The organism is Pseudomonas sp. B21-040, assembly GCF_024748695.1.
Classification (GTDB): Bacteria; Pseudomonadota; Gammaproteobacteria; order Pseudomonadales; family Pseudomonadaceae; genus Aquipseudomonas.
This window is the reverse complement of sequence record NZ_CP087176.1, coordinates 1,097,253-1,212,595: the sequence shown is the minus strand read 5'-3', so window position 1 is coordinate 1,212,595 and position 115,343 is coordinate 1,097,253. Positions and strand designations below refer to the sequence as shown.

Annotated in this window: 99 protein-coding genes and 2 pseudogenes (2 of these 101 cut by a window edge); 41 read left to right on the top strand and 60 right to left on the bottom strand. The window is 59.5% G+C overall.

The window, feature by feature from the left end; translation table 11 throughout:
* Positions 1-639: the 5' portion of a 30S ribosomal protein S2 gene (rpsB, locus tag LOY55_RS05385; RefSeq protein WP_003219330.1), read on the bottom strand. Its footprint begins 99 nt before the window's first position; the window shows 639 of its 738 coding nt (coding positions 1-639); the start codon lies at positions 637-639; its stop codon lies beyond the left edge, outside the window.
* A gap of 371 nt (positions 640-1,010) precedes the next feature.
* On the opposite strand from rpsB, the gene map reads away from it, so the two are divergent.
* From map to LOY55_RS05345, 8 genes are all read left to right on the top strand, one after another.
* On the top strand, positions 1,011-1,793 hold the full coding sequence (map, locus tag LOY55_RS05380) for a type I methionyl aminopeptidase (protein ID WP_046029187.1): 783 nt from the start codon (positions 1,011-1,013) through the stop codon (positions 1,791-1,793).
* A gap of 45 nt (positions 1,794-1,838) precedes the next feature.
* On the top strand, positions 1,839-4,541 hold the full coding sequence (locus LOY55_RS05375; protein WP_046029186.1) for a [protein-PII] uridylyltransferase: 2,703 nt from the start codon (positions 1,839-1,841) through the stop codon (positions 4,539-4,541).
* A gap of 153 nt (positions 4,542-4,694) precedes the next feature.
* Positions 4,695-5,894, top strand: a complete 1,200-nt coding sequence (gene dapC, locus LOY55_RS05370) for a succinyldiaminopimelate transaminase (protein WP_258667788.1) — start codon at positions 4,695-4,697, stop codon at positions 5,892-5,894.
* A 253-nt stretch (positions 5,895-6,147) separates the two neighbouring features.
* Positions 6,148-6,888, top strand: coding sequence for a hypothetical protein (locus LOY55_RS05365; RefSeq protein WP_223523858.1), 741 nt, complete (start codon positions 6,148-6,150; stop codon positions 6,886-6,888).
* 317 nt (positions 6,889-7,205) lie between these two features.
* Positions 7,206-7,568, top strand: a complete 363-nt coding sequence (locus LOY55_RS05360) for an ArsC family reductase (RefSeq protein WP_046029180.1) — start codon at positions 7,206-7,208, stop codon at positions 7,566-7,568.
* Between the two features lie 33 nt (positions 7,569-7,601).
* Complete coding sequence (gene dapD / locus LOY55_RS05355) at positions 7,602-8,636, top strand: 2,3,4,5-tetrahydropyridine-2,6-dicarboxylate N-succinyltransferase (protein WP_109786014.1); 1,035 nt, start codon at positions 7,602-7,604, stop codon at positions 8,634-8,636.
* A gap of 137 nt (positions 8,637-8,773) precedes the next feature.
* Positions 8,774-9,979: an aminotransferase class V-fold PLP-dependent enzyme gene (locus LOY55_RS05350; RefSeq protein ID WP_223523855.1), complete on the top strand. Its 1,206-nt coding sequence runs from the start codon at positions 8,774-8,776 to the stop codon at positions 9,977-9,979.
* Positions 9,976-10,386: a SufE family protein gene (locus tag LOY55_RS05345; RefSeq protein ID WP_109786016.1), complete on the top strand. Its 411-nt coding sequence runs from the start codon at positions 9,976-9,978 to the stop codon at positions 10,384-10,386. The genes LOY55_RS05350 and LOY55_RS05345 overlap by 4 nt, the downstream gene beginning before the upstream one ends.
* A gap of 91 nt (positions 10,387-10,477) precedes the next feature.
* On the opposite strand, the gene tcdA is transcribed toward LOY55_RS05345, so the two are convergent.
* On the bottom strand, positions 10,478-11,296 hold the full coding sequence (gene tcdA, locus LOY55_RS05340; RefSeq protein WP_408980974.1) for a tRNA cyclic N6-threonylcarbamoyladenosine(37) synthase TcdA: 819 nt from the start codon (positions 11,294-11,296) through the stop codon (positions 10,478-10,480).
* Positions 11,297-11,508: 212 nt separating this feature from the next.
* Here tcdA and LOY55_RS05335 point away from each other — a divergent pair, with 212 nt between their 5' ends.
* The 4 genes from LOY55_RS05335 to LOY55_RS05320 all read left to right on the top strand — a co-directional run bounded on the left by LOY55_RS05335 (position 11,509) and on the right by LOY55_RS05320 (position 16,711).
* Positions 11,509-14,100: a glycosyltransferase gene (locus tag LOY55_RS05335; RefSeq protein ID WP_223523850.1), complete on the top strand. Its 2,592-nt coding sequence runs from the start codon at positions 11,509-11,511 to the stop codon at positions 14,098-14,100.
* A gap of 197 nt (positions 14,101-14,297) precedes the next feature.
* On the top strand, positions 14,298-15,449 hold the full coding sequence (gene dapE, locus LOY55_RS05330; protein ID WP_077430794.1) for a succinyl-diaminopimelate desuccinylase: 1,152 nt from the start codon (positions 14,298-14,300) through the stop codon (positions 15,447-15,449).
* Complete coding sequence (locus LOY55_RS05325) at positions 15,449-16,258, top strand: putative RNA methyltransferase (RefSeq protein WP_046029165.1); 810 nt, start codon at positions 15,449-15,451, stop codon at positions 16,256-16,258. Before dapE ends, LOY55_RS05325 begins: the two co-directional genes overlap by 1 nt.
* A gap of 75 nt (positions 16,259-16,333) precedes the next feature.
* Positions 16,334-16,711: a hypothetical protein gene (locus LOY55_RS05320; protein ID WP_046029164.1), complete on the top strand. Its 378-nt coding sequence runs from the start codon at positions 16,334-16,336 to the stop codon at positions 16,709-16,711.
* 135 nt (positions 16,712-16,846) lie between these two features.
* Here the strand turns inward: LOY55_RS05320 and LOY55_RS05315 are convergent, their stop codons facing one another.
* Complete coding sequence (locus tag LOY55_RS05315; protein ID WP_010462862.1) at positions 16,847-17,056, bottom strand: cold-shock protein; 210 nt, start codon at positions 17,054-17,056, stop codon at positions 16,847-16,849.
* 237 nt (positions 17,057-17,293) lie between these two features.
* Here LOY55_RS05315 and plsB point away from each other — a divergent pair, with 237 nt between their 5' ends.
* The 3 genes from plsB to LOY55_RS05300 all read left to right on the top strand — a co-directional run bounded on the left by plsB (position 17,294) and on the right by LOY55_RS05300 (position 21,261).
* Positions 17,294-19,777 carry a glycerol-3-phosphate 1-O-acyltransferase PlsB gene (gene plsB, locus LOY55_RS05310; protein ID WP_223523847.1) on the top strand — a complete coding sequence of 828 codons (2,484 nt, stop codon included), beginning with the start codon at positions 17,294-17,296 and terminating at the stop codon, positions 19,775-19,777.
* A gap of 114 nt (positions 19,778-19,891) precedes the next feature.
* Entirely contained in the window at positions 19,892-20,494 is a 603-nt protein-coding gene (locus LOY55_RS05305) for a hypothetical protein (RefSeq protein WP_223523845.1), read from the top strand.
* A gap of 77 nt (positions 20,495-20,571) precedes the next feature.
* Positions 20,572-21,261, top strand: coding sequence for a DUF4197 domain-containing protein (locus tag LOY55_RS05300; protein ID WP_109786019.1), 690 nt, complete (start codon positions 20,572-20,574; stop codon positions 21,259-21,261).
* A gap of 62 nt (positions 21,262-21,323) precedes the next feature.
* Here LOY55_RS05300 and LOY55_RS05295 read toward each other — a convergent pair whose 3' ends face one another.
* From LOY55_RS05295 to LOY55_RS05285, 3 genes are all read right to left on the bottom strand, one after another.
* Positions 21,324-22,691 (bottom strand): Fic family protein, encoded by a 1,368-nt coding sequence (locus tag LOY55_RS05295; RefSeq protein ID WP_223523842.1) that lies wholly within the window; start codon positions 22,689-22,691, stop codon positions 21,324-21,326.
* A gap of 96 nt (positions 22,692-22,787) precedes the next feature.
* Positions 22,788-25,853 carry an efflux RND transporter permease subunit gene (locus LOY55_RS05290; RefSeq protein ID WP_223523839.1) on the bottom strand — a complete coding sequence of 1,022 codons (3,066 nt, stop codon included), beginning with the start codon at positions 25,851-25,853 and terminating at the stop codon, positions 22,788-22,790.
* Positions 25,854-25,859: 6 nt separating this feature from the next.
* On the bottom strand, positions 25,860-26,960 hold the full coding sequence (locus LOY55_RS05285) for an efflux RND transporter periplasmic adaptor subunit (RefSeq protein ID WP_046029154.1): 1,101 nt from the start codon (positions 26,958-26,960) through the stop codon (positions 25,860-25,862).
* Between the two features lie 93 nt (positions 26,961-27,053).
* Here LOY55_RS05285 and LOY55_RS05280 point away from each other — a divergent pair, with 93 nt between their 5' ends.
* Positions 27,054-27,698: a TetR/AcrR family transcriptional regulator gene (locus tag LOY55_RS05280; RefSeq protein ID WP_223523837.1), complete on the top strand. Its 645-nt coding sequence runs from the start codon at positions 27,054-27,056 to the stop codon at positions 27,696-27,698.
* A gap of 115 nt (positions 27,699-27,813) precedes the next feature.
* On the opposite strand, the gene LOY55_RS05275 is transcribed toward LOY55_RS05280, so the two are convergent.
* Positions 27,814-28,596 carry a class I SAM-dependent methyltransferase gene (locus LOY55_RS05275; RefSeq protein WP_046029149.1) on the bottom strand — a complete coding sequence of 261 codons (783 nt, stop codon included), beginning with the start codon at positions 28,594-28,596 and terminating at the stop codon, positions 27,814-27,816.
* A gap of 93 nt (positions 28,597-28,689) precedes the next feature.
* Here LOY55_RS05275 and LOY55_RS05270 point away from each other — a divergent pair, with 93 nt between their 5' ends.
* Complete coding sequence (locus tag LOY55_RS05270) at positions 28,690-29,310, top strand: hypothetical protein (protein WP_046029148.1); 621 nt, start codon at positions 28,690-28,692, stop codon at positions 29,308-29,310.
* A 34-nt stretch (positions 29,311-29,344) separates the two neighbouring features.
* Here the strand turns inward: LOY55_RS05270 and LOY55_RS05265 are convergent, their stop codons facing one another.
* From LOY55_RS05265 to ppc, 6 genes are all read right to left on the bottom strand, one after another.
* A complete protein-coding gene (locus LOY55_RS05265; RefSeq protein ID WP_046029147.1) occupies positions 29,345-30,166 on the bottom strand; it encodes an isocitrate lyase/phosphoenolpyruvate mutase family protein in 822 nt (273 codons plus the stop codon).
* 33 nt (positions 30,167-30,199) lie between these two features.
* On the bottom strand, positions 30,200-31,060 hold the full coding sequence (locus LOY55_RS05260) for a DUF72 domain-containing protein (protein ID WP_046029146.1): 861 nt from the start codon (positions 31,058-31,060) through the stop codon (positions 30,200-30,202).
* Positions 31,060-31,365: a hypothetical protein gene (locus tag LOY55_RS05255; RefSeq protein WP_046029145.1), complete on the bottom strand. Its 306-nt coding sequence runs from the start codon at positions 31,363-31,365 to the stop codon at positions 31,060-31,062. The genes LOY55_RS05260 and LOY55_RS05255 overlap by 1 nt, the downstream gene beginning before the upstream one ends.
* Positions 31,366-31,623: 258 nt before the next feature.
* A complete protein-coding gene (tsaB, locus tag LOY55_RS05250) occupies positions 31,624-32,298 on the bottom strand; it encodes a tRNA (adenosine(37)-N6)-threonylcarbamoyltransferase complex dimerization subunit type 1 TsaB (RefSeq protein WP_046029144.1) in 675 nt (224 codons plus the stop codon).
* Between the two features lie 86 nt (positions 32,299-32,384).
* A complete protein-coding gene (gene adk / locus LOY55_RS05245; protein ID WP_046029141.1) occupies positions 32,385-33,032 on the bottom strand; it encodes an adenylate kinase in 648 nt (215 codons plus the stop codon).
* 288 nt (positions 33,033-33,320) lie between these two features.
* Positions 33,321-35,951 carry a phosphoenolpyruvate carboxylase gene (gene ppc / locus LOY55_RS05240; RefSeq protein WP_223523834.1) on the bottom strand — a complete coding sequence of 877 codons (2,631 nt, stop codon included), beginning with the start codon at positions 35,949-35,951 and terminating at the stop codon, positions 33,321-33,323.
* A gap of 212 nt (positions 35,952-36,163) precedes the next feature.
* On the opposite strand from ppc, the gene LOY55_RS05235 reads away from it, so the two are divergent.
* The gene (locus LOY55_RS05235; protein WP_034150733.1) at positions 36,164-36,508 is read left to right on the top strand and encodes a hypothetical protein; all 345 of its coding nucleotides are present in this window, start codon (positions 36,164-36,166) and stop codon (positions 36,506-36,508) included.
* Positions 36,509-36,577: 69 nt separating this feature from the next.
* On the opposite strand, the gene LOY55_RS05230 is transcribed toward LOY55_RS05235, so the two are convergent.
* The 15 genes and pseudogenes from LOY55_RS05230 to LOY55_RS05160 all read right to left on the bottom strand — a co-directional run bounded on the left by LOY55_RS05230 (position 36,578) and on the right by LOY55_RS05160 (position 53,000).
* A complete protein-coding gene (locus LOY55_RS05230) occupies positions 36,578-36,907 on the bottom strand; it encodes a hypothetical protein (protein WP_046029133.1) in 330 nt (109 codons plus the stop codon).
* Positions 36,904-37,817 (bottom strand): annotated as a pseudogene (locus tag LOY55_RS05225) (alpha/beta hydrolase). The gene LOY55_RS05230 and the pseudogene LOY55_RS05225 overlap by 4 nt, the downstream one beginning before the upstream one ends.
* A 147-nt stretch (positions 37,818-37,964) precedes the next feature.
* Positions 37,965-39,242 (bottom strand): flavohemoglobin expression-modulating QEGLA motif protein, encoded by a 1,278-nt coding sequence (locus tag LOY55_RS05220; protein WP_223523828.1) that lies wholly within the window; start codon positions 39,240-39,242, stop codon positions 37,965-37,967.
* 36 nt (positions 39,243-39,278) lie between these two features.
* The gene (locus LOY55_RS05215) at positions 39,279-39,833 is read right to left on the bottom strand and encodes a hypothetical protein (RefSeq protein ID WP_046029125.1); all 555 of its coding nucleotides are present in this window, start codon (positions 39,831-39,833) and stop codon (positions 39,279-39,281) included.
* Positions 39,834-39,994: 161 nt separating this feature from the next.
* Positions 39,995-40,711 (bottom strand): TetR/AcrR family transcriptional regulator, encoded by a 717-nt coding sequence (locus tag LOY55_RS05210; RefSeq protein ID WP_046029123.1) that lies wholly within the window; start codon positions 40,709-40,711, stop codon positions 39,995-39,997.
* Positions 40,712-40,810: 99 nt separating this feature from the next.
* Positions 40,811-42,313: a lysine--tRNA ligase gene (gene lysS, locus LOY55_RS05205; protein WP_046029121.1), complete on the bottom strand. Its 1,503-nt coding sequence runs from the start codon at positions 42,311-42,313 to the stop codon at positions 40,811-40,813.
* Between the two features lie 114 nt (positions 42,314-42,427).
* Positions 42,428-43,523 (bottom strand): peptide chain release factor 2 gene (gene prfB / locus LOY55_RS05200; RefSeq protein ID WP_109786026.1). Its coding sequence is split into 2 segments (ribosomal slippage): positions 42,428-43,450 and positions 43,452-43,523, totalling 1,095 coding nucleotides; the frame shifts between segments, so codons are not numbered across the junction.
* 284 nt (positions 43,524-43,807) lie between these two features.
* Positions 43,808-44,809 (bottom strand): diguanylate cyclase domain-containing protein, encoded by a 1,002-nt coding sequence (locus LOY55_RS05195; RefSeq protein ID WP_223523825.1) that lies wholly within the window; start codon positions 44,807-44,809, stop codon positions 43,808-43,810.
* Between the two features lie 48 nt (positions 44,810-44,857).
* Entirely contained in the window at positions 44,858-45,868 is a 1,011-nt protein-coding gene (locus tag LOY55_RS05190) for a chemotaxis response regulator protein-glutamate methylesterase (protein ID WP_109786027.1), read from the bottom strand.
* Entirely contained in the window at positions 45,865-48,132 is a 2,268-nt protein-coding gene (locus LOY55_RS05185; protein WP_077430806.1) for a hybrid sensor histidine kinase/response regulator, read from the bottom strand. Before LOY55_RS05185 ends, LOY55_RS05190 begins: the two co-directional genes overlap by 4 nt.
* Positions 48,129-48,812, bottom strand: coding sequence for a chemotaxis protein CheW (locus LOY55_RS05180; protein WP_046029107.1), 684 nt, complete (start codon positions 48,810-48,812; stop codon positions 48,129-48,131). The genes LOY55_RS05185 and LOY55_RS05180 overlap by 4 nt, the downstream gene beginning before the upstream one ends.
* Complete coding sequence (locus tag LOY55_RS05175; RefSeq protein WP_223523822.1) at positions 48,809-50,068, bottom strand: CheR family methyltransferase; 1,260 nt, start codon at positions 50,066-50,068, stop codon at positions 48,809-48,811. The genes LOY55_RS05180 and LOY55_RS05175 overlap by 4 nt, the downstream gene beginning before the upstream one ends.
* Positions 50,065-50,601 (bottom strand): chemotaxis protein CheW, encoded by a 537-nt coding sequence (locus LOY55_RS05170; RefSeq protein WP_046029103.1) that lies wholly within the window; start codon positions 50,599-50,601, stop codon positions 50,065-50,067. The genes LOY55_RS05175 and LOY55_RS05170 overlap by 4 nt, the downstream gene beginning before the upstream one ends.
* Positions 50,601-52,223, bottom strand: coding sequence for a methyl-accepting chemotaxis protein (locus tag LOY55_RS05165; RefSeq protein WP_109786029.1), 1,623 nt, complete (start codon positions 52,221-52,223; stop codon positions 50,601-50,603). The genes LOY55_RS05170 and LOY55_RS05165 overlap by 1 nt, the downstream gene beginning before the upstream one ends.
* Positions 52,224-52,316: 93 nt before the next feature.
* On the bottom strand, positions 52,317-53,000 hold the full coding sequence (locus LOY55_RS05160) for a tellurite resistance TerB family protein (RefSeq protein ID WP_223523819.1): 684 nt from the start codon (positions 52,998-53,000) through the stop codon (positions 52,317-52,319).
* Between the two features lie 176 nt (positions 53,001-53,176).
* Here LOY55_RS05160 and LOY55_RS05155 point away from each other — a divergent pair, with 176 nt between their 5' ends.
* From LOY55_RS05155 to LOY55_RS05120, 8 genes are all read left to right on the top strand, one after another.
* Positions 53,177-54,091 carry a LysR family transcriptional regulator gene (locus LOY55_RS05155; protein ID WP_046029088.1) on the top strand — a complete coding sequence of 305 codons (915 nt, stop codon included), beginning with the start codon at positions 53,177-53,179 and terminating at the stop codon, positions 54,089-54,091.
* A gap of 101 nt (positions 54,092-54,192) precedes the next feature.
* Positions 54,193-55,680, top strand: a complete 1,488-nt coding sequence (locus tag LOY55_RS05150) for a gamma-aminobutyraldehyde dehydrogenase (RefSeq protein ID WP_109786031.1) — start codon at positions 54,193-54,195, stop codon at positions 55,678-55,680.
* A gap of 82 nt (positions 55,681-55,762) precedes the next feature.
* A complete protein-coding gene (gene ydcS / locus LOY55_RS05145; RefSeq protein WP_223523816.1) occupies positions 55,763-56,914 on the top strand; it encodes a putative ABC transporter substrate-binding protein YdcS in 1,152 nt (383 codons plus the stop codon).
* 190 nt (positions 56,915-57,104) lie between these two features.
* The gene (locus LOY55_RS05140; RefSeq protein ID WP_077430811.1) at positions 57,105-58,142 is read left to right on the top strand and encodes an ABC transporter ATP-binding protein; all 1,038 of its coding nucleotides are present in this window, start codon (positions 57,105-57,107) and stop codon (positions 58,140-58,142) included.
* Between the two features lies 1 nt (position 58,143).
* Positions 58,144-59,091 (top strand): ABC transporter permease, encoded by a 948-nt coding sequence (locus tag LOY55_RS05135; RefSeq protein WP_077430812.1) that lies wholly within the window; start codon positions 58,144-58,146, stop codon positions 59,089-59,091.
* Positions 59,081-59,890, top strand: coding sequence for an ABC transporter permease (locus tag LOY55_RS05130; protein WP_046029074.1), 810 nt, complete (start codon positions 59,081-59,083; stop codon positions 59,888-59,890). Before LOY55_RS05135 ends, LOY55_RS05130 begins: the two co-directional genes overlap by 11 nt.
* Positions 59,891-60,064: 174 nt before the next feature.
* Positions 60,065-61,489 carry a gamma-aminobutyraldehyde dehydrogenase gene (locus tag LOY55_RS05125; RefSeq protein WP_223523812.1) on the top strand — a complete coding sequence of 475 codons (1,425 nt, stop codon included), beginning with the start codon at positions 60,065-60,067 and terminating at the stop codon, positions 61,487-61,489.
* Positions 61,490-61,729: 240 nt separating this feature from the next.
* The gene (locus tag LOY55_RS05120; protein WP_046029071.1) at positions 61,730-63,214 is read left to right on the top strand and encodes an APC family permease; all 1,485 of its coding nucleotides are present in this window, start codon (positions 61,730-61,732) and stop codon (positions 63,212-63,214) included.
* Between the two features lie 44 nt (positions 63,215-63,258).
* On the opposite strand, the gene LOY55_RS05115 is transcribed toward LOY55_RS05120, so the two are convergent.
* Positions 63,259-63,885, bottom strand: coding sequence for an RloB family protein (locus LOY55_RS05115; RefSeq protein ID WP_223523809.1), 627 nt, complete (start codon positions 63,883-63,885; stop codon positions 63,259-63,261).
* 2 nt (positions 63,886-63,887) lie between these two features.
* Positions 63,888-65,141, bottom strand: coding sequence for an ATP/GTP-binding protein (locus LOY55_RS05110; protein ID WP_046029628.1), 1,254 nt, complete (start codon positions 65,139-65,141; stop codon positions 63,888-63,890).
* A gap of 436 nt (positions 65,142-65,577) precedes the next feature.
* On the opposite strand from LOY55_RS05110, the pseudogene LOY55_RS05105 reads away from it, so the two are divergent.
* A pseudogene (locus tag LOY55_RS05105) lies at positions 65,578-66,087 on the top strand (Bro-N domain-containing protein).
* A gap of 78 nt (positions 66,088-66,165) precedes the next feature.
* Here LOY55_RS05105 and LOY55_RS05100 read toward each other — a convergent pair.
* Entirely contained in the window at positions 66,166-66,351 is a 186-nt protein-coding gene (locus LOY55_RS05100; RefSeq protein ID WP_046029626.1) for a hypothetical protein, read from the bottom strand.
* Positions 66,352-66,743: 392 nt separating this feature from the next.
* On the opposite strand from LOY55_RS05100, the gene LOY55_RS05095 reads away from it, so the two are divergent.
* The gene (locus LOY55_RS05095) at positions 66,744-68,369 is read left to right on the top strand and encodes a glucan biosynthesis protein D (RefSeq protein ID WP_077430816.1); all 1,626 of its coding nucleotides are present in this window, start codon (positions 66,744-66,746) and stop codon (positions 68,367-68,369) included.
* 115 nt (positions 68,370-68,484) lie between these two features.
* Here the strand turns inward: LOY55_RS05095 and LOY55_RS05090 are convergent, their stop codons facing one another.
* The 3 genes from LOY55_RS05090 to LOY55_RS05080 form a co-directional block, all read right to left on the bottom strand.
* Positions 68,485-69,591, bottom strand: coding sequence for an NADH:flavin oxidoreductase/NADH oxidase (locus tag LOY55_RS05090; protein WP_046029058.1), 1,107 nt, complete (start codon positions 69,589-69,591; stop codon positions 68,485-68,487).
* Between the two features lie 224 nt (positions 69,592-69,815).
* Positions 69,816-71,525 (bottom strand): single-stranded-DNA-specific exonuclease RecJ, encoded by a 1,710-nt coding sequence (gene recJ, locus LOY55_RS05085; RefSeq protein ID WP_046029056.1) that lies wholly within the window; start codon positions 71,523-71,525, stop codon positions 69,816-69,818.
* 55 nt (positions 71,526-71,580) lie between these two features.
* Positions 71,581-72,123 carry a YaeQ family protein gene (locus tag LOY55_RS05080; protein ID WP_046029054.1) on the bottom strand — a complete coding sequence of 181 codons (543 nt, stop codon included), beginning with the start codon at positions 72,121-72,123 and terminating at the stop codon, positions 71,581-71,583.
* 147 nt (positions 72,124-72,270) lie between these two features.
* Here LOY55_RS05080 and LOY55_RS05075 point away from each other — a divergent pair, with 147 nt between their 5' ends.
* Positions 72,271-73,470 (top strand): CaiB/BaiF CoA-transferase family protein, encoded by a 1,200-nt coding sequence (locus LOY55_RS05075; RefSeq protein ID WP_046029052.1) that lies wholly within the window; start codon positions 72,271-72,273, stop codon positions 73,468-73,470.
* 109 nt (positions 73,471-73,579) lie between these two features.
* Positions 73,580-74,392: a TIGR02285 family protein gene (locus tag LOY55_RS05070; protein ID WP_408980992.1), complete on the top strand. Its 813-nt coding sequence runs from the start codon at positions 73,580-73,582 to the stop codon at positions 74,390-74,392.
* A gap of 170 nt (positions 74,393-74,562) precedes the next feature.
* On the opposite strand, the gene LOY55_RS05065 is transcribed toward LOY55_RS05070, so the two are convergent.
* From LOY55_RS05065 to xerD, 6 genes are all read right to left on the bottom strand, one after another.
* Positions 74,563-74,850 (bottom strand): DUF3509 domain-containing protein, encoded by a 288-nt coding sequence (locus LOY55_RS05065; RefSeq protein WP_046029048.1) that lies wholly within the window; start codon positions 74,848-74,850, stop codon positions 74,563-74,565.
* 162 nt (positions 74,851-75,012) lie between these two features.
* Complete coding sequence (locus tag LOY55_RS05060) at positions 75,013-76,365, bottom strand: transporter substrate-binding domain-containing protein (protein WP_223523804.1); 1,353 nt, start codon at positions 76,363-76,365, stop codon at positions 75,013-75,015.
* Positions 76,366-76,498: 133 nt separating this feature from the next.
* Complete coding sequence (thrC, locus tag LOY55_RS05055) at positions 76,499-77,908, bottom strand: threonine synthase (protein ID WP_077430817.1); 1,410 nt, start codon at positions 77,906-77,908, stop codon at positions 76,499-76,501.
* Positions 77,909-77,974: 66 nt separating this feature from the next.
* Entirely contained in the window at positions 77,975-79,279 is a 1,305-nt protein-coding gene (locus tag LOY55_RS05050; protein ID WP_046029043.1) for a homoserine dehydrogenase, read from the bottom strand.
* Between the two features lie 133 nt (positions 79,280-79,412).
* Positions 79,413-80,144 carry a bifunctional protein-disulfide isomerase/oxidoreductase DsbC gene (gene dsbC, locus LOY55_RS05045; protein ID WP_046029041.1) on the bottom strand — a complete coding sequence of 244 codons (732 nt, stop codon included), beginning with the start codon at positions 80,142-80,144 and terminating at the stop codon, positions 79,413-79,415.
* A gap of 305 nt (positions 80,145-80,449) precedes the next feature.
* The gene (xerD, locus tag LOY55_RS05040; protein WP_046029039.1) at positions 80,450-81,346 is read right to left on the bottom strand and encodes a site-specific tyrosine recombinase XerD; all 897 of its coding nucleotides are present in this window, start codon (positions 81,344-81,346) and stop codon (positions 80,450-80,452) included.
* Between the two features lie 106 nt (positions 81,347-81,452).
* On the opposite strand from xerD, the gene LOY55_RS05035 reads away from it, so the two are divergent.
* Complete coding sequence (locus LOY55_RS05035) at positions 81,453-83,261, top strand: sodium:proton antiporter (RefSeq protein ID WP_223523801.1); 1,809 nt, start codon at positions 81,453-81,455, stop codon at positions 83,259-83,261.
* Positions 83,262-83,323: 62 nt separating this feature from the next.
* Here the strand turns inward: LOY55_RS05035 and rplS are convergent, their stop codons facing one another.
* The 5 genes from rplS to ffh all read right to left on the bottom strand — a co-directional run bounded on the left by rplS (position 83,324) and on the right by ffh (position 86,895).
* Entirely contained in the window at positions 83,324-83,674 is a 351-nt protein-coding gene (gene rplS, locus LOY55_RS05030; RefSeq protein WP_030139558.1) for a 50S ribosomal protein L19, read from the bottom strand.
* A 45-nt stretch (positions 83,675-83,719) separates the two neighbouring features.
* The gene (gene trmD, locus LOY55_RS05025; RefSeq protein WP_010463006.1) at positions 83,720-84,472 is read right to left on the bottom strand and encodes a tRNA (guanosine(37)-N1)-methyltransferase TrmD; all 753 of its coding nucleotides are present in this window, start codon (positions 84,470-84,472) and stop codon (positions 83,720-83,722) included.
* A 2-nt stretch (positions 84,473-84,474) separates the two neighbouring features.
* Positions 84,475-85,011, bottom strand: coding sequence for a ribosome maturation factor RimM (gene rimM / locus LOY55_RS05020; protein ID WP_109786040.1), 537 nt, complete (start codon positions 85,009-85,011; stop codon positions 84,475-84,477).
* A gap of 5 nt (positions 85,012-85,016) precedes the next feature.
* Positions 85,017-85,268 (bottom strand): 30S ribosomal protein S16, encoded by a 252-nt coding sequence (gene rpsP / locus LOY55_RS05015; RefSeq protein ID WP_003198088.1) that lies wholly within the window; start codon positions 85,266-85,268, stop codon positions 85,017-85,019.
* Positions 85,269-85,518: 250 nt separating this feature from the next.
* The gene (ffh, locus tag LOY55_RS05010; RefSeq protein ID WP_034149000.1) at positions 85,519-86,895 is read right to left on the bottom strand and encodes a signal recognition particle protein; all 1,377 of its coding nucleotides are present in this window, start codon (positions 86,893-86,895) and stop codon (positions 85,519-85,521) included.
* A 195-nt stretch (positions 86,896-87,090) separates the two neighbouring features.
* Here ffh and LOY55_RS05005 point away from each other — a divergent pair, with 195 nt between their 5' ends.
* The 3 genes from LOY55_RS05005 to LOY55_RS04995 all read left to right on the top strand — a co-directional run bounded on the left by LOY55_RS05005 (position 87,091) and on the right by LOY55_RS04995 (position 90,777).
* Complete coding sequence (locus LOY55_RS05005; protein ID WP_046029026.1) at positions 87,091-87,903, top strand: inner membrane protein YpjD; 813 nt, start codon at positions 87,091-87,093, stop codon at positions 87,901-87,903.
* 12 nt (positions 87,904-87,915) lie between these two features.
* Positions 87,916-89,151, top strand: a complete 1,236-nt coding sequence (locus LOY55_RS05000; RefSeq protein WP_223523798.1) for a transporter associated domain-containing protein — start codon at positions 87,916-87,918, stop codon at positions 89,149-89,151.
* Between the two features lie 309 nt (positions 89,152-89,460).
* Complete coding sequence (locus tag LOY55_RS04995) at positions 89,461-90,777, top strand: MFS transporter (RefSeq protein ID WP_223523795.1); 1,317 nt, start codon at positions 89,461-89,463, stop codon at positions 90,775-90,777.
* A 47-nt stretch (positions 90,778-90,824) separates the two neighbouring features.
* On the opposite strand, the gene purT is transcribed toward LOY55_RS04995, so the two are convergent.
* The 5 genes from purT to LOY55_RS04970 all read right to left on the bottom strand — a co-directional run bounded on the left by purT (position 90,825) and on the right by LOY55_RS04970 (position 94,173).
* Positions 90,825-92,006: a formate-dependent phosphoribosylglycinamide formyltransferase gene (gene purT / locus LOY55_RS04990; protein WP_109786042.1), complete on the bottom strand. Its 1,182-nt coding sequence runs from the start codon at positions 92,004-92,006 to the stop codon at positions 90,825-90,827.
* A 94-nt stretch (positions 92,007-92,100) separates the two neighbouring features.
* A complete protein-coding gene (locus LOY55_RS04985) occupies positions 92,101-92,568 on the bottom strand; it encodes a VUT family protein (RefSeq protein ID WP_008151608.1) in 468 nt (155 codons plus the stop codon).
* A gap of 204 nt (positions 92,569-92,772) precedes the next feature.
* On the bottom strand, positions 92,773-92,988 hold the full coding sequence (locus LOY55_RS04980) for a DUF1289 domain-containing protein (RefSeq protein ID WP_077430820.1): 216 nt from the start codon (positions 92,986-92,988) through the stop codon (positions 92,773-92,775).
* Positions 92,985-93,509, bottom strand: a complete 525-nt coding sequence (locus LOY55_RS04975; RefSeq protein ID WP_034154816.1) for a gamma carbonic anhydrase family protein — start codon at positions 93,507-93,509, stop codon at positions 92,985-92,987. The genes LOY55_RS04980 and LOY55_RS04975 overlap by 4 nt, the downstream gene beginning before the upstream one ends.
* 64 nt (positions 93,510-93,573) lie before the next feature.
* Positions 93,574-94,173: a CoA pyrophosphatase gene (locus LOY55_RS04970; protein WP_007944856.1), complete on the bottom strand. Its 600-nt coding sequence runs from the start codon at positions 94,171-94,173 to the stop codon at positions 93,574-93,576.
* A 146-nt stretch (positions 94,174-94,319) separates the two neighbouring features.
* Here LOY55_RS04970 and LOY55_RS04965 point away from each other — a divergent pair, with 146 nt between their 5' ends.
* Positions 94,320-94,871: an NUDIX hydrolase gene (locus LOY55_RS04965; protein WP_109786043.1), complete on the top strand. Its 552-nt coding sequence runs from the start codon at positions 94,320-94,322 to the stop codon at positions 94,869-94,871.
* 50 nt (positions 94,872-94,921) lie between these two features.
* Positions 94,922-95,425 (top strand): murein L,D-transpeptidase family protein, encoded by a 504-nt coding sequence (locus LOY55_RS04960; protein WP_046029007.1) that lies wholly within the window; start codon positions 94,922-94,924, stop codon positions 95,423-95,425.
* Positions 95,426-95,525: 100 nt separating this feature from the next.
* Here the strand turns inward: LOY55_RS04960 and LOY55_RS04955 are convergent, their stop codons facing one another.
* Positions 95,526-95,837 (bottom strand): YqfO family protein, encoded by a 312-nt coding sequence (locus tag LOY55_RS04955; RefSeq protein ID WP_046029005.1) that lies wholly within the window; start codon positions 95,835-95,837, stop codon positions 95,526-95,528.
* Between the two features lie 20 nt (positions 95,838-95,857).
* A complete protein-coding gene (gene purL, locus LOY55_RS04950; RefSeq protein WP_109786044.1) occupies positions 95,858-99,754 on the bottom strand; it encodes a phosphoribosylformylglycinamidine synthase in 3,897 nt (1,298 codons plus the stop codon).
* A gap of 274 nt (positions 99,755-100,028) precedes the next feature.
* Between purL and mltF the strand changes: the two genes are divergently transcribed.
* The gene (mltF, locus tag LOY55_RS04945; protein ID WP_223523792.1) at positions 100,029-101,489 is read left to right on the top strand and encodes a membrane-bound lytic murein transglycosylase MltF; all 1,461 of its coding nucleotides are present in this window, start codon (positions 100,029-100,031) and stop codon (positions 101,487-101,489) included.
* Between the two features lie 125 nt (positions 101,490-101,614).
* Here mltF and pdxJ read toward each other — a convergent pair whose 3' ends face one another.
* The 8 genes from pdxJ to lptF form a co-directional block, all read right to left on the bottom strand.
* Positions 101,615-102,358: a pyridoxine 5'-phosphate synthase gene (gene pdxJ / locus LOY55_RS04940; protein ID WP_109786046.1), complete on the bottom strand. Its 744-nt coding sequence runs from the start codon at positions 102,356-102,358 to the stop codon at positions 101,615-101,617.
* Positions 102,359-102,406: 48 nt separating this feature from the next.
* Complete coding sequence (gene recO / locus LOY55_RS04935; protein ID WP_223523789.1) at positions 102,407-103,093, bottom strand: DNA repair protein RecO; 687 nt, start codon at positions 103,091-103,093, stop codon at positions 102,407-102,409.
* A 173-nt stretch (positions 103,094-103,266) separates the two neighbouring features.
* On the bottom strand, positions 103,267-104,169 hold the full coding sequence (gene era, locus LOY55_RS04930) for a GTPase Era (protein ID WP_046028999.1): 903 nt from the start codon (positions 104,167-104,169) through the stop codon (positions 103,267-103,269).
* Positions 104,162-104,851 (bottom strand): ribonuclease III, encoded by a 690-nt coding sequence (gene rnc / locus LOY55_RS04925; RefSeq protein ID WP_017340629.1) that lies wholly within the window; start codon positions 104,849-104,851, stop codon positions 104,162-104,164. Before rnc ends, era begins: the two co-directional genes overlap by 8 nt.
* A 185-nt stretch (positions 104,852-105,036) precedes the next feature.
* Positions 105,037-105,891, bottom strand: a complete 855-nt coding sequence (lepB, locus tag LOY55_RS04920; RefSeq protein ID WP_109786049.1) for a signal peptidase I — start codon at positions 105,889-105,891, stop codon at positions 105,037-105,039.
* Positions 105,892-105,896: 5 nt separating this feature from the next.
* Positions 105,897-107,696: a translation elongation factor 4 gene (lepA, locus tag LOY55_RS04915; RefSeq protein WP_046028997.1), complete on the bottom strand. Its 1,800-nt coding sequence runs from the start codon at positions 107,694-107,696 to the stop codon at positions 105,897-105,899.
* Positions 107,697-107,868: 172 nt separating this feature from the next.
* Positions 107,869-108,930: an LPS export ABC transporter permease LptG gene (gene lptG / locus LOY55_RS04910; protein WP_109786050.1), complete on the bottom strand. Its 1,062-nt coding sequence runs from the start codon at positions 108,928-108,930 to the stop codon at positions 107,869-107,871.
* A complete protein-coding gene (lptF, locus tag LOY55_RS04905; RefSeq protein WP_109786051.1) occupies positions 108,923-110,041 on the bottom strand; it encodes an LPS export ABC transporter permease LptF in 1,119 nt (372 codons plus the stop codon). Before lptF ends, lptG begins: the two co-directional genes overlap by 8 nt.
* A gap of 307 nt (positions 110,042-110,348) precedes the next feature.
* Here lptF and LOY55_RS04900 point away from each other — a divergent pair, with 307 nt between their 5' ends.
* From LOY55_RS04900 to LOY55_RS04885, 4 genes are all read left to right on the top strand, one after another.
* Positions 110,349-111,839 (top strand): leucyl aminopeptidase, encoded by a 1,491-nt coding sequence (locus LOY55_RS04900; protein WP_109786052.1) that lies wholly within the window; start codon positions 110,349-110,351, stop codon positions 111,837-111,839.
* 60 nt (positions 111,840-111,899) lie between these two features.
* On the top strand, positions 111,900-112,328 hold the full coding sequence (locus tag LOY55_RS04895; RefSeq protein ID WP_109786053.1) for a DNA polymerase III subunit chi: 429 nt from the start codon (positions 111,900-111,902) through the stop codon (positions 112,326-112,328).
* A gap of 8 nt (positions 112,329-112,336) precedes the next feature.
* Positions 112,337-112,726, top strand: coding sequence for a hypothetical protein (locus LOY55_RS04890; RefSeq protein WP_046028992.1), 390 nt, complete (start codon positions 112,337-112,339; stop codon positions 112,724-112,726).
* 124 nt (positions 112,727-112,850) lie between these two features.
* On the top strand, positions 112,851-115,343 hold the 5' portion of the coding sequence (locus LOY55_RS04885) for a valine--tRNA ligase (RefSeq protein ID WP_109786054.1). 354 nt of this gene lie beyond the right edge of the window; the window shows 2,493 of its 2,847 coding nt (coding positions 1-2,493); its start codon is at positions 112,851-112,853; its stop codon lies beyond the right edge, outside the window.

Genomic DNA, 115,343 nt, shown 5'->3' with positions numbered 1-115,343 from the left:
GTACAGCTGGATAGCGCGGATTGCGTCATCGTTGCCTGGGATGATGTAGTCAACGCCTTCCGGGCTGCTGTTGGTATCGACTACGCCGATAACCGGGATGCCCAGCTTGTTGGCTTCGGTGATCGCGATGCGCTCGTGATCAACGTCGATAACGAACAGTGCGTCTGGCAGACCGCCCATGTCCTTGATACCACCCAGGGAACGATCGAGCTTCTCAAGATCGCGAGTGCGCATCAGCGCTTCTTTCTTGGTCAGCTTGGCGAAAGTACCGTCTTCGGCTTGCACTTCAAGGTCACGCAGACGCTTGATGGAAGCACGGATGGTTTTGAAGTTGGTCAGCATGCCGCCCAACCAGCGGTGATCGACGTACGGCGAACCGCAACGTGCTGCTTCTTCAGCAACGATCTTGCCAGCGGAACGCTTGGTGCCGACGAACAGAATCTTGTTTTTGCCCTGGGCCAGACGCTCTACGAAAGTCAGAGCTTCGTTGAACATTGGCAGGGTTTTTTCAAGGTTGATGATGTGGATCTTGTTACGCGCGCCGAAAATGTATTTACCCATTTTCGGGTTCCAGTAACGGGTTTGGTGACCGAAGTGCACACCGGCCTTCAGCATATCGCGCATGTTGACTTGGGACATGATAGTTCCTTAATAAGTCGGGTTTGGCCTCCACGTATCCCAATGACCAACCAGCAGCATCAGCTGAAGGCACCCAGGTCATCGTGTCGACACGTGTGTGGATTTAAGCCTTTCGGGGTATCCCCGGAAAGCGGCGCATTTTATACCACAAGGCTCGCAAAAACGGAACCCGGATTCTCAAATCCGGACGCGCGTCTTAAATCGCCCCTTGGAATCATCAAGAATGCGCCTATCTATAGAGAGATGCTAAGCACTGAGGCTCAGATTTGCGCTGATCGTCTGATAGAATCAGGTTTTTCAGGGCTGCGCAGATCAATCGCACACCGCCCATTTCGTTTTGACAAGCGCCATTGAGCGCAGAGAGAGCCTGTATGACCGTCACCCTCAAAACCCCAGAGGACATCGCAAAAATGCGCATCGCCGGCAAACTGGCCGCCGATGTGCTGGAAATGATTGCCGAACATGTCAAACCGGGCATTACCACCGAAGAGCTGGATCGCATCTGCCACGACTACATCGTCAACGAACAGAAAGCCATTCCTGCGCCGCTCAACTACAAGGGTTACCCGAAGTCGATCTGCACTTCGATCAACCACGTTGTCTGCCACGGCATTCCGAACGAGAAGCCGCTGAAGGATGGCGACACGCTGAACATCGACGTCACCGTCATCAAGGACGGTTATCACGGTGATACCAGCCGCATGTTCCACGTCGGCACCGTGCCGGTCTGGGCCGAGCGCCTGTCGCAAGTGACCCAGGAATGCATGTACAAGGCGATTGAAATCGTCAAACCCGGCTGCCGCCTTGGCGACATCGGCGAAATCATCCAGAAGCACGCGGAAAAGAACGGTTTCTCGGTGGTTCGCGAGTTCTGCGGTCACGGTATCGGCAAAGTGTTCCACGAAGAGCCGCAGATCCTGCATTACGGCCGCGCCGGCACCGGCATGGAACTCAAGGCGGGCATGACCTTCACCATCGAACCGATGATCAACCAGGGCAAGGCCGACACCAAAGTGCTGGGCGATGGCTGGACCGCGATCACCAAGGACCGCAAGCTGTCGGCCCAGTGGGAGCACACCCTGCTGGTTACCGAAACCGGTTACGAGATCTTCACCCTGCGCGCCGACGACACCATCGCGCGCGTTTCGGCCTGATCCGTTCCGCAAAGCTCTCAGCCTTATAGACAGGAAAGCCAATCGATGCCGCAGGTGGATCCCGAACTCTTCGACCGCGGCCAGTTCCAGGCTGAACTGGCCCTGAAGGCAAGCCCGATTTCAGCCTTCAAGAAGGCGATCCGCCAGGCCCGCGAGGTGCTCGACGGGCGCTTTCGCAGCGGCCGCGACATTCGCCGGCTGATCGAGGACCGCGCCTGGTTCGTCGATAACATCCTGCAAAAGGCCTGGGAGCAGTTTAACTGGAGTGAAGACGCCGACATCGCGCTGGTCGCGGTCGGTGGCTATGGTCGCGGTGAACTGCACCCTTATTCCGACATCGATTTGCTGATCCTTCTGGACAGCGCCGACCACGAAGTTTTCCGCGATTCCATCGAACGTTTTCTGACCTTGCTCTGGGACATCGGCCTGGAAGTCGGTCAGAGCGTGCGCTCGGTGGACGAGTGCGCCGTTGAGGCCCGCGCCGACCTGACGGTGGTCACCAACCTGATGGAAAGCCGCACCATCTGTGGCCCTGAGCGCCTGCGCCAGCGCATGCTGGATGTCACCAGCACCGCGCACATGTGGCCGAGCAAGGACTTCTTCCTGGCCAAGCGCGCCGAGCAGAAGGCCCGCCACCACAAATACAACGACACCGAATACAACCTGGAACCCAACGTCAAAGGCTCGCCGGGCGGATTGCGGGACATCCAGACGATTCTCTGGGTAGCCCGTCGTGAATACGGCACCCTGAACCTGCGTGCACTGGCTGGCGAAGGTTTTCTGGTAGAGAGTGAAAACGCCCTGCTCGCCTCGTCCCAGGAATTCCTGTGGAAGGTCCGTTACGCGCTGCACATGCTCGCCGGTCGCTCCGAGGATCGCTTGCTGTTCGATCACCAGCGTTCGATTGCCGGGCTGCTGGGCTTCGTTGGCGATGACGCCAAGCAAGCCATCGAAAACTTCATGCAGCAGTATTACCGGGTGGTCATGAGCATTGCGCAGCTCAGCGACCTGATCATTCAGCACTTCGAAGAAGTCATCCTCGCCCCGGACGATGAAGCGCCGCCGCAGCCCATCAACTCGCGGTTCCAGCTGCACGACGGTTATATCGAGGCACGCAACGACAACGTGTTCCGTCGTACGCCGTTCGCCATGCTGGAAATCTTCGTGTTGATGGCCCAGCAACCGGAAATCAAAGGCGTGCGCGCCGATACCATCCGTCTGCTGCGCGAGAACCGTCACCTGATCGACGACGAATTCCGTAACGACATTCGTAACACCAGCCTGTTTATCGAGCTGTTCAAGTGCAAGATCGGCATCCACCGCAACCTGCGCCGGATGAACCGTTACGGCATTCTCGGGCGCTATCTGCCGGAGTTCGGCTTGATCGTCGGGCAGATGCAGCACGACCTGTTCCATATCTATACGGTCGACGCGCACACCCTGAACCTGATCAAACACCTGCGTAAGTTGCAGTACAGCCAGGTATCGGAAAAATTCCCGCTGGCCGCCAAGCTCATGGCCAAGCTGCCCAAGCCCGAGCTGATCTACATGGCCGGGCTCTACCACGACATCGGCAAGGGCCGCCATGGCGACCACTCGGAAATCGGCGCGGTGGATGCAGAGGCTTTCTGCCAACGCCATCAGTTGCCGGTGTGGGACAGCCGCCTGATCGTCTGGCTGGTGCAAAACCACCTGGCGATGTCGACCACCGCCCAGCGCAAGGACTTGTCCGACCCGCAGGTGATCCACGATTTCGCACAGGCCGTCGGTGACGAAACCCGCCTCGATTATCTGTACGTGCTGACCGTAGCCGACATCAACGCGACCAATCCGACCCTGTGGAACTCGTGGCGCGCCAGCCTGTTGCGCCAACTGTATACCGAGACCAAGCGCGCCCTGCGCCGCGGCCTGGAAAATCCGGTGGATCGTGAAATGCAGATCCGTCAGACCCAGAGCGCCGCCCTGGACATCCTTGTGCGCGGCGGAAACGATCCGGACGATGTCGAACAGCTGTGGTCACAACTAGGCGATGACTATTTCCTGCGCCACACCGCTGGCGACGTCGCCTGGCACACCGACGCGATCTTGCAACAACCTGCCGACGGCGGGCCGCTGGTGCTGATCAAGGAAACCACGCAGCGCGAGTTCGAGGGCGGCACTCAGATCTTCATTTATGCGCCGGACCAACACGATTTCTTCGCCGTGACCGTGGCGGCGATGGACCAGCTCAACTTGAACATTCACGACGCCCGGGTCATCACCTCCAGCAGCCAGTTCACCCTCGACACCTATATTGTGCTCGACACCGACGGCGACTCGATTGGTGATAACCCGGCGCGGGTCAAACAGATCCGCGATGGACTGACCGAAGCCCTGCGCAACCCGGACGACTACCCGACCATCATTCAGCGCCGGGTGCCGCGCCAGCTCAAGCATTTTGCCTTTGCGCCCCAGGTCACGATTCACAACGACGCTCAACGTCCGGTGACCGTGCTGGAACTCACCGCCCCCGACCGTCCGGGCCTGTTGGCGCGGATCGGCACGATCTTCCTGGAGTTCGACCTGTCGCTGCAAAACGCCAAGATTGCCACGCTGGGCGAGCGGGTGGAGGACGTGTTCTTCATTACCGACGCCAATAACCAGCAGTTGTCTGACCCGCTGCTGTGCAGCCGCTTGCAGGATGCAATCGTTGAACAACTGAGCGTCAGCCACGAACCCGATATCAAACTGTCACGACTCAGTATCTGAATTAACCAACTTTCCCTGTGGGAAAACGCTTATGTAGGAGCCGGGCTTGCCCGCGATAGCATCACCTCGGTGCACCTGACAAACCGAGGCGCCTGCATCGCGGGCAAGCCCGGCTCCTACAAAAGCCAGCGCCCACATTGAACGAGGCCCCCGATGAACAACGCTCTGACCCAGTTGCAGCCCTACCCGTTCGAGAAGCTCCGCGCCCTGCTCGGCAGCGTCACGCCAAACCCGGACAAGCGCCCTATCGCGTTGTCCATCGGCGAGCCGAAACACCGCTCGCCAAGCTTTGTCGCCGAAGCCCTGGCCAGCAATCTGGATCAGATGGCCGTGTACCCGACCACCCTCGGCATCCCGGCCCTGCGCGAAGCCATCGCCGCATGGTGCGAACGGCGTTTCAGCGTTCCGGGCGGCTGGCTCGACCCGGCGCGCAACGTGCTGCCGGTCAACGGCACCCGTGAAGCGTTGTTCGCCTTCACCCAAACCGTGGTCAACCGTGGCGAAGACGCGTTGGTGGTCAGCCCGAACCCGTTCTATCAGATCTACGAAGGTGCTGCGTTCCTCGCCGGCGCCAAGCCGCATTACCTGCCATGCCTTGACGAAAACGGCTTCAACCCGGACTTCGACGCCGTTTCGCCCGACATCTGGAAGCGCTGCCAGATCCTGTTCCTGTGCTCCCCGGGCAACCCGACCGGCGCACTGATTCCGGTCGAGACGCTGAAAAAGCTGATCGCTCTGGCCGACGAATACGACTTCGTAATCGCCGCTGACGAGTGCTACAGCGAACTGTACTTTGACGAGCAAACGCCGCCGGCCGGCCTGCTCAGCGCTTGCGTGGAACTGGGTCGCAAGGATTTCAAGCGCTGCGTGGTGTTCCATAGCCTGTCCAAACGCTCCAACCTGCCGGGCCTGCGCTCGGGTTTCGTGGCGGGCGATGCCGACATCCTCCAGGGCTTTTTGCTGTATCGCACCTACCACGGTTGCGCGATGCCGGTTCAAACCCAACTGGCCAGCGTGGCCGCGTGGAATGACGAAGTGCACGTGCGCGCCAACCGTGTGCTGTATCGCGAGAAATATGATGCCGTGCTGGAAATCCTCAGCCCGGTGATGGACGTACAGCGCCCGGACGGCGGCTTCTACTTGTGGCCGAATGTTGAAGGCGATGACGAAGCGTTCTGCCGTGACCTGTTTGTCGAAGAACATGTGACGGTGGTGCCGGGTTCTTATCTATCCCGTAACGTCGATGGGGCCAATCCGGGCGCGGGTCGAGTGCGCATGGCACTGGTTGCGCCGTTGGCGGAATGTGTTGAAGCGGCAGAACGCATTCGAAACTTTGTAACTCGCAACAAGTAATAAGCAACAGGCCTGTACCGTGCAACGCGGTGCAGGTCTTATTTGCAAAAGCAACTAACACATAGCAACTTTACGCCACGCCACATACACCACTAATCTCCAAGCCGAACAAAACAGAACCGCTCACCCGCAAGTGCCGACAAGGCATTCACAACGCCTTATTTGCGGCCATGTAAATTTTACCCCCCCTTACAACAACACCTTCTTCAAAATAAAACAGATACATTAATTTAATGACAACAAGGATGTTCACATGAACAACGCACATAATTGCGTCGCCAAACAGCCAGACAACATGCAAGCCTCTTACGACGTCGCGGTCTCCGAGAACCCTGCCAATCGCCCCACCTCGGCATCGGGTCGGCAAAAGCGCGCCGTCGGCAGCCACAAAAAATTCTGGGCCCCCGGCCGCACGTTGCGCATTGCGTTTCTGAACGGCGATCAAGCGTTCAAGGATGGCGTCAAGGCGGCTGCCAGCAACTGGCTGCCCTATATCAACCTCAAATTCGACTTCGTCGACGGTGAAGTCGGCGATATCCGTATTCGCACTGAACCGGCAACCTACTGGTCCAACATCGGTACCGACGCTCTGCTGACAGTAGAAGGCCCAACCATGGTGATATCGGACTGGATGCTCGAGCCTCGGCTTTTCGCCCACTACGTCATGCACGAATTTGGTCATGCATTGGGCGCCCAGCACGAGCACTTGCACCCTGAATCGAATATTCCGTGGAACAAGCCTGCGGTCTATCAAGACCACGGGGTACCTGAAGACGCCGATGAAAATTACTTTGGACGAAAGACCGTTGATGATCGCTATTTCAACTTGCTCGACCCCAGCGAAGTCAACTATTCGCCCTATGATCCAAAGTCGATCATGCACTACGAAATCCGTCAGGCCTGGACCCACGGTGACTTTAAAATATTCCTGAACTTGGCAATCAGTGAAAAGGACAAGGCGTTCATGGCCGAGGCTTATCCTTACCCTGAATAAACAAGTGACGGACACTGTTGATTAGCTGAAAGTTATTTGACCTGACCCGGTTTCGCCTCACTTAAATCCAATCCCCCCTAATACTTCCCTAAGTACGTCATCGCCCATCGGGTGATGACGACTGAGGCGATGCAATCGACAGCATTGAAGTGCCATATTAGCCGCTTAGACTGCAGGCTGGCCGTTACTTCAATGACGCACACCACCCCTGATCGTCATGACGAACGGACAAACCCGACCACAGCCGACGCGAAACCGTCCGGTCATGGCATAATCCGTCACCTTCGATTCCCAGCACCTGCAAAGGGGGCAATTCCTTGACCGTTTCAAGTAAAACGTTGCACCTTTTCGGCATCAAAGCCTGCGACACCATGAAAAAGGCGCGCACCTGGCTCGATGAACACGCTGCCAGCTATGACTTCCATGATTACAAAGCGGTCGGCATCGACCGTGAACACCTGACCCAATGGTGCGATGAGCACGGTTGGGAAGTGGTGTTGAACCGTGCAGGCACGACCTTTCGCAAGCTCGACGACGAACGCAAAGCCGATCTCGACCAGTCGAAAGCCATCGAACTGATGCTCGCACAACCCTCGATGATCAAGCGCCCGGTGCTTGATCTCGGTGACCGAACCCTGATTGGCTTCAAGCCAGATATCTACGCGGCAGCGCTCAAGTAAGCCAGCCCGTTCAATTTTGTTAGAGGTATTCACATGTCCAATTCCCTGTTCAGCCTGGCCTTCGGTGTCGGCACCCAAAACCGTCAAGGCGCATGGCTGGAAGTGTTCTACGCCGCCCCTGTCCTGAATCCATCGGCTGAAGTCATCGCCGCCATCGCGCCTGTTCTTGGCTACACCGAAGGCAATCAGGCCATCGCGTTCAGCACCGCCCAGGCTTCGCAACTGGCCGAGGCACTCAAAGGCGTCGACGCTGCCCAGGCGGCACTGCTGACCCGTCTGGCCGAGAGCCACAAGCCGCTGGTCGCGACGATTCTGGCCGAAGACGTTCAACTGACTTCCACGCCTGAGGCTTACCTCAAGCTGCACTTGCTGTCCCACCGCCTGGTCAAGCCACATGGCCTGAACCTGGCCGGTGTGTTCCCGTTGCTGCCGAACGTGGCATGGACCAGCCAGGGCGCGATCGACCTGGCCGAGCTGGCCGAGCATCAACTGGAAGCCCGTCTGCGCGGCGAGCTGCTGGAAGTGTTCTCGGTGGACAAGTTCCCGAAAATGACCGACTACGTGGTACCCGCCGGCGTACGTATCGCTGACGCGGCACGTATCCGCCTGGGCGCCTACGTGGGCGAAGGCACCACCGTGATGCACGAAGGTTTCGTCAACTTCAACGCCGGCACCGAAGGCCCGGGCATGATCGAAGGTCGTGTTTCGGCAGGCGTATTCGTCGGCAAGGGTTCGGACCTGGGCGGCGGTTGCTCGACCATGGGCACCCTGTCGGGTGGCGGCAACATCGTGATCAAGGTCGGCGAAGGCTGCCTGATCGGCGCGAACGCCGGTATCGGTATCCCGTTGGGCGACCGCAACACCGTGGAGTCTGGCCTGTACGTGACCGCCGGCACCAAAGTGGCGCTGCTGGACGAAAACAACAAGCTGGTCAAAGTCGTCAAGGCGCGTGAACTGGCCGGTCAACCTGACCTGTTGTTCCGTCGCAATTCGGAGACCGGCGCCGTGGAATGCAAAACCCACAAATCGGCCATCGAACTGAACGAAGCGCTGCACGCTCACAACTAAGCTTCGTCACGATCACCTGTGTAGGAGCAGAGCTTGCTCGCGATGGGGCCCTTAAGGCCGCCAAAAAGCTTCGCGAGCAAGCTCTGCTCCTACATGGTCAGGCGTCTACCCGCCCATGTTTACCAGGGCCGAATAACATGATGATCCCCTCTCCCTGGCGCGCCGATTTTCCGGCCATCGCCGCTTTGCAACGGCAAGACCAGACCTATCTGGACAACGCCGCCACCACGCAAAAACCTCAAGCCCTGCTGGATGCCCTGACGCATTACTACGCCAACGGCGCGGCCAACGTGCATCGGGCGCAACACTTGCCCGGCGCCCATGCCACCCAGGCGTTCGAGGCCAGCCGCAGCAAAGTCGCGCAATGGCTGAATGCCGGCGATTGCGGGCAGATTATTTTTACCCACGGCGCGACGTCAGCGCTGAACCTCCTGGCGTACGGCCTGGAACATCTTTTCCAACCGGGCGATGAGCTGGTCATCAGCGCTCTGGAGCATCACGCCAACCTGCTGCCATGGCAGCAACTGGCACACCGCCGCGAGCTGAAACTGGTGATCCTGCCGCTGGATGCCGACGGTTTGATCGACCTTGAGGCCGCCGCACGCCTGATCGGTCCGCAAACCCGTTTGCTGGCCGTCAGTCAGTTGTCTAACGTGCTCGGCGCCTGGCAGCCGTTGCCCGCCCTATTGGCGATGGCCAAGGCACACGACGCGTTGACCGTGGTCGATGGCGCTCAAGGCGTGGTGCATGGTCGGCATGACGTGCAAGCACTGGGTTGCGACTTCTATGTGTTTTCCAGCCACAAGCTCTATGGCCCCGATGGCCTGGGCGTGCTGTTCGGGCGCAACGAGGCGCTCAAGCATCTGCGTCATTGGCAGTTCGGCGGCGAAATGGTGCTGGACGCGGATTACCATGGCGCACGCTTTCGCCCTGCCCCACTGGGTTTCGAGGCGGGAACGCCGCCGATTGCCAGTGTGATTGGTCTGGGCGCGACGCTGGACTACCTCGCCGGGCTCGATCAGGACGCCGTTAACGCCCACGAAACGGCGTTGCATGACTATTTGCTAAAAGGACTTGAAGCCCGAAACGGCATTCGCCTGCTGGGCAAACCGCAATTGGCGCTGGCCAGTTTTGTCGTCGAGGGTGTGCATAACTCGGATCTGGCGCATTTGCTGACCGAACAGGGGATTGCCGTGCGTGCGGGTCATCACTGCGCCATGCCGCTGCTCAAGAGCTTCGAGTTGGCCGGGGCGATCCGGGTGTCGCTGGCGCTGTACAACGATTCCGAAGACCTGGAGCGGTTCTTTGAAGCGCTGGATCAGGCGCTGGAGTTGCTGCGATGAACTTGCCTGCCGAGGCTGTGACGGCGCTGGACACGTTCCAGAACGCTGCCGGCTGGGAACAACGGGCGCGCCTGTTGATGCAATGGGGCGACCGCCTGCCGGCGCTGAGCGATGTGGATAAGGTGGATACCAACCGGGTGCATGGCTGTGAAAGCCAGGTGTGGCTGGTGGGTTCACTGAATGACGGTCACTGGCAGTTCGCGGCGAGCAGCGATGCCCGGTTGATTCGCGGGTTGGTGGCGTTGCTGCTGGCGCGGGTCAACGGGTTGTCGGCGGCCGATTTACGGCAGGTGGATTTGCCGGACTGGTTCAATCAACTTGGGCTTTCGCGGCAGCTTTCACCTTCGCGCAGTAATGGCCTCAACGCCGTGCTTCAGCGGATGAATGAGTTGGCCTCACTCCCGTAGGAGCAAAGCTTGCTCGCGATGACATCAACGCGATCTACCTGAAGAACCGCGGCGCCTGTATCGCGAGCAAGCTTTGCTCCTACGGGTTTTGTTACGCGATGGGTTTGATGCGATCCGAAGGCCGCCGAACCCCCGCCACAATCTTATCCACAGCCTTGGTCGCCGCGACCATGCCGAACGTCGCCGTCACCATCATCACCGCGCCAAACCCGCCGGCACAGTCCAGCTTCACGCCATCACCGACAAAACTCTTCTGCAGACAAATGCTGCCATCCGGTTTCGGGTAGCGCAGTTGCTCGGTGGAGAACACACACGGCACGCTGTAATGACGGGTCACGGTGCGGGAGAAGCCATAATCGCGGCGCAAGGTGGAACGCACTTTCGACGCCAGCGGATCGTTGAACGTACGGTTCAAATCGCACACCTGAATCAACGTCGGATCAATCTGCCCACCTGCCCCGCCAGTGGTGATGATCTGGATCTTGCGGCGCTTGCACCAGGCAATCAGCGCTGCCTTGGCGTTAACGCTGTCGATGCAATCGATCACGCAGTCGATGTTCGGCGTGATGTACTCGGCCATGGTCTCGCGGGTGACGAAATCCGCCACGGCGTGCACCGTGCAGTCCGGGTTGATTCCGCGCAGACGCTCGGCCATCACCTCAACCTTGGGTTTGCCGACCGTGCTGTCCAGCGCGTGCAACTGGCGATTGACGTTGCTGACGCAGACGTCGTCCAGGTCGAACAGCGAAATCTCGCCCACCCCACACCGGGCGACAGCTTCCGCCGCCCAGGAACCGACGCCACCGACGCCGACAATCGCCACATGCGCCGCGCGCAGGCGCGCCAGGCCTTCGATGCCATACAAACGGGCGATGCCGGCAAACCGCGGATCTTCTGCACTCATGACCATTACCCCAAAAACCGGCGCGCATTATAGGGCTTCGCTGCGCCAAGTTCTGAATTTCAATCTACAAGTGTAAGAACTTATGTGAAAGCAAATTGCCCAATGTCCGGCAATTCCCTGTCCGCTGTACGAAAAGAGAATGCCCGGTGTAGGATGCGCGCCCCTTGGCGACCGCCAACCGTTCCTCCGTTCCACAGTCTTTGGAACCTGAAATAGCTATGTCATCCCGCAAATTTGGACTCAACCTGGTCGTGGTGCTCGCCATCGCAGCCTTGTTTACCGGCTTCTGGGCGCTGATCAACCGCCCGGTTACCGCCCCCAACTGGCCTGAACAGATCTCCGGCTTCTCGTACTCGCCGTTCCAGCAAGGCCAGTACCCACAGAAAGAGCAGTACCCGACCGACGATCAAATGCGTCGCGACCTGGAGATCATGAGCAAGCTGACGGACAACATCCGTACTTACTCGGTCGACGGCACCCTGGAAGACATTCCCAAGCTCGCAGAAGAATTCGGCCTGCGCGTGACCCTGGGGATCTGGATTAGCCCGGACCAGGAACGCAACGAGCGCGAGATCACCCGCGCCATCGAAATCGCCAACACCTCCCGCAGCGTGGTTCGCGTGGTTGTAGGCAACGAGGCGATCTTCCGTAAGGAAATTACCGCTGCGGAACTGAGCGTGATCCTCGATCGCGTCCGCGCCGCCGTGAAAGTGCCGGTGACCACGTCCGAACAGTGGCACGTCTGGGAAGAGCACCCGGAACTGGCCAAACACGTCGACCTGATCGCCGCCCACGTTCTGCCTTATTGGGAATTCATCCCGGTGGACAAGGCCGGCCAGTTCGTCCTCGACCGCGCCCGCGACCTGAAAAAGATGTTCCCGAAAAAACCGCTGCTGCTCTCGGAGGTTGGCTGGCCGAGCAACGGCCGCATGCGTGGCGGCACCGATGCCAGCCCGGCGGATCAGGCGATCTACCTGCGTACCTTGGTCAACAAACTCAATCGCCAGGGTTTCAACTACTTCGTGATCGAAGCGTTTGACCAGCCGTGGAAGGCCAGCGACGAAGGCTCGGTGGGCGCGTATTGGGGTGTGTTCAACGCCGCGCGCCAGCAGAAATTCAACTTCGAAGGCCCGGTGGTCGCGATCCCGCAATGGCGGGTGCTGGCGATCGGCTCGGCCGTGTTGGCGTTGTTGTCGCTGACCTTGCTGATGATCGACGGCTCGGCCCTGCGTCAACGCGGTCGCACCTTCCTGACCTTTATCGCGTTCCTGTGCGGTTCGGTACTGGTGTGGATCGGTTACGACTACAGCCAGCAATACAGCACCTGGTTCAGCCTGACGGTCGGTTTCCTCCTGGCACTCGGCGCGCTCGGGGTCTTTATCGTTCTGCTGACCGAGGCGCATGAACTGGCCGAAGCAGTCTGGACTCACAAGCGTCGTCGTGAATTCCTGCCAGTGGTGGGCGATTCGGACTACAGACCAAAAGTCTCGATCCACGTCCCTTGCTACAACGAGCCGCCGGAGATGGTCAAACAGACCCTCAATGCCCTGGCCAACCTCGACTATCCGGACTTCGAAGTCCTGATCATCGACAACAACACCAAGGACCCGGCGGTCTGGGAACCGGTGCGCGATTATTGCAAAACCCTCGGCCCGCGCTTCAAGTTCTTCCACGTTGCACCGCTGGCCGGCTTCAAGGGTGGTGCACTGAATTACCTGATCCCGCACACCGCCAAGGATGCCGAAGTGATTGCGGTGATCGACTCGGACTACTGCGTCGACCCGAACTGGCTCAAGCACATGGTGCCGCACTTCGCCGATCCGAAAATCGCCGTGGTGCAGTCGCCGCAGGATTACCGCGACCAGAACGAAAGCACCTTCAAGAAGCTTTGCTACGCGGAATACAAAGGCTTCTTCCACATCGGCATGGTCACCCGTAACGACCGTGACGCGATCATCCAGCACGGCACCATGACCATGACCCGGCGCTCGGTGCTCGAAGAGCTCGGCTGGGCCGATTGGTGCATCTGTGAAGACGCCGAGTTGGGTCTGCGTGTCTTCGAAAAAGGCCTGTCGGCGGCGTATTACCACACCAGCTACGGCAAAGGCCTGATGCCCGATACCTTTATCGACTTCAAGAAACAGCGTTTCCGCTGGGCCTACGGGGCGATTCAGATCATCAAGCGTCACACCGCCAGCCTGCTGCGCGGCAAGGACACCGAACTGACCCGTGGCCAGCGTTACCACTTCCTCGCGGGCTGGTTGCCGTGGGTCGCGGACGGCATGAACATCTTCTTCACCGTGGGCGCCCTGTTGTGGTCGGCGGCGATGATCATCGTGCCGCAACGGGTTGATCCGCCGTTGCTGATTTTCGCGATCCCGCCATTGGCGCTGTTCGTGTTCAAGGTCGGCAAGATCATCTTCCTGTATCGCCGCGCCGTCGGCGTGAACTTGAAAGATGCGTTCTGCGCGGCTCTGGCCGGGCTGGCGTTGTCGCACACCATCGCCAAAGCGGTGTTGTACGGCTTCTTCACCAGCAGCATTCCGTTCTTCCGCACCCCGAAAAACGCCGACAACCACGGCTTCTGGGTGGCGATTTCGGAGGCGCGTGAAGAGGTGTTCATCATGCTGCTGTTGTGGGGCGCGGCACTGGGGATCTTCCTGGTGAACGGCTTGCCGAGCAACGACATGCGCTTCTGGGTGACCATGTTGCTGGTGCAGTCGCTGCCGTACCTGGCGGCGCTGATCATGGCGTTCTTGTCTTCGCTGCCCAAACCGGCCGCCGAGCCTGAGCCGGCGCCAGCCGTCTAAAACTGTACAGATGCACTAAACGGCGGCCAATGGTCGCCGTTTTGCTTTAAGATAACCGCCATTTTGCGCGCCCAGCACCAATTCCTGTAGGAGCAAAGCTTGCTCGCGATTGATGCGACTCGGTGTAACAGAAAGACCTCATCATCGTTCATCGCGAGCAAGCTTTGCTCCTACACAATTAGCTTCCGGAGTTTTCCATGACGGCCCACGCCGACCTTTCGCCGACCCTTCAACTCGCCATCGACCTGATCCGCCGCCCGTCCGTGACGCCGGTCGACGCCGATTGCCAGAAGCAGATGATGCAGCGCCTGGGCGATGCCGGTTTCATGCTGGAACCGATGCGCATCGAAGATGTGGATAACTTCTGGGCGACCCACGGCAAACACGACGGCCCGGTGCTGTGCTTCGCCGGTCACACCGACGTGGTCCCGACCGGCCCGGTGACCGCCTGGCAGATCGACCCGTTCAACGCGCTGATCGACGAACACGGCATGCTCTGTGGCCGTGGCGCAGCTGACATGAAAGGCAGCCTGGCCTCGATGACCGTGGCCGCCGAGCGTTTTGTCGCCGACTACCCGGATCACAAGGGCAAGGTCGCATTCCTGATCACCAGTGACGAAGAAGGCCCGGCGCACCACGGCACCAAGGCAGTGATTGAACGCCTCGCCGCGCGCAAGGAACGTCTGGACTGGTGCATCGTTGGCGAGCCGTCGAGCACCACCCTGGTGGGCGATGTGGTCAAGAACGGTCGTCGCGGTTCCCTCGGCGCCAAATTGACCGTGCGCGGTGTGCAAGGTCACGTGGCCTATCCGCACCTGGCGAAAAACCCGATCCACCTCGCCGCCCCGGCCCTGGCCGAACTGGCCGCCGAGCACTGGGACCACGGCAACGATTTCTTCCCGCCAACCAGCTTCCAGATCTCCAACGTTAATTCCGGCACCGGCGCGACCAACGTCATCCCGGGTGATCTGGTGGCGGTGTTCAACTTCCGCTTCTCCACCGAGTCCACCGTCGAAGGCCTGCAAAAGCGCGTGGCCGACATTCTCGACAAGCATGGCCTGGACTGGCACATCGACTGGGCGTTGTCCGGCTTGCCGTTCCTTACCGAACCGGGCGCGCTGCTGGATGCCGTGGCGTCGAGCATCAAGGACATCACCGGTCGCGAAACCAAGGCTTCCACCAGTGGTGGCACTTCTGACGGTCGTTTCATTGCGACCATGGGCACGCAAGTGGTTGAACTGGGCCCGGTCAACGCGACCATCCACCAGGTCAACGAACGCGTACTGGCAGCTGACCTCGATGTGTTGACCGAGATCTACTACCAGACCCTGATCAAGTTGCTCGCCTGATGCTCGCGTGCCCGATATGCAGTGAACCGCTGAATGCGGTGGACAACGGCGTGGCCTGCCCCGCCGGGCATCGTTTCGACCGCGCGCGACAGGGTTACCTGAACCTGTTGCCAGTGCAGCATAAAAACAGCCGCGACCCTGGGGATAACCTGGCCATGGTTGAAGCCCGCCGCGACTTCTTGAACGCCGGCCATTACGCGCCGGTGGCCAAGCGCCTGGCGGAACTGGCAGCCGGCTATGCACCGCAGCGCTGGCTGGACATCGGCTGTGGCGAGGGTTACTACACCGCGCAAATCGCCGAGGCTTTACCGAACGCCGACGGTTACGCGCTGGATATCTCTCGCGAAGCGGTCAAACGAGCGTGCAAGCGTAACCCGCAGCTGACCTGGTTGATCGCCAGCATGGCACGGGTGCCATTGGCCTCGGGCAGTTGCCAGTTTCTGGCGAGCGTCTTCAGCCCTCTGGACTGGGAAGAAGCCAAACGCCTGCTCAGCCCCGGTGGCGGTTTGATGAAAGTCGGGCCGACCAGCGGTCACCTGATGGAGTTGCGCGAACGGCTGTACGACGAAGTCCGTGAGTACACCGATGACAAGCATCTGGCCCTGGTGCCGGAAGGCATGGCGCTGCAACACAGCGAAACCCTTGAATTCAAACTGACCCTGGAAAGTGGTCAGGATCGCGCCAACCTGTTGGCGATGACCCCTCACGGTTGGCGCGCCAGTGCCGAACGCCGCACAGCGGTGATCGAGCAGGTCGAGCCGTTCGAGGTCACCGTGTCGATGCGCTACGATTATTTCGTACTTCAATAATTTTTGGTCTTGAGCAACGGCTTGAGGCCGGCTAAATCCGCGAATGGATTTTTCAGACCCGCAGTGAGGACATCCATGCGCCAACCCGATATCGAGATTTACCTGAAAGACGCCGACGTTGACCACAAAGCCATTTCGGCCTGGCTCGGCGCGGCTTTAGGCCCGTGCACCGACTGGGTCCAGAAAGGCCAGACCTACAAGTGCAAGGCCGGCAACGTGCCCGTCACCTGGCTGCCCAAAGCCGTGGGCAAGTGGAACAGCCTGTTTCTGGACAGCGACCAGACCCCGTGGGAAGACGACATCGCCTGCGCCCGCGCAGCCTTTGCCGCGCTGAACGTGGAAGTACGTTGCGCGCCGGGGACGTGGGTCGAGGAAGAAGGCGAAGAGACAGCGGATCGCTGGATGCGCATCAGCGCTGATGGTGAAGAAGAAATCACCTGGAAAACCGCTTAACAACGACACGCATAACCTGTGGGAGCGGGCTTGCCCGCGAAGGCGGCGGCACATCCAGAATAGATGTGACTGACAAACCGCTTTCGCGGGGAAGCCCGCTCCCACAGTGTTTTTTGGTGATCCAAAGAGTGCGAGTTACAGCCCCACCACATCCTCAGCCTGCAAACCCTTCTCGCCGGTCACCACGGCATATTCAACCTGCTGACCTTCAGCCAGCGAACGGTGCCCTTCGCCACGAATCGCGCGGTAGTGCACGAACACGTCCACCCCGTCCTCGCGTTGAATAAAGCCGTAGCCCTTGGCGTCGTTGAACCACTTCACGTTGCCGGTTTCGCGTGTTGCCATTTGTTCATACTCCCTTTTTATTATTGATCGGGCTTTTCGCAGGAAAGCCTTCAGGAACGTCAATCTGCGCGCGACGTCCCAGCAAGGGCTTCGACGGCAGACGGCCGAGTATATGACAGGCAGCGAAACTCTCAACTCAACTTTACTTAGGCGCTTTTTTGCCGATTTTCGACGAATCCGGCACACTGTCGCCCTCCCGAGCAAACGCTCGGTTTTACTCACTCACGCAGAAGCCGTATGACCCGCTCCCCGTTCCGCCGTCTTGTGTTTGGCACCCTGCGTCGACTGTTGTACCTCTGGGTTCGCTCGGAGACGATCAACCAGTCGTCGTTCACCCTCAACCTCGACCGCAGTCGTCCGGTGTTCTACGTCCTGCAAAACCCTTCGCTGACCGACCTCGCCGTGGTCGACACCGAATGCAGCAAGGCTGGCCTGCCCCGCCCGGTATTGCCGGTTTCAGTAGGTAACCTGCTGGAACCCGCCGCGTTCTTTTACCTGACGCCAGAGCCCGACTGGCTCGGTCGACAGGACAAACGCGGCGCGCCGCCAACCCTGACCCGCCTGGTCAGCGCCCTGAGCCAGAATGGCGCCGAAGACGCGCAGATCATTCCGGTCAGCGTGTTCTGGGGTCAGTCGCCGGACAGCGAATCGAGCCCGTGGAAATTGCTCTTCGCCGACAGTTGGGCCGTCACCGGTCGCCTGCGCCGCTTGCTGAGCATCATCGTGCTGGGGCGCAAGACGCGTGTGCAATTCTCTGCGCCGATTCACCTGCGCGAGCTGATCGATCACAACAAGGGCCACGAGCGCACCGTGCGCATGGCCCAGCGGATCCTGCGGGTGCACTTCCGCAATCTCAAAGCCGCCGTCATCGGCCCGGACATTTCGCACCGACGCAATTTGGTCAAAGGTTTGCTCAACCAGCCACTGGTCAAGCAAGCGATCCTCGATGAAGCCGAGCGCGAGAACATCTCCCCGGAGAAAGCCAAGGCCCAGGCCTTGCGTTACGGCAACGAAATCGCCTCGGACTACACCTACACCGCAATCCGCTTCATGGAAGTGGTGCTGAGCTGGTTCTGGAACAAGATCTACGACGGCATCAAGGTCAACAACATCGAAGGCGTGCAAAAAGTCGCCCCGGGTTACGAAGTGATCTACGTACCCTGCCACCGCAGCCACATCGACTACCTGCTGCTGTCCTATCTGCTGTTCCGCAATGGCCTGACCCCGCCGCACATCGCTGCCGGGATCAACCTCAACATGCCGGGGATCGGCGGCCTGCTGCGTCGCGGCGGTGCGTTCTTCATGCGCCGTACTTTCAAAGGCAACCCGCTGTACACCTCGGTGTTCAACGAATACCTGCACACCTTGTTTACCAAAGGCTTCCCGGTCGAGTACTTCGTCGAGGGCGGCCGTTCGCGAACCGGGCGCATGCTGCAACCGAAAATCGGGATGCTGGCGATTACCCTGCGCAGCTTCCTGCGTTCGTCGCGCATGCCCATCGTGTTTGTGCCGGTGTACATCGGTTACGAGCGCGTATTGGAAGGCCGGACCTACCTCGGCGAACTGCGTGGTGCGACCAAGAAGAAAGAGTCGATTTTCGATATTTTCAAAGTCATCGGCGCGCTCAAGCAGCGCTTCGGCCAAGTGGCGGTGAACTTCGGCGAGCCGATCAAACTGGCGGAATTCCTCGACAGCGAACAGCCGGACTGGCGCCAACAGGAGCTCGGCCCGCAATTCAAACCGGCCTGGCTCAACGAAACCACCAACCGTTTGGGCGAGAAAGTTGCGCAGCATCTGAACGAAGCCGCAGCGATCAATCCCGTGAACCTGGTGGCCCTGGCGTTGCTGTCCACCAGCCGATTGGCGCTGGATGATCGCGCCATGGCGCGAGTGCTGGACCTGTACCTCGCACTGTTGCGCAAGGTTCCGTATTCGCCGCACACCACACTGCCGGAAGGCGATGGTCGCGCACTGATCGAACACGTGAAGGACATGGACTTGCTGTCCGAGCAGAGCGATGCCCTGGGCAAGATTCTGTATCTGGACGAGCAGAACGCCGTCCTGATGACCTACTACCGCAACAACGTGCTGCACATTTTTGCGTTGCCGGCACTGCTCGCGAGTTTCTTCCAGAGCGCGTCGCGCATGAACCGCGAGCAGATCCTGCGTTACACCCGCGCACTGTATCCGTACCTGCAATCGGAACTGTTCATTCGCTGGTCCATGGATGAACTGGACGCGGTGATCGACCAATGGCTGGAAGCGTTCGTTGAACAAGGCCTGCTGCGTTTCGAAAACGATGTCTACCTGCGCCCCGCACCAAGCTCACGGCATTTCGTGCTGCTGACCTTGCTGTCGAAGAGCATCGCCCAGACCTTGCAGCGCTTCTATATGACCGTGTCCCTGCTGCTCAACAGCGGCCAGAACAGCATCAGCGCCGAAGAACTCGAAGACCTGTGCACAGTCATGGCCCAGCGCCTTTCGATCCTCCATGGCCTGAACGCCCCCGAGTTCTTCGACAAGAGCCTGTTCCGTCACTTCATCCAGACGATGCTTGATCTGGAGGTGCTCAAGCGCGACGAAGCTGGCAAGTTGAGCTATCACGAATTGCTCGGCGAACTGGCCGAAGGCGCGGCCAAACGGGTGTTGCCGGCGGAGATTCGATTGTCGATCCGTCAGGTTGCGTTGCACCGCAGTGAAGATGCGGCGGATCAGGCTTAGTTGGGTCAACAGTAACTTCCTGACAACAACTATAAGAACAGGGACGTTCTTTTAGTTGTCCGATTATGGATTAATAGATCACTCCAAATAACCCACCACGATATGGATATCGCGATGAACTCATTAGATAACCCCACCCACTACATCACCCTGATATTTAGTTTGCCTGACGACTTTATGCCTCCCACCAGTGGTGAGGCCGAGACTTATATAAGCGTTCATACGGCAAACACTCAGTCCCCCATCAAAGTGGCGCAATCCCGTAAACCGATGCTGTACAGCGGCCGCTGGAACTTTTCATTTGCACACAGTTTTTCCGACGTCAGCGTCAAATACCGCGTGAGTGTCAGCATGACCCACAACGGTGTGCCACTCCTGATCGACCTGGACCACTTCATCATTGTTCACCGCACGCCACACCGCCAAACACTGCACCTGAGTCCGATCGGTCGCCTCTACATCCAGGCGCAAGAACCTCAAGCGGTGGAACCCGAACACGCGGTGACCATTGTTGCCCATGAGCACGACAATGCGACGGTGCAACTGACTCAAGTGCATATCAGTGAAGAAATGGCAGAGGCGTTTTATCTGGAGTACGATCCGGACACTGTTGTGCCCGGTAAACGCTACACCCTGACGGCGACTGAAAATGAATACCGCAATGCAATCGAAGTCTATCCCGGCTCTGTTGTATTAAAACCCTTCAGCAAAGCCTGATAACCTTCGCGCCCACAATAAACCGGCGAAACGGCTGTCAACATCCGTTCCTCCTCAACCCGAACAAGGAAGCTGCCATGTTCCGCCCTACCCTTCGCTTCGCCGGCCTCTGCGCAGGCTTGATGATCTCTGCCAGCGCACTGGCGCTGTCGTTCAGCGACCTGTCGCAAAAAGACGCCACCGGCGGCCTCAAGGATGCCCTGACCCAAGGCGCGCAACTGGCCGTGAAACAGCTCGGTACACCGGGTGGTTTCAGCAACAACCCGGACGTAAAAATCGGACTGCCGGGCAAACTCGGCAAGGTCGCCAGCAAGATGAAGCAGTTCGGTATGGGCGATCAGGTCGACGAACTGGAAGCCAGCATGAACAAAGCGGCTGAAACCGCCGTGACCCAGGCCCAGCCGATCCTCGTGGACGCGGTGAAGCAGATGAGCGTGGAAGATGCCAAGGGCATCCTCAGCGGCGGCAACGACTCCGCCACTCAATACCTGAACAAAACCAGTCGCGAGCAGATCCGCGCCAGGTTCCTGCCCATCGTCAAGCAAGCCACCGACCAGGTTGGCCTGGCCAAACAGTACAACACCTTCGCCGGTCAGGCGGCGACCATGGGCGTGCTGGATGCGAAGAACGCCAACGTTGAAAACTACGTCACCGAGCAGGCGCTGAACGGCTTGTTCGAGATGATCGGCAAACAGGAAGAAACCATCCGCCAGAACCCGGCAGCGGCGGCGACCAGTCTGGCGAAGAAGGTGTTTGGCACGCTGTAGCGTTCAGCGAATGCCACACAAGAAAAAGCCCGCGGACCTTTCAGGTTCAGCGGGCTTTTTACTTAAATGGCTTCCATGACGGATGAGGTGACGGGGGCGGGCCGTAAAAAGAACACCCACTCACGCCCCATCTTGCGCTTCTCAAACACCTTCAGATCAACCAACCCGTTCAAGGTCGCCGAAGCAGTGTTGTAAGAACAGTCCAGGTTCTCCTTCACATTGACCGCCGTAAATTCGTTGGCCATGCCGCTCTTGGCCACTTGATAGACGGCACGCTGCTTTTGGGTGAGCTGGTTGAAAAAACCGGATGCCATCAACCAGCGATCAAAGCGTTCGGTGTAAGCCAGACTGTTGCGATAGGCGCTGGTAAAACCACTGACCGCCCGAAGGATCACCGAACACTGGAAATCGATGAAGTAGGTCAGGTCCAGTTCATCGGCCTCGGTATTCAAATACGAGCGTCCGTATTTCACCGGCGCGTTGCGTAGCAAAATGCTGATCGCAATGTATCGAAAGGCCGAAAAGTCATTCTTGAACATGAACCAGTAAAACAGCGCCCGCGCGACACGCCCGTTGCCATCGCGAAAGGGATGCTCATAACCCAAAGCAAAATGCAGCGCGATGCCTTTGATCAGCGGATGAAGATAGTCCGCACGGTTGGGATCGTTGTGGGGTTGATTGATCCATTTCGACAGCACCTGTAACCGTGCCACCAGCCCCGCTGCGGGCGGCGGGGTATGCACGGTGTTGCCCTCGCCGTCCTGTACCACCACATCATCGTTGCCTCGCAATTCTCCCGGCGAGTACTGCACGTCGTCGATGCCCTCGACACCAACACGATGCATCGCGGTGATGAGCTCAACACTCAGAGGCTCATAACGCTGCTCCCAAGCAAAGGTCATCATTTGGTAATTGCCAATGACCATTCGCTCATCTGGCGTTCGCGGCTGGCGATGACGCTTGAGCATATCCTTGGCCACCCGAGTGGTCGTTGCCGCGCCTTCGAGCTGGCTGCTGCTGATGGCCTCGTCTTCGATCAGATCATTGAGCAGATAACTGAAATGTGCGCGCTCACCAATCTGGCTGGTCATGTATTCCAACGCAGCGGTTGTGGCTTGCCGATCGACGGCTGAAATAGCCTTCTGCGCCAGCGGTGTCAGCAGGAAGTTGCCCCACTGGACCGGCTCGCCCAAAGGTAGAAGGCTGGAATACTGAGCCGTGCGGGCTTTTTTGACCAAAGCCCAGCACAACCTGGAATCCAGTCCTGGTGCCCAGCGGTAACGCAATTCATCGAATGGAAGATAGCGCCCCTGGTCATCCAGCGGCTTGAGCAGGGCCAGGTAGTCCGAGAGGCGTTCCTTGTGGGGCGAGGTCATCAACAGGTCGAATACCGGATCGGTCCTCCCCGCCACAACAGGTGGTTTTTTCATGACGACTGTCTCAAAAACTCGTGAAATCGAGATTCGAGTACAGCATTCAGCCCCCTCTGACTCAATATCAGAGGGATCTGAAATACACGTAGGAAGTCAGACCGGTTCTTTCTTGACCCTGAACCACGCCGCATACAGCGCCGGCAGGAACAACAGCGTCAATGCCGTCGCCACGATCAGTCCCCCCATGATCGCCACCGCCATCGGCCCGAAGAATACACTGCGTGACAACGGGATCATGGCCAGCACCGCCGCGAGCGCGGTCAACACAATCGGGCGGAAGCGGCGCACGGTCGCCTCGATAATCGCTTGCCAGGGCTTGAGGCCTGCCGCGATGTCCTGCTCGATCTGGTCGACCAGAATCACCGAGTTGCGCATGATCATCCCGGACAACGCGATGGTCCCGAGCATGGCGACAAAACCGAACGGCTGACGGAACACCATCAGGAACAGCGTCACGCCGATCAGCCCCAACGGCGCGGTCAGAAACACCATTACCGTGCGTGAGAAACTGCGCAGTTGCAGCATCAGCAACGTCAGCACCACGACGATGAACAGCGGCACGCCGGCCTTCACCGAGTTCTGTCCGCGGGCAGAGTCTTCTACGGTGCCGCCCACGTCCAGCAAGTAACCGTCCGGCAATTCGGCGCGTATCGGATCAAGCGTCGGCATGATCTGCTGCACCAGTGTGGCCGGTTGTTCCTTGCCATAAATGTCGGCGCGAACCGTCACGTTAGGCAGGCGATTGCGGTGCCAGATGATGCCTTCTTCGAAGCCATATTCCAGCGTCGCGATCTGCGACAGCGCAACGCTGCGGCCGTTGTCGGTCGGCACCGCCAGGCTCGGCAGCAACGACAGCTCGGTGCGCTCGTGCAGGGTGCCGCGCAGCAGAATCTCGATCAACTCGTTGTCTTCGCGGTACTGGCTGACACTGGAGCCGGTCAGTGAACTTTGCAGGAATTTCGACAAGTTCGCCGTGCTCACGCCAAGCGCTCGGGCGCGGTCTTGATCGACGTTCAGGTACACCACTTTGCTGGGCTCCTCCCAGTCCAGGTGCACGTTGACCACGTGCGGATTCTCGCGAACCTTGGCCGCCACTTTACGGGCCAGTGCGCGAACTTCTTCGATGTGCTCACCGGTCACCCGGAACTGCACTGGATAACCAACAGGCGGCCCGTTCTCAAGACGCGTGACCCGTGAACGCAGGGCCGGAAATTGTTCGTTGAGGGTTTCGATCAACCAGGTGCGCAGGGTCTCACGCTCCTCAATGGTCTTGGCCAGAACCACAAACTGCGCGAAGCTCGCCGCAGGCAGTTGTTGATCCAGCGGCAGGTAAAAACGCGGTGAACCGGTGCCGACGTAAGCCACGTAATTGTCGATACCGGCGTGATCGTTCAACAAGCCTTCAAGACGTTTGACTTCGTCGGCGGTGTTGCTCAGGGACGCGCCTTCGGCCAGTTTCAAATCGACCATCAGCTCCAGTCGACCCGACGCCGGGAAGAATTGCTGCGGCACGAAGCGGAACAACACCACAGAGGCAACGAACATCATGATCGTCAGCACGATCACCGTTTTGCGGCGGTGCACGCACCACTCCACCAGACGTCTGACCCGCTGATAGAACGGCGTGCCGTAAGGGTCAGGCTGACCCGTGCCATGTTTGGCGGCGTGAATTTTCGCCAGATCCGGCAGGAGTTTTTCCCCCAGGTACGGCACGAACACCACAGCGGCCACCCACGAGGCCAGCAACGCAATGGTCACCACCTGGAAAATCGAGCGGGTGTATTCGCCGGTGCCCGACTGCGCAGTGGCAATCGGCAGGAACCCGGCGGCGGTGATCAGCGTACCGGTGAGCATCGGGAATGCGGTGCTGGTCCAGGCATAACTGGCCGCTTTGACGCGGTCGAAGCCCTGCTCCATTTTGATCGCCATCATTTCCACGGCGATGATCGCGTCGTCCACCAGCAAACCCAACGCCAGCACCAGCGCACCAAGGGAAATCTTGTGCAGGCCGATCCCCAGGTAATACATGCAAGCAAAAGTCATCGCCAACACCAGCGGAATCGCCAGCGCCACCACCATGCCGGTACGCACGCCGAGTGAGAAAAAGCTCACCAGCAACACAATCGCCAAGGCTTCGACCAGCACTTGAACGAATTCGCCGACCCCGGTTTTCACCGCGGCAGGTTGATCCGATACTTTGCGCAGTTGCATGCCGGCCGGAAGGTTTTTCTGGATGCGGTCGAACTCGACTTCCAGGGCCTTGCCCAGCACCAGAATGTCGCCGCCGTCCTTCATCGCGACGGCCAGACCGATGGCGTTTTCCGCCATGAAGCGCATGCGCGGCGCTGGAGGATCGTTGAAGCCACGGCGAACGTCCGCCACATCGGAAATGCGGAACGTACGATCACCGACACGGATAGGGAAGTTCTTGATCTCGTCGACTGTCTGAAAATTCCCCGAGACCCGTAGCTGCAAGCGCTCACTGGTGGTTTCGAAGAACCCCGCCGTCGACACTGCGTTCTGCTCTTCCAACGCTTGCTGCACAGCGGCCAACGGCAAGCCTAGGGTGGCGAGTTTGACGTTGGAGAGATCGATCCAGATCTTCTCGTCCTGCAGCCCGAGCAACTCGACTTTGCCTACGTCCTTGACCCGTTGCAGCTGGATCTGGATACGGTCGGCGTAATCCTTCAACACCGCATAGTCAAAACCGTCGCCCGTCAGGGCGTAGATATTGCCGAAGGTGGTGCCGAATTCATCGTTGAAAAAAGGCCCCTGAATGCCCGGCGGCAGGGTGTGACGGATGTCGCTGATCTTCTTGCGGACCTGATACCAGAGCTCGGGAATGTCGACCGAGTGCATGGAATCGCGAGCGATAAACGTCACTTGGGACTCACCCGGGCGCGAGAACGAGACGATGCGCTCGTACTCGCCGGTTTCCATCAGCTTCTTCTCAATGCGCTCGGTCACCTGGCGCGACACTTCCTCGGCCGTGGCCCCCGGCCAATTGGTGCGTATAACCATCGCCTTGAAGGTAAAAGGCGGGTCTTCGCTTTGGCCGAGTTTGGTGTAGGACAGTGCGCCGACGATTGCCAGCAAAAGCATCAGAAACAGTACGATCTGGCGATTACGCAACGCCCATTCGGAAAGGTTGAAGCGCATCGGGGATTACTCCTTGTCCGCCAGATTGACCACGCGATTGGAGCGATCCACCGGGCGCACTTGCTGCCCGTCATGAAGCACATGAACACCGGCGGCCACGACCCAGTCGCTGGCGTTCAGGCCTTCGAGCACCGGCACGGTTTTCTCGCCGAACGCACCGACCCGCACCGGGGCTTTTTTCAAGGTGTTATTGGCGTTGAGTACCCAAACGTACGTCGCGCCGTTTTCTGCGGTGACGGCCGACAAAGGCACCGACAACGCCACCACTTCAGCAGTCTGGATAAACACCCGGGCGCTCTGGCCGAGTTCAGCGGTGACCTTGCCGGAGGTGAACGCGATGCGCGCGGCAAAGGTGCGCGACTTCGGATCGGCCGCCGGTGACAACTCACGAATGCGGCCACTGAAACGTTGATCGGGCTGAGTCCAGAGTTCTACCGACACCGGCTGCCCGACCTTGAAGCGACCGAAGCTCTGTTCCGGCAGGCTGATCAACACTTCACGTTCGCCATCGGTGGCAATGGTGAACACGGTTTGCCCAGCGGCCACCACTTGCCCGACTTCCACAGCCCGTTTGGCCACCACGCCATCCTGAGGCGCGCGCAGCACCGCGTAACTTGCCTGGTTGGTCGAGACGTTGAATTCGGCTTTGATTTGGTTGAGGCGTGCTTCACCGGATCGGTAAAGGTTTTCGGCGTTGTCGTACTGCGAGCGGCTGACCATCTGACGATCCATCAGGGTCTTGTAGCGATCCCGCTCGGCGCGTACCAGGCTCAGATTGGCCTCGGCGGCGGCGACCTGGGCGCGGGCGGCATCCAGTTGCAGGCGTACGTCTTGCGGATCGAGTTCGGCCAGAGGTTGGTCGGCCTTGACGCGCTGCCCTTCCTCGACCAGTCGTCGGCTGACCTTGCCGCCAATGCGGAACGCCAGGTCCGGCTCATAACGAGCCCGTACTTCACCGGGATAGCTTTCCATCGCCTGCGCCGAAGGCTCTGGCTGAACCACCATGGCCGGGCGCACGCTGACTTGAGGCGCCTCTTCGTGACCACACGCAGACAGAAAAAAAGCCAGGGACACTGGCAACGCGAGGGGCAAGGCATAGCGGAACATGGTGAAGGACCTTTCGCTAATGGTGCTTGGAATAATTATACTGACGAGTATGTTATTAATAGCAAACTCACCAGTCCAGTAATAAAAGCGAATATGCCGAACAATCTTTCAGCACCCAATGGCCCAGGCAGACCCAAGGATTTGGCCAAGCGCCAGGCCATTCTCGATGCGGCGAAAACACTGTTTCTGACCAAGGGCTATGCCAACACCAGCATGGATGCCGTCGCAGCTGAGGCCGGTGTGTCAAAGCTGACCGTGTACAGCCACTTCAACGACAAGGAGACGCTGTTCTCCACCGCCGTTGTCGCCAAATGCGAGGAGCAGCTACCAACGCTGTTTTTTGAACTGCCGGACGGCGTTGCGGTAGAAACGATACTGCTGAACATCGCACGCGGTTTCCATCAACTGATCAACAGTGATGAATCGGTGAACCTGCACCGATTGATGATGAACCTGGGCAGCCAGGACCCGAAACTCGCGCAGATCTTCTTCGAAGCCGGGCCGCAACGCATGCTGCATGGCATGGAGCGGTTGCTGGCCAAGATTGATCAAAGTGGTGTGTTGAGCATCGATAAACCGCGCAATGCGGCCGAGCACTTTTTCTGCCTGCTCAAGGGCGCGGGGAATTTTCGGTTGCTGTATGGCTGCGGCGAACCTGTAGTCGGGGACGCGGCCGAGGAGCACGTGCAGGAAGTGGTGGGGTTATTTATGCGGGCTTATCGACCCGAGCCAGCCTGATAGAAATCGGGGGTCTGGTCTGGCGCCTTCGCGAGCAGGCTCACTCCTACACTGGATCTATGCAACACCGTAAATCCCCTGTAGGAGTAAGCCTGCTCGCGAAGGCGACTCGGTTTTAAGGCTTGAGCGCCTTCTTCGGATAAATGTCATACCGGCTGGATTTACCGTCCAACGCATGACTCGGTTTCGGCCCGGCAATGCAGGGCGCCTTGCGCGGCCGCTTGACCACCACCCGATGACTGGCCAGCGCTAGCGCGGCTTCCAGTAGTGCTGGCGCATCCGGGTCATCGCCCACCAACGGCCGGAACAGACGCATTTCCTTTTTCACCAACGCGGTTTTCTCACGGTGCGGAAACATCGGGTCGAGGTAGATCACCTGCGGCGGCTCGCCCTCCCAATTGCGCATCACCTCAATGGAATTGCCCTTGAGCAAATGCATCCGCGCCACGATGGGCGCCACGTCGAAATCTTCCGCTCCGCGCGCCAGGCCATCCTCAAGCAAGGCCCCGATCAGCGGCTGACGTTCGATCAGACTCATCTCGCAGCCCAGGCTCGCCAGCACGAACGCATCCTTGCCCAGCCCCGCCGTGGCATCCAGCACGCGGGGACGCACGCCCTGCGCGATGCCAACGGCCTTGGCGATCATCTGCCCCGTGCCGCCACCGAACAACCGGCGATGAGCCGCCCCGCCTTCGACGAAGTCCACCCGCACCGGGCCCGGCGCATCCGCCCCAAGCTGTTGCAACTGCAAACCCTGCTCGCCGACCTGCAAGGCAAACTCGCCATCATCCACTTGCAGCGGTAAGCCCAGGCGCTCGGCCCATTGCTCGGCTTGTGGCTGAAAGGTCGTGCCCAAGGCCTCGACATGGATGCGGCAAACCGCCGGTTGATCAATCATCGGAAAACACGCTCAAAAAATTAATGATCGGCAAAAACGGCCGATAACAAAACTAACGGGCATTTTGCCAGAGCTGAGCGTCGACCGAGAGAAATGTCAGACTTTCAACCCACAATCACAGGTTTTATCTCGCCCTACGGCGATTACAACCTGCGAAACACCCAGGCGTTGGGCGGTGTCAGTCACCTGTGGCAAGATTTTTTTGCCCGGGCGATGGCCGATCAGCCGGGTGACGGGGTTCCTGAATCGCTCAAATTTCCACCGGTTGATCTGGAAAGCCCGGTCGAACCCACGGTGGGCAGCGAGTTGTTGGCGCACATCGTCTCGCAGCGTGAATGCAACGTGACAGAAACCGTGGTTCGCCCGCCAGAGCCGCTGTTCTTGCCGATTGCCGAGTTCGAAATGGACCTGGCCGACAAACCGGCCCCACCCTTCCCGCCGGAAGAAATCGTCGCTCAGCAAAAACAGCAGGACTTCGAAAGCGGCTGGGTCCGTCCAATCGTGCTCACCGCCGGTCAACCTGTACCGCAAGCTGGCCCGGCGCCACAACCGCGCCCGCTGCACCTGCCGATCGCCGAATTCGAAATGGACCTGCTCGACAAACCGTTCCCGCCGTTCTCCCCCGAAGAGCTGGTGGAACAACAGAAACAGTTCGATTTCGATAACGGTTGGGCTCGCCCGATCGTTCTGCAAAACCTGCGCATCGCCGCCTGACCTTCAATAACAGGCCCTCAGCGACACCCCATCGTCAGCCTTTGAACAGTTGATTGGCCTTCGCGTACGGCATGGATCGCGAGGTAAACCCGAAGGTGCCCGATGTTTTGATCTCTTCGGCCGCACGGAAAAACTCGCCATACGCTGCCAACGCCAGCGCCGAACCGACGCTGATACGTTTGACGCCCATCTCGCTCAACTGCTCGACCGTCAACTTGAGCCCGCCAGACATCAACACATTGACCGGTTTGGGCGCCACGGCACGAACCACCGCCAAGACGTCTTCGGCACTGCGCAGTCCCGGTGCGTAGAGCACGTCGGCCCCCGCCTCGGCGAACGCCTGCAAGCGGCGGATGGTGTCGGCGAGATCGGGATTGCCGTGCAGGAAGTTCTCGGCACGCGCGGTCAGCATGAAGGGGAAAGGCAGGCTGCGCGCCGCGGCCACGGCGGCTTCAACGCGCGCCACCGCATGTTCGAAACAGTAGATCGGCGCCGCTTCACGGCCCGTGGCATCTTCGATAGAACCGCCGACCGCACCGGCCTCAGCCGCGCGCAGAATGCTCTTGGCGCATTCGACGGGGTCATCGGCAAAGCCATTTTCCAGATCCACCGCCACGGGCAGATTCGTCGCTGCGACAATCGCGCGGACATTTGCCAGCGTATCGTCCAGAGCCATTGCGCCATCGGGGCGCGCATTGGAAAAGGCATAACCGGCACTGGTGGTGGCCAGCGCCTCGAAGCCGAGACTGGCGAGCATTTTCGCCGAGCCGGCGTCCCACGGGTTGGGAATGACAAAAGCCCCGGCGCGTTCGTGCAGTGCTTTGAACGCCTGGGCTCGAAGGGTTTGCGCATCCATTGGGCAGGCTCCTGAAAAGGGGAAAAAACCGCCTCAGAGCAAGCCAAGTTGCTCCACTGCGGGTTCTCTGTATAGCTCAGGCAGCGGCGGCAGGCCAGGCAAACGCAGCATCAGTTGTGCGTGAAAACGTTGCGCCAGCTTGGCGGCCAGCAGGTTGTCTGCGGTGTGCAGGAAGATGTACGGCGTACGGCCCTCTTCGATCCACGCGGCGATTTTCTCGACCCACGGCACCAGGAACGGATCGTTGGCTTCCAGCTGCGGATGGCCGATGAAGCGCACTTGCGGGAATTGTGTGAACGCCGCCGGACGTGGCGGCACTTTGGGCTTTTTCGATTGGGCGTGGAGCACCGACGGATCGGTCGACACACAACTGAACAGCGCTCGCGGATCGAGGCAGATGCGCTCGACACCGCGATCCATCAACAATCGATTGAGCATTCGCTCGGCATCGCCTTTGGCGAAGAACGCGTCATGGCGCACCTCGACGGCCAGAGGTCGCTCCAGCCCATCAATGAAAGCGGCCAGTTCCGGCAACCGTTGCGGCGTGAAGCTTTTCGACAATTGCAGCCACAACGGCGAAACCCGCGCGCCCAAAGGGCTGAGCAACTTCACGAAAGTTTCGGCGGCGGTCAGTTGTTCGCGCAGGTCACCACCATGGCTGATGTCACCGGGGAACTTGGCGGTAAAACGAAAGTGTTCGGGCATGACCTCGGCCCAACGCTGCACAGTCGAGGCAGCCGGGCTCGCGTAGAAGGTCGTATTGCCTTCTACGGCATTGAATACTTGGGTATAGAAATTTAGAAATTCAGCAGGTTTGGCGTCTGGCGGATAGAGGTAATCGCGCCAGGCGTTTTCGCTCCAGGACGGGCAGCCGAGGTAGTAAGGCTGCCCCATCAGATGTACAGGTCGAGGCCCAGCACATCCGTATCCCAATCGACAAAAGTGGCCGTGCTCAGGTAGCTGGCGAGTGCCGTAGCAACGCTTTTGCTCATGGCGCGGTGGTAGATCATGTCTTGTTGGCGAGCCGGGAGATTGCTCAGGCGTTGCGCAGAGGCTTTGGCGGCACGGGCAGCCATTTGCTCTTCGGATGGAATTTCCAGCTCGCCGTCGATATCAACGTAATCGTCTTCCGCCACAGGGCCTTTGCGAGCCTTGCGCTTGATGGGGTAGGACTGAGAGGAAACGCCGTCTATACGCATGAGTACATGTCCGGTATCAGTGATGGCAGTTTAGTGGCGCATTTCCCACTTCGCAAACCGCCGAGTGATAACTAGAACACAGAAAACGGAAAAGGTTTAAAAGCGGGAGGTATAAATCGACGATTGGCTGCGCTGGGTAGATCGCCATCGCGGGCAAGCCACGCTCCCACAGGATTTGTGTGGTTCACAAAATCTGCGGTTGGCTCAAAACTGTGGGAGCGTGGCTTGCCCGCGATGGCACCCACTCGGTGCCGGAAATCAGCGCGCTTTGGGCGTCGCCACTTTGTCGCGCAGGTAAACCGGCTGAGCCTGATCCGCGACAATCGCCTCGCCGCGCTCCCAGGCAAACCGCGCCAGTGTCAGCAGGTCTTCGGCATGCGGCAGCATGCCCGCGTCCTGCCCGGTCAGGTTCACGGCAATGCGCTCGGCATAACCCCAACCCGTGCCGGCACCGAACCACTCACCGCTGGCATCCGCCGGCAACGCCGCCGCTTCGGGTGGCAACACGGCTTCATTGCCCGCCAGGCGCATTTCCCCGGCCGTTTCGCGATAGCAGCCCCAGTACACTTCATCCATCCGCGCGTCGATTGCCGCGGCGACCTGGCTCACACCGTGTTCGCGATAGGCGCGTTGCGCCAGTACGGCCAGGTTCGACACCGGCAACACCGGGCGATCCAGCGCAAACGCCAGGCCCTGGACCACGCCGATGGCGATTCGCACACCCGTAAAGGCGCCGGGCCCGCGACCAAATGCGATAGCGTCGACGGCTTGCAAGGTGGTCCCGGCGTCGGCGAGCAATTGCTGGATCATCGGCAACAGCTTCTGGGCATGCAGGCGCGGAATCACCTCGTAATGGCTCGTGACTTTGCCGTCATGCAGCAAGGCAACGGAGCAAGCTTCGGTCGCGGTGTCCAGGGCCAGCAAGGTGCTCATCGATGTATCCGTAAGAGAATTCAGAAAAAGTTCGCCAGTATAAACAACTACGGCCCGCAAGCGGGCCGTAGAAGATGAAGCGGTTATCAGCTCAGTGCTTCAAGCACCTTGGCCGTGATCGCTTCAACCGAACCGACGCCAGGGATGTGGCTGTACTTCGGCTTGCCATTGGCAGCGGACAGATTCTGGTAGAACGCTACCAGCGGCTTGGTCTGGGAGTGGTAGACCGACAGGCGATGACGCACGGTTTCTTCGGTGTCGTCCTTGCGCTGCACCAGCTCTTCACCGGTGATGTCGTCCTTGCCGGCAATTTTTGGCGGGTTGTAGACGATGTGGTACACGCGGCCGCTGGCTTCGTGAACGCGGCGACCGGCGATGCGCTGGACGATTTCTTCGTCTTCGACGGCGATTTCGACCACGGCATCCAGTTCGACGCCAGCGGTTACCAACGCTTCAGCCTGAGGAATGGTGCGCGGGAAACCGTCGAACAGGAAACCCTTGGCGCAGTCGGCTTGAGCGATACGGTCCTTGACCAGTGCGATGATCAGGTCATCGGAGACCAGACCGCCAGCATCCATGATGCCCTTGGCCTTGAGGCCCAGCTCAGTGCCGGCCTTGACGGCTGCACGCAACATGTCGCCAGTGGAGATTTGCGGAATGCCGAATTTCTCGGTGATGAACTGTGCCTGAGTACCTTTACCGGCCCCGGGAGCTCCCAGCAGAATGACGCGCATCGATGTGCTCCTCAATTTTTTATATGGATATCGTCAGATTCGCCTCGTGGGGCCAATCTCAAAAATAGGGTCGTGGCCGCCCAAACGGCCAAAGGCTGCTCAAGATACACAGCAGTTCCTGCCCACACAAGCCGCCGAAAGTCGGAGAAACCGGCGCCTGTCATGCCCCTTCGATGAAGTGCTCCAAGTCGCAACCCCATCATTAACTGTCGCCTGACCGACCTTTCAACACCTTCACCGACAGGCACCCGACGCCTGCGCCGAGTGCCTCGCCCCACGGCAAAAACCTTAGCCGGTATTTCGCAAACCGGCGGCAATCCCCGCCACAGACACCAGCAGCGCCTGTTCTACAGGGCTGCCCTGCGCCACGTCCTGTTGCCGCGAACGTGCCAGCAACTCCGCCTGCAATAGATGAAGCGGGTCGAGGTAAGTGTTGCGTAACCGGATGAATTCAAGGGTGTCTGGGCTATGTGCCAGCAGCTGCGACTGACCGGTCAACCCCAGCACCACTGCGCAGGCCTGCGACAATAGGTCGCGTAAATGCACACCTAAAGGAAGCAAATCCGGCTCGACCAGGCGTTCATCGTAGGATCGGGCGATGTCAGCGTCCGCTTTGGCCAGGACCATTTCCAGCATGTCGATGCGGGTGCGGAAGAACGGCCATTGCTCACGCATCTGCCCTAACAACTCGCCTTCACCGCGCTCCAGCGCCTTGCTCAATGCCGCTTCCCAACCCAACCAGGCCGGTAACATCAGGCGGGTCTGGGTCCAGCCGAAAATCCACGGAATGGCGCGCAGGCTTTCGATCCCGCCGGCGCGGCGTTTGGCCGGGCGGCTGCCCAACGGCAAACGTCCCAGTTCCTGTTCAGGGGTCGACTGGCGGAAATACTCGACGAATTGCGGGTTCTCCCGCACCACAGCGCGGTACGCCTTGACGCCATCGTCGGCCAGTTCGTCCATCAAATGACGCCATGCCGGCTCAGGTGGCGGCGGTGGCAGCAGGGTCGCTTCCAGCACCGCCGCCAGGTACAGATTGAGGTTTTGCTCGGCGATGTCCGGCAGGCCGAATTTGAATCGAATCATTTCCCCTTGCTCGGTGGTGCGGAAACGCCCCGCGACCGACCCCGGTGGCTGCGACAGAATCGCCGCATGCGCCGGACCGCCACCACGCCCCACGGTGCCGCCGCGACCATGGAACAACAACAATTCCACTTGCTGTTCACGGCAGATGTCGACCAGACGCTCCTGCGCCCGGTACTGCGCCCATGCCGCAGCGGTCGTGCCGGCATCCTTGGCCGAGTCGGAGTAACCGATCATCACTTCTTGCGGGCCTTGCAAGCGCGCGCGATAGCCCGGCAGCAGCAACAGTTTTTCGATCACCGGACCAGCGTTATCAAGGTCGGCCAGGGTTTCGAACAACGGCACCACGCGCATCGGCCGCAGTACGCCGGCCTCTTTGAGCAGCAGTTGCACGGCGAGCACGTCGGACGCGGCGCCGGCCATGGAAATCACGTACGAACCGAGCGATGCACCGGGGGCGGCGGCCACTTCCCTGCAGGTCGCCAGCACTTCGGCGGTGTCGGCCGACGGTTTGAAGTACGCCGGCAGCAATGGCCGACGATTATTCAGTTCACGCATCAGAAACTCGATGCGCACATCCTCGCTCCAGTCTTCGTAGCGACCCAGGCCCAGGTAATCGGTGATTTCGGTCATGGCCGAGGTGTGCCGCGACGAATCCTGACGCACATCGAGGCGCACCAGAAACAGGCCGAACGTCACCGCCCGGCGCAGGCAATCGAGCAACGGGCCATCGGCGATCACCCCCATGCCGCACTCATGCAGCGAGTGGTAGCACAGCTCCAGCGGATCCAGCAGTTCGCGGTTGTTTTGCAGTACATCGGGCGGTGCGGGGGTGGCGGTCGTCAACGACGCATGCGCCCAGTTGCGCGTCGCACGCAAGCGTTCACGCAGCTGTTTGAGCACGGCGCGATACGGCTCGGCGCTGTCCCCGGCCTTGGCTTTCAACGCCTCGCTGGCTTGTTGCATCGACAGCTCGGCCGCCAGTTGATCGACATCACGCACATACAAATCGGCCGCCATCCAGCGCGCCAGCAACAACACTTCACGGGTGACGGTCGCGGTCACGTTGGGGTTGCCATCGCGGTCGCCGCCCATCCACGAGGCGAAGCGAATCGGCGCGGCCTGTAGCGGCAAGCGCAGGCCGGTAGCGTCATACAGGGCTTTATCGGCCTTGCGCAGGTAATTGGGGATCGCCTGCCACAGCGAATGTTCGATCACCGCGAAGCCCCACTTGGCTTCGTCTACCGGCGTCGGGCGGGTGCGGCGGATTTCTTCGGTATGCCAGGCTTCGGCGATCAGGCGCTGTAGTTTCGCGTGGATCTGTTCGCGTTCGGCCGGGGTCAGGTCGCGGTGATCTTGTGCGGCCAGTTGCGCGGCGATGGCATCGTACTTCTGGATCAGTGTGCGGCGCGCCACTTCGGTGGGGTGCGCGGTCAGCACCAGCTCGATGTCCAGTCGCCCCAATTGCCGGGCCAGGGAATCGGCACTGTGGCCTTCGGCGCGCAAGCGAGCGAGCAGTTCCGGCAGCACGCGCGCCTCGAACGGCGCGGGTTGCGACGCTTCGCGGCGGTGAATCAGCTGATATTGCTCGGCAATGTTGGCCAGGTTGAGAAACTGGTTGAACGCCCGCGCCACCGGCAGCAATTCGTCTTCGCTCAATTGGTTGAGGCTGGCGCTCAGTTCGGCGTCCACCGAACCGCGACGGTCGGCCTTGGCGCCCTTGCGGATCTGCTCGATCTTGTCGAGAAAGCCGTCCCCGTACTGTTCACGAATGGTGTTGCCCAGCAGCTCACCCAACAGGTGAACGTCTTCGCGCAAGCGTGCATCAATATCGGTCATCAGCAGTTCTCCAGCAAAAAATCCGGGCGGCCATGAACATCATGCTTTGCCCAAGAGTGCCGCCGTAAAGCCGTTCTTACAAGCAAACGACGAAGGGACTTTAAACTCACGGCGCAGAAGCTAGTCTGAAGAGGAAGCCGCACAACGGCTTTCGCCGGCCACTGCCGGACTCTGAAACGGCCTGCCACGAGCAGGAACGCATTGAGGTCACTATGAAAATTCGCGAGCTTGCCCAGCATTGGGAAGAAAACGCCAAGGGTCGCCTGACCGAGACGGGCTACACGATTCATCTGGACGTGGAGGCCGCCGCACGGCTGGCGGCGATCACCGAGATGTACCCCAAACGCCAACCCGAAGAACTGCTGGGCGAGTTGATCGGCGCCGCTCTGGAAGAGCTCGAAAAAAGCTTTCCGTACGTGAAGGGCTCGACGGTTGTGGCCACCGATGAAGAAGGTGACCCGCTGTACGAAGACGTCGGTCCGACGCCGCGTTTTCTCGCGTTGTCCCGTCGTCATCTGCACGATTTGTCGGCTGGTAACGACAAGCAAAAACACTGATCCAGCCGCGATGAAACGGTGGGAGCGAACGTGCTCCCACACTGGATCTTGGGTGATGACAAATCCCGGTTACTGTTCCAGTTTCTGCGGGGTTTCCTGGCCCATGCAGCGCACGGCTTTTTTCTTGCTGTCGATCAGCACACCGGTCAGGCCTTTTTGCTCGGTGTCGAACAATACCAGCACGCCGTCGACGCATTGCGCGACCTGGGCCGCCGGTTCCAGCGAGACTTTGTAGTCTTCGCCCGGAATGGTTTTAAGCATCGTGAATTCGTTGAGCAGCAACGCATCCTCAGGCTTGGCGAAATGCAGGTAGCCGTACCACCACAGGGCACCGACAGTGCCGAGGATGCTGCAGATACCGGTGATGATCAGCGGGATGGCGTTACGTTCTTCACTCATTGCGGACTCTCTGGTGGTTCATCTTCAGAATGTTTGGGCGCCGGGTAATTGGGGATTTCACCCAGGCGGCGCAGGCCGTTGAAATGCTGCGGATCGTCGAGATAACGCAACATGACGGTTCGCCAGACCGGGTCGGCGAACGTCTGCACATGCCCCCCTCGGGTCAGTTGCAGCACCCGTGGCGGCGGCGCAGCTTGATACAGACGGATGCCGTTGGAAAGGGGCACGATCGGATCGTCGATGCTGTGGTAGAGCAGTTTCGGTACGCCGTTGAGCTGTGGCATCGAGTTGATCGCGCTGTCGCCGTCCGGCACCAGCCACGACAACGGCACCTGGACTGGCCAGGTCAACCATGAGGTACTCAGGGCAAACTGGCCAACACTTCGATAGCTGGCGGGCGCACCGTCAAGGACCAGCGCCTTGAGTTGCTTCTGGCGCTCAGGGTGGTGAACAAGGTAGTGCACGGCCATCGAGCCACCGAGGCTTTGACCGAGCAGGATCAATGGTTTGCCTTTGACCTCGGGTGCCTGATCGAGCCATTTGAACGCCGCGTCTATGTCCAGATAGAGTGCCGGCAGGCTCGGCTTCCCTTCGGATAAACCATAGCCGCGATAGTCGATCAGCAGCACTTGATAGCCTTCCTTGGGCAACCACCAGCTCCCCCCAGATGCATCGGCAGGTTGCCACCGTTGCCGTGTAAATGCAGGACAGTACCTTTGACCTTGACACCCTTTTTCGCCGGCAGCCACCAGGCATTCAGCTTGACGCCGTCGGCGGTGACCAGGGTGACATCGCGGTACTCGAGATCAGCTTTTTCCGGGGTGAACAACTGCCCGGGCTCAGGGTAGAACAGCAGCGAACTGCAACCGCTCAAGGTCAGAAGCAGACAAACAATGCCGAGGAATCTCATCCGTTGAAACCTCGCGAGAATAAGGGTTGAAACACTGGGTCTGTAGGAGCCGAGCTTGCTCGCGATAGCGGTATGTCAGGCGATACACAGGTTGAATGTAATTGCGCCATCGCGAGCAAGCTCGGCTCCTACAGGGGATCTCATGGTTCACAGGATGTTGGAGTAATCCGCCTCGATCCGGTCCAGGCTCAGGTGGTTGAGGAAGTTGGAGAAGCACATCCACGCTGACAGCGCGTTCAGGTCGCGGAACTGTTCGGGCAAGTACTTGGGTGGCACCACCAATCCTTCATCGACCAACTGGCGCAAGGTGCGCATGTCTTCCAGCGTGGTCTTGCCGCAAAACAGTAGCGGTATCTGCTCCAGCTTGCCTTTGCGCACCGCCAACTGAATGTAGTTGTAAATCATGATGAAGCCCTTGAGGTAGGACAAGTCTTTGGTAAATGGCAGACCTGTCGGCACCGAGCCACGGAAAACGCGACTGGTGTTGCTGTAGCTCTCGGGCATTTCAAACCCTTGCTCACGGAAAAACTCGAACACCTGCAGGAAGTCCGCGCCCTCCTCCACCATGTGAATGGCGCGGGTGCGGTTGGTCAGTTTGCGCAGGCGACTCGGGTAGGACGCGAAGGTGATGATTTCCATCAGGATCGCCAGGCCTTCCTGCGTCACCGTCGAGGACGGCGGGCCCTTGGCCAGAAAAGTGCAGATCGGCTGGTTCAGACCATTGAGCGTGGTGCCTACGTGCACCAGCCCTTCGTGAACCTCCAGGGCTCGCACGTCGCGGTCGTTGAACATCGCGTCGGTGCGGATCTTGATGTAGTCGGCCCCCGCTGCCGCATCGGCGACGATGCCGTCGGACTCAAACACCCGAATGGTTTCCTCGGCCTCGCCAAACACCTTGTTCAAACGATGCTGCAGCATCGCGACAGCGTCCTTGGCGGTCAACGTCTTCGGTTCATCCTTGAGATCGCCACGGCCATCAATATTGTTCAGGTAATCGGAGAGCATCAGGCCCAGGTCGGACAAGGTCGGGTCGCCAGCGTGAAACGCATCGGACGCGGCGCCATACAGCTCCTGGGAAATCAGCCCGAAATCCTCGGTGCCGCGCGCTTCGAGCATGCGCACCACCATGCGGTATTCCTTGCACATGCGACGCATGATCTGGCCGACCGGATTGAACTGGCCGAGCTGGCGGGTGATGTCGCGCTCGATGTTCTGGAACTCCAGTTTCACCTGGCTGGAATCGAACGCCAGCGGCCGATTCAGGTAATAGTCACGGTCCACGGCAGGCAATTCCTTGCCCTTGGCCTTGAGAAATTTCTGACGGATAGTGTCGTCCCACTTGACCGCATCAAGGACCCGAATCGGCGTCTGCGCCAGCACAATGCGATCGGACAAAATGCGTATCGTCTGCTGGTAATCGTCCACCCGAAACTCCTGTAGAAAAGCCGTTATGTACTGGGTTTATTTGCGTTTGGCCATGCGCTGATAGCGCACCGCTTCGACGAAGACATCGGAATTGGCCGGATCGTCGAGGTAAGTAAACACCTGATCCATCGAGTTGTTGACCAATACGCCGTCGCCGTCATCGGTCTGGAAGTCTTCGCCACTCAAGACTTTTTGTCCGAGGGCCTGGTTGATCTGCTCGAGGTCGAGGTTGTAGACCACCAGTTCATGTTGTTCAGTGAGCTCGAAACCGGCAATGGTGAAATGCCCGCCGAATTTGGCCGGCACCTTCGCCGACAAGTACCAGCGGCTGCCATGGCGCGAGACGGTGAAGGGATAGGCTTCACGTTCGCCGGGGGTTGCCTTGAAGTAACTGACCGCCTGATAGCGATTGTCGCCGATGCGCGTCAACTCAAGGTTCATCGGTTCGCCCCAGGCGTTGGTGCTGGTCCATTTGCCGAGTAAACCTTTGGGCGCGGGGTCGCTTGCGGGCAGAGGCTCCTTGAAGGTCACCAGACAGCCACTGAGCAGCAACAACGACAAGGCGATCACTACGCCACGCCAGGCTTTCATTCAACACTCCCTATGAACACACGCAGCCCTGAACTGAACACCTGCCCCTGTGGGAGCGAGCTTGCTCGCGATAGCGGTGTGTCAGCCAACAGAGATGTTGAATGTCAGGCCGTCATCGCGAGCAAGCTCGCTCCCACAGGGTTTTGTGGCGTCCTCAGGGATTACACCGACGCGAGTACCAAGTGCATGTAACGATTGAGGATACCGAGCATTTCTTCTTCGCCCACAGGCTCCGCGTCGTTGAGCAAGCCCTGATACTCCATCCGTCCGATAATCGCCGTCAACACTTTGGCATCCTCTTGTGGCTCACGAGAACCCAATACCTCGAAAAGCTGGCACGTGCCCTGAAGGAGGATTTGCTGATGCGAGCGCACCAGTTCCGCCAGGCGCGGGTTCAACAAGGCCTCCTGACGGAACGCCTGTTCCGCCATCAAGTGTTCGCGACGGTTGATCAATTGCCGGTGAACGTAGTCCGCCATCAGTCGAGCGATATCGTCCGCCAGTTGCGCGCGAGCCTGCGGGCTGCCGTCGCCGCTGACCACCATCTCGCGCAGCAGGCCTTCGTTGTTCACCCACAACTTGGCCATGAACGCCGCACTGCGTTCCACGTATTGAGCGAAGGTATCGGTGAGCAAGTCATCGATATCCTTGAAGTAATAGGTCGTCGCCGACAACGGTACGCCGGCCTCGGCCGCCACCGCCCGGTGGCGCACGGCCCGCACGCCATCGCGCACGACAATGCGCATCGCCGCATCGAGAATGTCCTGTCGACGCTGCTCGCTGCCCTGTCGGCTGGCCTTGCGGCCCTGGTACTGAACACTTTCAGCGACCGCAGTGGCGATACCCGCTGCACCTTCTTGAGCCATTGCACGATTCACGACAGGTCTTTCCTCTCAGATGAAAGCAACAAATTGATACGTTTGTGCCAGACAGGCAATAAAAAGCCGCCTGAAAAGGCGGCTTCTTAATTGAAACACTTACGCTTGCGGCCGCATGTGCGGGAACAGGATCACGTCGCGGATCGACGGCGAGTTGGTCAGCAGCATCACCAGACGGTCGATACCGATGCCTTCACCCGCCGTTGGCGGCATGCCGTATTCCAGCGCGCGCACGAAGTCGGCGTCGTAGTGCATGGCTTCGTCATCGCCCGCGTCCTTGTCAGCGACTTGCGCCATGAAACGCTCAGCCTGGTCTTCCGCGTCGTTCAACTCGGAGTAGGCGTTGGCGATTTCACGGCCGCCGATGAACAATTCGAAACGGTCGGTGACGTTCGGGTTGTCATCGTTGCGACGAGCCAGCGGCGACACTTCGAACGGGTACTGGGTGATGAAGTGCGGCTGCTCCAGCTTGTGCTCGACCAGTTCTTCGAAAATCATCACTTGCAGCTTGCCCAGACCTTCGAAGCCCAGCACCTTGGCGCCGGCCTTCTTGGCGATGGCGCGAGCCTTGTCGATGTCGTTCAGGTCGTCAGCGGTCAGCTCAGGGTTGTACTTGAGGATCGAGTCGAACACCGACAGACGCACGAACGGTTCGCCGAAGTGGAACACTTTGTCGCCGTAAGGCACGTCGGTGCTGCCCAGAACCAGCTGCGCCAGCTCACGGAACAGTTCTTCGGTCAGGTCCATGTTGTCTTCGTAGTCGGCGTAAGCCTGGTAGAACTCCAACATGGTGAATTCAGGGTTGTGACGAGTCGAAACGCCTTCGTTACGGAAGTTGCGGTTGATCTCGAACACTTTCTCGAAACCGCCAACAACAAGGCGCTTGAGGTACAGCTCTGGCGCGATACGCAGGAACATGCCCATGTCCAGCGCGTTGTGGTGGGTTTCGAACGGCTTGGCCGCCGCACCGCCAGGAATGGTTTGCAGCATCGGCGTTTCGACTTCCAGGAAGTCACGCTGCATCAGGAAGCTGCGGATGTGCGCGATGACTTGCGAACGAACGCGGAAGGTCTGGCGCACGTCTTCGTTGACGATCAGGTCGACATAACGCTGACGGTAGCGCTGTTCGGTGTCGGTCAGGCCGTGGTGCTTGTCCGGCAGCGGGCGCAGCGACTTGGTCAGCAGGCGCACAGTGGTCATTTCAACGTACAGGTCGCCCTTGCCGGAACGGGCCAGGGTGCCTTCGGCGGCGATGATGTCGCCCATGTCCCAGGTCTTCACGGCGGCCAGGGTTTCTTCGGACAGGGTTTTACGGTTGACGTAAACCTGAATCCGCCCGGTCATGTCCTGAATCACCATGAACGAGCCACGGTTGAGCATGATGCGACCGGCAACCTTGACCGGAATTGCAGCCTCTGCCAGCTCTTCCTTGGTCTTGTCCGCGTATTTCTTCTGCAGATCTTCGCAGTAGTTTTCGCGGCGGAAGTCGTTCGGGAAGGCATTGCCCTTGGCGCGCTCGGCAGCAAGCTTTTCCTTGCGCAGGGCGATCAGGGAGTTTTCTTCCTGTTGCAGGGCTTGCGGGTCGAGTTCTAGGTCGCTCATGTCTTTAAATATTCCATCACAGGTTCGTTGCCCCCAGGCCTGCGGCCTGGGGATCGCCGGCAGGCCGGCTCCTACAAGGATCGAGGTATGTCAGTCGATCCTGTATTGCATGGCTTACAGGCCTTGTTTCAGGCTGGCCACCAGGTATTCGTCGATATCGCCGTCGAGCACCTTGTCGCAGTCGCTGCGTTCGATGTTAGTGCGCAAATCCTTGATTCGCGACGCATCGAGTACATACGAGCGGATCTGGTGACCCCAGCCGATGTCGGACTTGGTGTCTTCCAGGGCCTGGGAGGCGGCATTGCGTTTCTGCACTTCCTGCTCGTACAAGCGCGCCCGCAACATTTTCATCGCGGTGTCTTTGTTGGCGTGCTGGGAGCGTTCGTTCTGGCAGCTGACCACGGTGTTGGACGGTACGTGGGTAATCCGCACGGCCGAGTCGGTGGTGTTTACGTGCTGACCACCGGCACCGGAGGAGCGGTAGGTGTCGATGCGCAGGTCCGACGGGTTGATGTCGATTTCGATGTTGTCATCGATTTCCGGCGACACAAACACCGCCGAGAACGAGGTGTGGCGGCGGTTACCGGAGTCGAACGGGCTCTTGCGCACCAGACGGTGCACGCCAATTTCGGTACGCAACCAGCCAAAGGCGTATTCGCCCTTGATGTGCACGGTAGCGCCCTTGATCCCGGCGACTTCACCGGCGGACAGCTCCATGATGGTCGCGTCGAAACCGCGCTTGTCAGCCCAGCGCAGGTACATGCGCAGCAGGATGTTGGCCCAGTCCTGAGCCTCGGTGCCACCGGAGCCGGCCTGGATATCCAGGTAGGCGTTGTTGGCATCCATTTCACCGCTGAACATGCGACGGAATTCGAGTTTTTCCAGCGACTCGCGCAGGCGCTCGACTTCGGCAGCGACGTCATCGACGGCGGCCTGGTCTTCTTCTTCGGCGGACATCAGCAGCAGGTCTTTGGCGTCGGCCAGGCCTGAGTGCATTTCGTCGAGGGTTTCGACGATCTGCGCCAGCATGGACCGCTCGCGGCCCAGTTCCTGAGCGTACGTCGGGTTGTTCCAGACAGACGGATCTTCAAGCTCGCGATTGACTTCAGTCAGACGCTCATGCTTTTGATCGTAGTCAAAGATACCCCCGAATAGTTTCGGAGCGCTCGGACAGGTCCTTGATACTGTTAAGGATCGGGTTGATTTCCATGGCGGGCAGCACTCGTTGGCGAACTTTTGAAAGCCGGCGAGTATAACGTAATCAGGCTGTCACGGCAGCCCGCCTGGCCGCTTTACCGGCGAATGGTTTTGATTGAAACCATGGAACATCCCTGTAGCAGCGGTCGAGCCCCGCGAGGCCGCGTCCGAGGACGAAGTCCTCGCCAATCCTGCGCACGCGGTTTGCCTGGTAGACCGTGTTGTATGGTTTTACGACGGCTTTGCCGCCGGACGCAGCCTCGCAGGCTCGGCAGCTGCTACAGGTCGCGTATTACTTCACTCAATCCCCACCTGATTACGCCCATTGTTCTTCGCCAGATACAGCCCTTTATCCGCCGCCGAGATCAATTGCCGGCAATCGCTGCCCTGCTGCGGGACCATGGTGGACAGGCCGATGCTGATGGTCAGGCATGAGCCTTCGGTCGGTGAAATGTGCGGAATTTTCAGCGCGGCCACGGTTTGACGCAGTTTCTCCGCCACCAGCCGCGCACCGCCCGGCGTGGTATTGGGCAGCACCAACGCAAACTCTTCGCCACCGTAACGGGCTGGCAGGTCGGACGGGTGAGCGCTGGCCTCGCGAATCGCCGTCGCCACCTTGCGCAAGGCTTCGTCGCCCTCCAGATGGCCGAAGCTGTCGTTATAGGACTTGAAGTAATCCACATCGATCATCAGCAACGACAATTGGCTCTGGTCACGCAGCGAACGGCGCCACTCCAGTTCCAGGTACTCATCGAAATGCCGGCGGTTCGACAGCCCGGTCAGGCCATCGGAGTTCATCAGGCGTTGCAGCACCAGGTTGGTGTCGAGCAGTTGCTGCTGGCTGACCCGCAACGCCCGGTACGCCGCATCGCGCTGCAACAGCGTCATGTAGGAGCGCGAGTGATAGCGAATGCGCGCCACCAACTCGATGTTGTCCGGCAGCTTCACCAGATAATCGTTGGCCCCGGCCGCAAACGCCGCGCTCTTGATCAGCGGGTCTTCCTTGGTCGACAGGACAATGATCGGAATGTCCTTGGTCGCCGGATGATTGCGGTACTCGCGCACCAGGCTCAGGCCGTCCAGACCGGGCATCACCAGATCCTGAAGGATCACCGTCGGCTTGATGCGGATCGCTTGGGCAATGGCTTGGTGCGGGTCGGCGCAGAAGTGGAAGTCGATATTGTCTTCGTTCGACAACCCGCGACGCACCGCTTCGCCGATCATCGCCTGATCGTCCACCAACAACACCATGGCGGCGTTTTCGTCGGTTTTGTAGTCGTCGAGCTGTAATTCATTCATGTGCGGTCACCTGAATACTGCCTTTGCCAGGATTACTGCTAATGGTGGTCATTTCGGAAAGATCTCCAGCAATCGTGGTGCGATCTTGTTCAGTGGGCGGACTTCCACAGCAGCGTCGATGGCCGCGGCCGCCTTGGGCATTCCGAACACCGCACTGCTGTTCTGGTCCTGAGCGATGGTCAGGTAACCCTGTTGGCGCATGAGTTTAAGCCCCTGCGCGCCATCGCGCCCCATGCCGGTCAACAAAACCCCCACGGCGTCACCGTTCCAGTAATTGGCAACGCTTTCGAAAAACACATCAATTGAAGGACGGTAGATTTCGTTGACCGGTTCAGCGGTGTAGGCCAGCGTGCCGTTTTTCAGCAAGCGAATATGGTGGTTGGTACCGGCCAGCAACACCGTGCCAGCCTGGGGCGCCTCACCTTCCACTGCCAGGCGCACGTTCAAGCCACTGGCGCTGCCGAGCCATTCGGCCATGCCGGAAGCGAAGACCTGATCCACATGCTGGACCAGCACGATCGCTGCCGAAAAATCTCGCGGCAAACCCTTGAGCAGAATTTCCAGCGCTGCCGGCCCGCCGGCGGATGAGCCGATGGCGATCAGGCGCTGGCGCGAGGCGGAACTGCGATGCGGGCTCGGTGCCTTCGGGACTTGAGCGTTGCGGCCACCAATCAGCCAGCCGATGTTCATGATCTTGCGCAACAACGGGGCCGCCGCCTCTTGGGCATTGCCGGCACCGAGGGCCGGGGTGTCGACCACGTCCAGCGCGCCGTGGCCCATGGCCTCGAACACCCGATGCACGTTCTGCTGGCGGTCAACGGTGACGATGACAATGGCGCACGGTGTTTCTGTCATGATCCGCCGGGTCGCTTCCACCCCGTCCATGACGGGCATGATCAGGTCCATCAAAATCAGATCCGGCGTATTTTCGGCGCAAAGCTGCACCGCCTCCGCTCCATTGCCAGCCACCCAAATCACCTGGTGCGCCGGCTCAAACGCCAAGGCCCGGCGCAAAGCCTCTACCGCCATGGGCATGTCATTGACGATCGCGATTTTCATGCCTTTGCTCCTCCGATGAGCTCAACCACTGCATCAAGCAGGGCATCGTCATGAAAACTGGCCTTGGCTAGATAATAGTCGGCCCCGGCGTCCAGTCCACGACGACGGTCTTCCTCGCGATCCTTGTACGACACCACCATCACTGGCAGCGATTGCAGGCGATTGTCCCGGCGCAATAACGACACCAGTTCGATGCCATCCATGCGCGGCATATCAATGTCGGTGATCAGCAGATCGAAATCCTCCGAGCGCAGGGCGTTCCAGCCATCCATACCGTCAACCGCCACGGCCACATCGTAGCCGCGATTGAGCAGCAGCTTGCGTTGCAACTCGCGAACCGTCAGTGAGTCATCAACCACCAGAATCCGTTTACGCGCCGCCTCGACCGCTTGATTGCTGTGGCGGGCAATGCGCTCCAGGCGCCCGGTATTGAGCAGTTTGTCCACCGAACGCAGCATGTCTTCGACGTCGACGATCAGCACCACCGAACCATCGTCGAGCAAGGCCCCGGCGGAGATGTCCTGCACCTTGCCCAGACGTTCGTCCAGCGGCAATACGACCAATGTCCGCTCGCCGATAAAACGCTCGACCGCCACGCCGTAAATCGCATCGCGCTCGCGGATGACCACGACTTTAAGCGTCTGCTGACTGTTCTGGCTGACCGGGCGCTGCAACAGCTGACTGGCCGCCACCAGGCCGACATGCCGACCTTCATGCCAGAAATGCTGACGCCCTTCGACCTGCACGATGTCCGCCGACTCCAGGTCGCACATGCGTTCGATATGAGCCAGCGGAAACGCATAAGCCTCGTCACCGACTTCCACCACCAGGCTACGGACCACCGACAGCGTCAGCGGCACTTCGAGGTGGAAGCGGCTGCCTGCGCCCGCCGTTTGCTCCAGCACCACCGCTCCGCGCAATTGGCGGACCATGTGTTGAACCGCATCCAGCCCGACACCACGTCCGGAGACTTCGGTGACCTTGTCGCGCAGGCTGAAACCCGGCAGGAACAAAAACGTCAGCAGCTCTTCTTCGCTCAATTGCGCGGCGGTTTCGGCTGGGGATAACTGCCGCTCGACAACGGTGCGGCGGACCTTTTCCAGGTCGACGCCGTTGCCGTCATCGCTCAACTCCAGCACCAGCAGACCGGCCTGATGGGAGGCACGCAGACGAATCACCCCCTCCGCCGGTTTGCCGGCCAGCAACCTTTGTTCCGGGGATTCGATGCCGTGATCCACGGCGTTGCGCAACAAGTGCGTCAGTGGCGCTTCGAGTTTTTCCAGGACGTCGCGGTCGACCTGGGTTTTCTCGCCCTCGATCTCCAGCCGCACCTGTTTACCCAGGTCCCGGCCCAGATCGCGGACCATGCGCACCTGCCCGCTCAACACGTCGGCAAACGGGCGCATGCGACAAGCCAGCGCGGTGTCGTACAGCACCTGCGCCCGCTGACTGGCCTGCCAGGCAAACTCATCCAGCTCGGCGTTTTTTTCGATCAACAGTTGCTGGGATTCCGCCAGCAACCGCCGCGCATCCTCGAGCGCCTCCTGAGCTTCAAGGCTCAAGGCGTGCTCCTTGAGATGCACGTTGAGGTTTTCCAGTGCCCGCAGACCGTTGTTTTGTATGCGCTTGAGGCGCTGCATGGTCGCCAGGTGTGGTTTGAGCCGCTGGGTTTCCACCAGGGATTTACTCGACAGGTCGAGCAGGCTGTTCAAGCGCTCGGCCGTGACGCGCAGCACGCGCTCACCGTTTTCGGTGGTGCGTTTAGCCTTGCGCGGGGTTTCAACCGGGGCGGCTGGCGGCTCAATGACCGGGGCCGGCAACTCGACGGTCTGCGGTTCAGGCAGACGTTCGTCCCTGAGCGGTTCGACCGGTGCCAACGGATCAAGTACATGGGCCATCAACGCCACATAGGCCTCGATATCCGCCGGTGTCAGGTTGTTGTTCGGCGTGGCGATGCGCATCAGCAGATCGGTGCCTTGCAACAACGCATCGATGTGCTCGGGCCGCAAGTACAACTGCCCTTCCTGAGCGCTGACCAGGCAGTCTTCCATCACATGCGCAACACTGACCCCGGCATCGACACCGACGATCCGCGCGGCGCCCTTTAGCGAGTGCGCCGCGCGCATGCACGATTCGAGTTGATCGGCCTGAGTCGGGTTGCGCTCCAACGCCAACAGCCCGGCGTTCAGGACCTGGGTCTGGGCCTCGGCTTCCAGGCTGAACAGTTCGAGCAACGAAGCGTCGCGCATTTGCTCGGGGGTCATGTGAGGCTCCGGGTCACGGCGGACAGCAACTGTTCTTCATCCAGCCAGCGCAAACTGCGACCTTTGAACGGCAACACGCCTCGGGTGTATTTGCCGCTGGCCTGAGTGCCCGATTGCGATGCGGCATCCAGAATTCGTTCGTCGATGGCATGAATCCCGTCAACCTCGTCCACCGGCACCACCACCGGCCCACCGTGGGCGGCGATGATCAGCATGCGCGGCATGACCCGCGCACCGGTGGCCACGTTGTTGGTGGCGTCGAGCCCGAGCAATTCCACCAACGACAGGCACGCGACCAACGCTCCGCGCACATTTGCCACGCCGAGCAACGCCCGGGAGCGCTGGTGCGGCAACGAATGAATGGCTTGCAGGGGCGCCACTTCCACCAGGCTGCGAGTGGCCAGGCCCAGCCATTCCTCGCCGAGTCGGAACATCAGCAGCGAACGGGTTTTCACCTCGGTTTCAACCGCTGCCGAATGTTGCACGCGGTCGTCCTGCTGCAAGGCGTAGCGGTCGAGCAAACGCGTAGCGGCGGCCGAGTACACCGCGCAATTGCGGCAGTGAATGTGCTCGGTCAGCAGCGGGCAGGACTTGTCACCGTGAATACCGATGCGGTTCCAGCAATCGTCGATGGCCTGGGCATCTTCATGGGTAACGTTCAAGGTGTCGGAGGCGCTCATCGTTTACGCTCACTGTCAGCGCGCTCGCTGCGGGCGGCGCGGTCCTGCAATCGTCTGGCACCCGCCGCATCACCCTGGGATTGCAGCAAGGCCGCCAGGTGCATCAACGCGTCGGGATGTTGCGGTTCAAGGTACAACGCCTTGCGATAAAAACCTTGGGCTTCGAAGGTGTTTCCACTGACATCGCTGAGCAGCCCCAGCCAGTAAAACACTTGGGCGACCGGCTCGTGGCTGCGCAAATACCCTTCGCACGCGGCGCGGGCTTCGACACTTTTGCCTTCGTTGGCCAGCACCGCGATGTTCGCCAGCAACGCAATCGCGTCCGATGCTTTCGCCGCGATTGGCGACGTGAGGGGGGTGAACGGGCGGTTACGCACGGTTGGCGGTGTCACGCTGCGCACGGGTTGGCGTACCGGCAGCGGCGCCGGCACGAACACGGGAAACGGCTCAGGCTGTGGCGCACTCTGGCGGCTGAACGCAAACGACTGCGCAATGCCAATCGAGCGCATGCCAAAACGCCCCAACAAACCACCTTCGGCCGGGCCGATAAACAGCACGCCGTCGACATGCGTCAGGTGCTTGAGTACTTCAAAAACCTGCTGCTGGGTTGGCTGATCGAAATAGATCAGCAAGTTGCGGCAGAACACAAAATCATAGGGTTGCGCGTTAGCGAGCAAGGCCGGATCAAGCAGGTTGCCGACCTGCAAACGCACCTGCTCAAGCACGCGCTCGCTGAGGCGATAACTGTCGTCTTCGGCACTGAAATGGCGGTCGCGAAACGCGATATCGTGACCGCGAAACGAGTTTTTCCCGTAGACCGCACGCCTGGCCTTTTCCACCGACAGTGGGCTGACGTCCATGCCTTCTACCTTGAACTGATGCGGTTCAAGCCCGGCATCAAGCAGGGTCATGGCGATGGAATACGGCTCCTCACCCGTGGAACACGGCAGGCTGAGAATTCGCAGCGCACGCATGTTGTTGATTTCGGCCAGCCGTTTTACCGCCAGTTTCGCCAGGGTCGCGAAGGATTCCGGATAACGGAAAAACCAGGTCTCCGGCACGATCACCGCTTCGATCAATGCCTGCTGCTCATCCTGCGAGCCTTGCAGTGTGTGCCAATACTCATCGGCCGTCAGCGCATTGGACGCCGTGCTGCGCTGGCGCACCGCGCGCTCGATGATCGCCGGGCCCACCGACGTCACGTCGAGGCCGATACGTTCCTTGAGGAAATCGAAAAAACGCTGATCGCTGCTCATGACCGCTCCTCAAGCGATGCCAGGTCCAGCGGTGGCGAAGGAAACAGCAGCGCGCGAACCTGATCATCGAGCAAATCAACGACCCGTACCCATTGCAGCAGTCCTTGCGCATCCTCCCGAACCGGCCCCAGGTACGGCGCCTGGCGGTTGTCCAAACCATAGGGTTTGAAGTCCGCAGCGTCACAACGCAAGGTATCGGTGGCCTGCTCAAGGATCAGGCCCAGCAACATCGAGGGTGTCGTGTCATCCGGCCGATAGTGCACCAGCACCAGCCGCGTACTGGTACGGGCCTGCGCCGGTTGACCGAACGTCAGCGCACAAAGGTCGATCACCGGTACGACGGCGCCGCGATAAGCAAAGACCCCGGCGACCCAATCAGGCGCCCGTGGAATCGGCTTCAAAGGCAGGCGTGGCAACACTTCCGCCACTTCGATGGCCTGCAAGGCAAAACGCTCGCTGGCGATGCGAAACACCAGGAACAACGATTGCTTCGCCGGCACCACGGCGCCGCGTTTGCCCGCGAGTTCGCTCATCAGACTTTGAATCGCGAAACGCCGCTGCGCAGCCCGACGGCCACCTGGCTCAGTTCGTCGATGGCGAAACTGGCCTGGCGCAACGACTCGACGGTCTGGCTGCTGGCATCACCCAACTGCACCAGCGCATGGTTGATCTGTTCGGCACCGGTGGCCTGCGCCTGCATGCCTTCATTGACCATCAACACCCGCGGCGCCAGCGCCTGCACCTGATGGATGATCTGCGACAACTGCTCGCCGACCTGCTGCACTTCGGACATGCCCCGGCGCACTTCCTCCGAGAACTTGTCCATGCCCATCACGCCGGCGGACACCGCCGACTGGATCTCGCGCACCATTTGTTCGATGTCATAAGTGGCGACAGCGGTTTGATCCGCCAGGCGCCGCACTTCGGTGGCGACCACGGCGAACCCGCGACCGTATTCACCGGCCTTCTCGGCTTCGATTGCAGCGTTGAGCGACAGCAAGTTGGTCTGGTCGGCGACTTTGACGATGGTCACCACCACCTGGTTGATGTTGCCGGCCTTCTCATTGAGGATCGCCAGTTTGGCGTTGACCAGATCGGCCGCTCCCATCACCGAGTGCATGGTGTCTTCCATGCGCGCCAGGCCTTGCTGCCCGGAACCGGCCAGCACCGAAGCCTGATCGGCAGCAGTGGAGACTTCAGTCATGGTGCGCACCAGGTCCCGGGACGTCGCGGCGATTTCTCGGGAGGTCGCGCCGATTTCCGTGGTGGTGGCGGCGGTTTCCGTGGCGGTGGCTTGCTGCTGCTTGGACGTGGCGGCGATCTCGGTCACCGACGTGGTCACTTGCACCGACGAGCGCTGGGCCTGAGACACCAGCGACGTCAGCTCGGTCATCATGTCGTTGAAGCCGGTTTCCACGGCGCCGAATTCGTCTTTGCGCTCCAGGTTCAAACGGCCACTAAGGTCGCCGGTGCGCATGATTTCGAGGATGTCCACGATCCGGTTCATTGGCGCCATGATCGCGCGCATCAGCAGCAAACCGCACAGGCCGGCGGCCAGCACCGCAATCAGCAAGGAAATGCCCATGATGACCTTCGCGGTGACCACGGCGTCGTCAATGTTCGCCATGTCCTGGTCGGCCACTGCTTTGTTTTCGCGGATGATGTCGTTGAGTTTCATCCGGCCCGCCGTCCACGCCGGGGTCAGCTGTTCATTGAACAGTTTGATGGCGTCGGCCTCCTGATTGTTCTTATGCAGGTCGAGGAGTTTCGCCAGGATCTTCTGGTACTCCTCATGCAGCTTTTCGAACGCGGCGATTTCGACCTTGTCTTCCTCCGTGGTCACCGTGCGTCGATAGTTGTTCATCTGCTCCAGCAGTCGCGCCTCGAACGCCTTGAAATCGGCGGCGTCTTCGACACTGACGCCCTGCCCTTCCTTGAGGCCGAGCATCTCCTGGGTCTGGATAAAACTGTCGACCCAGGCACTGCGAATCATCGAGCTGAAATACACCCCCGGCAGCGCATCATCGCGAACGCTTTCTTCACTGGCTTCGATCTTCAACAGCCGTGAATACGAGACGACGACCATCAACAGCATGATGGCGATGATTACCGCAAAGCTCGCCAAGATGCGTTGGCGCAACGTCCAGTTTTTCACAGTCAGTCCTCGGGGCGGTTCAAATGCTGGGGAGTATAGCCGAGGGCGTTGTTTCATTTATAAGACGGTGTGCGGCGGCTCTCAATCCAGGACTTACAGGGAAACCTGTCGCACCTGCTTCTCCAGCTCTGCCTTCAACCCCGACTCCAGCTTCAACTGCCGCGCCAGCTCATCGAGGTAGGACTTCTCCATGAAGTTCTGCTCATCCACCAGCATCACGCTGGCGATGTACATCTCGGCGGCCATTTCCGGCGTGCTGGCAGCCCGGGCAACGTCCGTCGGGTCCAGCGGTTTGTTAAGTTCGGCATGCAGCCAGTGCTGCAACACCTGATCGTTGTCGAGCTTGCTGAACTCACTTTCGATCAGCGCACGCTCGCGTTCATCAATATGGCCGTCCGCTTTCGCTGCAGCCACCAACGCCTTGAGAATCGCCTGGCTGTGCAATTCGACTTGCGCCGGGGGCAAGCGATCGAGGGTTTGCGGTTCAGTGTTCGGTGCCGTGCCTTGCTGGGCCTGCCAGTTGCCAAAGGCCTTGTAGGCAATCACGCCCAACGCGGCGAGGCCGCCGTAGACGGCGACTTTGCCGCCGACGCTACGAGCCTTTTTGCTGCCGAGCAACAACCCCATGGCGCCCGCAGCTATCGCACCGCCGCTCGCGCCCGAGAGCAAACCGCCGAGGCCACCGCTGGACGCCTTGTTCTGATTGCCGCCGGCCTTGTTCTGCAGCAGGTCCTGACCGGACTTGAGCAGTTGATCGAGCAATCCACGGGTATTCATTTTGCCGCCTCCAGGAAAGGGGTTAACCGGACACTTAAGGCCCCGAGCCTAATTCGAAAGTGCCCCGCGTCTCCCGGCGAGAGTGCTTCTGAATGTTGCCAGGATAAAACGGCCCATCGAATAAAAAGATATACACTCGAGCGAATCTATAAAAACCGCCCACCGGGTACTGCCCCATGATGACCCTGCGTCAGATTCGTCATTTCATCGCCGTGGCCGAGACCGGCTCGATCTCCGCCGCCGCGCAAACCGCGTTCATTTCCCAATCGACATTGACCCTGGCGATCCAGCAACTGGAAGAGGAGATAGGCGTAGGCCTGTTTAACCGGCATGCCAAGGGGATGAGCCTGACTCATCAGGGCCATCAATTCCTGCGTCAGGCGCACTTGATCCTGGCCACGGTGGACAACGCCAAGCGCAGCCTGCAACAGAGCACCGATCAGGTGGCCGGGCAGTTGATCGTCGGGGTGACCAGCCTGGTGGCCGGCTATTACCTGGCGGACTTGCTGACAAGATTCCAACGCGCCTACCCCAACGTCGAAATCCGCGTAATGGAAGACGAACGCCCCTACATCGAGCATTTGCTGGTCAGTGGCGAGATCGACGTCGGCGTGTTGATCCTCTCCAACCTCGAAGACCGCCACGCCCTGCAAACCGAAGTCCTGACCCATTCACCCCATCGCTTGTGGCTGCCGGCGCAGCATCCGCTACTGGAACACGACAGCATCAACCTCGCCGACGTAGCGCGAGAGCCGCTGATTCAACTGAACGTCGATGAAATGGACCGTAATGCCCAGCGCATGTGGTCCGCCGCGTCGCTGCAACCACGCATCACCCTGAGAACCGCGTCGACGGAAGCCGTGCGAAGCCTGGTGGCGGCCGGTTTGGGCGTATCGATCCAGCCCGACATGACCTATCGCCCGTGGTCGCTGGAGGGCGACATCATCGAAGCGCGCCCGATTGCCGACTTGAGTCAGACCCTCGACGTCGGCCTGGCCTGGCGTCGCGGCACGGCGCGGCCAGCGCTGGTGGACCCGTTCCTGACGGTTGCGCGCGAGCAGCCCCACGGCGGGCGCAAGCCATCTATTTAATCGAACGCCACCTTCAGTATTTAGTATTTGTCGACCTCGGGTCCGCGCACTAGTCTTGTTGCATCTATATAAGACGGCCGGCCCCAGTCACAGGGAGCAGCATGGCCACACAAGAAAAGAGAACCCGAAAGATGGCTGGCGCGCAGACCCCGTTGTTCACCGCGTTGTTGATCGATGGCGAATTGGTCGCGGGTCAGGGTGTTGTCGAACCCATCCTCAACCCCGCCACCGGGGAAGTGCTGACGCACATCGCCGAGGCCAGCACCGAGCAAGTGGAAGCCGCGATTCTCGCCGCCCATCACGCCTTCGCCAGTTGGTCACGGACCACGCCACAGCAACGTTCAAACCTGTTGCTGGACATCGCCAATGCCATCGAAAAACAAGCCGACCTCCTCGCCCGTCTCGAATCCCTGAACTGCGGCAAGCCGTTGCACCTGGCCCGTCAGGATGACTTGAGCGCGACGGTCGATGTGTTCCGTTTCTTTGCCGGCGCCGTGCGCTGCCAGACCGGCCAGCTCAGCGGTGAATACCTGCCGGGGTATACCAGCATGGTGCGCCGCGATCCTATCGGGGTCGTCGCCTCTATCGCGCCGTGGAATTACCCGATCATGATGGCCGCGTGGAAAATCGCCCCGGCCCTCGCCGCCGGCAACACGCTGGTGTTCAAGCCGTCCGAACACACGCCGTTGTCCATCCTCGCCCTGGCCCCAGCCCTGGCCGAGATCCTGCCGCGTGGCGTGATCAACATTGTTTGCGGCGGCGGTGAAGGGGTCGGCAGCCACTTGGTCAGTCACCCGAAAATCCGCATGGTGTCGTTGACCGGCGATATCGTCACCGGGCAAAAAATCCTGCAAGCCGCGGCGAAAACCTTGAAGCGCACGCACCTCGAACTCGGCGGCAAAGCGCCGGTGATCGTCTGTAACGATGCGGACATTCAAGCGGTGGTCGAGGGTGTGCGCACTTACGGTTATTACAACGCCGGTCAGGATTGCACCGCCGCGTGCCGGATTTACGCACAGGCCGGGATTCATGATCGTTTGGTGGCTGAGCTCGGCGCGGCGGTCAGCAGCCTGCGTTTCGCCGGCAAGCGCGATGCCGATAACGAAATCGGCCCGCTGATCAGCACCCGCCAGCGCGACCGCGTGGCCAGTTTTGTCGAACGCGCCCTCGGCCAACCGCACATCGAGCGGGTGACCGGTGCGGCGGTGCATTCCGGTGCCGGCTTCTATTACCAGCCGACGCTGCTGGCCGGCTGCAAGCAGAGCGATGAAATCGTTCAGCGTGAAGTGTTCGGGCCGGTGGTCACCGTGACCCGTTTTGACGGGCTCGAACAAGCCGTGGACTGGGCCAACGACTCCGAATACGGCCTCGCCTCCTCGGTCTGGACCCAAAACCTGGACAAGGCGATGCAGGTCGCAGCGCGCTTGCAGTACGGCTGCACCTGGATCAACAGCCATTTCATGCTGGTCAGCGAAATGCCCCATGGTGGCCTGAAGCGTTCGGGCTACGGCAAAGACCTGTCCAGTGACTCGCTTCAGGACTACAGCGTGGTGCGGCACATCATGGCGCGCCATGGCCAGCATCTCTGACTACGCTAATAACAAGCCGCTAACGGCATGCTTCACCACGTTCACAACTGCCCCGACCATAATTAAAGAAGAGGGAATTCCCATGTTCGTGCACAAGACCGCACTGCTCAGTGCAATCACTACAGCGCTGCTGGCCAGCGCCAGCCTCCAGGCCGCTGAACCGCTGAAAGCGGTCGGCGCCGGCGAAGGTCAGCTGGATATCGTGGCCTGGCCCGGCTACATCGAACGTGGCGAAAGCGACAAGGCCTACGACTGGGTCACCGGTTTCGAGAAGGAAACCGGCTGCAAGGTGAACGTGAAGACTGCGGCCACTTCCGATGAAATGGTCAGCTTGATGGCCAAGGGCGGTTACGACCTGGTGACCGCGTCGGGCGATGCCTCGTTGCGGTTGATTGGCGGCAAGCGTGTGCAGCCGATCAACACGGCGTTGATCCCGAACTGGAAAAACATCGACCCGCGTCTCAAGGATGCGCCGTGGTACGTGGTCAACAAACAGACTTACGGCACCCCGTATCAGTGGGGCCCGAACGTATTGATGTACAACACCAACGTGTTCAAGACCGCGCCGACCAGTTGGGCCGTGGTGTTCAATGCGCAAAACCTGCCGGACGGCAAGCCGAACAAGGGCCGCGTGCAGGCCTATGACGGCCCGATTTACATCGCCGACGCGGCGCTGTACCTGAAAACCGCCAAGCCGGAATTGGGCATCCAGAACCCGTACGAACTGTCCGAAACGCAGTACAAAGCCGTGCTTGATCTGTTGCGTGCCCAGCAGCCGCTGATCCACCGCTACTGGCATGACACCACCGTGCAGATGAGCGACTTCAAAAACGAAGGCGTGGTCGCGTCTGGCGCCTGGCCGTATCAAGTCAACGGCCTGATGAACGAGAAACAGCCGATCGCTTCGACCATCCCGAAAGAAGGCGCCACCGGTTGGGCCGACACCACCATGATGCACGCTGAGGCCAAACACCCGAACTGCGCCTACAAGTGGATGGACTGGTCGTTGCAACCGAAAGTCCAGGGTGATGTGGCGGCTTGGTTCGGCTCGTTGCCAGCGGTGCCGGCGGCGTGCACCGGCAGCGAACTTCTGGGTGCCGAGGGCTGCAAAACCAACGGTTTCGACCAGTTCGAAAAAATCGCCTTCTGGAAAACCCCGCAGGCTGAAGGCGGCAAGTTCGTGCCATACAGCCGCTGGACCCAGGACTACATCGCGATCATGGGCGGCCGATAAGCCCCCCGTAGCAGCTGCCGAGGCACGAGGCTGCGTTGCGTGTCCGCAGGACCGCCCTCGGGGCCGCTGCGCAGCCCAACGCAGCCTCGTACCTCGACAGCTGCTACGACGCTGTTCATTAAGTTTCAGATTTTTCAGAAGTCCAGGCAGGGCCGCTGCGACGGCCCTCGCCTTTTTGGAGCACCGCACCATGACGCTTGCAGTCCAGTTCACCAACGTTTCCCGTCTGTTCGGCGAAGTGAAAGCCGTAGACCGGGTTTCCATCGACATCCAGGACGGCGAGTTTTTCTCCATGCTGGGCCCTTCCGGCTCGGGCAAAACCACCTGTTTGCGCCTGATCGCCGGTTTCGAACAACCGAGCGCAGGCTCTATCCGGATTCACGGCGAAGAAGCCGCCGGGTTGCCGCCGTATGAGCGTGATGTCAACACGGTGTTTCAGGATTACGCCCTGTTTCCGCACATGAATGTTCGCGACAACGTCGCCTATGGTTTGAAAGTCAAAGGCGTCGGCAAGGCCGAGCGCCAGAAACGCGCCGAAGAAGCCCTCGACATGGTCGCCCTCGGTGGCTACGGCGAGCGCAAACCGGTGCAACTGTCCGGCGGTCAACGTCAGCGTGTGGCCCTGGCCCGCGCACTGGTCAATCGCCCGCGTGTGCTGCTGCTCGACGAACCCTTGGGCGCCCTCGACTTGAAGCTGCGCGAGCAAATGCAGAGCGAGCTGAAGAAACTGCAGCGTCAGCTCGGCATCACGTTCATTTTCGTCACCCATGACCAGACCGAAGCGCTGTCGATGTCCGACCGCGTGGCCGTGTTCAACAAGGGCCGCATCGAACAGGTCGACACCCCGCGCAACCTCTACATGAAACCGGCAACGACCTTCGTCGCCGAATTCGTCGGCACCTCCAACGTGATTCGCGGCGATCTGGCGAAGCAGTTGAGCGGCAATCCACAGCCGTTCTCGATTCGTCCCGAACACGTGCGTTTCGCCGAAGGCCCGCTGGCCGGCCACGAAATCGAAGTCAGCGGATTGCTGCACGACATCCAGTACCAGGGCAGCGCTACTCGCTACGAACTGAAGCTGGAAAACGGCCAGACCCTGAACATCAGCCAGGCCAACAATCAATGGCTGGACGTCAGCGCCCAGCACCAGACCGGGCAACGCATCAGTGCTCGCTGGGCACGGGAAGCGATGATCCCGCTGCACGACACCGTTGCCGGCGGGGTGTGAAATGACCAGCGTGGTTATCCCTCAAACCCCGGCCGGCGGCTCGCCGTTGCGCAGGTTTTCCAACCTGCTGTATCGCCGGCCGAATTTTTACCTGTCATTGCTGCTGGTGCCGCCACTGCTGTGGTTCGGCGCGATCTATCTCGGCTCGTTGCTGGTGCTGCTGTGGCAAGGCTTCTACACCTTCGATGACTTCACCATGGCGGTCACACCCGACCTGACCCTGGCGAACTTCGCAGCGCTGTTTCAGCCGTCGAACTTCGACATCATCCTGCGCACCTTGAGCATGGCTGTCGTCGTGTCGATTGCCAGCGCCATCGTCGCGTTCCCGATTGCCTACTACATGGCGCGCTACACCACCGGCAAGACCAAGGCGTTTTTCTACATCGCGGTGATGATGCCGATGTGGGCCAGTTACATCGTCAAGGCGTATGCCTGGACCTTGCTGCTGGCCAAGGGCGGCGTCGCGCAGTGGTTCGTTCAACACATGGGGCTGGAGCCGGTGTTGCAGTTTGTGCTGGGCATTCCGGCCGTGGGCGGCAGCACCTTGTCGACCTCGCACCTGGGGCGCTTCATGGTGTTCGTCTACATCTGGTTGCCGTTCATGATTCTGCCGATCCAGGCATCGCTGGAACGTCTGCCGCCGTCCTTGCTGCAAGCCTCGGCCGACCTTGGCGCCAAGCCACGCCAGACCTTCATGCAAGTGATTCTGCCGCTCTCGATTCCCGGCATCGCCGCCGGTTCGATCTTCACATTCTCGCTGACCCTGGGCGACTTCATCGTGCCGCAACTGGTCGGCCCGCCGGGCTACTTCGTCGGCAGCATGGTGTACGCCCAGCAAGGCGCGATCGGCAACATGCCGATGGCCGCGGCCTTCACGCTGGTGCCAATTGTGCTGATCGCCATTTACCTGTCCATCGTCAAACGACTGGGGGCCTTCGATGCACTCTGACAAAGCCTCTTGGGGCCTGAAAATCGCAGCCTGGGGCGGATTGGTGTTTTTGCACTTCCCGATCCTGATCATCTTCATGTACGCCTTCAATACCGAAGACGCGGCTTTCAGCTTTCCGCCCAAGGGTTTCACCCTGAAGTGGATCGGCGTGGCGTTCTCGCGCCCCGACGTGCTGGAAGCGATCAAGTTGTCGTTGCAGATCGCTTCGATCGCCACGCTGATCGCCATGGTCCTCGGCACGCTGGCTTCAGCGGCGTTGTACCGGCGCGACTTCTTTGGCAAGCAAGGCATTTCGCTGATGCTGATCCTGCCGATTGCGTTGCCGGGGATCATCACCGGGATCGCCTTGCTGGCGACCTTCAAGACCTTGGGGATCGAGCCGGGGATGTTCACCATCATCGTCGGCCACGCGACCTTCTGCGTGGTGATCGTCTACAACAACGTCATCGCCCGTTTGCGCCGTACTTCACACAGCCTGATCGAAGCGTCCATGGACCTCGGCGCCGATGGCTGGCAGACCTTCCGCTACATCGTCCTGCCGAACCTCGGCTCGGCGTTGCTGGCCGGCGGCATGCTCGCCTTTGCCTTGTCGTTCGACGAAATTATCGTCACCACCTTCACCGCCGGCCATGAACGCACCTTGCCGCTGTGGCTGCTCAACCAGCTCAGCCGCCCACGGGACGTGCCGGTGACCAACGTCGTCGCGATGCTGGTGATGATCGTGACCATGCTGCCGATCCTCGGCGCCTATTACCTGACCCGGGGCGGTGAGAGCGTCGCGGGCAGCGGCGGGAAATAACCGAATAACCACTGAAGGAACCGAATCTCTGTAGGAGTGAGCCTGCTCGCGATGACTGACTGTCTTTCAACAGTGATGTCGACTGTAAGACCGCTATCGCCGGCAAGCCGGTCTCACTCCTACATTTAGAGCCGGTTCAGACAGAAAAATAAAAGCGTCAATGAGGACAATGCCATGCAAACCAAACTCTTGATCAACGGCCAACTAATCGACGGCGAAGGCCCCGCCCAACCCGTGTTCAACCCGGCCCTGGGTCGTGTGCTGATCGAAATCAACGAAGCCAGCGAAGCCCAGGTCGATGCCGCCGTGCGTGCGGCGGATGCCGCGTTCGACAGCTGGTCGCAAACCCCGCCCAAAGAACGCTCGCTGCTGCTGCTCAAACTCGCCGACGCCATCGAAGCCCATGGCGAAGAACTGGCCAAACTGGAATCGGACAACTGCGGCAAACCGTACAGCGCCGCGTTGAATGACGAGATCCCGGCGATTGCCGACGTGTTCCGCTTCTTCGCCGGCGCCAGCCGTTGCATGAGCGGTTCGGCGGGCGGTGAATACCTGCCGGGCCATACCTCGATGATCCGCCGCGATCCGGTGGGCGTGATCGCCTCCATCGCGCCGTGGAACTACCCGCTGATGATGGTCGCCTGGAAAATCGCCCCGGCCCTGGCCGCCGGTAATACCGTGGTGCTCAAGCCGTCGGAACAAACCCCGCTGACCGCCCTGCGCCTGGCCGAACTGGCGTCGGAAATTTTCCCGGCCGGCGTGCTCAACCTGGTGTTTGGCCGTGGTCCTACCGTGGGCAGCCCGTTGGTGACGCACCCGAAAGTGCGCATGGTGTCGCTGACCGGTTCGATCGCCACCGGCTCGAACATCATTTCCAGCACCGCCGATACGGTTAAACGCATGCACATGGAACTGGGCGGCAAAGCCCCGGTGATCATCTTTGACGACGCCGACATCGACGCCGCCGTGGAAGGCATCCGCACCTTTGGTTTCTACAACGCCGGTCAGGACTGCACGGCGGCATGCCGCATCTATGCGCAGGCAGGCATCTACGAAAAATTCGTCGAGAAGCTCGGCGAGGCGGTCAGCAGCATCAAGTACGGCTTGCAGGATGATCCGTCGACCGAACTGGGGCCGTTGATCACCACCCAACATCGCGACCGCGTGGCCGGGTTTGTCGAGCGCGCCATTGCACAACCGCACATCCGTTTGATCACCGGCGGCAAGTCGGTGGACGGCAATGGCTTCTTCTTCGAGCCGACCGTACTGGCCGACGCCCAGCAGGATGACGAAATTGTTCGCCGCGAAGTGTTCGGGCCTGTGGTGTCGGTCACAAAGTTCAGCGATGAAGCCCAAGTGCTGGGCTGGGCCAATGATTCGGACTACGGCCTGGCGTCGTCGGTCTGGACGGCGGATGTCGGTCGCGCGCATCGCATGTCTGCCCGCTTGCAGTACGGCTGCACCTGGGTGAATACGCACTTCATGCTGGTCAGCGAAATGCCTCACGGCGGTCAGAAACTGTCCGGTTATGGCAAAGACATGTCGATGTACGGGCTGGAGGACTACACCGTCGTCCGGCATGTGATGTTCAAGCATTAAAAACATCGCGAGCAAGCTTTGCTCCTACAGGTTCACTGCAATACCTGTAGGAGCCGGGCTTGTCGGATCGCCGCACCGCCGCGATGGCGTCACCGCAAACTCAAGGAAGAAACCGGCACCCGCACCACCAGGCACCAAACCAAAGAAGTCAAAACAATAACCACCGATCCGGGCAGTGCCGTCATGGCCCCGCCACGGTTTCGGACATCCGAAATCTGCCGATTTTCCGGAGCTAACACCATGGATACAACACCCGAACTTGCTGTCCCCGTCGCTGACAGCGACGCCGAGCAGTTACGCAAACTGGGTTACACGTCGAACTTCAATCGCAGCATGAGCCTGTGGGAAAACTTCGCCCTGGGCTTCACGTACCTCTCGCCCGTCGTAGGGGTTTATACCCTCTTCGGCCTGTGCCTCGCCGCTGGTGGACCACCGATGTTCTGGGCCTATTTGCTGGTCGGATGCGGCCAGTTGCTGGTGTGCCTGATCTTCGGTGAAGTGGTTTCGCAATTCCCGATTTCCGGTGGCGTCTACCCGTGGGCCCGTCGTTTAGTGGGCAAGCGCTGGGCGTGGATGGTCGGCTGGATCTACTCCATCGCCCTGTGCGTGACCATCGCCGCGGTTGCCGTGGGTGCCGGTCCGTACCTGGCGGCCATGATGGGTTTTGAACCGAGCAACAACACCAACATCATCATCGCGCTGTTGCTGACGCTGTTTGCCACGTTGGTCAACCTCAGCGGCACCAAGGTGCTGGCGCGCATCGCCATGTTCGGCTTCCTGTGTGAATTGGTGGGCGCGGTGATCGTCGGCGTTTACCTGCTGGTCTTCGAACGTCATCAACCGCTCAGCGTGTTGTTCAACACCTTCGACATCAGTGTTGACGGCTCGTACCTGCCAGCCTTCCTGACCGCTTCGCTGGCGGGGATGTTCCTGTACTACGGCTTCGAGGCCTGCGGCGATGTGGCCGAAGAAACCCCGAACCCGAGCAAGAAAATCCCGGTGGCCATGCGCATGACCATCTACATCGGCGGCATCGCGGCAATGTTTGCTTGCCTGGCACTGATCCTCGCCGTGCCGGACATGCAAGCCGTGATCAACGGCACCGACAAGGACCCGGTCACCACAATCCTCAACAACGCCTTCGGCCCGGTCGGCTCAAAAGTGGTGATGGGCGTGGTGATGATTTCCTTCATCTCCTGCGTCATCAGCCTGCAAGCGGCGGCGAGTCGTCTGCTGTATTCCTACGCTCGGGATGAAATGGTCATCGGTAGCTCACTGCTGAAGAAGATTTCTCCTACGACCCAGGTTCCGGTTGCAGCGCTATTCGTGTCCGGCGTCCTGCCGGCGCTGATCATCGTGCTGGGCTTCTTCCTGCAGGACGCGGTAGCAACCATCGTCAGCTTCGCGGCCATCGGCATCTACCTGGCGTTCCAGATGATCGTGCTCGGGGCTCTCTATGCCCGTATGAAAGGCTGGAAACCAAGCGGAAAATTCACCCTCGGTGCGTGGGGCTGGATCGTGAACATCGGCGCGCTGGCGTATGGCATTGGCGCAATCATCAACATGGCCTGGCCGCGTACGCCGGATGCGGCGTGGTACATCAACTACGCCATGGTGCTGAGCACGGCCATCGTGATTGGCCTGGGGTTGTTGTACATGTGGATTGCCAAGCCGTATGACCACGGGACTGCGCCTGCGGGGGATGCGTGGAAGGTTAGTCGGTAAAGGTACTTTCTCAGCCCGCAGCGATGCGGGCTGGGTTGGTGGTGTTAAATCGGTTGAGGTTTGGAGAGACTTTCAAACTCGTCCATCAATAGATGGATTTCGGTACTCGGGTTGGCTTCGCCGCTAATGGCGACATCCTCGATAATCTTTGGCGCTAAAGCTCTTGCCCTTTGAAATGGCTCCCCCAAGAGTTTGGCGAAATAGTTGATGTCTTCGCCCTTCGCATACTTATCCATGTTGGGCTTTTCTCTGAGGCTCTTGGCTACCAAGTCGCCTGGAGAGCACTTCCCGACCGCACGAAAAGGCTTTCGATTGAACCCGAAATGCAGAAGAAGCCAAAACTCAAAACAGGGGTATGAAGCGATAACTTTGATTTTCGGATGCGGCCTTGCCAGATCAATGGCTCGCTCAAAACACAAATGCGTATCGCGATCCAAGGCACAAAACACCTTATCGAATCCTTTCTGACGGGCGATGGCTGTTTTTACAATGCCACTTGGGTGTGTGATGCCGCAGTGGGCAATGTCCACTTGAGCATTGGCGCGAAAATGAAATGCGGCCTCTTCCAGGTATCGTTTTCCTGACTTGCTGTCTTCACAGAGAATCAGCACTTTGGGTTGAGGCTTGAACCGGGATGCCTTTCGATCAAACAGCCGTATAGGGCGTGCCATGATCAGCCCCGCCTTATCAACGGTAATCCGCGATAACGGCCTTCAAAGTAGCGCTTCTCGACGTCCTCTCCTTCTCGTCCTTCAAAATCGTGAACCGAATAAAGACAGGTTGCACCGTTGGCATCGCGCTCGGTGATCCAGAACTGATCGCGCCGAAGTGTTTTGGCGTTCATTAGATGAGTGTCATGGGTGGTAAAGATCAGTTGAGTATCCAGCCCACTGTCCAAGTGTTTCTCAATCAGGTCATCAACGATTGAAGGGTGAAGGCTGCTGTCCAACTCATCGACAGAAAGAATCCCGCTCCCATCGGCGTGATTGATCATGAACCAGGGCAGCCAGAATCCGATCAGGTTTTTTGTACCCCCCGACTCCTCTGAAAAATCGAATTCGGCTTTTCCAAGAAGGCTCGTATGCGTCAGGGTAACTTTGTCTTTTTGGGCGGCCGCAAAGAACTCTTTCAGCGTGAGTTTTTTTGCAGGTTGAACAGATTCCGCGTCTTCGGTGTTGAGGTGGATAGCTGACACAGGGATATCCACATCCTTTAGAAAATCTCGCAAATTGCCGGTGTGATCCGAAGCAATCTTCAGAAATCTGATGGACGCGGCTGACAGCCCCATGAAGTTGTTCTGCTCGATCACGAGTAGACCGGTTTGAAACCAGCCAAACGGACCCCGCAACTGGGTCAGCTCTTCGCTACTGTTCGCTATCGCCTGCGAAATAAACAATGTTTTGGGGCTCGTCAGACGCCGCCACGCATTGTGGACTTCTTTACCACCCTCAAGGTGTGCTCCAAAAATATACTGCTCACCCTCCTCCGCAAAACGACGCTGATACAGCAGCACTTCCTTGCCTTTGGGGTATGAAACCAGTTGTTCCTCGATAATCCGCAGAGCAGTCAGGCGCAGAACAAACCGATATCGGAGCCCGCGTTGAATGAAGTTGTACTCAAAACAACTGGGTTCATGTTGGAGTTTCGGGTCAAAACGAAAGGGCGAAACCGGTAGCGGTTCATCATTTGAGGACGGTAATGCTGTGAGCAACTGTCCGATGATTCCCATCGCCCGAATGAGCGAAGATTTACCAGACGCATTCGGCCCGTAGATCGCCGCCACCTTCAACAAATCCGGCAGTTTTTCTCCATTTACCGGCGGCGCGAACAGGTTGCGCTTTTTGCTCAAGCGCGGCGTCGCAGCCATGGACAGGGTTTGTTTGTCACGGAAGGAGCGATAGTTGGAAACAGAGAATTCGATCAACATGTAGCAAACCTGCAGTTCGTTCCTGAAAACGAAAAAACTATAGGAAAAACCTGGGCTGGGATGCTGCATCAGTGCATTTCAAGCAAAAACAGGAAATTCCTACAGCCCGAGCCTTCAAGTTAAAAGCCCCATTCCTACGGCATGCGTCGCCAGAGTAGACTTGGCGCCGCGAGCGCCTGAGAGATAGGCTTTACCTCGTCGCTGCCAAATCAGCGACCCGGGGTCGAAGCCGGAACACTATCAACATGGCGCATCCGCGCCCCCATATGAACTGGGGCAATTTTTTGCCTATCAGTTTCGCTTTATGGTGGGCCGTGTGGCGCGGGCCTCTTGGCTTCATGTTGATCGAGAATGTCCCGACTTCGAACGCCGCACGGTCCGCCACCCAAATCTGTCGAAGGATCAGTGGCGGCTCCTTTTCAACATGGAGTCGAAAATGCTTGAGCACACGCTAAATCCGTCCAAAATCCATCCTCATTTCACCCCAACCGTCTTCACCCGCCACAACCGCTTTCTTCACACCTTCATGCACGCCAACCAGGCTTGGTTCTGCGTCCAGGACCTCGGTCGCCTGATGGGCCGCCCTCTGGATCAACGCCTCACCCTGAAGCTCGATCCCGATCAGCGCCAACAGGTCTTGTAGCTGAGGAACGGCAAAACCATTGAATCGTTGATGGTCAGCGAATCTGGGATGTACGCCCTGCTGGTTCACCATTTCGTCCCGGAAAACCGAAACTTGCGCCAATGGCTGAGCAACGAGGTCATACCTACCCTGCGTGAGTCGAAAGCTGCTGTGGATAACATTCCAAGCCTGAGTTCATTGCAATGGGCAGGCATCTCAGTGCCGCTGCTGCATTGACAACATCAAGCCTGGATCAAATGGCGGGACATGCCTGACCTGATGCAAGTACAACGACCCTTCAAGATCATGGGCACTTGCAGTTGAAGACAGGGTAAAAGATGAAAAAGGGGCGGACTTCACAGTCCGCCCCTTGGCTTTCCAACAAGACTTAATCTCAAACCTTCAAAACCGCGAAACACTCCGCATCGCATCCACCAGATACCGCATCGCAATCCGGTCGCTCTCCGACAGCTCGCGATACCGTTGCAACAACTTCAGCTCATCCGGGCTGAGCCGACGCCTTCGCCGGCCACTCGCCAGGCACGGAAGGATTCCTAACATATCGGTGAGTCCTTGTACTTTCGTCATGGACGATGTCCTTCTATAGGTCTGTGGAAACTTCAAAAACCGCATCGCCCTTTCCTCTTCATCAGTCGCCGGCCTGAAGGGCAGAAACCGGTCATGACCACAGAATAGAAACTATCTGCGCGCTGAAAAGCGATTTTTAGAGTAATTAGTCAAAAAAAGCAGAAATGCCCTATAAATCAGAAAGTACTGTCGGAAAACTTCACCGACATTTCTTGTTTCATTGCTGCACTGACAAAGTGTTACCCATCAATTCTTGTCTGCAATCGAACGGTTTAAGCTATTTGGCATCTGTTTAAAGTCCGTTGCGTTTGGCCGAAGGCATGTCCGAACCGATATTTTTGATCCAGCACGTGCCAGGAACGGCGCGGGATTGTTCACGACAGGTTGTACTTATGCATCGCAGGAACTTGCTCAAAGCGTCCATGGCCATCGCGGCTTACACCGGTTTGTCTGCCACCGGCCTGTTGGCCGCCCGCGCCTGGGCGGGCAATGGCACAGCGGATGGCGAGGCCCAGGCCTTCGATTTCGAAGCACTGAAAATTCAGGCCAAGCAACTTGCCGGCAACCGCTATCAGGACACCAAGCAGGTGCTGCCGCCAACGCTGGCGACCATGACGCCGCAGAATTTCAACGCCATCCGCTACGACGCGAACCATTCGCTGTGGAAAGACCTGAACGGTCAGCTGGACGTGCAGTTTTTCCACGTCGGCATGGGGTTCAAGCAGCCGGTTCGCATGTACAGCGTCGATCCCAAGACGCGTCAGGCGCGCGAGGTGCATTTCCGCCCTTCCCTGTTCAACTATGAAAAAACCACGGTCGACACCAAACAACTGACGGGCGATTTGGGGTTTTCCGGGTTCAAGCTGTTCAAGGCCCCGGAGCTGGACAGGCACGATGTGCTGTCCTTCCTTGGCGCGAGTTATTTCCGAGCGGTGGATAGCACCGGGCAATACGGGCTGTCGGCACGCGGCCTGGCAATCGATACCTACGCAAAGAAGCGCGAGGAATTTCCGGACTTCACCAAGTTCTGGTTCGAGACTCCGGACAAGGACAGCACCCGTTTTGTGGTCTATGCCCTGCTGGATTCGCCGAGCGCCACCGGCGCTTACCGTTTTGACATCGATTGCCAGGCCAATCAGGTGGTCATGGCGGTCGATGCCCACGTCAACGCGCGTACTGCCATCGAGCAACTGGGGATCGCGCCCATGACCAGCATGTTCAGCTGTGGCACCCATGAACGGCGCATGTGCGACACCATTCACCCGCAGATTCACGACTCGGACCGTCTGGCGATGTGGCGCGGTAACGGCGAGTGGATCTGCCGCCCACTGAACAACCCGGCGAAACTGCAATTCAACGCCTTCGCCGACACCGATCCCAAAGGCTTCGGCCTGGTGCAGACGGACCATGAATTCGCCAGCTATCAGGACACGGTCGACTGGTACAGCAAGCGTCCGAGCCTGTGGGTAGAACCTACGACCGCGTGGGGCGAAGGCTCTATCGATCTGCTGGAAATTCCTACGACCGGTGAGACACTGGATAACATCGTCGCGTTCTGGACCCCGAAAAAACCGGTCGCGGCCGGTGACTCCCTGAACTATGGCTACAAGCTGTACTGGAGCGCGCTGCCACCGGTCGGCACGCCATTGGCTCGGGTCAACGCCACCCGCTCGGGCATGGGCGGCTTCACCGAGGGCTGGGCGCCGGGCGAGCACTACCCCGAAGTCTGGGCGCGGCGTTTTGCCGTGGACTTCACCGGCGGCGGCCTCGATCGCTTGCCCGAAGGTGCCGGGATCGAGCCGGTGGTGACGTGCTCGAACGGGCAGGTGAAGGATTTCAACGTGCTGGTGCTCGATGACATCAAGGGTTACCGCATCACCTTCGACTGGTTCCCGACCAATGACAGCGTCGAGCCGGTGGAGCTGCGGTTGTTCATTCGAACCAATGACCGGACGTTGAGTGAAACCTGGTTGTATCAGTATTTCCCGCCGGCGCCGGATAAGCGTAAGTACACCTGACAGTTAATGGTTGTCTGGGCTCGCGATGAGGGCCTGACAGACAACAAACCTCAGTGCACAGAAACGCAAAAGCCCCAGTCAACTCGACCGGGGCTTTTTGGTTTTACAGCGTCAATCAGTCACGCAAATCCGACTCATGAATCGGCTGCTCCCGATGGGTCGCGCGTTGGTATTGCGCCGGCCAGATGGCCTTGCGTCCACCCAGGTCATCATCGGCATGCAGCGGCCAATACGGGTCGCGCAACAACTCACGGGCCAGGAAGATGATGTCCGCCTGACAGGTGCGCAAAATGTGCTCGGCCTGCGCCGGCTCGGTAATCATTCCAACCGTGCCAGTGGCAATGCCCGACTCCTTGCGCACACGCTCAGCGAAGCGGGTTTGATAACCGGGCCCTGTCGGAATTTCGGCATTGGCTGCCGTACCGCCCGAGGAAACGTCAATCAGGTCCACGCCCAACGCCTTGAGGCGTCGCGCCAGCTCTACCGTTTCATCCGGGTTCCAGCCGTCTTCCACCCAATCGGTAGCCGACACCCGCACGAACAGCGGCAGCTCTTCAGGCCATACCGCACGCACCGCTTCAGTGACTTGCAGCACCAGCCGAATCCGGTTCTCGAACGAACCGCCAAATTGATCGCGTCGCTGATTGCTCAGGGGCGAAAGAAATTGATGCAACAGGTAACCGTGGGCGGCGTGTATTTCGACCACTTTGAAACCAGCGGTCAGTGCGCGCCGGGCCGAGTCAACAAAAGCCTGGACGACCTCGGCGATCTCGCTTTCATCGAGCTGCCGTGGGTGGGTGTGCTGCGGGTCAAATGCAATCGTCGAAGGCCCCACCGGCACCCAGCCACCGTCTTCGGGCTTGACGCTGCCATGTTTGCCGAGCCACGGCCGATGGGTGCTGGCCTTGCGCCCGGCGTGCGCCAACTGGATACCGGCCACAGATCCCTGGGCGGCGATAAAGCGCGTGATGCGTTGCAGGGGTTCGATCTGTTCGTCGTTCCACAGGCCGAGGTCCTGGTCGGTGATGCGCCCGTCGGCGGTGACCGCCGTGGCTTCGGTAAACACCAGGCCGGCACCGCCGACAGCGCGACTGCCGAGGTGGACGAGGTGCCAGTCATTGGCCAGCCCATCGACGCTGGAGTACTGGCACATCGGAGAGACCGCAATACGGTTGAGCAGGGTCAATTGACGCAGGGTATAGGGTTCAAGCAGCAGACTCATGGGTCACCTCTCGTATCAGTGGGCAGGCTCCAGGGTTCTGTTTGAAAAGTCGACGAGTGACATGAAAAAGGCGCAGCACCCGCCCCCGCGGGCAAAAAATTCGACAAGACGTCACAAGGATAATCAAGCAGTGATTAGAGCCTAGTCGACATCGGGGGATGAGGGAGGGTTCAGATGAATTGGGGGTCAGAAAGTTTGCTATCGCGGGCAAGCCCGCGATGGAGTCAACGCGGTTCGATGTGGACAATCATCAGCTGAACGGTTTCGTTGCCACGGAACTCGTTGAGGTCGAGCTTGTAGGCCAATTCCACCCACTTGATGGTCGGGTTCGGCCAAATATCGCGGTCGACGCCGAAGGCGATACCGTCGAGTTTGACCGAACCGCATTCGCTTTTCAGTACCACTTTGAGGTGACGTTCGCCGACCACGCGCTGCTCGACCAATTGGAACACGCCATGGAACAATGGCTCCGGGAAGTGCTGCCCCCAAGGACCGGCATGTCGCAGGGCACGCGCCAGCTCGAGGTGGAACTCTTCGACCGCCAGCGTGCCGTCCGACAGCAGGCGCCCGGTCAGGTCTTCTTCACGCAATTGTCGCCGCACTTCGGCGTCAAAGGCCTCGGCGAACAGCGGAAAATTCGCTTCCGGCAGCGTCAGGCCAGCCGCCATGGCATGACCGCCGTATTTGCTGATCAGGTTCGGATGCTGCGCTGCCACCACGCTCAACGCGTCGCGAATGTGGAAGCCCTGAACCGAACGCCCCGAGCCCTTGAGCAAACCATCGCCCGCATCGGCAAAGGCGATCGTCGGACGGAAATAGCGCTCTTTCATACGCGAAGCAAGGATCCCGATGACCCCTTGGTGCCATTCGGGGTCGAACAGGCATAAGCCGAACGGCATCGACTCGACCGGCAAATCCTTCAGTTGCGCCAGCGCTTCACGCTGCATGCCCTGCTCGATGGATTTGCGGTCCTGGTTCATGCCATCCAGCTGGACGGCCATTTCCCGCGCCATTCCCGCGTCTTCGGTGAGCAGGCATTCGATACCCAGGCTCATGTCGTCCAGCCGCCCTGCCGCGTTCAGGCGCGGGCCGACAATGAAGCCCAAATCCGTGGAGGTGATGCGTGCAGGTTCGCGCTTGGCCACTTCCAGGATGGCCTTGATTCCCGGCCGGGCACGTCCGGCGCGAATTCGCTCCAGGCCCTGGTGCACCAAAATCCGGTTGTTGGCATCCAGCGGCACCACGTCGGCAACGCTGCCCAGCGCCACCAGGTCGAGCAGTTCACCGATGTTTGGCTGCGGGCGGCTCTCGTACCACCCGAGGCTGCGCAGACGGGCGCGAAGGGCCATCAGCACATAAAAAATCACCCCGACGCCGGCCAGCGCCTTGCTCGGAAACTCGCACCCTGGCTGGTTCGGGTTGACGATGGCATCGGCCAGCGGCAGTTCATCGCCCGGTAAGTGGTGATCGGTAACCAGCACGTTCAGGCCATGCTGCTTCGCCGCCGCGACACCTTCGACGCTGGAGATCCCGTTGTCCACGGTAATCAGCAGCTGTGGCGAACGGGTCAACGCCACTTCGACGATTTCCGGTGTCAGGCCGTAGCCATACTCAAAACGGTTCGGCACCAGGTAGTCGACATGAGCGGCGCCCAGCAGGCGCAACCCCAACACGCCCACGGTACTGGCCGTCGCGCCATCGGCGTCGAAGTCGCCGACGATCAGAATCCGCTGCCGCTGCTCCAGCGCCGTCACCAGCAAATCCACGGCGGCATCGATGCCTTTGAGCTGTTGGAACGGAATCAGCCGCGCCAGGCTCTTGTCCAGTTCAGCCTCGGTGAGCACGCCCCGCGCCGCGTACAGGCGGGTCAGCAGCGGTGGCAGATCACCGAGAAATGGCAGAGTGGCAGGCAGTTGGCGAGGATCGATACGCATGGGGTGACGGAGGCTTCTCTTGAATACGTGGGATTAATCGGGTGTCGGCGCAGGATCAGCCGCGCTCACCTTGCAGCCATTGCAACTGGACTTCGTGCTGACCACGGTCGTCGGTCACGAAAATCGTCCCTTCGCTGATCATCACGTCCCACTTGATAACGCGTGGCATGTCCTTGGCCAGGGTTTCCAGGACTTCCTGCGGCACGGCGGCGATGTTGACGTTTTTCAGGGTTTTGATCGCCGGGATCACTTTGGTTTCCCAGACACGCAGGCTGCCGTAGGCCAGCAGGCTGGTGCGTTCGGTGCGACGCGAGCACCAGGTCAGGCGATCGGCATCTGGCTGACCGACTTCGATCCAGTGCAGGACACGGTCGTCCAGGCTCTTTTCCCACAGAGCGGGTTCATCCACGTCTGACAGACCACGACCAAATGACAGCTGCTCGTTGTACCAGAAGGCGTAGGCCAGCAGCCGCACGGTCATGCGCTCTTCGGTTTCCGAAGGGTGACGGGCGATGGTCTGCTTCACAGTCTGGTAAACGCTGCGGTCGAGGTCGGTGAGGTTCAGTTCAAACTTGTAGGTCGTGGACGGCTGGGCCATGAACGGGCTTCTTGATACGAGGAAAGGCGGCAAGTCTAACCGATGCTGTAGGCAATCAACGAATTGAAGGCGATGAACCTTGGTCGTCTGACGTTCGGCTATGTTAAAACGCTGTATCCGCTCAGCCTTTGTCCTACAGGATCCCGCATGCCGCTTACAGGAAAACCGCTCTCAGGTTTGAAAGTCATTGAATTGGGTACGCTGATCGCCGGGCCGTTTGCCTCACGCATTTGCGGCGAGTTTGGCGCTGAAGTGATCAAGATCGAATCCCCCGACGGCGGCGATCCGTTGCGTAAATGGCGAAAACTGTACGAAGGCACTTCGCTGTGGTGGTTCGTTCAGGCGCGCAACAAAAAATCCCTGACACTAAACCTGAAACACCCTGACGGCCTGGCGATTCTGAAAAAGTTGCTGGGCGAAGCCGACATCCTGATCGAGAATTTCCGCCCTGGCGTGCTGGAAAAACTGGGCCTCGGCTGGGAGACCTTGCACGCGCTGAACCCGAAACTGGTGATGGTGCGTCTCTCCGGCTTCGGTCAGACCGGGCCGATGAAAGACCAGCCAGGTTTTGGCGCGGTTGGCGAATCCATGGGCGGTTTGCGCTATATCACCGGTTTCGAAGACCGACCACCGGTACGCACCGGGATTTCCATCGGCGACTCGATCGCGGCGCTCTGGGGCGTGATCGGCGCACTGATGGCCCTGCGTCATCGCGAAGTGAACGGCGGTCTCGGCCAAGTGGTCGACGTGGCGCTGTACGAAGCGATCTTTGCCATGATGGAAAGCATGGTGCCGGAGTTCGATGTGTTTGGTTTCATTCGCGAACGCACCGGCAACATCATGCCGGGCATCACGCCCTCCTCGATCCACACCAGCGCCGACGGCAAACATGTGCAGATCGGCGCCAACGGCGATGCGATTTTTAAACGGTTCATGCTGATCATCGGCCGCGAAGACCTGGCCAATGACCCGGTGCTGGCCAGCAATGACGGGCGTGACAGCCGTCGCGACGAAATTTATGGCGTGATCGATCGCTGGGTCAACTCACTGCCGCTGGACACGGTTATCGAACAGCTGAATCAGGCCGACGTTCCGGCCAGCCGGATCTTCAGTGCCGAAGACATGTTCAGCGATCCGCAGTACCTGGCCCGGGAAATGTTCCTGCAGGCCAAGCTTCCGGACGGCAAAGATTTCAAGATGCCGGGAATCGTGCCGAAACTCTCAGAGACACCCGGCACTTCGCAATGGGTTGGGCCGCAACTGGGCGAGCACAACGCACAGGTACTCCAGGAACTTGGCTATGACGCGACGCAGATCGCACAACTGCGCAAAGACGGAGCTATCTAAGCTGAGGCGCCTGCTTGCGTTGCCCTTTAGACCTCGCACGTCGTCCGACGCGCGGGTGACAGGCGCGTTGCTGTTGATATTTCTGCTCGGCGGCCTGGTCTCATCGGCGATGGCACAACCCAGGGAAACCCTGGTCTGGTTGATGCGAGATCTACCGCCCCTGACCATTTTCGAAGGACCGAAAAAAGGTCAAGGCGTCATCGATCAGCTGTTGCCTCTATTGATCGCCGGCATGCCGCAATACGAACACACCGTCATGCGGGTCAATCGCGCTCGCGGCTTGCAAATGCTCCACGAGCCGTCCCTGACCTGCGATGCGGCGTTGAACTGGAGCAAGGAGCGTGAAAGCTGGATCGCATTTTCCCTCCCGGTTTTTCGGGCCATGAGCAATGGTTTGGCGGTCAGACGGATAGATCAGCCGGTGCTGGAGCCCTTTATTCGGGACGCTGAAGTAGACCTGGCTGCCCTGCTGGCCAGTGGTCGCGAGAAGCTGGGGATTATTGCCGAGCGCAACTACGGCGAATACCTCGATGCATTGCTCAAACAAGCACCGCCCGGTGCGTTGACGTTGCACTACGGAAACGACGCCTTGGGCAGTCTGTTGCAAATGCAACGCCTGGGGCGCTTGCGACTGTTGTTGGGCTACCGCCCGGAAATCCGCTATCAGGCCCAACAGCAAGGGATAGCGGAAGATGAATTGCAGTTCTATCCGATTCGCGGCACCGGCAAATACCTCTCCGGCTACATCGGTTGCACCGACACTCCCAAGGGTCGGCAGGCCATCGTCGAGATCAACCAATTGCTGCGCAAAATGCCGCGCGATCATTTGAGCGAGGCCTATGCGGCCTGGCTCGATCCGGAAAGTCGCGGCGCCTATCTGGAAGAGACCCGGGCCTTTTTCGAGCATCAGGCCGGGCAGTGACAAATCGCAGGCAAAAAGAAACCCCGAGCAGTGGGGAGACAACTCGGGGTTAAACGTGGCCTACATAAAGACCCGTAACAGCAAGCGACAAGCACCGGAGCACAATGCTTGATCCTGCTGCTGTAGGGTCTGACTGATCTGTGCGCAGGAAGGTTCCCACAGATGTCACTTCAATTTCGGCTAGCCAGCATTTTGTCCTGAGCGGCATTGCGCAATGCCGCGATAACGCAAGGCTCCAGCCGTCCTTCGGCAATGAGCACGTCGCGGTGCAAGCCGTCGACGACGTCGGTCAGCAGACGTTTGTCGGTCAACTGAGCCTGATTGAAGGCCCGTTCGACGACAATGACGCCAATCGCATTTTTCAGTGTTACCAGGCATTCGCCATGGGCACCCGACGGGGACAGCGTGACCTGATACGGGCTCAGCGCTTCACCGAGCAACAGACTGATACTTTCCATCTCGATCACCACTCAATAGTCCGAAAACAAAGTGCCTGGGGCGTGCTCACCATTAGTGACCACTGGCCCGAGTAGAAAGTTCTGGATTCCAGGTACACGCGCGTCGGCGCCTCTGGTTGTTAGAGCATGCACGGCAAAGATGACAGGGAAAAAACAAGCGCATCACCCGTCGCGGCTCCGCCCCCTGTCCGTCCAGCCGCCCAACAAACCACGCAATTGGCCATCGGCGCTATAGAACGGCACCGTCCACTGGTAGATATCCCTGATACCGTTCTTGAACTGCAATTGACGCTCGCTGAACCGCGCCTTGCGCGTACTCAATTGGCTGATGAACTCGGCATGCAAACGTTCAGCAGTCGCTTTGGGCAAGACATCCAGTTCAATCAACTGTCGGCCCTGAATCTGCTCGAAACGGGTCGCCAGGCTCTCCTCGTAACTTTTGTTGCACATGATCAAACGCCCTTCCAGATCACGCACAAACATCGGATCGGGCATGGCATCCATCAAGGCGTGCTGAAAGGCGAGCTGGTCGCCGAGGCTTTTCTCCACTTCCAGCCGTTTCTTGATCAACACCGTGAAGCGACGACTCCACAGCAACGACAGCAAGCCAAACAGACTGACGAAGACCACTCCCCAGCAACCCCACTGGCTTAGCCGCTGCCATACAGTGGGCGCGTGCACCGGGCTGATACCGTCGAGCCATTTCAAGCGAATGGCGCGCAACTCGGCAGGCGGAAAAGCTTCGAGCGCTTTGTTGAGGATACTCAACAATTGCGCCTGGCCTTTGCGGACCGCCAGGTAATCGGGGTCCCACTTTCCCTCCAGGGTATGCCACACCTTAAGCTGTCCCGCGGGATAGAGATGCGCTCCGATTTCGTTTTCGATGGTGGCATACGCTTCACCGCTCTCGACCAGCGCCCGGCCTTCGGCATAGGTTTTCACCGAGCGCAACACGATCGCCGGATGGTCACGACGAATCGTCGCCTCCAGCGCATGCCTGGCCGGTAGCACCAGCACCCGTTTTGCCATTTGATCCAGAGACTCAACGACAGGCATCCCCGCGCGCCCGATCAGCACCCAGCCAGCGCCCCCGAACGAGTGACTGAAATCCATAAACGTCTTGCGCTCGTCATTCATTGCCAGCGTCGTGGTCATGTCCGCGGCTCCACTTTCCAGACGCCCCATCAACTGATCAGTGGAAAACGTCTCTTCGTGAACAAATTGCAAGCCTGTCATGGCGCTGATGCGGTTGAGCAAATCGTTGTTCAAGCCGCTCCATTGACCGAGCTCATCCTTGAACAGATACAGCGGGTACTGCGCCGACGCGACAATCACCCGAGGGTGTGCAGCAATCCATTCACGTTCTTGGGCATCGAGCTCGATCATCGCTCTGACGGCAGGCTCCGCGGACTGCGGCACTGCCAATTGCGCTGCTGTTGCCCCTTGAGCAAAACCCAGGGCAATGAGTAAAAACATCCAGCACACGGCTGGTTTTAATCCTTTGAAAAACTGCATCACCACTTCCTTGCTGTTCAACTCGTCTGTCCGTCATAGGCGGCTCTTCATTAACGAAGTGGGACAAGTGTGGCATGCAGAAACGAGAAAGCCCGTCAGGAGACGGGCTTCAAAATGTGACAGCTTTTAGCGCTTACAAGGGTTTACCACGGTTGCCATGCTGACTGACAAAGGCCTGTACAGCTTTCAGGTCGTTCGGCAACACGGTGCAACGCTCATCTCGCTCAAACAAATCAGAAAGATGTGCAGGGAGCTCAAGCGCTTTTCCTACGCCAGCCTTCTCCACCGCGTCCGGGAATTTGACCGGATGGGCCGTCCCCAGAATCACCATTGGAATATCCAGGCTACGACGGCACTCGCGCGCAGCTTTCACGCCGATGGCCGTGTGCGGGTCCAGCAATTCGCCGGTCTGCTCGTACACTTCGGCGATGGTTTCGCAGGTTTGTGCATCATCCACAGCCAGCGAATCAAACAGCTTGCGGGCTTCGGTCCAGCGCTCCTCTTCAACGCTGAAACCGCCACCCTGTTTGAAGCTGTCCATCAGGCCGGCAATGGCTGCACCGTTACGACCGTGCAGGTCAAACAGCAGGCGTTCGAAGTTCGACGACACCATGATGTCCATCGACGGTGACAGCGTGGCGTGCAGGGTTTCCTTGACGTACTGATTACCGCTCATGAAGCGGTGCAGGATGTCGTTGCGGTTGGTAGCGACGATCAACTGGTTGATCGGCAGGCCCATGTTGCGCGCCAGGTAACCGGCGAAGATGTCGCCGAAGTTGCCGGTCGGCACCGAGAACGATACCGAACGCGCCGGGCCACCCAGCTGCAGCGCTGCGTGGAAGTAGTAAACGATCTGGGCCATGATCCGCGCCCAGTTGATCGAGTTCACCGCCACCAGACGCGTGCCTTTGAGGAAGCTCTGGTCGGCGAAGCTGGCCTTGACCATTTCCTGGCAGTCATCGAAGTTGCCTTCGATGGCGATGTTGTGGATGTTCTCGCCGAAGATCGTGGTCATCTGGCGACGCTGCACTTCCGACACGCGGTTATGCGGGTGCAGGATGAAGATGTCGACGTTTTCGCAGTGCTTGCAGCCTTCGATGGCGGCCGAACCGGTGTCGCCGGAAGTAGCGCCGACAATCACCACGCGCTCACCGCGCTTTTCCAGCACGTAGTCGAGCAAACGACCGAGCAGTTGCAGGGCGAAATCCTTGAAGGCCAGGGTCGGGCCGTGGAACAGTTCCAACACCCATTCATTGCCGTTCAGCTGACGCAACGGTGCCACGGCGTTGTGCGAGAACACACCGTAGGTTTCTTCAAGGATCTTTTTGAAATCGGCGTCGGGAATGCTGCCGGTAACAAACGGGCGCATGACGCGGAAAGCCAGCTCGTGATACGGCAGGCCGGCCCAGGAGGCAATTTCTTCCTGGGTGAAACGTGGCAGGTTTTCCGGGACGTACAGACCGCCGTCGGTGGCAAGACCTGCCAGCAGGACGTCTTCGAAATTCAGGGCCGGTGCCTGGCCGCGGGTACTGATGTAACGCATGACTGACTCCAATGGACAGTGTTCGTAGTGCCGGGCCCGCAAGCGGGCCCGGTCAACGATATCGGCTTAGTTCAGGTGCTCGACGCGGATCCGTACAACCGGACCGACGACGCCCGCCAGGGCTTCGAGAGCGGCGATCGCATCGTTGATGTGCTGCTCCAGCACGCGATGGGTCAGCAGGATCATCGGCACCAGGCCGTCGTGTTCCTCGGCTTCCTTCTGCATGATCGACTCGATGTTGATGCCGCGCTCCGACAGGATGCTCGCCACCTGGGCCAACACGCCCGGATGGTCCTTGGCCTGAATGCGCAGGTAGTAGGCGCTTTCGCAGGCTTCGATCGGCAGGATTGGGTGAGCCGACAGCGAGTCCGGCTGGAAGGCCAGGTGCGGCACACGGTTTTCCGGGTCGGACGTCATGGCGCGAACCACGTCCACCAGATCAGCGATCACGGACGAAGCCGTTGGCTCCATGCCGGCGCCAGCACCGTAGAACAAGGTCGAACCGGCAGCGTCGCCGTTGACCATGACCGCGTTCATCACGCCGTTGACGTTGGCGATCAGGCGATCAGCCGGGATCAGCGTCGGGTGTACGCGCAGTTCGATACCGCTGGCGGTGCTGCGTGCAACGCCCAGGTGCTTGATGCGGTAGCCCAGCGCTTCGGCATAGTTCACGTCAGCAGTGGTCAGCTTGGTGATGCCTTCGGTGTAAGCCTTGTCGAACTGCAGCGGGATACCGAACGCGATGGACGCCAGGATCGTCAGCTTGTGGGCTGCGTCGATGCCTTCAACGTCGAACGTCGGGTCAGCTTCGGCGTAACCCAGGGCTTGCGCCTCGGCCAGCACGTCTTCGAAGGTGCGACCCTTCTCGCGCATTTCGGTGAGGATGAAGTTGCCGGTGCCATTGATGATCCCGGCGACCCAGTTGATACGGTTGGCGGACAGGCCTTCACGGATCGCCTTGATCACCGGAATGCCACCGGCCACCGCCGCTTCGAACGCCACGATCACGCCTTTCTCACGTGCCTTGGCAAAAATTTCATTACCGTGAACGGCAATCAATGCCTTGTTCGCGGTGACCACATGCTTGCCATTCTCGATGGCCTTGAGTACCAGCTCGCGGGCAACGGTATAGCCGCCCATCAGCTCTATAACGATGTCGATCTCAGGGTTCGTGGCCACTTCGAAGACATCGTTGGTAATCGCAATACCGGTCGTCTGGAACTGAGGCTTTGGCGTGCGCATGGCAATTTGTGCCACTTCGATTCCACGCCCGGCACGACGAGCAATTTCCTCGGCGTTGCGCTGAAGTACGTTGAAGGTACCGCCACCGACGGTTCCTAACCCACAGATGCCTACTTTGACCGGTTTCACTGTGAACTCCCCATAAAACGGCCGACGCAAGGTCGGCCGTGAAAACAACCGCGTGCTCGCGGTTCTCTATTAATGGCCCGGCGATGTGGCTGCCGGACCATGATCGTCAATGGCTGACCGTGACGATGCGAATTTACTTCGCGCCCAGTGCCAGTTTGGCGACTTGTGGCGCCGGCTGGTAGCCCGGAATGACCTGACCGTCGGCCAAAACGATGGCCGGTGTACCGTTCACGCCGATCGACTGACCGAGGGCGAACTGCTTGGAAACCGGGTTATCGCACTTGGCGGCCTTGATTTCCTTGCCATCGACCATTTTGTCCATGGCCGCTTTCTTGTCCTTGGAGCACCAGACCGCTTGCAGCTGTTCGTCACCCGGCGAACCCAGGCCCTGGCGCGGGAACGCAACGTAGCGCACTTCAATGCCGCGCTTGTTCAGCTCAGGCACTTCGGCGTGCAGCTTGTGGCAGTACGGGCAGGTGGTGTCGGTAAATACGGTGATGTGCGACTTGGTTTCGCCGATGGCCGGGTAGACCACGGTTTCAGCCACAGGAATGTCGTTGACCAGTTTGGAAATACCCAGGCGCTCGGTCTTCTCGGTCAGGTTGACCGGTTTGCCATCCTTGAGCTGGAACAGGTAGCCCTGAACGACATACTGGCCGTCGGCGCTGGCATACAGCACACGGCTGCCCTTGAGTTTGACTTCGTACATCCCTGGCAACGGGCTGGCCGTAATGGTTTCGACGGGCACGTCGAGCTGGAGGTTTTCCAGGCTTTTACGAATGGCTTTGTCGGCCGCGTCATCGGCGACGGCAAAGGTGCTGACCAACGCAATGGCGGCGGCGGCGAAAATCTGGGTCAGACGCATGAGAACTCCTGAAGGCGGACAAATGGGACGATCAGAACGCCCGTGCCGAAACACCGGGTCATAAACGCCCATCGTGCAAACCGGCAAAGCCTACCACATAAGGTCCGTGTGGCCGAATGCGCCTGTCGTAAGTCATCTCACTCACCGTGCACGACGCTTTTATGTAGCAGCTGGCGAAGCCTGCGTTCGACTGCGCAGCAGTCGTTAAATCAGACACTGAGGTGTATCAGTTAAACCGCGGGCTCAGGGTTTACGGCTGCTGCGCAGTCGAACGCAGGCTTCGCCAGCTGCTACACGGTCCTGTTTTAGCCACGCGGGTGATGTTTGGCGTGCAGGTCTTGCAAGCGCGCCCGGGCTACATGAGTGTAGATCTGGGTGGTGGACAAATCGCTGTGGCCGAGCAGCATTTGCACCACCCGCAAGTCGGCACCATGGTTGAGCAGGTGCGTGGCGAAAGCATGGCGCAACGTGTGCGGCGACAGCGACTTGCCGATCCCGGCGACCTTGGCCTGGTGCTTGATGCGGTGCCAGAAGGTCTGGCGGGTCATTTGCTCGCCGCGCAGACTCGGGAACAGCACATCACTGGGGCGCCCGCCGAGCAGTTCGCCACGGGCATCGCGCATGTAGCGCTCAACCCAGACAATCGCTTCCTCCCCCATCGGCACCAATCGTTCCTTGCTGCCCTTGCCCATCACCCGCAACACGCCTTGACGCAAGTTGACTTGCTCCAGGGTCAGGCTGATCAACTCGGTCACCCGCAAGCCACAGGCATACAGCACTTCGAGCATGGCGCGGTCACGCTGGCCGATCGCTTCGCTCAAGTCCGGCGCCTTGAGCAAGGCTTCAACGTCGGCTTCCGACAGGGATTTAGGCAAAGGCCTGCCCAACTGAGGCATGTCGACGCGCAAGGTCGGATCGACAGCGATCAACTTTTCCCGCAGCAGATAGCGATAAAAGCCACGCACACCCGAGAGAAATCGCGCAGTGGAACGGGGTTTGTAGTTCTGCTCCAAGCGCCAGGCCAGATGATCGAGGATCAGCTCACGACCGGCGTTGATCAGCTCCAGATCCTTCTCCTGCAGCCAACCGTTGAACAGGGCCAGGTCGCTGCGATAAGCATCGCGGGTATTGTCGGAAAGACCTTTCTCCAGCCACAGGGCGTCGAGAAACTGGTCTATCAGCGGATGATCGATAGCAGGCATGGGCGCTCTAGGCACACAGTCTCGGGACTGCGCGCGAAAAAAAGGTGAACTGTAAAAATGGCCGCTAGTCTTTCATAGCCCGCCACTTCAAGGAACAGGAGCTTCAATGAGCGAACAGCAGATTCTGTTGGTTTTTGGCGGTATCGGTGCGGCAGCGTTGGGCTGCCAATGGTTGGCCTGGCGCCTCAAGTTACCGGCGATTCTGTTTCTATTGTTGACCGGGATTCTGGTCGGGCCGGTTCTGGGTCTGCTCGACCCGCTGGAAATGTTCGGACCATTGCTGATGCCGCTGGTATCGCTGGCGGTGGCACTGATCCTGTTTGAAGGCAGCCTGACCCTGCACCTTTCAGAATGGCGCGAGATTGGCAGCGTGGTGCATCGACTGGTCACCATCGGCGCGCTCTCGACCTGGGTGGTCATTGCCGTCGCGACCCATTGGCTACTGGGGTTCGACTGGTTGCTCGCCATTCTGTTCGGCAGCTTGACGCTGGTCACCGGCCCCACGGTCATCGTGCCAATGCTGCGCGTCGTGCGGCCGAAAGCCTCGATTGCCAACATCCTGCGCTGGGAAGGCATTGTCATCGATCCAATCGGAGCCCTGCTCGCCGTGGTGGTTTACAGCTTTATCATCGCCCGCGCCTCGGGTGATGGCTGGAGCCAAAGCCTGCTGACTTTCGGTGGCGTGATTGTGTGCGGCAGCTTATGCGGGATCGCCGGGGGCTGGGTGCTCGGCACGATCATCCGACGCCAATGGCTGCCCGAATACCTGCACAACCTGGCAGCGCTCGCGGCGGTGTTGGGGATTTTCATTGCGGCCAATGAAGTCATGAACGAATCCGGATTGCTGGCGGTGACGTTGATGGGGATGTGGCTGGCCAACATGAAGGGCGTGGATGTGCGCGACATCCTGCACTTCAAGGAGAACCTCAGTGTGCTGCTGATCTCCGGGCTATTCATTCTGCTGGCCGCGCGGCTGGACTTGAACGCCTTGATTGCACTGGGGCCGCTGGTGCTGATTCTGCTGCTGATCATTCAGTTGATTGCCCGGCCATTGAACGTGATGCTTTCCACGGCGGGTTCAAGCCTGAGCTGGCGTGAACGCGCGCTGCTGGCCTGGATCGCACCGAGAGGGATTGTGGCGGCGGCGGTCTCGGCGATTTTCGCGATTCGTCTGGATGAAGCCGGCCATGAAGGTGCCTTGCTGCTGGTGCCGCTGACGTTTGCTGTGATCATCGGCACGGTGGTACTGCAAAGTGCCACGGCTCGACCGTTAGCCCGGTTATTGAAAGTCGCTGAACCAGCGCCCAGCGGCTTCCTCATCGTCGGCGCCAACGGCCCGGCGCGAACCGTGGGCAAAGCCTTGCAACAACTGGGCAGTCGAGTACTGCTGACGGATTCAAGTTGGGAGAACATTCGGGCGGCGCGAATGGACGGTCTGCCCACCTACTTCGGCAATCCGGCATCACAGCATGCCGATGCTCATCTGGATCTGGTTGGCCTGGGGCATTTGCTGACCCTGTCACCTTCGGGCGAATTGAACACGGTGGCGACCATGCGCTTTCGTCATGACTTTGGTCATCAGCGCATGTTCGGCGTAGCCAGCGGCCAGGACAGCCGCCGCACCGACAAGCATCGGGCGAGCCGCAAGCATCGTGGGCGCTTGCTCGGCAGCGAGGGAATGACCTACGGCAAACTGGCCAGTCTGCTCAGCCAGGGCGCCGAGCTCTACAGCACGCATCTGACAGAGGAATTTGATTTGGAAGACTACCGGGAACTGCACGGGGATCGGGCAACGTTGTTGTTCATCCGCGATGCCAGCGGATGGGTGCATGTGGTGACGCCTGGCAGCTCGCTGAAACCTTCGGCGGGGTGGACGCTGCTCGCGCTGATTCAGCCAGACACCGTCTGCGCCTGAGAAATCGCAGGCAACAAAAAAGCAGCCCGCAGGCTGCTTTTTTTTTGCATCGGAAGCTGGACTTAAGCCAGTTTTTCCTTGATGCGAGCTGCTTTACCGGACAGGTCACGCAGGTAGTACAGCTTGGCTTTACGTACGTCACCGCGACGTTTAACGGCCATGCTGTCGATTTGCGGGCTGTAGGTCTGGAAAGTACGCTCTACGCCAACACCGTTGGAGATTTTACGAACGGTGAATGCACTGTTTACGCCGCGGTTACGCTTGGCGATTACAACGCCTTCGAACGCTTGCAGACGTGCACGGTCGCCTTCCTTCACTTTCACCTGAACGACAATGGTGTCGCCCGGGGCAAAGGTAGGGATTTCTTTGGTCATCTGCTCTGCTTCGAGTGCAAGGATGATTTTGTTAGTCATGCTGTGCTCCTAAGGTAAATCAACGGATTTACCATCGATACGTTGTTAACTATCGTCCCGCTCGCGGATGTATTCCTCGAGCAGCTTCTTCTCTTCTCCAGAAAGCGAGCGGCTTTCCAGAAGATCGGCGCGTCGTTCAAAGGTCCTACCAAGGGACTGCTGTAAACGCCAACGCCGGATGTGCGCGTGATTGCCACTTAGCAATACGTCGGGAACACGCTGATCCGCATACACCTCCGGTCGGGTGTAGTGCGGGCAATCCAGCAAACCATCCGTAAAGGAATCTTCCTCGGCGGAGTCCGCATGCCCTAAAGCTCCAGGCAGCAGTCGTGTAACCGCATCGATCAGGACCATCGCCGGCAGCTCGCCGCCAGACAGTACATAGTCGCCAATCGACCACTCTTCATCGACATGAGCTTCAATAAAACGCTCGTCAATGCCTTCATAGCGGCCGGCAATCAGGATCAATGCATCCAGATTCGCCAACTCACGCACCGCCGACTGAGTCAGTTGACGGCCTTGGGGGGACAGGTAAATTACCTTCGCCGCCTCCCCGGCTGCTGCCTTGGCCTGAACCAGTGCATCTTCCAGGGGCTTGATCTTCATCACCATGCCCGGACCACCGCCAAATGGGCGATCATCCACAGTGTGATGTCGATCCGTCGTGTAGTCTCGCGGGTTCCAACAGGTGAGCTGCAACAGCCCCTGTTTCACCGCCCGACTGGTGATGCCGTACTCGCTGATGGCGGAGAACATCTCGGGAAACAAACTGATCACTTCTACGCGCAAGTTAGCCACGCTTAGAAATCCGCGTCCCAATCCACCTTCATCTCGCCTGCGGCCAGGTCGACAGCCAACACGCATTGCTCCGTATAGGGCAACAGACGTTCGCGATCATCCAGGCTGCCAGCGCAAGGCTTGACCACCATGACATCGTTCGAGCCAGTCTCTAACAGGTGATCGATCTTCCCGAACAATTGTCCGAGTGTGTCGATAACCTTGAGACCTTCCAGCTGGTACCAGTAGTACTCGCCGTCGGTCAGTTCAGGGAACAGGTTGCGCGGCACGCAGATCTCATAACCGGCCAGAAGACGAGCTTCTTCGCGATCATCGAGATCCTTGAGCTTTGCGACCAGGAATTTGTCATTCCCGCGTCCGCTGACCAGCTCTACCTGCTTTACATTACCGTCACGCTTGAGCGTCCAGGTTTTGTATTCCAGCAGGTTTTTAATTGGATCAGTAAAGGAGTACACCTTCACTTCGCCGCGAACGCCATGAACAGAATAAATTTTGCCAATAACGATCAAATCATCGGCAACAGCTGGCGTCGCGTTCATATTGCTCAGGCCGCAGCCTTAGCAGATTCCTTCAACAACTGAGCAACACGCTCAGAAGGTTGTGCACCAACGCTCAGCCAGTAGGCTACGCGCTCTTGGTTCACGGACAGACGGACTTCTTGACCACGAGCAACAGGGTTGAAGAAACCAACCTGTTCCTTGTGCGAACCGTCGCGCGGGTTGCGGCTGTCGGTTACGGTCAAGTGGTAAAACGGGCGCTTTTTGGAGCCGCCAAGGGCAAGACGGATTGTTAGCATGTGAACATCGTTCCTGTAGTCGGTGCTGCAAATCTAAAGGCACAGCGGGCATAGGTGCCCGAAAGGCCGCATATTCTAAGGAATATCCGGACTTTTGCAAATGACTTTTTCCGGCGGCCTATCGGACGCCATCCAGATTTGCTATAGAGCCGTCGTTGAAAACGGCCGGTCAGCTCCCGCCAAGTGCGGGTTTGCTGGAGATCCCGCATCCTTGCGGGTCTGCGCCGGTGCGATGACCGGCGCGGATTCTTTACATCTTCGGCATGCCGCCGCCGGGCAACATACCGCCCATGCCGCGCATCATTTTGGCCATTCCGCCTTTCGCGGAGAATTTCTTCATCATCTTCTGCATCTGCTTGTGCTGCTTGATCAAGCGACCGATGTCCTGCACCTGAGTGCCGGAACCCATGGCGATCCGGCGTTTGCGCGAACCACTGATCATCTCAGGGTCGCGGCGCTCGGCCGGGGTCATGGAGTTGATGATGGCTTCCATCTGCTTGAATTGCTTCTCTGCCGCACCCTGGGCGTTGCCCATCTGCGCCAGATTCACGCCGCCCATGTTCGGCAGCTTGTCCATGAGCCCGCCGAGGCCGCCCATGTTCTTCATTTGTTGCAACTGATCGCGGAAGTCTTCGAGGTCGAAGCCCTTGCCCTTCTTCAGTTTCTTGGCCAGTTTGTCGGCCTTGTCCTTGTCGAGGGTCGCTTCGGCCTGTTCGATCAGGCTGAGCACGTCGCCCATGCCGAGGATGCGTGAAGCAATACGCTCAGGGTGGAACGGATCGAGCGCTTCGCTCTTCTCGCCCATACCGATGAACTTGATCGGCTTGCCGGTGATGGCGCGAACCGACAGGGCGGCACCGCCACGGGCATCGCCGTCGACCTTGGTCAGGATCACACCGGTCAGCGGCAGCGCATCGCCGAAGGCCTTGGCCGTGTTGGCGGCATCCTGGCCGGTCATGGCGTCAACCACGAACAGGGTTTCAACCGGGTTGATCGCGGCGTGCAGCGCCTTGATCTCGCCCATCATCTCTTCGTCGATGTGCAGGCGACCGGCGGTATCGACGATGACCACATCAATGAACTTAAGCTTTGCTTCTTTTATAGCCGCTTGCGCGATGTCGACCGGCTTCTGGCTCAGGTCGGACGGGAAGAAGGTAACGCCGACTTCACCCGCGAGCATTTCCAGCTGCTTGATCGCCGCCGGACGGTAAACGTCCGCGGACACGACCATGACCGACTTCTTCTTGCGCTCCTTGAGGAAGCGCGCAAGTTTGCCGGCGGTGGTGGTTTTACCCGCGCCCTGCAAGCCGGCCATCAGGATCACGGCGGGTGGAACGGCGCTCAGGTTCAGGTCTTCGTTGGCCGCGCCCATCAGGCTTTCGAGCTCGGCCTGGACGATCTTCACAAAGGCCTGGCCCGGCGTCAGGCTGCGCGACACCTCGGTGCCGACAGCGCGTTCCTTGACCGAGTTGACGAAGTCTTTGACCACGGGCAAGGCGACGTCAGCTTCGAGCAACGCCATGCGCACTTCACGCAGGGTGTCTTTGATGTTGTCTTCGGTCAGCTTGGCCTTGCCGGTGACATGGCGCAGCGTCTGCGAGAGACGGTCGGTTAAGTTTTCAAACATTGCGCGATCCTTTCAGGCCCTGTGTAGACCGGGATAATGGCGGCCCAGACCGGAATAAACATGTGCTCGGCGAGCCTGCGGCGTGGGCAGGTCGCGGATTATAGCGAAGACTGCGTCTGGCGGACACCTCGCACTTTCGTGCCGCGGGGGTTCTATGCCAAACTCAGCGCCTTTCGGGCCTGCCTAACAGGATTTATGCTCCCCTTGTCACCCAGTTTGCTTACTACCCTCGCCGCCGCCTGCTTATATGCCGCTGCGACTCTTTATCAGGGCTCTCGTCTGGCCACCGGCGCCAAGGCGAACAAGCGCCTGCTGGTCACGCTCGGCGTGCTGGCCGTCCTGGCTCACAGCGCCAGCCTGTTCACCCATCTGCTGACGCCGATCGGCCTGGGCCTGGATTTTTTCAGCGCCGCCAGCCTGATTGCCGCAGCGGTCATCGCACTGACCCTGCTGGCCTGCTCACGGATCCCGGTGGAAAACCTGCTTATATTGCTCTTCCCGCTGGGGGCCGCGACCGTGTTGCTGGCGCAGCTCGCCCCGGCCGGCACCGTACAGGTCATCGACGAAGAACCGGGCATCCTCGCCCATATTCTCTTGTCGATCCTCGCTTACGGCATGTTTACCATTGCGGTGTTCCAGTCGTTGTTGCTGCTGGTTCAGGACCATCAGCTCAAGCACAAACATCCGTCAGGGCTGATCAAGAACTTCCCGCCGCTGCAAACCATGGAAAGCCTGCTGTTCGGCTTCCTGTGGGCTGGCTGGACCCTGCTATCGTTGTCGTTGATCTCCGGCTGGTTGTTTGTCGACAACCTGTTCGCCCAGCACCTGGTGCATAAAACCTTGCTGGCGTGCCTGGCCTGGGTTGTCTTCAGCGTGCTGCTGTGGGGCCGTAACCGCCTCGGTTGGCGCGGCCACAAGGCGATTCGCTGGACCCTCGCCGGTTTCTGCCTGCTGATGCTGGCGTATTTCGGCAGCAAGCTGGTTCGTGAATACATCCTGCATATCTGACGAGCGGCATTAATGGACGACTTGCCCATAGGGCCGATGCTCGCGGTATTGGCCCTGCTGATTTTATGGTCGGGGCTGTTTACCGCTATCGAAGTGGCACACCAGCATTTGCTGGCCCAGCGGACCGCATCGCGCTCGAGCGACAAACCGGTGGCGAAGCTGAGCTTTCCACTCAACAGCCTGATCTTCTGCAATACCCTGTGCCGCGCGCTGGTCATGGTCATCAGCACCTTGCTGGCGATCTTCACCTGGTCGGCCAATGGTCCGTGGGCTGCCTGCATCGGCGCCGGCGCCGCGCTGCTGATATTCGCTGACTACCTGCCACGCACCCTCGCCACTCTCTATCCGGACGCCGTGCTGAACCTGGGCAACACCTTGCTCGGCGCGCCCCTGAAAATCATCTACCCGCTCGCCTGGATGCTCAATGGCATCAGCCAGTTGCTGATGCGACCGTTCGGCCGCAAAGTCAAAGTGGTGCAGCAGAGCGAAGACGAAATGCCCACGGATCGCCATGACGATCAGGACCACGGCGTCTGCCGCCCGCATCCACTGTCCGGCATCCACGCGCTGGACAACATCACGGTCAACGACATTCTGGTGCCGCGCAGCGACGTCGACGGCATCAACCTCGACGACCCGATTGAAGAAATCATCGAGCAGTTGCGTCATAACAAGCGCACGCGCCTGCCGGTATTCCACAGCGATATCAACCAGGTCGAAGCCGTCCTCAACACCCGGCACATCCGTCACTTGCTAGGCGATGCAAGCTTGACCCTGGATGCGCTGATGGCGGCCAGCCACGACCCTTATTTCGTACCGGAAAGCACGCCGCTGCAGCTGCAGCTGCTGAATTTCCACAAGCAGCAGCGACGCTTGGGCATGGTGGTCGACGAGTACGGCGAAGTGCTCGGTATCGTGACCCTGGAAGACATTCTTGAAGAGATCGTCGGCGAGTTCGAAAGCCAACACAGCCTGAAGAATCCGCACATTCATCCACAGGCCGACGGGCGCCTGGTGATCGAAGGGGCGGCATCGATTCGCGAACTGAACAAGAGCCTGGGCTGGCATTTACCCAGCGATGGTCCAAAAACCCTTAACGGGTTGGTGACCGAGGCCCTGGAGACCATTCCGGACAGCGCCGTATGCCTGAAGATCGGACGCTATCGCCTGGAGATTCTGGAAACCGAAGATAACCGTGTCACGCGGGTGCTGATCTGGCATACCAGCTCAGTGCCAGCAATCCTCTAGCCTCAACCCCTGTAGCAGCTGCCGAAGGTTGCGTCCGGCTGCGCAGCAGTCGTAATACCGGACAATGCGGTGTTTCAGGGCGTCCGCGTGTACAGGGTTTACGACTGCTGCGTAGCCGGACGCAGCCTTCGGCAGCAGCTACAAGGATTTGCGCTTGTTTGATCGTTAGCAGCCTTCCTATAATCGAGTCGCTTACCCAAGCCCCGCCTTACTCCAGTGCTACCCGCACTCTGCGTTAAGCCCACATCCCTGGGTGTTCGACCATAATAATTCGCTCCACTGGGGCACATGACTGTCAGGGATAACCGCATGACGACCAGCACGACTTACACCCAAACCACACCTGCACAACCGACCAACTCCGCCACCCGCGTGGCCACCGCGAGTTTCATCGGTACCGCCATCGAGTTTTACGACTTCTACGTCTATGCCACGGCGGCCGCACTGGTGATCGGTCCGGTGTTCTTTCCGCAGACCTCCGGCACCGCGCAAATGCTGTCGGCATTCCTAACTTTCGGCATCGCCTTTCTTGCACGACCACTGGGCTCAGCGCTGTTCGGCCACTTCGGTGACCGTATCGGCCGAAAATCGACACTCGTTGCCTCGCTGCTGTTGATGGGCGTCTGCACCACGTTGATCGGCGTGTTGCCGGGCTACGACAGCATCGGTGCCTGGGCGCCGATCCTGCTTTGTGTGCTGCGCTTCGGCCAAGGCCTGGGACTGGGCGGCGAATGGGGGGGCGCGGCGTTGCTGGCGACCGAGAATGCCCCCAAGGGCAAACGCGCCTGGTTCGGCATGTTTCCGCAGCTTGGCCCTTCGATTGGCTTTCTGGCGGCGAACGGCCTGTTCCTGACACTGGCCATGACCCTGAACGACGAGCAATTCCGCTCGTGGGGCTGGCGCATTCCGTTCCTGCTCAGCGCCGCACTGGTCATGGTCGGCCTGTATGTGCGTCTCAAACTCCACGAAACCCCGGTGTTCGCCAATGCCATGGCCCGCCAGGAAAGGGTGAAAATCCCGCTGATCGAGTTGCTCAGCCAATACTGGGCGCCGATGCTGTTGGGTGCCGGCTCGATGGTCGTGTGCTACGCGCTGTTCTACATCTCGACCGTGTTTTCGCTGAGTTATGGCGTGTCGACCCTCGGCTATACCCGTGAAACCTTCCTCGCCTTGCTGTGCTTCGCAGTGCTGTTCATGGCGGCAGCCACCCCACTGTCGGCGTGGGCCAGCGACCGGTATGGACGCAAGCCAGCGCTGATCATCGGCGGCGTGCTGGCGATTCTGTCGGGGTTCTTGATGGAGCCGCTACTGACCCACGGTTCGACCTGGGGCGTGGCATTGTTCCTGTGCATCGAGCTGTTTCTGATGGGCGTGACGTTTGCGCCGATGGGTGCGCTGTTGCCTGAGCTGTTTCCGACTCACGTTCGCTACACCGGCGCATCGGCAGCGTACAACCTGGGCGGGATCGTCGGGGCCTCGGCGGCACCGTTCTTCGCACAGAAACTGGTGGCGATGGGGGGACTGAGTTATGTCGGCGGGTATGTGTCGGGGGCGGCGGTGCTGAGCTTGATTGCGGTGCTGTGCCTGAAGGAAACGCGTCACAACGATTTGAATCGGGTGGCCTGATAGAAGATCGTTCCCACGCTTTGCGTGGGAACGATCAGAGAGGAAGTTTACAGCTCTACAACAACAGCCTGAGAAGCACGGGTCGCCTTGGCGCGAGCCGCATCAATCGACTCATCACGCGCCAACGCCACGCCCATCCGGCGCTGACCGTTCACTTCTGGCTTGCCAAACAAACGCAACGCCGTGTCCGGCTCGCTCAACGCAGCACCCAGGTTAGCGAAAGCGGTCTGGGTCGACTGCCCTTCCACCAGAATCACCGCAGAAGCCGAAGGACCGAACTGACGGATCAATGGGACCGGCAGGCCCAGAATTGCCCGTGCGTGCAGCGCGAACTGCGACAGGTCCTGGGAAATCAAGGTGACGAGGCCCGTGTCATGCGGACGCGGCGACACTTCACTGAACCACACCTGATCGCCTTTGATGAACAACTCGACGCCGAAAATTCCACGACCGCCCAAGGCTTCAGTCACGGCTTTGGCAACACGCTCGGACTCAGCCAGGGCAACCGGGCTCATGGCTTGTGGCTGCCAGGATTCCTGATAGTCGCCTTTCTCCTGACGGTGACCGACTGGCGCGCAGAACGTGGTGCCGCCCACATGACGCACGGTCAGCAGGGTAATTTCGTAGTCGAAGTCGATGAACCCTTCGATGATCACCCGACCTTTGCCGGCACGACCGCCTTCTTGCGCGTAATCCCAAGCGGTCTTCACGTCATCGGCACTGCGCAGCAGGCTCTGGCCTTTACCCGACGAGCTCATGACCGGTTTGACTACACAAGGGAAACCGAGGTCTTCGACCGCTTTGCTGTAGTCCTCGAAGGTATCGGCGAAGTGGTACGGCGAGGTCGGCAGGTCCAGCTCTTCGGCGGCCAGGCGACGGATACCCTCGCGGTTCATGGTCAGCTGTGCAGCGCGAGCAGTCGGGATCACGGTGAAGCCTTCGGCTTCCAGTTCGACCAGGGTGGCCGTGGCGATGGCTTCGATTTCCGGCACGATGAAGTGCGGCTTCTCGGCTTCGATCACTGCACGCAGGGCGGCGCCGTCGAGCATGTTGATCACATGGCTGCGATGGGCGACTTGCATGGCGGGTGCATTGGCGTAGCGATCCACGGCAATCACTTCAACGCCCAGGCGTTGCAGCTCGATCACCACTTCCTTGCCCAACTCACCACAGCCACACAGCAATACGCGGGTCGCGGTTGGCGACAATGGAGTTCCGATACGGGTCATCTCAGGTCCTCAAGAAGCGGATCATCGAGGGATGCGCCACGCGCTTCCCATGGGGAGAAAGCGCGGCATTTTACATGAACCTGAGGGTTTGGCTTCAGCTGACGACGGCCTGTTTGCGCAAGCGCCAGGCCATGATCAGCCACACGGCGGTCACGCCCGCGAACTTCGAGCCCATGGCCGTGAGGATCACGGCCGGGGTGAACGCGTCGATCATGCCAAAGAAGATGAAGGTATCGAGGGGAATGCTCAGCGCCGAACTTATCCACAGGCGGTCGTGCAGCGGGCGCTTGGTGATGCTGAACACCAGCCAGTCGATGCACTCGGACACGGCAAACGCCGTGGCGCTGGCCAAGGCAATGGACGGATCGGAGGTGACATAGGACAGGACCAGCGCCGCCAGCATCGCGGCGATGGCGCCGTGACCGAAACGGGTCTGCACCATGTCGCGCAACACGAACACCAGACCACCCCAGGCCGACCAGATGATGTCCAGGTGCGGAGCGGTGGAGAAGGCGTAGTTGATCAGCACGACGCTGCTGATGTAAGCGATCAGGAAGAGCATGGGGCGTGGGGATACCTGTCAATTTGGCGAACAGATTACTTCAGCCCTGCCCAACAACCAAACCCGAACACGAACCTGTAGCAGCTGGCGCAGCCTGCGTCCGGTTGCGAAGCAGTCGTAAAATCAGGCCATTGAGTCATTCAGGCAAACCTCACGTTCAGGATCTACGACTGCTACGCAGCCGGACGCAGCCTCCGGCAGCTGCTACAGGTCCGGGGTTTTACCGATCATCCAGACCAGCCCGCTGGACTTGGCCCGTTCATGACACAACCCCAACACCGCGCGGCGCTCGTCGTTGGTCATCCGGCTCCAGCGGGTAATCTCTTCCACCGTGCGCTGGCACCCGGTGCAAATATCATCCTCGTCCAACGCGCAAATGTTCACGCAGGGCGATAGCACCGGTCGTTCAGTGGCGCTCATTCTTCCTGCTCGACCAGATCACGGGCATAGCGTTGCGAGTTATGCACATAGTGAGCGGCGCTGGCCTCCAGCATCTTCTTCTGCGGCTCGGTCAGCTCACGCACCACTTTGCCCGGCGAGCCCATGACCAGCGAACCGTCCGGGATTTCCTTGCCTTCGCCGATCAGCGAATTGGCGCCAATGATGCAGTTTTTGCCGATTTTCGCGCCGTTGAGAATCACGGCATTGATACCGATCAAGCTGTAGTCGCCCACGGTGCAACCGTGAAGCATGGCATTGTGGCCGATGGTCACGCCGGTGCCGATGGTCAGCGGGAAGCCCATGTCGGTGTGCATCACGGTGCCGTCCTGGACGTTGCTGTTCTTGCCGATCAGGATCAGTTCGTTGTCGCCGCGCAGTACGGCGTTGAACCAGACATTGGCACCCTCTTCCAGTTTGACCTTGCCCACCAGTACGGCATTGGGTGCGACCCAGCTCTGCGGGTGGGTTTCGACGCGGGCGTCGCCCAGGCGATACTTCATCTTGTTGTCCTCAAGGCCAGGCAGGCTTATGCACAGCACGGTTCACGCCATACGAACGATGGCTTCAGGTGTTGATAAAACTCTTGGGCGGTTGATGCAGGCTGATTTTCGCGTCATAGAGCAGATTGATCAACTCGACGATCATAATCGCGGTGAGGCCCCAGATTTTGTATTCGCCATACCGATAGCTCGGAACGTACCAGCTACGGCCCTGGTAATCGATGCGATGGGTGTGTTCGCGCGGGTCCTTGCGGAAAAACTCGAGCGGCACGCTAAAGACGGCGGCGATCTCGGCATCGTTGGCCCGGTACTCGACAAAATCCGGAATCACCCCGACATAGGGTGTGACCTTGATACCGTGCAGGGAGATCAGCGGGCTAAGCGGGCCGATCACTTCAACCAGACCCGGCGGCAAGCCAATTTCTTCTTCGGCCTCACGTAGCGCGGTGAAAATCAGGTCGGGGTCCTCGGGATCGCGACGACCACCGGGAAAGGCCACTTCGCCACCATGGGTCGAGAGCCCGCTGGCGCGCAGGGTCAGAACCAGTTCCGGCTCATCACTGCGAGTGATGGGCACCAGTACCGCAGCTTCCGGGAAACGCTTGTCGGTTTCCAGTGTGCGAGGGGTGTGGTTACTAACTCGATGCAGTAGCTCGTCCAGCATGAGACTTCTCGATTTATTCGCTACTTTGCATCATGCACCAATCGAACCGAGCGCCCAACCCCATAACCATTGCATGTCGCTAAACGACAACTTGCCGACAGACACCGCCGCACGCCAAGATAGGCGCAGCATTCAGGAACCCAAGCATGAAATTTTGCAGTCAGTGCGGCAACCCGGTGACCCAGCGCATTCCCGAAGGCGATTCGCGCCTGCGATTTGTCTGCGACAGCTGTCAGGTGATTCACTACCAGAACCCCAATATCGTCGCTGGCTGTGTCGCGACCTGGGGCTCGAAAGTGTTGCTGTGTCGACGTGCCATCGAGCCACGACTCGGTTACTGGACCCTTCCAGCCGGCTTCATGGAAAACGGTGAAACCATCGAGCAGGCGGCTATTCGCGAAACAGCCGAAGAAGCCTGTGCACGGGTGCGCAACCTGAAGATCTATACGCTGATCGACGTACCCCACATCAGCCAGGTGCATGTATTCTTTCGCGCAGAGCTGGCGGACCTGGACTTTTCTGCCGGTCCGGAGAGCCTGGAGGTGCAGCTTTTCGATGAAGCCGACATCCCTTGGTCCGAGCTGGCTTTCCGCACAGTGGGCCGTACCCTAGAATGCTTCTTCGCTGACCGACGGACCGAGGTCTACCCCGTGCGTTCCGAGTCGATCCCGCCGCTCGCTCAGCCTGCCAATACTTAAAAAACACCTATAACTAAAAATAGCCGACACCTCCTAGGGATATCGTTTCAATGCGCTGGTTGCTTGCCCTGTTTTGCTTGTCGTTCGTCACGGTATCCCAGGCTTCTGCCGCGGGAACCCTGAACGGCAAAGCCATCGATAAAATTCTGGTCATCAAGTCCACCCACCAATTGCAATTGATCAATGACGGCCAGCCGCTCAAGACCTATCGCATTTCCCTGGGTAAACGCCCCAAGGGGCCGAAGCTGATGGAGGGCGACAAACGCACCCCGGAAGGCTTCTACTGGGTGGATTGGCGCAAGACCAGCGACAACTTCAACCTGGCGATGCACATCTCCTACCCGAACATCAGCGACTCTGCGCGCGCTCGACGCGAAGGCGTCGCACCGGGTGGCATGATCATGATCCACGGAACTCCAGACACTGAAGACACCCCTGAAGACCTGTTCCACACCCTGGACTGGACCGACGGCTGCATTGCCATGCGCAACATGGACATGCGTGAAGTCTGGAACCTGGTGCCGGACGGCACGATGATCGAAATCCGCCCGTAATCCGGACTATCAGTAGAAGCGCTGCATCCATCAATTCGCAGACAATAAAAAACCCGCTGAAATCGCTTTCAGCGGGTTTTTCGTTTAAGCGCTTGAAGGATCAGAAATCCTCTAACCGCCACACCTCATAAGCCGGCGTCTCGTAGGGATGGCTCTCTTTCAGCGCCAACACCACCGCCCGAATCAACTCATCGCTGACCACCAGCTCAACCTTCCATTCCTCAACCTGCTCGACCTGCCCCGCTTCGCCAATGAACGGCTGACTACCATCCAACGGCCGAAACTGGCCGAGGCCGAGCACTTGCCAGGCGCAATGGTCGTAAGCGCCGATCCGTCCGCCACCGGCGGCGAATACGGCACTCTTCACGTCTTCGACGTGACTGGCTGGAACAAAAAAGCTGAGCTTGTACACAGCTGTCAGTTAACCCGCTTTTAGTTTACCCAGACCCGAGCGTTACGGAACATACGCATCCAAGGTGCATCTTCGTTCCAGTCTTCCGAACGCCACGAGTTCTGCACGGCGCGGAACACACGTTCCGGGTGCGGCATCATGATCGTTACGCGACCGTCGCGGCTGGTCAAACCGGTGATCCCGCGCGGCGAGCCGTTCGGGTTGGCCGGGTATTTTTCGGTGACCTTGCCGTGGTTGTCGACGAAACGCATCGCCACGCAACCCGACAGATCGGCTTCCAGCAGTGCTTCTTCGCTGGCGAACTCGGCATGGCCTTCGCCGTGAGCGATGGCGATCGGCATGCGCGAACCGGCCATGCCTTGCAGGAAGATCGAGTTCGACTCCTGGACCTGAACCATGGCCACGCGTGCTTCGAACTGCTCGGAGCGGTTACGCACGAAGTGCGGCCAGAACTCGCTGCCCGGGATCAGTTCGTGCAGGTTGGACATCATCTGGCAACCGTTGCACACGCCGAGGGTGAAGCTGTCGTTACGTTCGAAGAAGCCCTGGAACGCATCGCGAGCGCGGCTGTTGAACAGTGCGGACTTGGCCCAGCCTTCGCCGGCGCCGAGTACGTCGCCGTAGGAGAAACCACCGCACGCCACCAGACCTTTGAACTCGTTCAGGTCGACACGGCCGGCCAGAATGTCGCTCATGTGCACGTCGATCGCGTTGAAACCTGCGCGGTCGAACGCGGCCGCCATTTCCACCTGACCGTTGACGCCCTGCTCACGCAGCACGGCAACCTGTGGGCGGATGCCTTTCTTGATGTAAGGCGCGGCGACGTCCTGGTTGACGTCGAAGCTGAGCTTGACGCTCAGGCCCGGGTTTTCTTCTTCCAGCAGCACGTCGAACTCTTGCTCGGCGCAGTCGGCGTTATCACGCAGACGCTGGATCTGGTAGCTGGTTTCGGCCCACTGACGTTGCAGCAGACGACGCTGACCTTCGAACACGGTGTCGCCGTTGAAGGTGATGCTGATCTGGCCGTTGTTCATCGGCTGACCGATCACCGACACGCAGTCGCCCAAGCCAGCCGCGCTGAACTGCGCAAGGATGTCCGGGGTCGAGTCCTGACGAACCTGGATCACAGCGCCCAGTTCTTCGTTGAACAGGATCGCCGCGATGTCGGCGGAGGTTTCCGCCAGGCCGTCGAGGTTCAGGCTCAGGCCGCAGTGGCCGGCGAAGGCCATTTCCACCACGCTGGTCAGCAGACCACCGTCGGATCGGTCGTGGTACGCCAGCAGGTGACCGTCGGCGTTGAGGCCTTGGATCACAGCGAAGAAGGCCTTGAGGTCTTCGGCATCGTCCACGTCCGGCGCTTGCGAACCGAGCTTGCCGTGAACCTGAGCCAGGATCGAGGCGCCCATGCGGTTCTGGCCACGGCCCAGATCGATCAGGATCAGGTCAGTGGTGCCCTTGTTCATGCGCAGTTCCGGCGTCAGGGTCTGACGGATGTCAGCCACAGGCGCGAAACCGGTCACGATCAGGGACATTGGCGAGGTCACGGTCTTGTCGACGCCTTCATCGCTCCAGCGTGTGGCCATGGACATGGAGTCCTTGCCCACCGGAATGGTGATGCCCAGCTCAGGGCACAGTTCCATGCCGACCGCTTTCACGGTGTCGTACAGACGCGCGTCTTCGCCCGGGTGACCGGCAGCGGACATCCAGTTGGCCGACAGTTTGATGTCGGAAATCTTGTTGATGCGCGAAGCCGCGATGTTGGTCAGGGTTTCGCCAATGGCCATGCGGCCCGACGCCGGAGCGTTCAGCAATGCCAGCGGAGTACGCTCGCCCATCGCCATGGCTTCACCGGTGTAAACGTCGAAGCTGGTGGCGGTGACGGCAACGTCAGCCACCGGGACCTGCCACGGGCCAACCATCTGGTCACGAGCCACAAGGCCGGTGATGGTGCGGTCGCCGATGGTGATCAGGAAGCTTTTGCTCGCCACGGCCGGGTGATGCAGAACGCGCTCGACGCAGTCGGCAATCGCCAGCGTCGACGGATCGAAGTCGTCGCCCAGTTCACTTTCGCGAACAGCCGAACGGTGCATGCGCGGCGCTTTGCCCAGCAACACTTCCAGTGGCATGTCCACCGGGCTGTTGCCGAAGTGGCTATCCGTGACAGTCAGTTGCGGTTCGGCAGTGGCTTCGCCGACGACGGCGAACGGGCAACGCTCGCGTTCGCAGATCGCTTTGAAACGCTCGAAGTCAGCCGGGCCGACTGCCAGAACGTAGCGCTCCTGGGATTCGTTACTCCAGATTTCGTGCGGGGCCATGCCCGGCTCGTCGTTTGGAATGTTGCGCAATTCGAAACGGCCACCACGGTCGCCGTCGTTGACCAGTTCCGGGAAGGCGTTGGACAGACCGCCTGCGCCCACGTCGTGGATGAAGCTGATCGGGTTCTTGTCACCCAACTGCCAGCAACGGTCGATCACTTCCTGGCAACGGCGCTCCATCTCAGGGTTTTCGCGCTGTACGGAAGCGAAGTCCAGGTCAGCCGAGCTGGTGCCAGTGGCCATGGAGGAAGCGGCGCCGCCGCCCAGGCCGATCAGCATTGCCGGGCCACCCAGCACGATCAGCTTGGAGCCAACGATGATTTCGCCTTTCTGCACGTGTTCGGCACGGATGTTACCCATGCCGCCAGCCAGCATGATCGGCTTGTGGTAACCGCGAACTTCGTCGCCACGCGGGGTGGTGATCGATTGTTCGAAGGTACGGAAGTAACCGGTGAGGGCCGGACGACCGAATTCGTTGTTGAACGCGGCGCCACCCAGTGGGCCTTCGATCATGATGTCCAGCGCGGTCACGATGCGCTCAGGCTTGCCGTATGGCACTTCCCACGGCTGTTCGAAACCCGGGATTTGCAGGTTGGACACGGTGAAACCGGTCAGGCCAGCCTTTGGCTTGGCACCACGGCCGGTCGCGCCTTCGTCACGAATCTCGCCGCCACTGCCGGTGGATGCGCCCGGGAACGGGGCAATCGCAGTCGGGTGGTTGTGAGTTTCGACTTTCATCAGGATGTGCACCGGTTCCTGCACCGCGCCGTACTGGCGGGTTTCAGGGTCCGGGAAGAAACGGCCGGCGACGTTACCGACGATCACCGAGGCGTTGTCCTTATAAGCCGACAGGACGCCTTCGCTGTGCATCTGGTAAGTGTTCTTGATCATGCCGAACAGGCTTTTTTCCTGGCTTTGACCGTCGATGTCCCAACTGGCGTTGAAGATCTTGTGACGGCAGTGCTCGGAGTTCGCCTGGGCGAACATCATCAATTCGATGTCATGCGGGTTGCGCTTCAAGCCGACGAAGGCATTGACCAGGTAGTCGATTTCGTCTTCGGCCAGGGCCAGGCCCAGCTCGGTGTTGGCTTTTTCCAGCGCGGCACGGCCGCCACCCAGCACGTCGATCGCGGTCAGCGGTTTCGGTTCGGCGTGGCTGAACAGGCCGGCGGCTTGTTCAAGGTTGGCCAGAACGATTTGCGTCATGCGGTCGTGCAGGGCATCACTGATCAGTTGGGCCTGGGCGTCGCTGAACTGGCCGGCGACGTAGAACGCGATACCGCGCTCCAGACGCTGGATCTTGCCCAGGCCACAGTTGCGGGCGATGTCGCTCGCTTTACTGGACCATGGCGAGATGGTGCCGAAACGCGGCAACACCAGGAACAGACGACCGGTCGGCTCTTGTACCGGAACACTTGGGCCGTACTTCAGAAGGCGCGCGAGCACCTGCTGTTCGTCGCCGGTCAGGACGCCGGTAACTTCGGCGAAGTGAGCGAATTCAGCATACAAGCCGCTGACAGCCGGGACCTTCTGGCTCAGTTGCTCAAGGAGTTTGCTGTGGCGAAAGGCAGAAAGGGCAGGAGCGCCGCGCAGGATCAACATCTTCGGGACAGCCTCGGGAAGGGGTGTGCTTTGAGGCCGTGCATTCTAGCCTAAACCGCCCGCGACATCACCCGAAACGGTACGGGTGGCTGCACCCGGGTGTCGGACCGTAGATCCGGGTCTGCAAATGGCGCTTAAAAAGGGTTATTTTTTCTGTCACAAAATGCGCTGCGGACCCATTCCTGCGGGCTCCGGAGCCGTTTTCAATTGCCTAGCAGACAAGCCCTTCGCTGTCGAGATATGGCGGCCGTGGTCCTTTGCGTATACTGCGCAGATGTTTTCCCCAATGGCTTTGCGTCCGCGGTACGCCAAATGGCTGATCGCAACCGGACTCTTCCTGGTGCTCAGTGGATGTGTTGATAAACCCAACACGCTGGAGCGCGTAAAGGAGGATGGCGTGCTGCGGGTGGTTACCCGAAACAGTCCCGCCACCTACTTCCAGGATCGCAACGGTGAAACCGGCTTCGAATACGAGCTGGTGAAGCGCTTCGCCGACGATCTGGGGGTGGAGCTCAAGATCGAGACCGCCGACAACCTCGACGACCTGTTCAATCAGGTGGGCACGCCTAACGGCCCGGTGTTGGCGGCTGCCGGCCTGGTCAGCAGCGAGGCACGCCAAAAGCAGGTCAGGTTTTCCCACTCTTACCTGGAAGTCACCCCACAGGTCATTTACCGCAACGGTCAGTCACGGCCAACCGATGCGGGTGATCTGGTCGGCAAGAAGATCATGGTGCTCAAGGGCAGCACCCACGCCGAGCAGTTGGCTGCGCTTAAACAGAAATATCCCGGCATAGAATACGAAGAGTCCGACGCGGTTGAAGTGGTCGACCTGTTGCGCATGGTCGATGAAGGTCAAATCGACCTGACGCTGGTCGACTCCAATGAAGTGGCGATGAACCAGGTGTACTTCACCAACATTCGCGTCGCCTTCGACCTCGGCGACGCCAGCAACCAGAGCTGGGCGGTGGCCGCCGGCGAAGACAACAGCCTGCTCAACGAGATCAACGCCTACCTCGACAAGGTGCAGAAAAACGGCACCCTGCAACGCCTGAAAGACCGCTACTACGGGCATGTCGATGTACTCGGCTACATGGGCGCCACTACGTTCGCCCAACACCTGCAACAGCGGTTGCCCAAGTACGAGCAGCACTTCAAGGCATACGCCAAAAAAGAAAAAGTCGACTGGCGCCTGCTGGCGGCGATCGGCTATCAGGAATCGTTGTGGCAACCGGCAGTCACGTCCAAGACCGGCGTGCGCGGCCTGATGATGCTGACCCAGAACACCGCGCAAGCCATGGGCGTGTCCAACCGCCTGGACCCCAAGCAAAGCATTATGGGCGGCGCCAAGTACCTGGCCTACATGAAGGATCAACTGGACGAGTCGATTCAGGAACCGGACCGCACATGGTTTGCCCTCGCGGCCTATAACGTTGGCAGCGGTCACCTGGATGACGCGCGCAAACTGGCGGCGAAGGAAGGGCTGAACCCGGACAAGTGGCTGGACGTGAAGAAAATCCTGCCGCGCCTGTCAGAGAAGAAGTGGTACAGCAAAACCCGTTACGGCTACGCCCGTGGCGGCGAGCCGGTGCATTTCGTGGCGAACATCCGTCGTTACTACGACATCCTGACGTGGGTCACGCAGCCTCAGCTTGAAGGTGACCAAGTGGCTGAGGGCAAACTGCTTGTACCTGGGATCGACAAGACCAAGCCTGCTCAAGAGCCTGCGCCGCTTTAACTATCACCAAAACACAATGTGGGAGCGGGCTTGCCCGCGATAGCAGAGTGTCAGTTAACGATTCTATTGACTGACACGACGCCATCGCGGGCAAGCCCGCTCCCACAGGGTTTTGTGTTTGCTCTTTAAGCTTTTGCGGCGGCCAGGATCAACGCTTTCATCTCCGACACCGCCGACTTGAAGCCGACGAACAACGCATGCGCCACCAGCGCGTGGCCGATGTTCAGTTCATTGATACCTTTGATCGCTGCCACCGCTTCTACGTTGTGGTAGTGCAGACCGTGCCCGGCGTTGACGATCAAACCCTGAGCCAGGCCAAACGCGACACCGTCAGCCACACGCTTGAGTTCTTCAGCCACCTCCGTCGGCGTCTCGGCATCGGCGTAACGACCGGTGTGCAGCTCGATGGCGGGGGCACCGACGCGGCGTGAAGCTTCGATCTGCCGCTCATCAGCGTCGATGAACAGCGACACCTCACAGCCAATCTTGGACAGGCGATCGACGGCCGCTTTAATTCGCGCTTCCTGCCCTGCTACGTCGAGGCCACCTTCGGTGGTCAGTTCCTGACGAGTCTCCGGGACCAGGCAAATGTGCGCCGGACGGATGCGCTCGGCGAACACCATCATTTCTTCGGTGACGCCCATTTCGAAGTTCATGCGGGTTTGCAGCACGTCCTTGAGCAGCAGAACGTCGCGCTCCTGGATGTGCCGACGGTCTTCGCGCAAATGCACGGTGATACCGTCAGCGCCCGCCTCTTCCGCATCCAGCGCTGCCTTGACCGGGTCCGGGTAGCGAGTACCCCGAGCCTGACGCAGGGTGGCAACATGGTCGATGTTCACGCCAAGAAGAATGCGATTGCTGGTGGTCACGGAAGCGCTCCTGAAGAAGGTAAATTCGGTGCACAGCATACGGGGAGACTACGGCTTGCGAAACAACTCGCGACTGACCAGCGGACGACCGCCCAGATGGACAGCAAGCGCCTGACGCATCAAACGCTTGGCCGCTGACAGTGCGCCGGGGGCGGACCAGTCGGCATCGGCCATGGCCAGCAGCTCGGTGCCATTGAACAGACCGGGTTGCAGCAGGTAGACCCGCTCCAGGCCCGCGTCCACCTGCAGACGGTAGAGCCCGTCCGGGGCAATGAGCTCGCCATGGATATCAATGGTCAGTGCAAAGCCGTAACCGAGATCGTCCAGCAGGCGCCATTCGAAGGAGCGCAACAACGGCTCCAGCGGACGACCCTCCGCTAACGCCAGCAATGTCGCAGCATAGTGATCGAACACAGCGGGATGAGGGTCTTCGGCGGGCAGCAGACGAATCAATAGCTCATTGAGATAGAGGCCACTGAACAGCGCCTCGCCATTGAGCCAGGTCGATACACCGGCGCTTTCCATGCGACCGACATTCTTCAACTCCCCCCTCCCACGGAACTCGACCTCCAGCGGCACGAATGGCCGCGCCAACGTCCCGGCCTTGCCCCGCGCACTGCGCAACACCGCCCGCAGCCGACCTTGCGGCGTGAGGAAATCCACCAACGCACTGCTTTCGCGGTAGGCGCGGGAGTGGAGAACGTAGGCGAGTTGGCCGATGGGAGGGTGTGACATGGACGTCAGGGTTCTCTGTGAGCGAGCGCAATTTTACAAACAACCAAAACCAATGTGGGAGCGGGCTTGCCCGCGATGGCGGACTCACATTCAACATCTCTGCCGAACATTACATCCTCATCGCGGGCAAGCCCGCTCCCACAAGGTTCTACGGTGTCTCAGCAACCGAGACTTTACAGGTCGCCGTAACCCAACGAACGCAACGCGCGCTCGTCATCGGACCAGCCGCCTTTCACTTTGACCCAGAGGTTGAGCATGATCTTGGAGTCGAACAACAGCTCCATGTCCTTGCGCGCCTCGGTGCCGATGCGCTTGATGCGCTCGCCCTTGTCACCAATGATGATTTTCTTCTGGCCGTCACGCTCAACGAGGATCAAGGCATGAATGTGCAGGGTCTTGCCCTGCTGCTTGAACTCTTCGATTTCGACGGTGATCTGGTACGGCAACTCGGCACCCATCTGGCGCATGATCTTCTCGCGCACCAGTTCTGCGGCGAGGAAACGGCTGCTGCGGTCAGTGATCTGGTCTTCCGGGAAGAAGTGATCGTTTTCCGGCAGATGCTCGGCGATCACGCGCTCCAGCGTTTCAAGGTTGTGCCCGTGCTGGGCCGAGATCGGCATGATCTGCGCGTTCGGCAGCTGTTCCTGCAACCAGGTCAGGTGCGGCATCAACTCGGACTTATCTTCGATACGGTCGGTCTTGTTCAGCGCCACGATCAGCGGGCCGGTCACGTATTGGACGCGCTCGAGGACCATCTGGTCTTCGTCGGTCCACTTGGTGCGGTCAACCACGAAGATCACTACGTCGACGTCTTTCAACGCCGCCGAAGCGGTCTTGTTCATGTAGCGGTTCAGCGCCTTTTCGCCGCCCTTGTGCATGCCCGGGGTATCGACGTAGATCGCCTGCACGGCACCTTCGGTCTTGATCCCCAGCATGTTGTGACGGGTGGTTTGCGGCTTGCGCGAGGTGATCGCCAGCTTCTGACCCAGGATGTGGTTCAGCAGCGTGGACTTGCCCACGTTGGGACGGCCGACGATGGCAACATAGCCACAGCGAGTTGCGGTTGTATCAGTCATTGCCATTCTCCACACCCAGGGCAATCAGTGCTGCGGCGGCCGCTACCTGTTCGGCAATACGACGACTCACACCCTGACCTCGGCTTTTTTCGTTCAGTAAGGTGATTTCGCATTCGACGAAGAACGTCCGGCAATGCGGTTCACCCTGGATATCCACCACTTCGTAACGCGGCAGCTCACAGCCACGCGATTGCAGGAATTCCTGCAGGCGGGTCTTTGGATCTTTGTTGGTGTCCACCAGGGTCAAGCCCTCGAACTCCCCGGCCAGCCAGGCCAGTACGCGCTCACGTGCCACGTCCATGCCGGCGTCCAGGTAGATCGCACCAATCAGCGCTTCCAGGGCATCGGCCAGAATCGACTCGCGACGGAAACCGCCACTTTTCAACTCACCGGAACCCAGGCGCAGGTATTCACCCAGATCAAAACCACGGGCCAGTACGGCCAGGGTCTCACCTTTCACCAAGCGTGCGCGCAAACGCGACAGCTGGCCTTCGCGGGCCAGAGGGAAGCGATCGAACAGCGCCTCGCCTGCGACGAAGTTGAGGATGGCATCACCGAGGAATTCCAGGCGTTCGTTGTTGCGCCCGGCAAAGCTGCGGTGAGTCAGGGCCAGGACCATCAGTTCCTGATCCTTGAAGGTGTAGCCGAGCTGACGCTCTAGACGGCTTAAGGAGACGCTCACGGTTTACCCACGCTGAGTTCGTGGTTGGATTCCACCGCCATCGCCGAGAGTCGACGCAGGCCTGGGACAATTAACGCTGTGTTCAAAAATAACGTCCTGAATATCATTGGCTTCATGCTTCCGGCCCCGAAATCTATCGGTTCCAAAAATGCATTCGGCGCTGTGTTCAACAGCGCCGTGTGTGATTACTTGATCAGGCCAACCCGCGAAAAATTCGGCAGGTGACTGAGTTTAGGTTCCGGCCAGCTCATCCAGACTGCGAAGGCCTTGCCGACGATATTCTTGTCGGGAACCATGCCCAGCAGATCCTTGGGAATAGTTGGGTCATCCCAATAGCGACTGTCATTGGAGTTGTCGCGGTTGTCACCCATCATGAAGTAGTGCCCGGCAGGCACGGTCCACGAATGGTCCGGTGTTGCGCGATAGCGGCTCATTTCCTTGCGGATCAGGTGCTCGGCAACGCCGAGTTTTTCCTTATAGAGCTCAGCGCTACCCAGCGTTCCCGGCTCGGAGCCGACCATTTGTTCGGCAATCGATTCGCCGTTGACGAACAGACGCTTGTCAGCAGTGTAGCGAATCTTGTCACCCGGCAGGCCCACTACACGCTTGATGTAGTTGACGTTCGGATCGCTCGGGTAACGGAACACCATCACATCGCCGCGCTGTGGATCACCGACTTCGATGACTTTCTTGTCGATCACCGGCAGGCGGATCCCGTAAGAAAACTTGTTCACCAGAATGAAGTCGCCAACGTCCAGGGTCGGTTTCATCGAGCCGGAAGGAATCTGGAACGGCTCCACCAGAAACGAACGCAGGACCAGCACGATGAACAACACCGGGAAGAACGACTTGCCGTATTCGACCAGCATCGGCTCTTTGTTCAGTTTCTCGACCACCTGCACATCAGGCTGGCTGACGCTACCCTGATAGGAGGCAATGGCGGCACGCCGACGCGGGGCCAGCAAAACCATATCGAGCAACGCCAACAAGCCGCAGACGAACACGGCGATGACCAGCAACAGCGGGAAATTTAGTGACATAGGACCTAACTATCCAACCTGAGCACTGCAAGGAAGGCTTCTTGTGGAATTTCCACGTTGCCGACTTGCTTCATGCGTTTTTTACCGGCCTTTTGCTTTTCCAGCAGCTTTTTCTTACGGCTGACGTCACCACCGTAGCATTTGGCCAATACGTTCTTTCTCAGCGCCTTGACGGTTGTCCGCGCCACAATCTGCCCGCCAATGGCGGCCTGGATTGCCACGTCGAACATCTGCCGAGGAATCAGTTCCTTCATCTTCTCGGTCAACTGGCGACCTTTGTAGTGCGAGTTGTCACGGTGCACGATCAGCGCCAGGGCGTCGACCTTGTCACCGTTGATCAGCACATCCAGTTTCACCAGGCTGGCCGATTGATAACGATCGAAATGGTAGTCCAGCGAAGCATAGCCGCGACTGGTGGACTTCAGACGGTCGAAGAAGTCCAGCACCACTTCGTTCATCGGCAGGTCGTAGGTCACTTGTACCTGGGAGCCGAGGAACAGCATGTCGACCTGTACGCCGCGTTTCTCGATGCACAGGGTAATGACGTTGCCCAGGTGCTCTTGCGGCACAAGAATATTGGCCCGCACGATCGGTTCGCGCATGTCTTCAATCGAGGACAGGTCCGGGAGTTTCGACGGGTTATCGACGTAGATCGTCTCGCCGGTCTTGAGCAGCAGCTCGAAGATTACCGTCGGCGCCGTGGTGATCAGGTCCAGGTTGTACTCGCGCTCCAGGCGCTCCTGGATGATTTCCATGTGCAGCATGCCGAGGAACCCGCAACGGAAACCGAAGCCCAGGGCATCAGAACTTTCCGGGGTGTACTGCAGCGATGAGTCGTTGAGCGTGAGCTTTTGCAGGGCTTCACGGAAATCTTCGAAGTCGTCGGAGCTGACCGGGAACAGACCGGCGTAAACCTGCGGCTGGATACGTTTGAAGCCTGGCAGTACATCAACGTCCGGCGTCGAGCTCAAGGTCAGGGTGTCGCCCACTGGCGCGCCGTGAATGTCCTTGATGCTGGCGATGATGAAGCCCACTTCACCGGCCTTCAGGTCAACGGTAGGGGTGTGTTTCGGGTTGAATACACCGACGCTGTCCACCAGGTGGATCTTGCCGGTGGATTTGACCAGGATCTTGTCGCCCTTCTTCACACGCCCGTGGCGCACGCGTACCAGGGAAACAACGCCCAGGTAGTTGTCGAACCAGGAATCGATGATCAACGCTTGCAGCGGATCTTCGTAGTTGCCAGTCGGTGCAGGAATGGTGGCGACCAGACGCTCGAGCACTTCGTCGACGCCCAGACCGGTCTTGGCCGAGCACTCGACCGCATCGGTAGCGTCGATGCCAATGATTTTTTCGATTTCTTCTTTAACGCGATCCGGATCGGCCTGCGGCAGGTCGATCTTGTTCAGGACTGGCATGACTTCCAGGCCCTGCTCGATCGCCGTGTAGCAGTTGGCAACCGACTGCGCTTCAACGCCCTGACCGGCATCGACCACCAGCAATGCACCTTCACAGGCCGCCAGCGACCGGCTGACTTCGTAGGTGAAGTCAACGTGGCCGGGGGTGTCAATGAAGTTCAGCTGATACTTGATGCCATCGCGTGCGGTGTAATAAAGGGTGACGCTATGGGCCTTGATGGTGATCCCGCGTTCACGTTCCAGGTCCATGGAGTCCAGCACCTGGGCCTCCATTTCGCGCTCGGCAAGGCCACCGCACATTTGAATGAAGCGGTCGGCCAGCGTCGACTTGCCATGGTCAATGTGGGCGATGATGGAGAAATTGCGGATATGACTCAAATCACTCACGGATCAACACTCAAAAAGGCTGCAGGCATAGCCCGCCGAAAAATAGCCGGGAATTGTACCTGATCCGCGGTGCAAGCGTCACGTTCACAGGTCAGACGGCGGGTACAAAAACGCCCCGGTCTTGCGACAGGGGCGTTTCTTCATGGCAGGCAACGACAGGAGAAGCCCGTAATCAACCGGCTCGGCGCAACAGCCAGACACCGGCCAGGGCACAGACACCGGCCGGGATCAGCACCGCAAACAGCGGCGAGAAACCGAACACCAGGCTCGAAGGCCCCAGCAAATCCTGGACGATACGGAAGGTGAACCCCACCAGTACGCCGGTGAATACTCGCTGACCGAGGGTCACCGAGCGCAAAGGACCGAAGATGAATGAGATCGCCATCAGGACGAGCGCGGCGGTGACCAACGGCTGCAATACCTTGACCCAAAACGCCAGCCAGTAACGGCCGTTGCTCAACCCCTGGTCTGCCAGGTAGTGGATGTAACCCCACAGGCCGGAGATCGACAGCGACTCTGGTGCCATGACCACGGTATCCAACAATTGCGGGCTCAGGGCGATTTCCCAGCGCTCGACCGGCGTCGTCACCACTTCGGTGCTCTTTTCATGGAACACCGTGGTCGTGATGTCGGATAGCTGCCAGTGATCCTTGTCGAACTCGGCACGCTTGGCGAAGCTGGATGACAGCATGCGCCGCTCGTTATCAAAGCGATACCGCGTCACGCCATACAGCAGGCCGTTGGGCTGCACGGAGTTGACGTGAATGAACTCCTCACCCTGGCGATGCCACAAGCCGTGCTTGGCGCTTTGCGCATCGCCGCTGCCTTGAGCCAGCGAGCGATTGGCCTGAGCCGTCACTTCGGTGGCCGGCGCGACGTATTCGCCGATCAGTACACCGACTGCCATCAGGATCAGCATCGGCCTCATGACCGCCCAGACGATACGGCCGATCGATACGCCTGCGGCGCGCATGATGGTCAGTTCACTGTTGCTGGCCAGGCTGCCCAGACCAATCAGACATCCGATCAGCGCGGCCATTGGCAACATGTCGTAAAGACGGCGCGGCGCCGTTAGAAAGACGTAGCTGGCCGCATCAAGCAAGGTGTAGGTATCGCTGATTTCCCCCATCTCATCGATGAAGGCGAAGAGCGTCGCCAGGCCAAGAATGATCCCAAGCACGGCCAGAATGGCCACAAACACGCTGCTACCGATGTAGCGATCGAGCTTAACCACGAGCCACCTCCAACGCGCTGCGGCGACTCGCCATTTTCAAGCGCAACGGCTCCCAGTACAGCAATCCGAGACCAATGATCAGGAACAACCCGTGAACCCACCACAACCCCAGGGCAGGCGGAATCTTGCCCTTATCAAGAGCACCGCGAGCGGCAATCAGGATGGTCAGGTAAGCCATATAAAGAAGAATCGCCGGCAGCAACTTGAGGAAGCGACCCTGGCGCGGATTGACTCGCGCCAACGGCACCGCCATCAGGGTCACGATGAAAACCAGCAACGGCAGGGACAGCCGCCATTGCAGTTCAGCGCGCAAGCGAGTGTCGTCGCTGCCGATCAATGAACGGGTAGACATTGCATCACGGTCGGTCACTTCGTCGCTGACGTCCGGTTTTGGCAGCAACACGCCGTACTCGTCGTATTTGATCGCACGATAGTCGGCCTGCCCCGGATTACCGTCGTAGCGATAACCGTTGTCGAGAATCAGGTAGCGGTTGCCGTCCGGGCGGATTTCCTGACGGCCCCTTTCGGCCACCAGCACGGAAATCCCGCGATCCTTCTGGTCAGAGCTGGTGTTTTTTTGCGAAATAAACACGCCGCCCAGTTTGACGCGGTCATCCGTCAGCGTTTCGGTGTAGGTCACGCGAGTTCCGTCACGCAGGGCCTGGAAGCGACCCGGCTCGAGGGTGTCGAACTCGGTCAGGGCGTCCTGCTTGTTCAGCAACAACTGGAACTGATTGGCACCTTGTGGCGCCAGGCCCAGGCTCAACCACGCCACCACCAGCGCAACCAGCGTGGCCGGAAACAGCGTCATGGCGAGCAGACGCTGCTGACTCATACCGGTTGCCGACAACACCGTCATTTCGCTTTCAAGGTACAGGCGACCGTACGACAGCAGGATCCCGAGAAACAGGCCCAGAGGCAGGATCAACTGCAGGAAGCCTGGCAGACGGAACCCCATGATCAGGAACAGGGAGCCGGGATCCAGCAGGCCAGCGGCCGCCTGGGCAAGGTATTTGATAAAGCGACCGCTCATGATGATGACCAGCAGCACGGCGCTGACGGCGCTCAAGGTCAACAGGACTTCGCGGGATAGATAACGGAAGACAATCAAACCAGACACTCCAGGGTTGTCAGGCTAAGGCGGCCAAACAAGCAAACGTATCAGGCGCCCCACAGGACAGGGCCGCCGAAAAAGATGGCGCATTATCCTGTGATTGAGTGCGCCTGTCACTGCGCATGCTCAAGCTGGCGGTCAATGCGTTGAAGATCGTACAACCGAGGGTTGTCAGGCGCAGGGAGCGAGGTTCAAACTGCGGCCTTTGTCGCAGGCCGTGACCTGCGTCTTCCATCTATATAAGCAAGCGTCTGTGCGTCGCCGTTTTGCCCACGCACGTTGACCATTATTCAGGGACCCGGACATGGAACTGGTTGTAAAAAGCGTTAGCCCAGAAACGTTGAAGACCGCCACGCTGGTTGTCGCCGTCGGCGAAGGCCGCAAACTCGGTGCCGTGGCCAAACAACTGGACGAATTGAGCGGTGGTGCGATCAGCGCAGTGCTCAAGCGTGGCGACCTCGCCGGCAAAGTCGGCCAGAGCCTGTTGCTGCACAGCCTGCCGAACCTGAAGGCCGAGCGCGTTCTGTTGGTAGGCGTGGGCAAGGACGAAGAACTGGGCGACCGCCCGTTCCGCAAAATCATTGCCGGCGTACTCAACACCCTCAAAGGCCTGGGCGGCAACGATGCGGTACTGGCCCTGGATGAAGTCGTGGTCAAAGGCCGCGACAGCTACGGCAAGACCCGCTTGCTGGCGGAAACCCTGGTGGACGGCGAATACAGCTTCGACCAGTTCAAGAGCCAGAAAGCCGAACCCCGCGCCCTGAAGAAAGTCACCTTGCTGACCATCAAGGCTGCACAGGCTGAAGTCGAGCGCGCCGTGGCCCACGCCACTGCCATCGCCAACGGCATGGCCTTCACCCGTAACCTGGGCAACCTGCCGCCAAACATCTGCCACCCGACGTTCCTCGGCGAACAGGCCAAGAACCTCGGTAAAGAATTCAAGACCCTGAAAGTCGAAGTCCTTGATGAAAAGAAGATCAAGGAACTGGGCATGGGTTCGTTCTACGCCGTCGGCCAGGGCAGCGCCCAGCCACCGCGCCTGATCGTCATGCAATACAACGGCGGCAAGAAATCCGAGAAGCCATACGCGCTGGTCGGCAAAGGCATCACCTTTGACACGGGCGGCATCAGCCTCAAGCCTGGCTTGGGCATGGATGAAATGAAGTACGACATGGGCGGCGCCGCCAGCGTATTCGGTACCCTGCGCGCCGTGCTTGAGCTGAAACTGCCGATCAACCTGGTGTGCATTCTGGCCTGCGCCGAGAACATGCCGAGCGGCAACGCTTCGCGCCCGGGCGACATCGTCACCACCATGAGCGGCCAAACCGTGGAAATCCTCAACACCGACGCCGAAGGCCGTCTGGTGCTGTGCGACGCCCTGACCTACTCCGAGCGTTTCAAGCCACAAGCGGTGATCGATATCGCCACCCTGACCGGCGCTTGCGTCGTTGCACTGGGCGCCCACACCTCGGGCCTGCTGGGCAACAACGACGAACTGATCGGCCAATTGCTCAGCGCCGGCAAGGCTGCCGACGACCGCGCCTGGCAACTGCCGCTGTTCGATGAATACCAGGAGCAACTGGACAGCCCGTTCGCCGACATCGCCAACATTGGCGGCCCGAAAGCCGGCACCATCACTGCTGCCTGCTTCCTGTCGCGCTTCACCAAGAACCTGAACTGGGCACACCTGGATATCGCCGGCACCGCATGGACCAGCGGCGGCAAGGACAAGGGCGCCACTGGCCGTCCGGTTCCATTGCTGACCCAATACCTGCTGGACCGCGCCAAAGCCTGAAACCGATGACCCTGAACGGCGTCACTTTAGGGTGACGCCGGTCAAGGCTCAGGAACCGCAATGACCAAAGTCGACTTCTATATCCTGCCCAGCGCCGATCCTTCGGCTCGGCTGGATTTCGCCTGCAAGCTCACCGAAAAAGCCTGGCGCATGGGCCACCGCATTTACTTGCACTGCAGCGATGCCGCCCAGCGCGAGGAGCTCGATGCACGTTTGTGGGCGTTCAAGGGCGAAAGCTTCGTGCCTCATGGTCCTGCCGAAAGCGAACCGCAGAGCTTGATTGTGCTGGGGCTTGGCGATGACTGCGGTCAGCACCAGGATCTACTGGTCAATCTCGACCTGAAAGTGCCGGCATTCGCCAACAAATTCGCCCGCGTGGCGGAAGTGGTGGTGGAAGAGCCGATGATTCGTGCGGCTGCGCGGGAGAGTTTCCGTTTCTACCGCGAACAGGGCTATCCTCTGCAAGACCACCGTTTACAGCGACTCTGAGCATTCCGATGGACACTCCGAAACCGCAACAACAGTCCGCGCACCTGCTGGACGACCTCGAGTCGATCCGCCAACTGCTCGGCGATGACAACCTGCAACCACCGCTGCTGACCGACACGGTCGTTGACGGTGACCAGGAGCAGATTCCCATGTTGTTCGAATCTGTCGACAACGCGCCACAGCCCGTCGAACCCCCTTCACCGCCAGCCGCAGCCGCGCAACCATCACCGCCCCCGAGTAAAGGTCCCGACGCCCTGCTGCATCTGGACAGCGAATTGCGCGCTGCCGCGCTGTTGATCATGCAGGACGTGATCGACGACTTCGCCCCGCACATCGAAACCGAAATCAAACGCCGGCTGGATGCGCGGATGGAACGGTTGCTGAGCCAGTACGAATAACTCCCACAGTAGATCAGCGCTGTATTTGATACAGCGCCCTGTCCGCACCTGCTCGCCCTCTGCCCCTTGCCCCGCTATACTTGCCGGCTTTTCCTGAATAAATGCCAATAGGGTCCCGCCGCGCATGGATAAGACCTACCAGCCGCACGCCATTGAAGCTTCCTGGTACAACACCTGGGAGTCAGAGAATTACTTCGCCCCGCAAGGCGCGGGCGAGTCCTACACCATCATGATCCCGCCGCCGAACGTCACCGGCAGCCTACACATGGGTCACGGCTTCAACAACGCGATCATGGACGCCCTGATCCGTTTCCGCCGCATGCAGGGTCGCAACACCCTGTGGCAGCCGGGCACCGACCACGCCGGTATCGCCACCCAAATGCTGGTGGAACGCCAACTCGAAGCTCAAGGCCAGAATCGTCACGATCTGGGCCGCGAGAAGTTCCTCGAGAAAGTCTGGGAGTGGAAAGATCAGTCCGGCGGCAACATCAGCCGTCAGATCCGCCGCCTCGGCTCGTCCGTGGATTGGAGCCGTGAGCGCTTCACCATGGACGATGGCCTCTCGGAAGCCGTAAAAGAAGCCTTCGTACGCCTGCACGAAGACGGTTTGATCTACCGCGGCAAGCGTCTGGTCAACTGGGACACCAAGCTGCACACCGCGATTTCCGACCTTGAAGTGGAAAACCACGACGAGAAAGGTTTCCTGTGGAACCTCAAATACCCGCTGGCCGACGGCGTAAAAACCGCGGAAGGCAATGACTATCTGATCGTCGCGACCACTCGCCCGGAAACCATGCTCGGCGACGCCGCCGTGGCCGTTAACCCGAACGACGAACGCTACAAAGCCCTGATCGGCAAATTTGTCGAGCTGCCTCTGGTTGGCCGCCGCATTCCGATCATCGCCGACGATTACTGCGACCCTGAATTCGGCACCGGCTGCGTGAAAATCACCCCGGCCCACGATTTCAACGACTACGAAGTCGGCAAACGCCACAACCTGCCGCTGCTGAACATCTTCGACAAGAACGCGGCCGTACTGCCGGCCTGCCAGGTGTTCAACCTCGACGGCACGCTGAACGACAGCATCGACGGCAAGATCCCGGCCGAATACGTCGGCCTCGACCGTTTCGAAGCGCGCAAGCAAATCGTTGCTGCATTCGACGCTGCAGGCCTGCTGGTCAGCGTCAACGATCACGCCCTGAAAGTGCCGAAAGGCGACCGTTCCGGCACCATCATCGAGCCGTGGCTGACCGACCAGTGGTACGTGTCGACCAAGCCATTGGCCGAGCCGGCCATCGCCGCCGTTGAAGACGGCCGCATCGCCTTCGTGCCAAAACAGTACGAGAACATGTACTTCTCGTGGATGCGTGACATCCAGGATTGGTGCATCAGCCGTCAACTGTGGTGGGGCCACCGGATTCCGGCCTGGTACGACGAGTCGGGCAAAGTCTACGTCGGTCGCGACGAAGCCGAAGTTCGCGCCAAGAACAACCTCGGTCCGGACGTTGTACTGCAACAGGACAACGACGTTCTCGACACCTGGTTCAGCTCGGGGTTGTGGACCTTCTCCACACTCGGCTGGCCTGAGCAGACCGAATTCCTGAAGAAATTCCACTCCACCGACGTGCTGGTGACGGGCTTCGACATCATTTTCTTCTGGGTTGCCCGGATGATCATGCTCACCATGCACCTGGTGAAAAACGAAGACGGCACACCACAGGTTCCGTTCAAGACCGTTTATGTTCACGGTCTGGTGCGAGATGGCCAAGGCCAGAAGATGTCCAAATCCAAGGGCAACGTCCTGGACCCGTTGGACATCATCGACGGTATCGAACTGGAAGAGCTGGTGCAGAAACGCACCTCCGGCATGATGCAGCCGAAACTGGCGAAGAAGATCGAGAAGCAGACCCGCGAGGAGTTCGCCGACGGCATCGCCAGCTATGGCACCGACGCCCTGCGTTTCACCTTCTGCTCGCTGGCGTCCACCGGTCGTGACATCAAGTTCGATATGGGCCGCGTTGAAGGCTATCGCAACTTCTGCAACAAGATCTGGAACGCCGCGCGCTATGTTCTGGACAAGGGCGAAGACTGCGGCCAGAACGGTGAAGCCTTTGAGCTGTCCCTGGCGGATCGCTGGATCATTTCGCAGTTGCAACGCACCGAAGCCGAAGTGACCCGTCAACTCGATCAGTTCCGCTTCGACCTGGCGGCACAAGCCTTGTACGAGTTCATCTGGAACCAGTATTGCGACTGGTACCTGGAACTGTCCAAGCCTGTGTTGTGGGACGAGAACGCACCGGTCGAACGCCAGCGCGGCACCCGTCGCACCCTGGTTCGCGTACTGGAAGTTGCGTTGCGCCTGGCGCACCCGTTCATGCCATTCATCACCGAAGAAATCTGGCAGCGCCTGGCGCCGCTGGCCGGTATCGAAGGCAAGACGATCATGCTGCAACCTTGGCCAGTGGCTAACGAAGCGCGCATTGATCAGGCCGCCGAAGACGACATCGAATGGCTCAAGGGCTTGATGCTCGGCACACGCAACATCCGTGGCGAAATGAACATTGGTCCAGGCAAGCCGCTGCCATTGTTCCTGAAGAATGTCAGCACCGAAGACCAG

Coding starts and splice junctions, on each gene's coding strand:
- dapD (WP_109786014.1), top strand. CDS start 7,602: ATGTCCAATTCCCTGTTCAGCCTGGCCTTCGGTGTCGGCACCCAAAAC.
- LOY55_RS05290 (WP_223523839.1), bottom strand. CDS start 25,853: ATGCGCTTCAACCTTTCCGAATGGGCGTTGCGTAATCGCCAGATCGTA.
- map (WP_046029187.1), top strand. CDS start 1,011: ATGACCGTCACCCTCAAAACCCCAGAGGACATCGCAAAAATGCGCATC.
- LOY55_RS05295 (WP_223523842.1), bottom strand. CDS start 22,691: ATGAAAAAACCACCTGTTGTGGCGGGGAGGACCGATCCGGTATTCGAC.
- LOY55_RS04965 (WP_109786043.1), top strand. CDS start 94,320: ATGAAATTTTGCAGTCAGTGCGGCAACCCGGTGACCCAGCGCATTCCC.
- LOY55_RS05135 (WP_077430812.1), top strand. CDS start 58,144: ATGACCAGCGTGGTTATCCCTCAAACCCCGGCCGGCGGCTCGCCGTTG.
- dapE (WP_077430794.1), top strand. CDS start 14,298: ATGACGGCCCACGCCGACCTTTCGCCGACCCTTCAACTCGCCATCGAC.
- LOY55_RS05035 (WP_223523801.1), top strand. CDS start 81,453: ATGAGCGAACAGCAGATTCTGTTGGTTTTTGGCGGTATCGGTGCGGCA.
- LOY55_RS05350 (WP_223523855.1), top strand. CDS start 8,774: ATGATGATCCCCTCTCCCTGGCGCGCCGATTTTCCGGCCATCGCCGCT.
- LOY55_RS05170 (WP_046029103.1), bottom strand. CDS start 50,601: ATGAGCGAACTCGCGGGCAAACGCGGCGCCGTGGTGCCGGCGAAGCAA.
- LOY55_RS04960 (WP_046029007.1), top strand. CDS start 94,922: ATGCGCTGGTTGCTTGCCCTGTTTTGCTTGTCGTTCGTCACGGTATCC.
- adk (WP_046029141.1), bottom strand. CDS start 33,032: ATGCGCGTCATTCTGCTGGGAGCTCCCGGGGCCGGTAAAGGTACTCAG.
- LOY55_RS05155 (WP_046029088.1), top strand. CDS start 53,177: ATGATGACCCTGCGTCAGATTCGTCATTTCATCGCCGTGGCCGAGACC.
- LOY55_RS05235 (WP_034150733.1), top strand. CDS start 36,164: ATGAAAATTCGCGAGCTTGCCCAGCATTGGGAAGAAAACGCCAAGGGT.
- ppc (WP_223523834.1), bottom strand. CDS start 35,951: ATGACCGATATTGATGCACGCTTGCGCGAAGACGTTCACCTGTTGGGT.
- LOY55_RS04895 (WP_109786053.1), top strand. CDS start 111,900: ATGACCAAAGTCGACTTCTATATCCTGCCCAGCGCCGATCCTTCGGCT.
- LOY55_RS05275 (WP_046029149.1), bottom strand. CDS start 28,596: ATGATTGATCAACCGGCGGTTTGCCGCATCCATGTCGAGGCCTTGGGC.
- thrC (WP_077430817.1), bottom strand. CDS start 77,908: ATGCGTTACATCAGTACCCGCGGCCAGGCACCGGCCCTGAATTTCGAA.
- rimM (WP_109786040.1), bottom strand. CDS start 85,011: ATGAACGCGACGCCAGCTGTTGCCGATGATTTGATCGTTATTGGCAAA.
- rplS (WP_030139558.1), bottom strand. CDS start 83,674: ATGACTAACAAAATCATCCTTGCACTCGAAGCAGAGCAGATGACCAAA.
- LOY55_RS05270 (WP_046029148.1), top strand. CDS start 28,690: ATGTCAGACTTTCAACCCACAATCACAGGTTTTATCTCGCCCTACGGC.
- LOY55_RS05260 (WP_046029146.1), bottom strand. CDS start 31,060: ATGGGGCAGCCTTACTACCTCGGCTGCCCGTCCTGGAGCGAAAACGCC.
- LOY55_RS05140 (WP_077430811.1), top strand. CDS start 57,105: ATGACGCTTGCAGTCCAGTTCACCAACGTTTCCCGTCTGTTCGGCGAA.
- ffh (WP_034149000.1), bottom strand. CDS start 86,895: ATGTTTGAAAACTTAACCGACCGTCTCTCGCAGACGCTGCGCCATGTC.
- LOY55_RS05100 (WP_046029626.1), bottom strand. CDS start 66,351: ATGACGAAAGTACAAGGACTCACCGATATGTTAGGAATCCTTCCGTGC.
- LOY55_RS04975 (WP_034154816.1), bottom strand. CDS start 93,509: ATGAAGTATCGCCTGGGCGACGCCCGCGTCGAAACCCACCCGCAGAGC.
- LOY55_RS05280 (WP_223523837.1), top strand. CDS start 27,054: ATGCCGAACAATCTTTCAGCACCCAATGGCCCAGGCAGACCCAAGGAT.
- LOY55_RS05300 (WP_109786019.1), top strand. CDS start 20,572: ATGTTCCGCCCTACCCTTCGCTTCGCCGGCCTCTGCGCAGGCTTGATG.
- xerD (WP_046029039.1), bottom strand. CDS start 81,346: ATGCCTGCTATCGATCATCCGCTGATAGACCAGTTTCTCGACGCCCTG.
- LOY55_RS05075 (WP_046029052.1), top strand. CDS start 72,271: ATGCCGCTTACAGGAAAACCGCTCTCAGGTTTGAAAGTCATTGAATTG.
- LOY55_RS05060 (WP_223523804.1), bottom strand. CDS start 76,365: ATGCAGTTTTTCAAAGGATTAAAACCAGCCGTGTGCTGGATGTTTTTA.
- purL (WP_109786044.1), bottom strand. CDS start 99,754: ATGTTGATCCTGCGCGGCGCTCCTGCCCTTTCTGCCTTTCGCCACAGC.
- LOY55_RS05190 (WP_109786027.1), bottom strand. CDS start 45,868: ATGAAAATCGCGATCGTCAATGACATGCCCATGGCGGTAGAGGCTTTG.
- lysS (WP_046029121.1), bottom strand. CDS start 42,313: ATGAGCGACCTAGAACTCGACCCGCAAGCCCTGCAACAGGAAGAAAAC.
- LOY55_RS04980 (WP_077430820.1), bottom strand. CDS start 92,988: ATGAGCGCCACTGAACGACCGGTGCTATCGCCCTGCGTGAACATTTGC.
- tcdA (WP_408980974.1), bottom strand. CDS start 11,296: ATGGTCATGAGTGCAGAAGATCCGCGGTTTGCCGGCATCGCCCGTTTG.
- LOY55_RS05090 (WP_046029058.1), bottom strand. CDS start 69,591: ATGAGTCTGCTGCTTGAACCCTATACCCTGCGTCAATTGACCCTGCTC.
- LOY55_RS05005 (WP_046029026.1), top strand. CDS start 87,091: ATGCTCCCCTTGTCACCCAGTTTGCTTACTACCCTCGCCGCCGCCTGC.
- LOY55_RS05320 (WP_046029164.1), top strand. CDS start 16,334: ATGCGCCAACCCGATATCGAGATTTACCTGAAAGACGCCGACGTTGAC.
- LOY55_RS05185 (WP_077430806.1), bottom strand. CDS start 48,132: ATGACCCCCGAGCAAATGCGCGACGCTTCGTTGCTCGAACTGTTCAGC.
- LOY55_RS05215 (WP_046029125.1), bottom strand. CDS start 39,833: ATGAAAGCCTGGCGTGGCGTAGTGATCGCCTTGTCGTTGTTGCTGCTC.
- LOY55_RS05065 (WP_046029048.1), bottom strand. CDS start 74,850: ATGGAAAGTATCAGTCTGTTGCTCGGTGAAGCGCTGAGCCCGTATCAG.
- LOY55_RS05365 (WP_223523858.1), top strand. CDS start 6,148: ATGAACAACGCACATAATTGCGTCGCCAAACAGCCAGACAACATGCAA.
- LOY55_RS05285 (WP_046029154.1), bottom strand. CDS start 26,960: ATGTTCCGCTATGCCTTGCCCCTCGCGTTGCCAGTGTCCCTGGCTTTT.
- LOY55_RS05150 (WP_109786031.1), top strand. CDS start 54,193: ATGGCCACACAAGAAAAGAGAACCCGAAAGATGGCTGGCGCGCAGACC.
- LOY55_RS05315 (WP_010462862.1), bottom strand. CDS start 17,056: ATGGCAACACGCGAAACCGGCAACGTGAAGTGGTTCAACGACGCCAAG.
- LOY55_RS05000 (WP_223523798.1), top strand. CDS start 87,916: ATGGACGACTTGCCCATAGGGCCGATGCTCGCGGTATTGGCCCTGCTG.
- LOY55_RS05255 (WP_046029145.1), bottom strand. CDS start 31,365: ATGCGTATAGACGGCGTTTCCTCTCAGTCCTACCCCATCAAGCGCAAG.
- LOY55_RS05160 (WP_223523819.1), bottom strand. CDS start 53,000: ATGAATACCCGTGGATTGCTCGATCAACTGCTCAAGTCCGGTCAGGAC.
- LOY55_RS04970 (WP_007944856.1), bottom strand. CDS start 94,173: ATGCTGGACGAGCTACTGCATCGAGTTAGTAACCACACCCCTCGCACA.
- LOY55_RS05110 (WP_046029628.1), bottom strand. CDS start 65,141: ATGTTGATCGAATTCTCTGTTTCCAACTATCGCTCCTTCCGTGACAAA.
- LOY55_RS05115 (WP_223523809.1), bottom strand. CDS start 63,885: ATGGCACGCCCTATACGGCTGTTTGATCGAAAGGCATCCCGGTTCAAG.
- tsaB (WP_046029144.1), bottom strand. CDS start 32,298: ATGAGCACCTTGCTGGCCCTGGACACCGCGACCGAAGCTTGCTCCGTT.
- plsB (WP_223523847.1), top strand. CDS start 17,294: ATGACCCGCTCCCCGTTCCGCCGTCTTGTGTTTGGCACCCTGCGTCGA.
- LOY55_RS05070 (WP_408980992.1), top strand. CDS start 73,580: ATGGCACAACCCAGGGAAACCCTGGTCTGGTTGATGCGAGATCTACCG.
- LOY55_RS04890 (WP_046028992.1), top strand. CDS start 112,337: ATGGACACTCCGAAACCGCAACAACAGTCCGCGCACCTGCTGGACGAC.
- LOY55_RS05080 (WP_046029054.1), bottom strand. CDS start 72,123: ATGGCCCAGCCGTCCACGACCTACAAGTTTGAACTGAACCTCACCGAC.
- recO (WP_223523789.1), bottom strand. CDS start 103,093: ATGTCACACCCTCCCATCGGCCAACTCGCCTACGTTCTCCACTCCCGC.
- LOY55_RS05305 (WP_223523845.1), top strand. CDS start 19,892: ATGAACTCATTAGATAACCCCACCCACTACATCACCCTGATATTTAGT.
- LOY55_RS05345 (WP_109786016.1), top strand. CDS start 9,976: ATGAACTTGCCTGCCGAGGCTGTGACGGCGCTGGACACGTTCCAGAAC.
- LOY55_RS05125 (WP_223523812.1), top strand. CDS start 60,065: ATGCAAACCAAACTCTTGATCAACGGCCAACTAATCGACGGCGAAGGC.
- LOY55_RS05325 (WP_046029165.1), top strand. CDS start 15,449: ATGCTCGCGTGCCCGATATGCAGTGAACCGCTGAATGCGGTGGACAAC.
- LOY55_RS05175 (WP_223523822.1), bottom strand. CDS start 50,068: ATGAGCAGCGATCAGCGTTTTTTCGATTTCCTCAAGGAACGTATCGGC.
- mltF (WP_223523792.1), top strand. CDS start 100,029: ATGTTTTCCCCAATGGCTTTGCGTCCGCGGTACGCCAAATGGCTGATC.
- LOY55_RS05095 (WP_077430816.1), top strand. CDS start 66,744: ATGCATCGCAGGAACTTGCTCAAAGCGTCCATGGCCATCGCGGCTTAC.
- dsbC (WP_046029041.1), bottom strand. CDS start 80,144: ATGCGTCTGACCCAGATTTTCGCCGCCGCCGCCATTGCGTTGGTCAGC.
- purT (WP_109786042.1), bottom strand. CDS start 92,006: ATGACCCGTATCGGAACTCCATTGTCGCCAACCGCGACCCGCGTATTG.
- lepB (WP_109786049.1), bottom strand. CDS start 105,891: ATGTCACTAAATTTCCCGCTGTTGCTGGTCATCGCCGTGTTCGTCTGC.
- LOY55_RS05230 (WP_046029133.1), bottom strand. CDS start 36,907: ATGAGTGAAGAACGTAACGCCATCCCGCTGATCATCACCGGTATCTGC.
- LOY55_RS05375 (WP_046029186.1), top strand. CDS start 1,839: ATGCCGCAGGTGGATCCCGAACTCTTCGACCGCGGCCAGTTCCAGGCT.
- LOY55_RS05180 (WP_046029107.1), bottom strand. CDS start 48,812: ATGAGCGCCTCCGACACCTTGAACGTTACCCATGAAGATGCCCAGGCC.
- LOY55_RS05335 (WP_223523850.1), top strand. CDS start 11,509: ATGTCATCCCGCAAATTTGGACTCAACCTGGTCGTGGTGCTCGCCATC.
- LOY55_RS05265 (WP_046029147.1), bottom strand. CDS start 30,166: ATGGATGCGCAAACCCTTCGAGCCCAGGCGTTCAAAGCACTGCACGAA.
- LOY55_RS04995 (WP_223523795.1), top strand. CDS start 89,461: ATGACGACCAGCACGACTTACACCCAAACCACACCTGCACAACCGACC.
- LOY55_RS05120 (WP_046029071.1), top strand. CDS start 61,730: ATGGATACAACACCCGAACTTGCTGTCCCCGTCGCTGACAGCGACGCC.
- dapC (WP_258667788.1), top strand. CDS start 4,695: ATGAACAACGCTCTGACCCAGTTGCAGCCCTACCCGTTCGAGAAGCTC.
- LOY55_RS05130 (WP_046029074.1), top strand. CDS start 59,081: ATGCACTCTGACAAAGCCTCTTGGGGCCTGAAAATCGCAGCCTGGGGC.
- era (WP_046028999.1), bottom strand. CDS start 104,169: ATGACTGATACAACCGCAACTCGCTGTGGCTATGTTGCCATCGTCGGC.
- LOY55_RS04985 (WP_008151608.1), bottom strand. CDS start 92,568: ATGCTCTTCCTGATCGCTTACATCAGCAGCGTCGTGCTGATCAACTAC.
- LOY55_RS04900 (WP_109786052.1), top strand. CDS start 110,349: ATGGAACTGGTTGTAAAAAGCGTTAGCCCAGAAACGTTGAAGACCGCC.
- rpsP (WP_003198088.1), bottom strand. CDS start 85,268: ATGCTAACAATCCGTCTTGCCCTTGGCGGCTCCAAAAAGCGCCCGTTT.
- LOY55_RS05195 (WP_223523825.1), bottom strand. CDS start 44,809: ATGAATGAATTACAGCTCGACGACTACAAAACCGACGAAAACGCCGCC.
- recJ (WP_046029056.1), bottom strand. CDS start 71,525: ATGCGTATCGATCCTCGCCAACTGCCTGCCACTCTGCCATTTCTCGGT.
- ydcS (WP_223523816.1), top strand. CDS start 55,763: ATGTTCGTGCACAAGACCGCACTGCTCAGTGCAATCACTACAGCGCTG.